We start from the raw sequence: 112,666 nt of genomic DNA on the forward strand, positions 1-112,666 counted from the left end.
GGGCCACGACAGCGCCAGGCTGCGGCTGGATGCAGCCGCGACGGAGGCGCTGAAGGCCTTCGCCCGGCGCGAGCGGGTGACGCTGAACACGGTGCTGCAGGGGGCCTGGGCCTTGCTGCTGTCGCGGATCACCGGGCAGCGGCGGGTGGTGTTCGGAGCGACGGTGGCGGGGCGTCCGGCGGAGCTGCGCGACGCCGAGGCGCTGCTCGGGCTGTTCATCAACACCCTGCCGGTGGCGCCGGACCTGGATCCAGCCCGGAGCACTGGCGACTGGCTGCGGGGTCTGCAGGCGGAGAACGCGGCGCTGCGCGAGCACGAGGCGACGCCCTTGTACGAGATCCAGGGCTGGGCCGGGCAGGGCGGGCGGTCGCTGTTCGACACGATCCTGGTGGTCGAGAACTATCCGGTGGACCAGGCGCTGCGCGAGCGCGACGGCAAAGGCCTGCGCTTCGGCGCGGTCGCGAATCTGGAGACCACCAACTACGCCCTGACCCTGACGGTGCAGGCGGGCGGGGATCTCGAGATCGGCTGGAGCTGGCGGCGCGACGCCTTCGATGCCGCCCGGATCGACCAACTGATGCGGCAGCTCGAGGTCCTGCTGCTGCGCATTGCGGAAGATGCGGCAACACCGCTCGGCCGGATCGCCTTGCCGACGCAGGAAGAGCAACAGCGCCTCTCCGTCTGGAACGCGACGGACACGGCGTATGAGGCGGTGCCGACCGTGCTGGCGCTGATCGAGCGTCAGGCGCGGGCGACACCGGAGGCGGAGGCGCTGGTGTTCGGCGACCAGCGGCTGAGCTATGCCGAGCTGGACCGGCGGACGAACCGGCTGGCGCAGGCCTTGGTCGCGCGCGGCGTCGGGCCGGACGTGCTGGTCGGGGTGGCGGCCGAGCGGTCGGTCGAGATGGTGCTGGCGCTGCTCGGCATCGCGAAGGCGGGCGGCGCCTATCTGCCGCTCGACCCCGAGCATCCGCGCGAGCGGCTGGCCGGCACCATCGCCGAGACCGGCCTCAGGCTGGTGCTGGCCCAGGCGCATCTCATCGACCGGCTGCCGGACGGGGTCGAGGTGGTGGCGCTGGAGGGCTGGGACCTGTCCGGCTTTGCGGATGAAGCGCCGGAAGTGTCCTGGCATCCGGAGAGCCTGGCCTACTGCATCACCACCTCGGGCTCGACCGGCAAGCCGAAGGCGGTGGGCAACAGCCGCCAGGGGCTCTTGAACCGGCTGCAATGGATGCAGGCGGAGTACCGGATCGGTCCGGGGGACCGGGTGCTGCAGAAGACGCCCTACGGCTTCGACGTGTCGGTGTGGGAGTTCTTCTGGCCGCTGATGACCGGGGCCTGCCTGGTGGTGGCCGAGCCGGGAGCGCACCGGGATCCGGAGGCGCTGGGCCGGGTGATCCGGGATGAGGGGATCACCACGCTGCACTTCGTGCCGTCGATGCTGGGGGCGTTCGTCGCCGCGGGCGAGCTGCCCGGCTGCACCAGCCTGAAGCGGATCCTGTGCAGCGGCGAGGCGCTGCCGCGCGCGCTGCAGGACGCGGTGCTGGGGCAGACCGGGGCCGGGCTGCACAACCTGTACGGCCCGACCGAGGCGGCGATCGACGTGACCTTCTGGGCCTGCCGGCCCGAACCCGGGCAGAAGAGCGTGCCGATCGGGCATGCCATCGCCAACACCCGGATCCACATCCTCGATGCCGACCTCAACCTGGTGCCGGAGGGGGTGGCGGGCGAGCTGTACATCGCCGGCGTCAACCTGGCGCGGGGCTATCTCGGCCGTCCCGACCTGACGGCGGAGCGGTTCGTGCCGGACCCGATGGGACCTGCCGGCAGCCGGATGTACCGCTCGGGCGACCGGGTGCGGCGGCGCCCGGACGGGGCGATCGAGTATCTCGGGCGGCTGGACCACCAGGTGAAGCTGCGGGGCCTCCGGATCGAGCTCGGCGAGATCGAGGCGGGCTTGCGCTCCTATCCCGGGATCCGCGACGCGGTGGTGGTGCTGCGCGAGGGACGGCTGGTCGGCTATGTCGCCGGCGAGGCCCAGCCCGATGAGGCCGAGCTGAAGCGCCATCTGTCCGAGCTCCTGCCGGAGTACATGGTGCCGTCCAAGCTGCTGTGGCTCCCCGCTCTGCCGGTCAGTGCCAATGGCAAGCTGGACCGCAAGGCGCTGCCCGAGCCCGAGTGGGAGAGCGGCGCCGACGGCCGGGCCGAGCCCGAGGGCGAGACCGAGCTGGCCATCGCCCGCATCTGGATGGACGTCCTCGGTCTCGCCCACGTCTCCCGTCACGACGATTTCTTCCAGCTCGGCGGGCACTCGCTCGCCGCCATGAAGGTGCGGGCGCTGCTGCTGGAGCGGCACGGCCGTGCCCTGCCGATCCGCCATTTCTTCGACCATCCCACCCTCGCCGGGCTGGCCGCCAGCCTGGACCTGTCCACCGGTGCCGCCGGGCAGCGGCTGGACGACATGGACAAGTGGATGAGCGAACTCGAGGACCTGACATGACCACCCAGCAGATCGCCCGCCGCTTCGCCGCGCTGGCGCCGGATCGCCGCCGCGCCTTCCTGGACAAGCTGGCCGAGCACGGAGTGGACTTCGCCACGCTGCCGATCGTGCCGACGCCGCGCGGCGGCGACCTGCCGCTGTCCCACGCCCAGCGCGGGCTGTGGCTGACCTGGCAGCGCGACCCCGCGAGCCCGGCCTACACCATGGCCGGCATCCTGTCCCTGTCCGGCGGTCTCGACGCCGCGGCGCTGCAGGCGGCAGCCGGCGACCTGGTCGCGCGGCACGAGGCGCTGCGCACCACCTTCGGCATCGACGCCGAAGGCCGCCCGGTGCAGCGCGTCCATGCCGAGCTGCCGCCGCCCTTCACAGTCCGGGACCTGCGCGCGGCAGGGGAGGCGGAGAGCGACGCCTTCGCCGAGGCCCTGGCGCGCCAGCCCTTCGATCTCGAGGCCGGGCCGCTGCTGCGCTTCGAGCTGCATGTGCTGGGCGACCGCGAGCACCGGCTGGTCCTGGCCCTGCACCACATCGTCGCCGACGGCTGGTCGATCGGGCTGATCATCCGCGACCTCGCCGCTCTCTACGCGGTTCGGCGCGACGGCAGGCCTTCCGGCCAGCCGCCCTTGGCGCTTCACTACGCCGACTACGCCGCCTGGCAGCGCAGCTGGCTGGAGGCCGGGGAGGAGGCGCGCCAGATCGACGCCTGGAAGGCGGCGCTGGGCGACAGCCACCCGCCACTCGATCTGCCCTTCGACCGCCCGCGGCCCGCGGAGCGCAGCGAAGCAGGGGCAATCCACTCCTTCCGCCTGTCCCAGCCGCTGAGCGAAAGGCTACGCGCCCTGGCTCGCAGCCGCGGCGCCTCGACCTTCATGGTCGTGTTGGCGCTGTTCAAGCTGCTGCTGGCCCGGAACGGCGGGGGCGACGACATCCGCATCGGCGCGCCGCTGGCCCATCGCGGCCGGGCCGAGACGCATCCGATGATCGGCTACTTCACCAATGTCGCGGTGCTGCGCACGGTGCTGGACCAGCGCCGCGGCTTCACCGCGCTGCTGGACCAGGTGCGCGAAGGCCTGCTGGCGGCCGAGACCCGGATCGACGTGCCCTTCGACATGGTGGTCGAGGCCCTGGCCCCGCCGCGGCAGGCCGGGGTGCATCCGCTGTTCCAGGTGAAATGCACCGAGCAGGCCGACCGGCCGGGCGGGGCCGATTTCGCCGGGCTCGCCATGACGCTGCGCGGCCTCGGCAGCGGCGCCGCGCATTTCGACCTCAGCCTCGACTTCACCGACCGGGCGGAGGGGATTGATGTCCTCCTCGCCTACACCACCGATGTCTTCGATCCGGCCACGATCGAGCGGCTGGCGGCGGATCTCTCCGCTCTGGCGGAGGCCGTCGTGGCAGCACCGGAGCGGCGCCTGGCCGATCTGGCTCCAGCCCCGGCGCCGGCCTCTGCTTTCGGCCCGGCCAGCGCCGAGCCGCCGGCGGATCTGGTTGCGGCCTGGCGGGCTCAGGCGGCGGCGCGGCCGGAGGCAATCGCCGTCCGGCACGAAGATCGTGCCTACACCCGGGCGCAGCTCGACCACGCCTCCGACCGGCTGGCGCGGCGGCTGGTCGCCCGCGGCGTCCGGCCCGAGGACCGGGTGGCGCTGCAGATGGGGCGCACGCCGGAATGGGTGCTGGGCCTCCTCGGCGTGCTCAAGGCCGGTGCGGCCTATCTGCCGCTCGACCCCGCGGCACCGGCCGAGCGGCGGGCGGAGCTGGTGGCCGACAGCGGCGCCCGCTGGCTTCTGGTCGATGCCGAGACGCCCGACGGCTTCGGCTGCGAGGTTCTGCGCCTGTCCCTGGACAAGGACGACGGGCCGGACGCCGCAATCTCGCTGCCCGAGCCGGTGGCGGACCAGGCCGGCTGCGTGATCTACACCTCCGGTTCGACCGGCAGGCCCAAGGGCGTGGTCGTCACCCGCGGCGGCATGGCGGACTACGCCCGTGGCGTGCTGCAGGTCCTGGACCTGCCGGAGGGGGCGCGGATGGCGATGGTCTCGACCGTCGCCGCCGATCTCGGCAACACCGTGCTGTACGGCGCGCTCCATGACGGCGGCGAGCTGCATCTGATCGATCCGGCCCGCGCCTTCGACCCCGACCGCTTCGCCGAATACATGGGGGCGCAGCGCATCGAGGTGCTGAAGATCGTGCCGAGCCATCTGCAGGCGCTGCTGCAGGCGCGCCGGCCGCAGGACGTTCTGCCGAGTCACACCCTGGTGCTGGGCGGCGAGGCGACCGGATGGCCGCTGCTGGACCGGATCCGCGAGCTGGCCCCGGGCTGCCGTGTGGTCAACCATTACGGCCCGACCGAAGGCACCGTCGGTGCCCTGTGCCAGCCAGCTGTCTCAGCCTGGCGCGCGGCCGGCACGCTGCCGATCGGCCGGCCCCTGCCGGACGCCGCGGCGCATGTGCTGGACGGCTATCTCAACCCGGTGCCGGCCGGGGCGGCGGGCGAGCTCTATCTCGGCGGCCCCGGCGTGGCGCGCGGCTATCTCGGTCGTCCGGACCTGACGGCGGAGCGCTTCGTGCCCGATCCCTTTGGCCAGCCCGGCGCCCGGCTGTACCGCACCGGCGACCGCGTGCGGCGGCTCAAGGACGGCAGCCTGGAGTTCCTCGGCCGGTCCGACGACCAGGTGAAGATCCGCGGCTACCGGGTCGAGCCGGGCGAGGTGGCGACGGCACTGCGCGGCCTCGACGGCATCGCCGATGCCGCGGTGGTGGCGGCGCCGGCGGAGGACGGCCGGATGCAGCTCGTCGCCTATGTCGCGGCGCCGGCCGGCGCGGATCTGGAGGCGATGAAGGCCAAGCTTGCCGACAAGCTGCCGGACTACATGGTGCCGGCCGCCTGGGTGCGGCTCGACACCCTGCCGGTCACCGCCAACGGGAAGCTCGACCGCCGGGCCTTGCCGGCACCTGCCGTGCCGAAGCCAGCCGGCGACCCGCCGCGCGGCGAGACCGAGCAGGCGCTGGCCGCGCTCTGGGCCGGCCTGCTGGGCACCGACGCAATCGGCCGCGACGACAACTTCTTCGCCCTGGGTGGGGATTCGATCCTCAGTCTCAAGCTGCTGGCGCGGATCCGCAAGCAGGGGCTGGCCGGCGGCCAGGCGCTGACCTTGGCCGATATCCTGAACGCCCGCAGCCTGGCCGATCTGGCGGCACGGCTGGCACCTGAGCCGCCGAAGGGGCCGGAGGTCGTGCGTCTGCAGCAGGGCGGCGACGGCGTGCCGCTCTACTGCATCCCGGGGCTGATCGTGAACTCGACCGAGTTCGCCTCGATGGTCGCGGCGCTCGGCGGCGACCGTCCGGTCACCGGCTTCGTCAGCCATGTCTACACGCAGCAGCGCTGGCGCGGCTACGACATTGCGGCGCTGGCCGAGGAATACGCCGCCCATATCGAGCGCACCGCCGGCGGGCGCTGCGCCCTGCTCGGCTGGTCCTCCGGCGGCGACCTGGCCTTCGAGACGGCGCATCGGCTGAAGGGGCGGGTGGCGGTCGAGTTCCTCGGGCTGGTCGACGTCTTCGAGAATGTCGATTTCCGGGCCGAGCAGTCGTCAACTGAGGAGCGGCAGCGGACCGCCTCTCTGCTTGAGCAGTGGCTCGGCCGCTCGGCCATGGCGGCGCAATGGCGGTCGCTGTTCGCGCTGATGGACGAGAGCGAACGGGCGGCGCTGGACGAGTATGTCCTGGCCCATGCCGACGGCCTGCCGGCGGACGGGCCGGACCTGACCTCGCGCGAATTCGAGCTGTGGGCGATGCTGGACAAGCGGCTGCGCGCCGCGCGCTACGCCTACCGGCCGCTCGACCTGCCGGTCCATGTCTGGCAGGCGGAGGATTCGCTGGGCCGGCCGGAGCGGCTGCGCGATTGGAGCCTGCTGGCGCGGGTGGCGGCGCTGGCCCGGGTGCCGGGCGCCACGCATCTCGACATCATCCATGCCCCCGAATTCCAGTCCGGGGTTCGGGATGCGCTGCGCCGGGTCGATGCCACCCTGGCGGTGGCGGCACAATAGGTCGGGGAGGGGGAGGTCCGCCGGTCAGTGGGGATAGCTGATCGGCGGGCCGCCGGCCGGGTTGGGCAGGATGCCCATCCGGATGCCGGTGATCGCCTGCAGCCGGTCCGGCCGCATGATTGAATCCGGCGCGCCGCGGGCGATCAGCCGGCCGGAATGCAGCGCCACGATCTCGTCACAGAACCGCGCCGCCATGTTGATGTCGTGCAGCACCACCACGAGGCCCAGACCCTTGCTGCGGCTCAGCCGCTGCACCAGCGCCAGCACCTCGACCTGATGCGCGATGTCGAGGGCGGAGATCGGCTCGTCCAGCAGCAGGCAGGCGGCGTCCTGCGCCACCAGCATGGCCAGCCAGGCGCGCTGCCGCTCGCCGCCCGACAGGGTCTCGACCAGCCGGTCGGCGAAGGGGGCGATGTCGGTCAGCGCCATCGCCTCCTCGACCTTCTCCCGGTCAGCCGCGCCGAAGCGGCCCAGCGCCCCATGCCAGGGATAGCGCCCGAGCGCCACGAGTTCCTTCACCAGAAGGCCCGAGGCGGGCGGCGTCTGCTGCGGCAGATAGGCGACGCGACGGGCGAAGGTGCGGTCGGCCCAGTCCCTCAGCGGCCGGCCCTCGAAGTGGACCGTGCCCGCCGTTGGCGGCTGCTGCCGCGCCAGGATCTTCAGCAGCGTCGATTTGCCGGAGCCGTTGTGGCCGATCAGCCCGGTGACCCGGCGTGGTGCCAGCGCGAGGTCGAGTGGCTGCAACAGGGTACGGCCGGCCACGGCGAAGGCGGCCTGCGACAGCTCGAACATCGCCGGCGCGGTATCGGTCTCGGCCGTCGAGACGGGGGCGGTGTGGTTCATGCCGTTCTCGCCTTCACCAGCGGGCAGGTCGAGCAGTAGTCGAGGCTGGGGATCAGATAGCGGATGCAGCAGACGCGCCGCAGCCTTTTTCGTTCGCCGTTACGCTCGACATAGCGCACCGGCTCGAACAGCGGGTTGGCGCGGCGGCCGGGCCAGTCGCGGCTGGCCAGCAGCGCGCGGGCCTGGGCCGGGCCGGGACCGCGCGCCATGCCGGACGCCTCGATCTGGCGCAGCAGGTTCTCGAACAGGTTGCCGACATTGCTCCACAGCACCTTCGCGGTGGCGCCGCTTTGCGCCGACAGCGCGCGGATCAGAGGGTCGATGTGGTGATCGACCAGCGGGCCGAAGCGCTCGAAGCCGTCGGCGGGGGTGGTCCGGCTGCCGCCATGCGGCAGCTTGAATGCCGTCGTCTGCCCGTCCGGCGTCATCACCACCCCGACCTCGTCGAGCCCGGTCGGCAGCCCGTGCTCGAGCAGCAGGCTCGCCGCCACCACCGGGGTCAGCAGCGACCAGAAGTGCCATTTCGCCCACAGCGAGGCCACGGCCCGCGGCTCCGGCTGGTCGTAGCGCCCGGCGAAGCGCTCCAGGACCGGGCCCAGCACGGCAGGGTCCAGGAGATCCGATCCGCGCACCGCCGGCCGCGGGTCATCGGCCAGCACCAGCCGGTCGGCGAAGTCGGCCAGCGGGCCGGTGAAGATCGGGGCGATCGCGTCGATCATCGCCGCTGCATCAGCCAGATGAAATAGGTCCCGCCCACGAAGGTCGCGACCAGCCCGGCCGGGACCTGCCAGGGGAAGGCGATGGTGCGGCCCAGCCAGTCGGCCAGCACCATCAGCCCGGCGCCGGCCAGCCCGGCCGCCAGGATCTGTGGCGTCGGCCGCCGGATACCGAGCATGCGGACCATGTGCGGCGCCATCAGCCCGACGAAGCTCAGGGGGCCGACGGTCAGCGTCGCGCCGGCGGTCAGCACGGCGGTCAGCAGCAGCAAGGCCGCCCGGCTGCGGGCCAACGACAGGCCGAGCGAGCGGCTGGTCGCGGCGCCGAGCGGCAGGATGGTCAGCCAGCGGCCCGCCAGGGGAAGAACCAGGGCCGCCGCCGTGGCGAGGCCGCAGGTGATCGCGGCGTCGCGGGCGGAGACCCCATAGGTCGATCCCGACAACCAGCCCAGCAGCAGCGCAGCGCGCGGATCGCCACTGAACAGCAGTCCAACCATGAAGGCGCTGGCGATAGTGGTCAGCGCCGTTCCGGCGAGCAGCATGTGCTCGGGGGAGAAGGCTGACCGCCGACCGAGGGAGAGGACGGCGAGCAGCGCCGCCAGCGCACCGATGCCGGCGACGCCGGTCAGGGTCAGGCGGTCCAGTCCGGGCACGACGACGGCGGCGAGGATCAGGGCCAGGGCGGCGCCAGAGGAGACGCCGAGCAGCTCCGGGCTCGCCATGGCGTTGCCGGTCAGGCGCTGCAGCACTACGCCAGCCGTCGCCAGCATGAAGCCCGCGCCGAGAGCAGCGGTGATGCGAGGCGCCCGCCAGGGTAGCAGCAGGTCGAGTTCGCCGCCCATGCTCCAGTGCCAGCCTTCCGGTGTCCGGCCCAGCGCCAGCGCGGCCCAGGCGATCAGGCCGAGCAGCAGCATGGCGCCGAGGACCCAGGGCCAGGGATGCCGGCGGCGATGCTCGGCGGACCACATCGGCCGGTCCGGCTGGGCTTCGCCCGTCGGCCGCAGCCGGCGCAGCAGCCACAGCAGCAGCGGCGCGCCGAGGATCGCGGTGACGGCGCCGGTTGGCGCAGCGCCGGCGCCCTCGACGAATTGCAGAAGCTGGTCGGTCAGCGCCAGCAGACCGGCGGACACCGCAGCCCCCCAGACCAGGCGGTCGCGGAAGCGGCGCGCGCCGGCGAGGCGGGCGATGGCGGGGCCGGCCAGCCCGATGAAGCCGATCGGGCCGACCTGGGCGGCTACTGAGGCGCTGAGCAGCACCGCGACGGCGATCGCCGCCAGCCGCGCCGCGGCCGGCGAGAGGCCGAGGCCGCGTGCGCCCTGCTCGTCGAGGTCGAGAAGCGTCAGCGGCCGCAGCATCAGCGCGCTGGCCAGAGCCGCCAGGGTCAGCCGCGGCGCCAGGGCGAGCGCCACGCCCCAGTCGTTCTGGTTCAGCGACCCGCCCTGGAAGACGAACAGGTCGGTCAGGGCCTGGTGGTTGAACAGCACCAGCATCTTGCTGGCGGCGTCGAGATAGAGGGTCACGACCAATCCGGCCAGGATCACGGCGATCGGCGCCAGCCTGTGGCGCCCGCTCATCGCCAGGACCAGGGCCATCGCCGCGATGCCGCCGAGCAGGGCAACGGCCCCCTGCCCGGCCTCGAGCATAGACGGCACCGACAGCGTGGCGGCGATCAGAGCCAGCTTCGCTCCAGCGAAGACGCCGAGCGTGCCGGGCTCGGCCAGCGGGTTGCGCAGCGCCTGCTGGAACAGCACGCCGGCGAGGCCGAGCGCGGCACCGCCGAGAAGACCGACAACGAGGCGCGGCAGCAGGCTGTACTGCGCCAGCATCTGACGCATGTCGGCCGGGTCCGGGGCTGTCAGGGCTTGTGCCCATTCCGCAGGTGGAAGCAGCTCTGTCAGATGGTGCAGGAACAGGGCCAGGGCGGCGCCGATCAGGAAAGCGGCCAGGAGGGCCGGGCGGCCTGCCGCGGCCGGCCGGGGCAGGGCGAGATCAGCCATCGACTGCTCCGTGCGCCGGCAAAAACTGCACCAGCTGCTCGGCGAAGCGCGTGGCCGAGAACAGACCGCCATTCGGATAGACGACCGGCATCTCGATCACCCGGCCCTGGCGCACCGCCGGCAGCGCGGCCCAGAGCGGGCTGGCGGCGAGCTGCCGCAAGGCGCGCTCGGTCTCGGCGCCGCGGTTGAAATGGATCAGCCGGGCCTCGGCGTTGCCGGCCAGCTGCTCGATCCCGATCGAGGTGGTGCCCCAGACATTGGTCCGCCCGGTCCAGGCGTTGCGCAGGCCGAGGCGGGACAGGACGTCGCCGATCATGCCGTTGCCGCCGAAGATCGCGGCATGGCGCCCATCCTCCATGAAGCGGACGACATAGACCGGCCGGTCGGTCCAGGGCTCGAGGATCTGGCGGGCCTCGGCCAGGGTGGCGTCGGCGCGGTCGGCCCAGTCCCGGGCCTCGGCGTCGCGGCCGGTCAGCGCCGCCACCCGCATCAGCAGGTCCCGCGCGTGATCCAGCGCCGGCTTCTCCGTGGAAAAGGTCGGCAGCCAGGCGACCGGGGCGATGCGCTCGAGGTTGTTCTGCCCGACCTCCGCCCAGGACGGGGCCAGGACGAGGTCGGGCCGCAGATATTGCAGCAGCTCGAGATTGGGCTCCTGCAGCGGGCCCAGGTCCGGCACGCCGTCCGGCAGCGCCGGCTCGGCCACCAGCCGCTGATAGAGCGGGATGTTGCCGACCGCGGCGGGAATGACGCCCAGGGTCAGCAGCGTCTCGGTCAGCAGCAGGTCGAGGGCCGCGACCCGGCGCGCCGGCCCGGCGGGATCCTGCGCATGCGCCCATGCCGGGCCGAGCAGGGCCAGGCCAATCCCGCCGAGGACCGTGCGCCGGGTCGGCATCAGCGCCTCACCAGCGGTAGCCCAGCGTGGCCGACACGGTGAAGGGCTCGCCGTAGCGGCAGCCGCTGATATCGGTGCAGGTCATGTATTCCTCATCGAACAGGTTCTTGGCGTTGAGCTGCAGCGTCGTCCCCGTCAGGCGGTCGTCGAGCGCACCGAAGTCGTAGGCCACCATGGCGTCCACCAGCGTCCGGCCGGGCACGTCCTTCTCAGTCTCGGCTGTCCCTGGGATGTTCATGGAGCTCAGATGCTGCAGCCCGGCGCCGAGCGTCAGACCTCTGATGCCGAGATCGTCCAGCCGATAGTCGGCCCACAGAGCGATGTTGTGATAGGGGACCAGGGCAATGCGCTCATCCTCCGTGTACAGCGCATTGCTCTTGACGTTGCGGGCGTCGGTGTAGCTGTAGGCGGCGACGAGGTTGAGCGCGCCGAAGCTGGCCCGGGCCTCGAGTTCAATGCCTTGCGACCTGACCTCGCCCGTCTGCACCGAGAAGGTGTTGTCTTCCGGATCCGTGGTCAGGACGTTGTCCTGGTCGATCCTGAAGATGGCGCCGCTCAGTATAAAGTTCTCGCCGGGCGGTTGGTAGCGCAGGCCGACCTCATACTGGTTGGCCGTGGTCGGCTCGAACTGCTGCCCGGTCCGGCTGATGCCGGCGTTCAGCGCGGTGGGCTGGAACGACTGGCTGAAGCTGGCATAAGGGGCCAGGCCGTTGTCGAACAGATAGAGCAGCCCGACGCGGCCGGTGAAGGCGCTGTCCGAACGGTGCTGCTTCCGATCGATGTTCAGGGCCTGGAGAACGCGGTCCGGGCGGTAGCTTGTGGTGTAGGCGTCCGCCCAGTCGTAGCGGCCGCCGAGCACCAGGATCAGCTTGTCGTAGATCTTCATCTGATCCTGGAGATAGATGCCGACCTGCGAGCCCGAATTGTTGAAGCCGCTGTTGTTGCTGGTGTTGATGGTCACGGTCGCGTCGTAGACCGGGTCGTGGATGTTGAGGGGGCCGACCGAGCCGGAAGTGAAGCGGTTCGTGTCGTAGTCGAGGCCCCAGGTATCGACCCCCGCCAGGAGCGTGTGCTGGACCGGCCCGGTCTCAACCTTCGCCTCCAGCGAGGTGTCGGTGGCGAAGCTGTCCGAGCTTTCGAAACGGTGGCTCACGCCCCGGGTCAGGGAATCGCCCGTAAGGGTACCGTAGGTCAGATAGTCCCACAGGACATCGGAGTGGAAATAGCGCAGCGAGTTGCGGAGCGTCAGGCTGTCGTTGAACTTGTGCTCGAACTGATAGCCGAGCGAGTAGGTCTCGCTGTAGTAGCGGTCGAAGCCCTTCTGGCCGATGAACAGGTCGCGCGGGATCCGGCCCTTGCGGAGGTCGTCATAGTCCATCGGCGGCGCGAAGCGGGTGTAGATCTCCTGATAATTGCTGAGGAAGGTGATCTTGGTCGAATCCGAGGGCTGCAGGGTGAAGGCCGGGGCGATGTACAGCTTGTCGTCCGGGACGTGATCGACCCAGTTGCCGGAATTGCGCCACAGCCCGGTCAGCCGATAGGACAACATGCCGGCGTCATCGACGGGGCCGCCGACATCGCCGGAGAACTGAGTCCGGCCGTAGCTGCCGTATTCGGCGTTCACTTCGCCGAACGGCACATCGGTCGGCCGCTTGCTGATGGCGTTGACCACGCCGCCGGGGCTGAGCTGGCCGTAGAGCACCGAAGACGGGCCGCGCAGCACCTCGATGCGCTCCAGCCCATAAGGCTCCTGGTTTCCGTCGTAGACATTGGCTTGCAGCCGCAGGCCGTCGCGCAGCATGCCGGACCCGCCGGCCGCGACGTTGAAGCCGCGGATCATGAAATCGTCGTTGATGCGGCTGTAAGCCCCGGATTGGAAGGTGAGACCCGGGGTGTAAGCCAGCGCCTGCGACAGGGTCTCGGCGTTCGTGTCCGTGATCTGGTCCTTGGTGACCACCGAGACCGACTGCGGCGTCTCGATCAGCGGCGTGTTGGTCTTAGTGGCGCTGAGGCTCGTATTGGCCACGAAGCCCTGCACCGGGCCAGTCGGGTCCTCCCCCTGGCCGGTGACGACGATGGGGGCCAGGACGAGGCCGTCCGTGGCCGGGGGTGCCTGCGTTTGGGGCTGCGCCTGGCTCTGCTCCTGGGCCTGCGCCGCGACCGGCCCTCCAACCGCGACGAGAATGGTTGTCGTTAGCAACATCCGCACGCGGTCGCGCGCGCCGTATCCAGCACCCATGCCACCCCACCCTTCTTCTTCGGAACCGCGGGTACCGGCGGCCGTCGCCGCACCCGGCTTAGAATGCCGGTGCTCATTATCAAGAATAATAATGACTCGCAATCTCATTTAGCGGAGATTTTTTATCAAATTCCACGGAGGTGAGCGGCGCAGGGTCTAGAGGACCGCCCTGCGGCTGTCGCGGATCTATGCCTTGCCGAGCCGGTCGAGGATCGTCTGGGCCTGGTCGAGATGGCGCTTGATGACCGGCAGCAGCTGCGTCGCGGTCGCCTTCAGCGCCGGATTGGCGCCGAAGCTGCTGTACTCCTGCTGCAGCTTCAGGGCCTCCTTATGCGCCTCCACCTGGGTCCGCATGTAGAGCCGATCGAAATCCTGCTCGGTGGCGTTGGCCAGGTCCTGCAGCACTTCGTCGTATCGGGCGTCCACCGTCTTCGGCAGGGCCGTCGCGAGATTCTGGCCCTTGGCCGCGTCCGTCAATTGCTCGCCGGCCTTGGTGTGGTCGTCGAGCATCATCCGGGCGAAGCTGCGGACATCGTCGGAGGACGCCTTCTCCAACGCCGCCTGGGCGGCGGAAATCTCGAACAGGCCGTTGATCGCGGTCTGCTGGACATAGCTGGCGGCGTCGGTCTGCACCGATTGCGCGGCGGTATTGCCGCTCTGTGCGATCACAGCGGCCGCGGGGCAGGCCAGTGCGGCGAACCCCAAGGCCGCCGCCAGGAGTCGTCTCATGATCGGCTCCGCAGGAGGCGGGCAGGGCGTGACGAACCTGCCTGGTCAACGTTGGGGCCGGATCACGGGTTCCGACGCCATCGGCACCGGGTCGATGCGGATCTCGGCGATCACCGGCAGATGGTCGGAGACGCGCCGGCCCTGCGGGTCGACCCAGCTGCGCAGCAAAGCGTGTCGCGGCCGGCAATAGACCCGGTCCAGCGTCAGCACCGGGCAGCAGGCGGGGAAGGTGCGCTGCGGCGTGCGCCCCGGCAGCACCTGGGCCAGCGACCGCCGGACGGCGCCGTTCCAGGTCCAGTCGTTGAAGTCGCCGAGCATCACCGAGGTCCGCGCCGCGCTGTCGGCGACCCGGGCCAGCAGCGCCGCCTGATAGCGCCGTTCGGCGAAATCCAGGCCGAGATGCACCGAGGCGAGGTGGAGGGGACCGCCCGGGGCAGAGACCATGGTCTCGATGGCGCATCGCGGCTCGCGGCGGGAATGGGTCAGGTCATGAAGCTTGGTGGCCGACAGAGGCCAACGGCTGATCAGGACGTGCCCGTAGTGCCCGTCCGGCGCGACGATGGTGCGGGCCGCGGCGGTGTGGTTGCCGAGCGCGTCCGCCAGCAGCGCGAAGGGCGAATCCGGACCGGTGCCGCGGCCGCGCGAATCCACCTCCTGCAGCGCGACGATGTCGGGCGCATGCCGCCGGACCAGGGCGATCACCCGGTCCAGGTCGTAGCGACCATCGGGGCCGATGCCGGCATGGATGTTCCAGGTCAGGAGGCGGAGCGGCGCCCCATCAGTCGTGAGGTCCTCCGTCACGAAAGCGTCCGCCGCCTCCGGCTCACCAGCGCCTGCAGCCCGATCGACAGCGCGATCCAGGCGGCCACGACCGCCAGCAGGATGCCGATCTCCGCCAGCGAGGGGTCGCGCAGGATCGACAGGATGCGGTCGCCCAGCGCCGATAGGACGATTAGCCCGGGCGCCAGGCCAAGGGCCGTGCCGATCACATAGTCGAGGATCGGGATCCGCGCCGCGCCGGCGACCAGGTTGACCAGGGTGAAGGGCGCGATCGGGACCAGCCGGATCGTGGCCACGGCGATGACGCCGCGGCGGGCGATCGCGCCCCGGATCCGATGCAGGCGCGGGCCCATGGCGGCGCGCAGCGCCCTCTCGCCGGCCACGAGGCCGATCAGATAGCCGGCGAGCGCGCTGGCCAGCGTGCCGGCCGCGGCATAGGCCAGTCCCGGCCAGGCGCCGAAGGCGGCGGCGGTCGCGGCGATCAGAACCGTGACCGGGAACATCACCAGTCCGCCCAGCACGAAGGCGACGATGACGAGCGGAGCTCCCCAGCCGGTTCCGGCCAGACCGTGCAGCGACTGCTGCAGCCGGACCGGATGCGCCCAGCCGGCGAGGTCGGTGGTGCCCCAGGCCAGCGCCAGCAGGACGGCGGCCAGGACGATCGGGAGGATACGCAGCAGGCCGCGCCAGCGCGCCTTGACCGAGACCAGGGCGTGATCGATCAGGCCGATCGCCGGCAGCGGACGGCGGGGATCGGCCATCGCCGCAATGGCCCAGCCCCGTTCTTCCGCGACCGGCCGAACTCCGTCGATCGGCACCAGACGGCGCTGTCCGCCTCCGGCCGCATCGATGGCGGCGAGCAGCGAGCCGGCCTCGCGGATCCGCCGCTCGATCTGCTCCGGTTCGATCCCGCAATGCTCGCCCAGCAGGCGGGCGCGGACCGCCCGGATGGCCCGACGCTCCGCCGCATCGACGGCCTCGACGGTCAGGTCGCATTCGCTGTCGACGCCCATCGACCGGTTGCAGAGGTTGGCGGAGCCGACCCGCAGCAGCCGGTCGTCCACGATCATCAGCTTCGAATGCACCATCACATCTGCGGTCGCGCCGTCGTGATCGCACTGTGGAAACAGCACTCGGACACGGTCGCCGACCCCGGCGGCGCGCAGGATCTCGATGAAGCGCGTGCGCCCGACGGCCATGGTGCGATGCTCGACCCAGCTGTGATGGACGCGCGGTACCACGATCACCGCCTCAAGCGCCGGCACCGCCCGCATCCGCCGGGCCAGGCGCTCGGCCAGGAGGGCGCTGGTCAGGAATTGGTTCTCGATATAGACCGTCTCCCGCGCGGCATCGATCATGTCCTCGAACAGGGCCTCGATCTCGCGCACCTCGCTCTCGCCGGGATAGAGCGGCAGCGTGCGCGAGATGCCGACCGCGACGTCGCGGAAATCGGCGTCGAGATTCTCGGGCCAGGGAGCGGCGTGCGCGGCAATGGCGGGCAGAGCCTCATGCGTCGCCCTTTCCCAGCGCCAGCCGGCCAGCACGCCGAGGGCGCGGGCGGCCGGGCCGTCGACGGCCATCTGCACGTCGTGGAAGGGCGGGTAGGGGATCCCGGCGGGATCGACCCGGCCGGGCTCCCCGGGCCGGTGGGCGGGGGTGTCCCAGCGCCGGAGGGCCAGGTCGAGCCCGCCGACAAAGGCGATCGCATCGTCGATCACCACGATCTTCTGGTGGTGCGAGGAGCCGACCGGGATCTCGTCATCGAGGCACAGCTCGATCTGCTGCGGCGTGCTCCATTGCAGCGCCAACAGCGGCAGCGGCTCCCGCTCCAGCGCGTAGTAGAGCGAGTAGTTCCACAGCAGCAGCTTGACCGACAGCTCTGGCCGCTCGCGGACGAGGGCGCAGAGGAATTCGCCCAACGCCGCCGGCAGCCCGTCCTGCGGCTTGCCCCCCGGCCCGACCAGGGGCGTGCGGCTGTCGATGTCCCAGCCGATGACCAGGATCCGGTGCCTGGCCTCCCGCATCGCCGAGCGCAGCGCCCCGAAATAGGCCGCAGCATCGACCATCACGGCGGCGCGATGGGCGCGCTCGATCCGCCAGACGTTCCGCCCCGGCCGCAGCACGGATGTCTCCGGCGGCGGATCCGCGTCCTCGTCGACCGCGGCACTTCGCATGACCCGCACGGCGTGGCGATCCTTCGCTTCTGTCCTATCCACTCAACGCCCGGGGACGGAAAATGTCGCCGTCAGCGGGCGAGCCGGGCCCTTGCCGACGGAACGGCCCCCGTCTAACGAGGAGCAGCGAGCGCGGCTGCGATCCCACGGTCCTCCGCGAGACGGCATCGTTGCCCGCGGAGGAGCCGAGACCGACATGAGCATGCTGACCGACGGCGCCGCCACCACCTGGGGCATCGCCGCGCTGGCCACCGGCGGCGTCATCCTGCGGCCCTGGCGCCTGCCCGAGGCGATCTGGGCGGTGGCCGGCGCCGCGGCGCTGGTGGGGTTCGGCCTCCTGTCCGGCACCGATGCGCTGGCGGCGATCGGCAAGGGCGCCGACGTCTACCTGTTCCTGATCGGCATGATGCTGCTGGCCGAGCTGGCGCGCACCGAGGGCCTGTTCGACTGGGCGGCGGCAATCGCCGCGCGGCAGGCGCGGGGATCGGCCAGCCGGCTCTTCGCGTTGATCTATGTTGTCGGCGTCGTCGTCACCGTCTTCCTGTCGAACGACGCCACCGCCGTGGTGCTGACCCCCGCCGTCTATGCCGTGGCACGGACGGCAGGGGCCGCGCCACTCCCTTATCTTCTCATCTGCGCCTTCATCGCCAATGCCGCCAGCTTCGTCCTGCCGATCTCCAATCCCGCCAATCTTGTGGTGTTCGGCAGTCACATGCCTCCGCTCCTGACATGGCTGGCCTGGTTCGCCCTGCCCTCGGCCCTGGCGATCGGCGCCACCTTCGTCGCGCTCCGCCTGATCCAGGCGCGGGCGCTGCGCGCGCCGATCGCGACCGATGTCCGCGTGCCGGCCCTGCCGCCGGGTGGGCAGATGGCGGCCTGGGGCCTTGGCGTCACCGCGGTCGTGCTGCTGCTGTCGTCAGCCTTCGGCCTGGATCTCGGACTGCCCACGGCGCTCGCCGGCCTGGCCACCACCGCCGCGGTCCTGCTGCGCCGCCGTGCCGCGCCCTGGGGGCTGATGCGCCGGATCTCCTGGGAGGTGCTGCCGCTGGTCGCCGGCCTGTTCGTGCTGGTCGAGGGGCTGGACCGCACCGGCGTCGTTCATTTCCTCGCTGCCGCGCTGCAGGACGCGGTGGCCGGTTCCGTTTCCGGTGCCTCCTGGGGCGTCGGAGCGATCGTGGCGGTAGCGACCAACCTGATGAACAACCTGCCGACGGGGCTGATCGTGCAATCCACCCTGGCCCAGGCGCCGATGCCGCCGCAGGTCGCCGGCGCCGCGCTGATCGCCATTGATCTCGGCCCGAACCTGTCGGTCACCGGTTCTCTCGCCACCATCCTCTGGCTCGTCGCGCTGCGCCGCGAAGGGCTGGAGGTCGGAGCCCTGCAGTTCCTCCGCCTTGGCCTCGTCGTGATGCCGCCGGCGCTGCTTCTAGCGTTGGCCGGCTTCCTGCTGCCGTGGTGAGCGCCGACCGGACATCCACGGCCGCAGCCCGCCGAACCGGATTCAATCCGCGCACGCTGGACGCCATAAACTTCCTCCTGGCCGATGCGCGCGGCGCCGTCGGTCCGTATCTGAACGTCTACCTGATCACCGAGCGGGGCTGGAGCCAGTCGACCCTCGGCATCGTCACGATGGTCAGCGGATTCGCGGCCCTGGCGCTGCAGACCCCGATCGGCGCGGCGATCGACCGTATCCGGGCCAAGCGCGGCGCCATCGTGCTGGCCCTGGCGGTCATGGCGCTGGGCGCGATCGCGATCTTCATCCGCACGGACTTCTGGTGGATCCTGGTCGCGTCGATGATGATCGCGGTGGTCGGCGACATCTTCTATCCCGCGGTCTCGGCCATCACCCTCGGGCTGATCGGCCGTCGCGGGCTGGCGCGGCGGATAGGACGCAACGCTGCCTTCGATCACGCCGGAAATGTCGTGATCGCCCTGGTGGCCGCTGCCGTCGGCTGGTGGTTCTCACAGCGCGCGGTATTCCTGCTGGTGCCGGTCTTCGCCGTTCTGGCAGCCGCGGCGACCCTGTCGATTCCGGCGCAGGCCATCGATCACGATCTCGCTCGCGCCGCGGATGCCGACGGCGGGAGGAGCGTCGCCAGGCCCGCCTGGAAAGTGCTGCTCCGGCGGCGGCCGCTGGTGGTCTTCGGGATCTGCGCCTTCCTGTTTCATTTCGCCAACGCGCCCCTGCTGCCGCTGATCGGGCAGGTGCTCGCCTTCGCCCATCCCGAATGGGCGACGGCGATGATGTCCATCTGCATCGTGGCGGCGCAGGCGGTGATGCTGCCGATCTCGATCCTGGTCGGCCACACGGCGGACCGTTGGGGCCGCAAGCCGATCTTCCTGATCGGCTTCGCCATCCTGCCGGTCCGCGCCGTGCTCTTCACTCTGTCGGACGACAGCGGCTGGCTGATCGCGGTGCAGTTGCTGGACGGCATCGGCTTCGGCATCTACGCCGCCCTGACGCCTCTGGTCATCGCCGACCTGATGCGCGGCACCGGCCATTACAACATGGCGCAGGGCGCGGTGGCGACGATGACGGGCATCGGCGCCTCGCTCAGCGGCTTCGTGGCTGGGGTGGTGGTCGACGCCCTCGGCTTCGATGCCGCCTTCCTCACCCTGGGCCTGGTCGCTGCAATCGCCGCTCTGGGCTTCGCGATGGCGATGCCCGAGACGAGGCTGGATCTGCCGCCGAACGGGCCGACCCGGGCCGCCTGACCGGACCTGCGGTCCGCGGCGGTCAAAGCAGGTTCCACAGGCCGAGGATGAGCGCGACCAGGAGCAGCAGCACGAACAGGGTGACGACGACCCAGATCGGCCCCAGCGATACCGGCACCCTCAGATCGGCCGTCTCGCGGCCGCGCGCGAGGCTCGTGTCGGGCGGCCGGCCGATCGCCTCGCGGCTGCGGGCGTTGTGGATCTCGTCGGGCGTGGGGGGCATGCCGGCGGCTTCGTCGTCGGTGCCGAGCGGGGCGGCCGCCGGGTCCTGCACCGGGATCTTGTCCCCGGTCAGGCCCCGATCGATGTCGTGCCGCAACTGCTCCGTCGTCGGCCTCTCACTTCGGCTGGGCGGGGGCATTCGTCCACGCTCCGACACTGGCCGTTGCCGTGGCAATGGCGGCGGGCGCCGGCCGGTTCCTTGATTTATTTCATCGTACCGCGAACGACCGTCCGCGAGGCGCTGTTGAGCCTTCAGTGCGCGCCGGAGCCGGAGGGAGCCGGCCCGGGCGCGGTTCAACAGGAGATCGCGATGACCGAACCAAGAGAGCATCTCATCCACTGGCTGCGCGATGCCTATGCCATGGAGAGCCAGGCCGTCTCCCTGCTGGAGACGCAGGCCAGCCGGCTCGAGAGCTATCCCGAGGCCCGGGCGAAGGTGCAGGAGCATCTGCAGCAGACCCACCGCCAGCGTCAGGATGTCGAGGACTGCCTGGCGACGCTCGGCGTCGACCCGTCCGACCTGAAGACCCTGGCGCAGAAGATGATCGCCAATGTCCAGGGCCTGTTCAACGCGATGACCGAGGACGAGGTGCTGAAGCACGCCCTCGGCGGCTATTCCTTCGAGCAGTTCGAAGCCGGCAGCTATCGCATGCTGGCAGCCGCGGCCCGCGAGGCGGGCCAGCCCGACATCGCCGCGACCTGCGAGCGCATCCAGGCCGAGGAGGAGGCGATGGGCGACTGGATCTGGCAGCAGATGCCGATCCTGACCAAGGAATACATCAGCCGCTCCGAGGTCGGCGCCGCGGCCAAGCGTTGAGGCGCGGCCGGGCCGACCCGATCCGCCCACGCCCGCGCAGCAATCGTTCTTTGCTGCCGGAACTCGGGTTTCGCCGATCCCATTGGCGAAGATGTCAAGGCAGGGCCGCGAGGGTTGAATTGGGTCGCCGGATCCTCAGCGTCGTCATCGTCTGCGTCATTGCGGCGGCCGGTCCGGCGACCCGGGCCGCCGATCTCCCGCAGCCGCCCGCCTCGGCGGCGCCGCCGGAGGACGGGCAGTGGACAATGGCGGCGAAGAACTACGCCAGCACCCGTTTCAGCGGGCTGGACGAGATCAACGCCGGCAACGTCGCCCAGCTGCAACTCGCCTTCACCTTCTCGATCGGCGTCAACCGCGGGCAGGAGGCGCCGCCGCTGGTGGCGGGCGACACGATGTACGTCCTGTCGCCTTACCCGAACATCCTCTATGCCCTTGATCTCACCAAACCCGGCGCGCCGCTGAAATGGAAGTTCGAGCCGAAGCCCGAGGCTGCGGCCCAGGGCGTCGCCTGCTGCGACGTCGTTGCCCGCGGCCCCGCCGTCGCCGACGGCCGCGTCTACCTGAACACGCTGGACGGCAACACCGTCGCGGTCGACGCCGCGACCGGGCAGGAGATCTGGCGCACCAAGCTGGGCGACATCAATATCGGCGAGACCATCACCATGGCGCCGCTGGTCGCCAAGGGGAAGGTGCTGGTCGGCAATTCCGGCGGCGAATACGGGGTGCGCGGCTGGATCGCGGCGCTCGACGCCGCCACCGGCAAGCTGGTGTGGAAGGCCTACAGCACGGGACCCGACGCCGAGGTCCTGATCGGCCCGGACTTCAAGCCGTTCTACGAGGCCGACCAGGGCAAGGATCTCGGCGTCTCGACCTGGCCGCCCGGCGCCTGGCAGCAGGGCGGCGGCAATGTCTGGGGCTGGATCTCCTACGACCCCGAGCTGAACCTGATCTACCACGGCACCGGCAACCCTGGGCCGTGGAACCCGGATCTGAGGCCCGGCGACAACAAATGGACCGCCGGCATCTTCGCCCGCGACCTCGACACTGGAGCCGCCCGCTGGGCCTACCAATGGAGCCCGCACGACCTCTACGACCATGACGGGATCAACGAGAACATCCTGCTCGACATGCCGTGGCAGGGGCAGCCGCGGAAGGTCCTCGTCCGTCCCGAGCGCAACGGCTACGTCTATGTGCTGGACCGCGTCACTGGCGAGGTGCTGTCGGCCAAGCCCTTCGTGCCGATCACCAGCAGCAGCGGCGTCGATCTCGCGACCGGCCGGCTGGCGATGGTGGCGGACAAGGCGCCGCAGACCGGGCGGGTGATCCGCGACATCTGCCCGGCGGCGCCGGGCGCCAAGGACTGGAACCCCTCGGCCTATTCGCCGCGGACCGGGCTGCTCTACATCCCGCACAACAACCTGTGCATGGATTTCCTGGGGATGCAGGCGAACTACATCGCCGGCACCCCCTATCTCGGCGCCGAGGTGCGGATGAAACCCGGCCCCGGCGGGCATCGCGGCGAGTTCACCGCCTGGAAGGTTGCCGAGGCCGAGCCCGCCTGGACGGTGAAGGAGAACTTCCCGGTCTGGAGCGGCGCTCTCGCCACCGCCGGCGACGTGGTCTTCTACGGAACTTTCGAAGGCTGGTTCAAGGCGCTGGACGCGCGTGACGGCAAGCTGCTGTGGCAGTTCAAGACCGGCTCCGGGATCATCGGCCAGCCCACCACCTTTCGCGGGCCGGACGGGCACCAGTACGTCGCCATCCTGTCCGGCGCCGGCGGCTGGGCGGGCGCGATCGTGGCCGGCGACCTGGACCCGCGCGACCAGACCGCGGCGCTGGGCTTCGTCGCCGCCATGGGCGATCTCAAGGATGCGACCACGCGGGGAGGCATGCTCTATGTCTTCCACCTGCCCTAGGCTGCTGCTGGTCGCGGCGCTGGCGCTGGCCGCCGGCGGCGCAGAGGCGCGCGAGCTGCGGGTCTGCGCCGACCCGAACAATCTGCCCTTCTCCAACGACAGGGGCGAGGGCTTCGAGAACCGCATCGCCGAGCTGGTGGCGCGGGATCTCGGCGCGACCGTGACCTACACCTGGTGGGCGCAGCGCCGCGGCTTCATCCGCAACACGCTGGGGGCCGGGCTGTGCGACCTGGTCCCCGGCACCATGCTGGGGCTGGAGATGCTGCGCTCAACCCGGCCCTATTACCGCTCCGGCTACGTCTTCGTGACCCGCGCCGACGGGCCGCACATCTCGTCCTTCGACGATCCGGCGCTCCGGGACCTCCGCATCGGCGTGCAGCTGGTCGGCGACGACGGCGCCAATCCGCCGCCGGCCGAGGCGCTGGCCCGGCGCGGCCTGGCCGGCCACGTCGTCGGCTACACGCTCTACGGCGACTACGCCACGCCGAACCCGGCCGGCCGGATCGTCGCAGCGGTGGCGAAAAGCGAAGTCGATGTCGCTGTGGTCTGGGGGCCTTTCGCCGGCTATTTCGCGCCGCGCCAGCCGGTGCCGCTGACGGTCACCCCGGTGCAGCCGCAGACCGAGGGGCTGATGCCGATGGTGTTCGACATCGCCATGGGCGTGCGCCGCGAGGACAAGCCGCTCGCCCAGGAGGTCAACGCCGCGCTGAGCCGCCACCGCGGCGAGATCGATGCAATCCTGGCGCAGTACGGCGTGCCGCGGCTCGACCGCATCGAACAGGCGGGGCCGTGACATGGGCCGGACGGCGACCTTCCTGCTGCTGTCCGCTGCCCTGCTCGCTGCCGGCTGTCGGCGCGAGGAACGCTCCTATGACACGCCACGCGCCGAATCCGCCGCCGAGGTGATCGTGGCGCTGGCGCCGTTCTCGCCCGGCGGCAACCCGCCGCAGACCACCGCCAGCGCCAAAGGGGCGGAGGTCGAACAGAACGCCTATGCCATGAGCCAGGGCAAGCGGCTATTCCAGTGGTACAACTGCAGCGGCTGCCACGCCAATGGCGGCGGCGGCTCCGGCCCCGCGCTGATCGACGACAAGTGGATCTACGGCAGCGCCATCGACAACATCGTCGCCACCATCCGCGAGGGTCGGCCGAACGGCATGCCGTCCTTCCGCGGCCGCATCCCGGACGACGAGATCTGGCAGATCGCCGCCTATGTCCGCTCCATGGGCCGCTTCGTGCCGAAGGATGCCGCGCCGTCGCGCACCGACGGCATGCAGTCGCGCCCGGCGGAAAGCCGGCTGCCGTCGGCGGAGCCGCGGCCGGTCGGGGTGCCGCAGTGATGCTCCGGCTGTTCCGGCTCATTGTCCTGCTCGGCGCCGGGCTGCTTGCCGGCTGCGGCGAGTGGCCGGCCGCGCTGGTGCCGATGGGCGAGGGCAGCGACCGGATCGCGCGGCTGTTCTGGCTGTTCACCATCGTCTGCGCCGTGGTCTGGCTGCTGGTCGTGCTGGCGCTGGCCGTCGCCATCGCCCGCCGCCGTGTCGACCGGGCCGATCCGCTGGCCGAGGAGCCGCGGCGCGATCGCGCGGCGCGCCGGGTGGTCGGCGCCTGCCTGGCCGCGACCGGCGTGATCCTGATCGTGCTGACCGGGTTCAGCTGGTGGACCGGCAAGGGGCTCGCCGCCCTCGGCGAGCGGCCGGCGCTGACCCTGCGCGTCACCGCCAGCCAATGGTGGTGGCAGGTGCAGTACGAGGACGACCAGCCGAGCCGGGTGCTGACCACGGCGAACGAGATTCACATCCCGGTGGGCGAGCCGGTGCGGATCAAGCTGGAGGCGAACGACGTCATCCACTCCTTCTGGGTGCCGGAGCTGTCGGGCAAGGCGGACCTGATCCCCGGCCGCCAGAACGTGATCACCATCAAGGCCGAGGCCCCGGGCCGCTACCGCGGGCAATGCGCCGAGTTCTGCGGCCTGCAGCACGCGCATATGGCCCTCTGGGTGATCGCCGAGACGCGTCCCGCCTTCGACGCCTGGCGCGAGGCGCAGCTGGCCCCGGCCGCCGAGCCGCGGGAGGCGGAGGCGCGGCGGGGCCGCGACGTCTTTCTGTCCAAGCCCTGCATCATGTGCCACCAGATCCGCGGTACCTCGGCCGGCGGCCGAACCGGGCCGGAGCTGACCCATATCGGCAGCCGCGAGACCATCGCGGCCGGGACCTTGCCGCTGACCCGCGGTAGCCTGGCCGCCTGGATCGCCGACCCGCAGGCGATCAAGCCGGGCACCAACATGCCGCGCGTCGCCCTCGACGCCGACGAGCTGAATGCTCTTGTCGCCTATCTCGAGGGGCTGAAATGAACGAGGCCGGGGCGCTCCCACCCGACACCGCGCCGCGCGGCCTGCGCGATACGGGGCTCGATGACGCTACGCTCGACCGGCTGCTGTCCGAGACCTGGGGGACGGGCAAGGGGCTGCTGGCGCGGCTCGCCACCGTCGACCACAAGATCGTCGCCCGGCGCTTCATGGTCACGGCCTTCGTCTTCCTGGTGCTCGGTGGGCTGGCGGCGGTGGTGATGCGGCTGCAGCTGGCGCGGCCGGAGGCCGGCGTGGTCGGGCCCGACCTCTACAACCAGCTGTTCAGCATGCACGGCACGACGATGATGTTCCTCTTCGCGGTGCCGGTCATGGAAGCCTTCGCCATATACCTGGTGCCGCTGATGGTCGGTACCCGCAACATCGCCTTCCCCCGGCTGAACGCCTTCAGCTACTGGGTCTATCTCTTCGGCGGGCTGATGATCTGGATCGCCTTCCTGTTCAACACGGGGGCGGAGGCCGGCTGGTTCAGCTACGTGCCGCTGGCGGGACCGGAATACGGCGTCGGCAAGCGCGCCGATTTCTGGGCCCAGATGGTCACTTTCACCGAGGTCTCGGCGCTCGCCGTGGCGGTCGAGATCGTCGTCACCGTGTTCAAGCAGCGCGCGCCGGGGATGACGCTGGACCGCATCCCGCTCTTCGTCTGGGCGATGCTGGTCACCGCCTTCATGATCCTGTTCGCGATGCCGGCGGTGATGGTGTCCAGCACCATGCTGATCCTCGACCGGCTGGTCGGCACCCATTTCTTCAACCCGGCCGAAGGCGGCGACGCCCTGCTGTGGCAGCACCTGTTCTGGTTCTTCGGCCATCCCGAGGTCTACATCATCTTCCTGCCGGCAACCGGCATGGTCTCCGCCATCGTCGCCACTTTCGCGCGGCGCCCGGTCTTCGGCCATCTCGGCATGGTGCTGGCGCTGATCGCCACCGGCTTCCTGTCCTTCGGCCTGTGGGTCCACCACATGTTCGCGACCGGGCTGCCGCAGCTCGGCGCCGCCTTCTTCACCGCCTCCAGCATGCTGATCGCGATCCCGACCGGGCTGCAGATCTTCTGCTGGATCGCGACGCTGTGGGGCGGCCGGCCGGTCCTGAACACGCCGATGCTGTTCGTGCTCGGCTTCATCGTCGTCTTCGTCATCGGCGGCCTGACCGGGGTTATGGTCGCCTCGGTGCCGATCGACCTGCAGGTGCACGACACCTATTTCGTGGTGGCGCATTTCCACTACGTGCTGATCGGCGGCTCGGTGTTCCCGCTGATCGCCGCCGTGTACTACTGGTTCCCGAAGATTACCGGCCGGATGCTGAGCGACCGGCTCGGGCGCTGGAACTTCTGGCTCGCCTTCATCGGCTTCAACGCCGCCTTCTTCCCGATGCACCTCCTCGGCCTCGCCGGCATGCCGCGCCGGGTCTACACCTATCCGGAGGCGTCGGGCTGGGGCGGGACCAACCTGTTCATCACCGCCGGCGCCCTGGTGCTGGCCGCCAGCTTCGCCCTCCTGCTGATCAATATCGTCCGCAGCCTGCGTCGCGGTGCGATCGCCGGGCCGAACCCGTGGGATGCCGGCACGCTGGAATGGGCGACGGCCTCGCCGCCGCCGTCCTACAACTTCGCCCGGATTCCGGTGGTGACGCATGTCGAGCCGCTGTGGGCGGAGCGCGGCGACCTGCCGGTCGCGACCGGCTTGCGCGTCGATGCGCGCGAGCTGGTCGCCGGCACCCTGGCCGAGGCCGAGCCGGAGCTGCGCGAGGCGTCGCCGGATTCGTCCATCTGGCCGCTCTTGGCGGCGCTCGCGGTCGGCGCCGCCTTCCTCGGCTCCATCTTCACCCCCTGGGCCGTGGTCTGGGGCAGCATCCCCGTGGCGGTGACGCTGATCGGCTGGTTCTGGCCCAAGGGCACGCCGGAGGACGAAGAATGAGGCACCGCCCCGTCGCCGATATCGCGCATCTGCCGACCTACGGCTTCGGGCCGCAGAGCCCGATCTGGTGGGGCACGATGGGCTTCATCGCGCTCGAAGGCACCGGATTCGCGCTGGCGGTCGGGACCTATCTCTACCTCGGTCATCTGGCCCCGACCTGGCCGATTGCGCCGAAGCAGGAGAACATCTGGGCGGCGACGATCCTGACGTTCCTGCTGCTGGCCAGCGTCGTGCCCAACCTGCTGCTCGACCGCTGGGCCAGGCAGCAGAATCTGCGGAAGGTGCGGATCGGCCTGGTGGTGATGAGCCTGTTCGGCGTCGCGCCGCTGATCGCCCGCATCTTCGAGTTCCAAGCCCTGACAGTGCTGTGGGACGCCAATGCCTACGGCTCGGTCGTCTGGTTCCTGCTCGGCCTGCACACGGCGCATCTCCTGACCGACGCCGGCGACACCATCGTCCTGGCGGTGCTGATGTTCACCCGGCATTCCAGGACCGGGAAGCGCTTCAGCGACGTCACCGACAACGCCTTCTACTGGCACTTCGTGGTCGCCTCCTGGCTGCCGATCTACCTCCTGCTCTATTGGGTGCAGTGATGGGCGCGGGCGTGTTCACCCGGATCCGGTTGCACGGGCTCTCCTGGGCGGGGCTGCTGTCCGGCCCGGGCGCCTGGGCGCTGTCGACCCAGGTGAACTACGCCCTGGTCCCCTGGGACTGCCCGCGCCAGCTCGGCATCGTGCCCTGGACGGCGCTGCTGCTGGTGCTGGTCGCGCTCGCCGGCGGGGCACTGTCCGGGCAGGCGTTCCGCCGGCCCGACATCACGGCGCGGCCGGTCAGGACCGAGCGCTTCATCGCCCTGCTGGGCATCGGCTCGGCGCTGCTGTTCGCGCTGATCGTGGCGCTGCACGGCTCGGCCGGGCTGGTCTTCGACGGGTGCGAGCGATGATGCGTCTCGGTCTCGCCATCCTGTTCACGTTTGTGCCCGCCGTGGCCTTTGCCCATGCCGGGCACGACCACGGCGTCGGGTATCCCTGGACCTGGGATTGGTGGATCACCGGCCCGCTGCTGCTGACGGTGCTGCTCTATGCCGGCGGCGTGCTGCGGCTGTGGTGCCGGGCCGGGTCGGGAAGGGGCGTCGGCTGCGGGCGGGCGGCAATGTTCCTCACCGGCTGGCTGGCCCTCGCCGCCGCGCTGGTCACGCCGCTGCATACGCTGGGCGAGCGGCTGTTCACGGCGCATATGATCGAGCATGAGGTGCTGATGGTGGTGGCGGCGCCGCTCCTGGCCCCGTCGCGGCCGGTCGGCGCCATGCTGTGGGGCCTGCCGCAGGGCTGGCGTCGGGCGCTGGGCGCGGCGGCGGGATCGCGACCCTGGCGCCCGTTCTGGCGGGCGATCACCGATCCGCTGGTGGCGACGGTGCTGCACGGCGTCGCGATCTGGGCCTGGCACGTGCCGGCGCTGTTCGCGGCGGCGCTGGCGGATGACAGCATGCACGCGCTGCAGCACGCCAGCTTCCTCTTTACCGCGCTGCTGTTCTGGTGGTCGCTGCTGTGCCGCCGCGGCAGCCGGGGCGTGGCGGTCGGCCATCTCTTCGTCACCGCGCTGCACACCGGTCTGCTCGGCGCCCTCCTGGTGTTCTCCACCCGGCTGTGGTTCCCGGGCCAGGCGGGGGAGGCGGCGCGCTGGGGTCTGACGGCGCTGGAGGACCAGCAGCTCGCCGGGCTGGTGATGTGGATCCCGGCCTGTCTTGCCTATCCGGCCGCGGGGCTGGCGCTGGCCGGGCTGTGGATCGCCGGCGCCGGCCGGCGGACACGGGAGGGGCGCCATGCCGTCGGGGCGAGGTAGGGGCGGCGCCGCGGTGCTGGCCGCGGCCGCCATGGCGGTGCTCGGGGCCTGCGGCTGGCGGCAGGCCACGCCGGAAGCCGGGGCCCGGCCGAAACCACGGCGGCGGCGCCAGGCGCTGGCCTGGATCGTCCCCGTGCTGGCGATGATCCTGCTGCTGGGCGGCGGCGCGACGGTCTACGGCATACAGCGTCAGCGCGCGGCCGAGCGCTGGGCGGCGGATCTCACCGGTGGCGATCCGCAGCGTGCGCCGGCGCTGATCCTGCGCAACGGCTGCGCCGGCTGCCACACCATCCCCGGCATCGGCGCGGCGCGCGGCTCGGTCGGCCCGGAGCTCTCTCGCCTGGCCGACCGCGCTTTCATCGGCGGAGTTCTGCCGAACACCGCCGAAAATCTGGTGCTGTGGATCCGGGATTCGCGCGCCGTGAACCCGCGCACTGCGATGCCCAGCACGCGGATCCCGGAGGGCGAGGCGCGCGACATCGCCGCCTATCTCTATTCCCTGCGGGACCGGCCGTGAGAGTGGCGGCTCACGCCGTTCGCACCCAGACCAGCATCTCTCCGGGATCGCGATTGTCCCAGGCGTAGTAGGGCACGGCCTTGATCCGCACCGGCCGCTCGACCGGCGGCGTCGTGCGGTACAGCTCCTCACCCCAATCCACGGCCGACTGCGCCCGGCCTTCGCCCTCCAGCGTCACTACCCCGCCCAGCAGGCCGGGCTCCTCGCGTGCGGTCAGCTTGGCATCCGGCGGCAGCACCACGCTGTTGAGCGGAACCGGGTTGTCGATGCCTTCCAGGCAGTAGACCAGCGGTCCGCGCCGGATCGCCGCCCGGCCGGCATCGTGCCGGATCTCCGGATGGGCGTGGATGCGCTCGATCGTGAGCTCCAGGTCCAGCCTGACCGTGTCGCCGACCGCCCAGCGCCGGGTGATGGCGGCATAGCCGTTGCGGGTGATGGCATCCAGGTCCTGCGCCACGCCGTTGACCGACAGGCTCGCCTTCCGGCACCAGCCGGGGATGCGGAGATGCAGGGTAAAGACCGCCTGCGCCTCCGGCTCGACCGTCAGGGCGATGGCGCCGTCCCAGGGATAGCGTGTCGCCTGCACCAGCCGGACCTTGCCGCTGGCGACGTCGAGCGTCGCAGTGCTGTCGCCGTAGAGATGGACGGCGATCCCGTCCTCCGACTGGCCATACATGTAGCTGCCGATCGAGGCGGTCAGCCGGGCGATGTTGGGCGGGCAGCAAGGGCAGCGGTGCCAGGTCCAGCGATGGTGCCCGCCGCGGCTTTCCAGCGGGTTCTCGTAGAAGAAGGTGGCGCCGTCCAGCGACAGGCCGGAGGAGGCGCCGTTGTACAGCGCCAGCTCCATCATGTCGGCATAGCGCGCATCGGGGCCGAGCCCGAGCATCCGGCCGGCCCAGAACACCAGCCCGACCGCGGCGCAGGTCTCGGCATAGGCGCTCTCGTTCGGCAGGTCGTAATCGGCGGTGAAGCCCTCATTGTCGGCGGAAGGGCCGAGGCCGCCGGTGACGTAGAGCCGCTTCGACGTCAGGTCGCGCCAGAGCCGCTCCAGCGCCAGGCGCAGGCTGTCGTCGCCATACTCCATCGCGATGTCGGCCATGCCGCTGTAGAGATACATCGCACGCACGGCGTGGCCGACGACCTTGTCCTGCTCCCGCACCGGCAGGTGCGACTGGTTGTACTCGTAGGTCTTGAACACATAGTCCTTCGGGTCGCGGCCGTGCTCGCGCGCCTCGGCGTCGTAGAAATGCGGCTGCCGGCCGCGTTCGTCGATGAAGTACTTGGCCAGCTCCATGTATTTCTGCTGGCCGGTGACGCGGGCCAGCTTGACCAGCGCCAGCTCGATCTCCTCATGGCCGCAATAGCCGCGCTTCTGCCCCGGGCCGGTGCCGAGCACCGCGGCGACGTGGTCCATATAGCGGCACATGATGTCCAGCAGCTTGCGCTTGCCGGTCGCCTGGAAATAGGCGACGGCGCCCTCGATCAGATGCCCGGCGCAGTACAGCTCGTGGCAGTCGCGCAGATTGGTCCAGCGCAGCCCCGGCTCGATCCGCTGGTACCAGCTGTTGAGATAGCCGTCGGGCTGCTGCAGCCGGCCGTACAGGTCGATGACGTGGTCGACCTTGCGCTCCAGCTCCTGGTTCGGGGCGCGCTGCAGGCAGTAGGCCGCAGTCTCGATCACCTTGCCGAAATCCGAATCCCAGAACATCTGGGCGGTCACCAGCCCGCCATGGAACGGAATGCGGACTCCGGGCGACGGCTGGTCGGGATCGATCTGCTGCAGCATCCCGGCCTCCTCGCAGCGCTGGTAGAGGGTGTCGGCGGTCCTGGCGCAGACGGCGTCGATGCGGGCGCCCCAGAAGCCGCGGACCTCGACCCGCGGCACCGCCGGCGGGCGGAAGCGGGCGCGCGGCGCGGCGTCGGGGGCGGCGGCAACGGCGGAAGCGTCGGTCATCAGTGAGACTCCATCGATGAACGGGATGCGCGTCTACTTCACCGCGCCGGCCGTCAGGCCGCGGATGTAGAAGCGCTGCAGGGCGAGGAACAGGATCAGGCAGGGGATCATCATCACGGTGACGCCGGCCTGCACCGCGCCCCAGTTCACGGCGCCGAAGCGGCCGGAGCGGACGGCGGTCATCAGGATCGGCAGGGTGAACTTGTCCTGGTCGGTCAGGAGGATCAGCGCCGCCAGGAACTCGTTCCAGGCGGCCAGGAAGGCGAACAGCGCCACGGTGACGATGCCGGGGAAGACCAGCGGCAGCATCACCCGGGCCAGCAGCTGGATGCTGCCGGCGCCGTCGATCCGCGCCGCCTCCTCGATCTCGCGCGGCACCGCGTCGAAGGCGTTGCGCATCATGAAGATCGAGAAGGGCAGCTGCAGCGTGACGTAGATCAGCACCAGCCCGGCCAGCGTGTTCTGCAGGCCGAGCCTGGTCAGCAGCAGGAACAGCGGCGTCAGGATCGATTGGAAAGGAATCATGATCGTCGCGATGATCAGGACGAACAGCACGTTCTTCAGCGGGAAGCGGAAGCGCGAGAAGCCGTAGCCGCCGAGCAGGCTGACGACGGAGGTGATCACGGCGGTGGCGACAGCGACCGCGATGCTGTTGCCGGTGTAATGGCCGATGCCGGCGCCGAAGGCGTCGAGCGCGGCGTAGCTGTCGGTGCTCCAGCCCGCGCTCGGCCAGGGCGGCAGCGGCGGCAGGTTGGCCTCCGATGCCGGCTTGACGCTGGCCAGCATGGTCCAGGCGATCGGGGCCAGGAACAGGATCGCGGCGATCAGCGCCGCCGCCTGCAGGAGGAAGCCGGGCGCGGCCCGGCGCATTGGAATGGTCGCGCTCATCACTCGCCCTCCGGATGGCGCAGCAGGCGCAGCTGGATGACGCTCAGCACCAGCAGGATCGCCAGCAGCACCATCGACAGCGCCGCGCCATAGCCCAGGCGGAACGAGACGAAGGACTGGTTGAAGATCCAGTAGACCGCGGTCACCGTCTGGTTCCGCGGCCCGCCGCCGAGGATGATGTAGAACTGGTCGAAGGCCAGCATCGAGCCGGTGACCGACAGGATCAGCGCCAGCGCGATGGTCCGGCGCATCAGCGGCAGGGTGATGCGGCGGAACCGGGCCCAGGCGCCGGCGCCGTCGATCTTCGCCGCCTCCAGATAGTCGGCCGGGATGCCCTGCAGCCCGGTCATCAGGATCACCATGGTGAAGCCGGCGACCTTCCACACCACCATGGCAATGATCGACCAGAAGGCCGGGTTGAAATCGGCCAGCAGGTTGACCCGGCCTTCGGTCAGCCCCAGCGCCTCCGCCGCCGGGCTGAATAGCCCGGCATCGACGTTGAGCAGCCAGGACCACAGCAGGCTGGCCGAGGCGAAGCCGACCACCACCGGCAGGAAATAGGCGGTGCGGAAGAAGCCGCCGAAGGGCCGCGGCTTCTCCACGAACAGCGCCAGCGGGAAGGCGACGGCGAAGATCGCGACCGTCACCACCACGGTGTAGAGCGCGGTGAAGCGCAGCGCGTTCCAGAACCGCATGTCGCGGGCGATGGCGAGGTAGTTGTCCAGGCCGATGAAGCGCGACACGCCCATCAGCGGCCAGTTGTGCAGCGACATCCAGGCCGTCATCGCCAGCGGCACGACGAAGAACACGACCACCAGCGCCACCGCCGGCAGGACGAAGAGCAGCCCGACCCATTCCCGCCGCCGGACGGGGCGGCGGGCCCGGGCCCTCGGGATCGCGCCGACGGCCTGCGTCGTGGACATCGTGCCGGTCTCCTTGCGGTGGGAGGCGCGGGGCTTCAATTCCCCGGGGCGCTGTCGATGATGCTCTGCATCGTCTCCTGGGCGTTGGCGAGGGAGCCGTCGACGTCGTCGCCGAAGAACACCTCGTTCACCATCTGCACCCAGGGGCTGTTCCGGCTGTTGATGATGTCGTTGAAGACCACGGAATAGGGTGTCCGGCCCTTCTCCATCGCCTCGGCCGCGAGTTTGTAGCGGGGGTCGAGGTCCTTCAGCGCCTCGCCCGAGATGTCGCCGCGCACCGGCAGGCTGCCGTAGCGGGCTAGCAGCGTCTGGCCCTCAAGCGAATAGGAGAAGTCGAGGAAGGCCTTGATCGCCTTCAGCTTGGTCGTGCCCTTGGTGACCACGAAATTGTCGCCGCCGGCGAAGGACGACCAGCCGCCGGTCTTGCCCGGCAGGAAGGTGACGCCGTACTCGATGTCCGGATATTGCGTGTTCAGCGCGCCGATGGCGAAGGCGCCGGAGGGCGACAGGCCGATATTGCCGCGGGCGAAGGCGGCGAAGAAGTTCTCCCCCGTGTCGGTCCGCGCGCCCTCCGGCACCAGCCCCTTCTCGACCATGCTGCGGTAGAAGGCGATGGCGTCGCGCATCTGCGGCGTGTCGAGGGTCGCCTGGCTGCCGTCCTCGCTCAGGATCTCGCCGCCGCTGGCCCAGATCAGCGGCGTGAAGGTGAAGATGTTGCAGCCGCCGCAGGCGCCGGAGAAGTAGAAGCCCTTGATGTCGCCGCCCAACGCCGCGACCTTCTCTGCCGCCGCCTCGATCTCGGCCCAGTTGGTCGGCCCCTTCTCCGGGTCCAGCCCGGCCTGCTTGAACAGCTTCTTGTTCCAGATCAGGACCGAGCTGTCGGCGGAGTAGGGCAGGCCGTAGATCCGCCCCTTATAGGTGCCGGTCTTCACATGCGCCGGCGACAGCTTGTCGAAATAGGGCAGGGACTTGGCCCAGTCGGTGATGTCCTCGAGCTGGCCGGCGGCGGCGAAGGACGGGGTATAGATCAGGTCCAGCGACAGCGCGTCCGGCGCGGCGCCGCCGGCCGCCGCGGTGGCGTATTTCTGCACCAGCTCCGCCACTGGCACGATCTGCAGCTCGGCCTTGTCCTCATGGCTCTTGTTGAACGCCTCGACGATGCGGGGCATGAAGTTCGACCCGTCGGACCGCACCCACAGGGTGAAGGTCTCGGCCGAAGCGGCGGAGACGGTCAGGGCCAGCAGGGCGATGCCCCCGGCCAGGCACTGCAACAGACGCTTCATCTCGTGTCCTCCCTCGGTTGCGGCCGGCCTGTCGGCGCGACCTTCTTGTCGTGATCGGGCCGCTCAGCCGCCGGGCGGGGCGCCGCAGGAGGCGCGCACCACCAGGCGACAGGGCAGCTTGCGGATGCCCGGCTCGATCGGCTCGCGGTCGACCAGCTTCAGCAGGGTCAGCCCGGCCTCGCGGCCCAGCTCCTTCAGGTTCATGTCGACGGTGGTCAAAGGCGGGCGCGTCGCGGCGGCGACGATCTCCCAATTGTCGAAGCCGATCACGGCGACGTCGTCGGGCACCTTCCGGCCGCGCTCGCGCAGCGCGTCGACCACGCCGCGGGCGATCTGGTCGTTGCCGCAGAACACCGCGTCGGGCGGGCGGCCGATGCCGTCGAACAGGTATCCGGTCGCCTCGTGGCCCCAGGCCTCGGTCCAGCTGCCGGTCAGCACGCCCTGGTCGGGCTCTTCCAGGCCGGCTTCGCGCAGCACGTCGCGATAGGCCTTGGCCCGCTGATGCACGACGCGGAAGCTGGACGGGCCGGTGACATGGGCAATGCGGCGCCGGCCCAGCCAGGCGAGGTGCTCGACCGCCAGCCGCGCCCCGGCCTCGTCGTCGGAGACGAAACCGATCGACTCCGGGTCGGGCTCGGTGAAGGCGTAGATCACAGGGATGCCCAGATTCGACAGATCGACCGGCAGATGGCGGTCGATCCGCTTGCCCGAGGCGATGATGCCGTCGACCCGCTTCTCCAGCATGGCGTCGACATGGGTCTGGGCCAGCCGCGGGTCGTCCTCGGTATTGCACAGGAAGACCGAGACGCCGTTGTCGACCAGCGCCTCGGAGATGCCGGCCATCACCGGCAGGGTGAAGCGGCCATAGGTGTCGTTGGTCAGAAGGCCGACGGTGAAGCTGCGCTGGCGCGACAGGCTCTGCGCCAGTCCGTTCGGGCGGAAGCCCAGCGTCTTGGCGGTCTGGCGGATCCGCTCCCGCGTCTCCTCCGCCATCCGGCCCTGGCCATTCAGCGCTTTCGACGCCGTGGCGACGCTGACCCCGGCAGCCCGGGCCACGTCGCGCAGCGTCACCGGCCGGCCGGGCCCGTTCGGAGCGGATCGTGGTGACCTCTGGTCCATGCTCAGCCCGGTGACGCCTCGTTGAGAAAATAGTTTCTCATGCCTGCTTCGTCAGGTTTGTTCTTCGATGTGAGAAACCGTTTTCTCAAACACGGTACGCGAGAGGCCGGGCGACGACAAGCCTGAATTGACGGTGGCGTCCCGTCCCTCGATGCATCGACCCTCCGGCGTGCTGGGAGCGGCCAGGCACTGGCGCTGTCAGGACGGGCTCTGCAGGTCTCTGAGTGGTCATATGCCTGATCAGGCTACGCCCTGCGAGGTATCAACTCCACCAATTCCCGAATAGGAGGTAGTTCGGGGTATTAATAGGCTCGTCTATATACAGTACTTCGCAACTCATGCAGCTGTCATCGAAGTAAATCGGAAGACGATTTTGGTGTTCGTCGCGATGTGGCCGGTGCGCGACGGAGGCATGGTGCCGGCGATCATTGGGGCGGCGTCAACGCCGATCAGCCGGTTCAAGAGGGGCTCTGTTGGCGGCTCGCGACGGGGCAATGAATCGCGGCGGGCTGGTCGTCATCCGGCCCGCACCGGGGGGGAAGCGATGGTGGCAACCGGATCCTTCACAGCCGTGGAACGCCGCTTCGGGCCATCAATCGCCCTGGCGCTCGGCGCCGTCGCGTTCGTGGAGATCATAGTCCCCGCCGCGGCGCAGGCGCAGTGCAACTCCAACAGCAATCCGTCTCCGCCGCCTGCGGTCACGGCGAATTTCGCCAACCGGAGCTTCAACCCTTCGGCACCCTATCCGACGGTGGGGTCGGTCGGCATCGGCGGCTGCGGCGGCTCGGTGGGCGGTTGGCAGGACGACGGCACCCCCGGCTTCCCCGGACAGCCGGCGGCCCAGATCACCAGTACCAATACCGGCCTGACCATCATCGGCGCGCCTCCTCCTGCTGCTCCCTTTGCCCCCACCTATGGCGCGTTCATCGGCAATCTCGGCGGCGCCGGCGGGACGGGCGGCCAGTCCGGCGCTCCGATCACGCACCCGACCGCAGGCGGTGCGGGTGGGGCGGCCGGCGCGGCCGACTCCGTGACGGTCACGTTCTCTGGCAACTTCGTGCCAGACCAGAACTCAGGTGCGGCCGATCGCGCGCTCACGGTGCAGTCGCTCGGCGGCAGCGGTGGCGGCGGGGGCGGTACCTGGACCTCTGACGCGGGGTCAAAGTTCGGCGGCGCGGGTGCCGCGGGCGCAGCAGCGGGCGACGTCTCATTGACCGCCAGTGGCAGCGTCATCGCGAGCGACATTGGCGTGGACGGAAATTCGCTCGGTGGCGATGGCGGAGCGGGCGGCGACGCGGACTCCAGTGGCGATCAGGCCTCGATGGGGGCCACCGGCGGCAGTGGCGGTAACGGCGGGCCTGCGGGCGCGACATCCGTGCGTTGGACGGCCGGCACGATCCAGACCTCGTTCATCGGGCTGAGGGCCGCGGCAATCGGCGGCGACGGCGGAGACGGGGGGCAGGGATCGAACGCGGCGGGCGTGTTCGGGGGCAGTGCCGGCGCGGGCGGCAGCGGCGGGTCGGCCAACGCCACTCTCGCCGGTGGTGCCATCACCGTCACCCAGACCACCGCCGGCCAAGGCTTTGGCATCGGCGCCATCTCCCTCGGCGGGTTCGGCGGCGCCGGCGGGACAACGAGCGGCGTCGTTCCGATCCATGCCCTGGGCGGCAACGGCGGCAACGGTGGCGCTGGTGGGCTGGCCAGCGCCACCGTCCTCGGCGCCGTGACTTACAACGGGGTCGGGGTCACCGGGCAGGCCGACGGACAGGCGGTGCTCGTCCAGTCCAACGGGGGCCCCGGCGGGGCCGGCGGGGAGGCGAGCGCATTCTATGGCGAGGCTGGGGGCGGCGGGTTCGCGGGGGCCGGCGGCACCGCGCGCCTGACCATCGGCGACACCACGACCCAAGGCACGATCAGGACCACTGGCAACTTCGCCCATGGGGGCCTGGTGCAGAGCGTCGGCGGCAGCGGAGGCAATGGCGGCAATATGAGCTTCCTCTTCGGCGGCGGATCCGCCGGAGCCGGAGCGCCCGGCGGCGACGGCGGTCTGGTTTCCGTCGCCGCGCCGAACGCGTCGATGATTCTCTCCGGCCCGAACGGGGTCGCTCTGCTGGGCCAAAGCATTGGTGGCGGTGGCGGCTCGGGCGGCGACGTCACCGGTATTCCCATTTCCGCCTCGGTCGCTATCGGCGGCAATGGCGGGCTGGGCGGGAACGGCGGCGGCGTCGGCATGACACTTGGGCCGGGCGTCTTCGCCTCGACCAGCACGCTCGGCGGCGCCGGCATCCTGGCACAGAGCATCGGCGGGTCCGGCGGCGCCGGCGGCAGCGCCACCTCCACCGGAATCGGCATTCTCTCCTACGTGGTCGGCGGCGACGCCGCCGGTGGCGGTAGCGGCGGGCTGGTGACCGTCACGAACGACGCGCTCGTCACAACCTATGGCGACCACGCCGCCGGGATCCAGGCGCAATCCATCGGCGGTGGGGGCGGCAAGGGCGGCGCTGGGGTGTCCGGCATCGCCAGCCTCGTGCCCACCGCCTCGATCGCGATCGGCGGCCGGGGCGGCGGCGGCGGGCCGGGCGGCGACCTAACCGTCACCAACACGGCGCAGGTGACGACCTATGGCGCGGATGCGCCGGGCGTGCTGATCCAGAGCGTCGGCGGCGGAGGCGGCAGCGGCGGGATGGCGGCGGCGCGCGCGGTGGACCTGTCCCCCAGCAAGTACATCCCCGCCATCTCGGTCTCGGTGGCGACGGGCGGCGCCGGCGGCTCCGGCAACACCGGCGGGACCGTGGGGCTCAACAACTCCGGGCTGATCACCACGGCCGGCGACGGGGCGATCGGCGTGATGGCGCAGTCGATCGGCGGCGGCGGTGGAACGGCGGGCGACGCCACGGCCGCGTCCTATTCGGGCGGCAACAACGAGAGCGGACTGTCGGTCTCGATCGACGTGGCGGTCGGCGGTGCGGGCGGCACCGGCGGCACCGGCGGCGAGGTGACCCTCGCCAACTCGGGCCTGATCGCCACTCTCGGCCAGGACGCCTACGGCGTGTTCGCGCAGAGTGTCGGCGGCGGCGGCGGAACCGGCGGCGGCGGCGACGCCACCGCTTCCGCGAACCAGGCCAAGCTCAGCTTCAGCACCTCCGTTGCCATCGGCGGCACCGGCGGCACCGGCGGCGATGGGAGCACCGTCGGCCTGACCAACAGCGGCGCCGTCACCACCCGCGGCGACGGGGCCGCGGGCATCTTCGGGCAGAGCGTCGGTGGCGGCGGCGGCGCCGGCGGGGGCGGCACCGCCACGGCGAACGGCGGCACCCTCGCCATCGCGACCGGTGTCGGCAGCAACGGTGGCGCCGGCGGCAATGGCGACACGGTGACGGTGCAGAACAGTGGCAGCGTCGTCACCCGCGGCACCGATGCCATCGCGATCTTCGCACAGAGCATCGGTGGTGGCGGCGGCACGGCCGGCAAGGGCGGCGCGACCGCCGGCGGCGCCAGTCCCGTGTCCAACGCGAAAGCACTGTTCAACATCCTGGCGGGCGGCCTGAACATCAGCCAGCAGGTCACCGACCTCGGCGACGGCATCCTGCAGATCGGCCAGATCGGTCAGGAGATCCAGGCGACGATCGACGAGCTGAAGGAGATCTTCTCGCAGCCGCAGGCAGGCGAGTCCGAGATCGGCACCAGCAAGCAGATCGGCGTCGCGGTCTCGGTCGGCGGCGGCGGCGGCGCCGCGGGCGACGGCGGCGCCGCGAACGCGACCAACACCGGCTCGATCGTCACCTTCGGCGCGCAGTCGGACGGCATCTACGCGCAGAGCGTCGGCGGCGGCGGCGGCAGCGCCGGGGCGGCAACCTCGACGAGCGCGGCAACCAACGACAAAGCGTACCAGACCGCGATCAGCGTCGGCGGCCAGGGCGGCGGCGGTGGCGCGGGCGGCACCGTCACCGTCGTCAACGGCACCGGCGGCATGATCCTGACCCAGGGCGTCGCGGCGTTCGGCATCTTCGCCCAGAGCGTCGGCGGCGGCGGTGGCGAGGGGGCGTCGGCCGGGGCGGTCAGCGGCTCGTTCAAGAGCCTCTCGGTCGGCGTCGGGGGCAATGGCGGCACCGGCGGCAATGGCGGCGCCGTCAGCGTGACCACCGGCGGCGGCACCACCGGCAGCAACATCACCACCACCGGCAAGCACGGCATCGCCATCCTGGCGCAGAGCGTGGGCGGCGGCGGCGGCTTGGCGCGCACGATGACCACCGACCAGACCTTCGATCCCTCCAAGATCGTCATCAATCCTCAGGGCCGCCTCGGCGACGTCCACGGGCTGGGGCTGACCTTCGGCGGTCAGGGTGGCATCGGCGGCGACGGCGGGCAGGTCCAGGTCACGGCGGCCGCCGGCACTGTCGAGACGTCGGGGCTCGACGCCCACGGCATCGTGGCACAGTCGATCGGCGGCGGCGGCGGCATCGCGATCGGCGGCCAGGTCCACCTGCGACCCCCGCCTACCTCGGGCGGCGCCGGCGGCCACGGTGGCGCCGTGACCGTGAAGTTGCAGTCGGGCGCGATTACGACGGCCGGCGACGGCGCCTATGGGGTGCTGGCCCAGAGCGTCGGCGGCGGCGGCGGCATCGGCGGCGATCTGTCCGCCCCGGGCAGCTACGCCCTCGGCATCCCCCGCAGCCTGGTGGCGTTGAACTCGGGCAATGGCGGCGCCGTCTCGGTCACCGCGAACGGCGCCCTCATCCAGACGACGGGCAAATACGCCCCGGCCATCTTTGCGCAGAGCGTCGGCGGCGGCGGCGGGCTGGTGAACTATGTGGGCAGCGATGGCAGCCACACCCAGGCGCGGGGCACCGCCGGCGGCGCCGGCACGGGCGGTGGCGTGACGATCTCGCTGGTCGACAGCCTGGTCTTCGCCGACGGGGCAGGCTCGGCGGGGATATTCGCCCAGAGCGCCGGAACCGCGTCCGGCCCGATCCGGATCTCGATCGACCAGATCTCGCAGGTCCGGGGCGGCACGCCCGACGGCAGTGGTCAGAATCCCTCCGAGCGCGACAGCGCGGCCATCCGGCTGCTGGGCGGCACCGGAAACCAGATCGACAACGCCGGCCAGATCCTGGGAGTGGACGGCGGAATCGCCATCCTGGCCGACACGCCATCGAGCAACACCACTATCACCAACACGGGGGCGATCACCGGCGATATCATGGTCCCTGGCGCTGCCGGCAGCCTCATCGACAATGGGTCGGGCGGGGTGATCGACGCCCCGACGACGATCGCGCTCGGGGGTGGCGGCGTCCTGCGGAACGCCGGCACGCTGTATGCCGGCGGCCAAGGACGGATCGGCCAGACCACGCTCGTGGGTGACCTCGTTCAGGGCGCCACGGGCCGTCTGGTGGTGGAGACGAACCACGGCACCGGCACGGCGGATCAACTCGACGTGCAGGGCCATGCGCGCCTCGGCGGCACGGTCGAGGTGCATCCGGTGACCCTCGCCAACCGCGCCGTGACGGTGCTGAGCGCAACGGAGGGCCTGACGGTCGATCCGGGCCTCGAGGCCAGCCGCACGCATCTCTACCGCTTCGATACGCGGCAGTCCGACAATAGCCTTCAGGTGCAGCCGGTGGCGGAGTTCAGTGCGGCCGCCAGCTCGCTGGGCCGCAACCAGTGGCGGGTGGCGGCGCATCTGCAGCGGCTCTGGGACAGCGGTGCGTCGCTCGATGAGGGCTTCACGGCGCTGGCCGGGGTCGGGGACGGGGGCAGCTACGCGCAGGCGCTGAACAGCCTGTCCGGGCAGACGGTCGGCGCCATCGCGGCCTTCCGCTACAGCTCGAGCCATGGCTTCGTCACCAACATGCTGGACGAATGCGCGACCTTCGAGGGCGCCGGCGTGACGCAGGACGAGGCCAACTGCGCCTGGGCGCGTGCGTTCGGTGGCATCGCCGACCAGGACAGCACGGGCGACACGCTCGGCTACCACGCCAGCGCCTGGACCATTCAGGCCGGCGGGCAGCGCGAGGTCGCACCCGGCTGGTTCCTCGGCGGATCCATCGGATTCGAGGGCAGCGGTTTCCGGGGCGATGACGGCAGCTCGCGGGTGAGCGGCGACAGCCTGCTGCTCGGCGCCATCCTGCGCTACCAGACCGGGCCGTGGCAGGCCTCGGGTGCGCTCGACTTCGGCTATGGCTGGTACGACAGCAAGCGCGCGGTCGAGGCCGGCAGCTTCCGGGCGACCGCCGATGCCTCGCCGAATGTCTGGCATGTCGGCGCGCATGCGCGTCTTGCCTACCAGGTGCCCGTCGAGGCCTGGTATGTGCAGCCCCGCCTTGACCTGCACCTGACCTATGTGCACAGCGACGGTTACACGGAGACGGGAGCCGGCCCGTTCAATCTCGACGTCGAGGCGGAGGGGGCGACGACCTTCGCCGCGATCCCCGCGGTCGAGGTCGGCGGGCGCATCCCCATTGGCCAGACCGCAGTGCTGCGTCCGTTCGCCAGTGCGGGCGTCGAGCTCAACGCCAACGGAGACTGGGCGGCGACCGCGCGGCTCGCCGGTCAGCCGGGGGGCCGGGGCTTCCGGGCCGAGACGCCGATCCCGGATGTGCTGGGCAGGTTCACCCTCGGCGCCGAGCTGCTGAGCAGCGCGAACTGGGACTTCCGGCTCCAGTACAGCGCCGGCGTCGGCGATGGTTATGCCTCCCACGCCGGTTTGGGGCGGCTCGCCTATCGGTTCTGACCGAGCCTGGTCAGGCCATGCCCAGCGCCCGGCGGATCGCGGTCTCCACCGGCGAATAGGCTCCGTCCGCCCGGCCCAGCCGGTAGGGTTCGGCCAGGGCCAGTGAGGGCTGCGCCAGGAAGCGCGGATGGGTGCCCCGGTGCTTTTGCGCCGCGTGGATGACGAAGGGGTGGCACAGATAGACAGTGCCGGCCTCCCCGGTCGCCAGCGCCTCGCGCCGGTCGGCGCCCACGCGGTCGACCTGCGGGCTCGAAACGCCGGCCTCGCCCACCGGGGCCAGGAACCGGGCCATGTCGAGATGCGAGCCGATCCGGAGCCGGGTGGGCGCGTCGCGCGGGCCGATATCGGAGAATAGGAACAGCATCACCAGCGCCCGGCCGCGGGAGGTGACGTTGACCCGCCAGGACGAGTAGTCGTGCGTCTCGTTCGGGTCGCTGTCCGGCCCCGGGAAGCTGACATCGACATGCCAGCCGTCGTCGCCGGGACTCTTCCGGTGCGGAAAGCGCACCGGGAAGGTGCCGAGGTCCTGGCGCGGGATCCAGCGGCCCCGGCCGACCAGCCGGTCGATGGCCGCGTGCAGGACGGGCGTGTTCGCCGCCGCCCGGAACGGCTCCTGCCCGTAGAAGCCCAGCCGCACCACCGGCCGGGTCCAGGTCGCCGGGTCATCCGGATCGCAGGGCAGGTCGCGCCACAGGATGGCCCGCGCCTCGGCGGCCACCTCCCGCGGAAAGGCCCGGTCGATCCGGACGAAGCCGTCGCGGATGAACTGTTCCACCTGCGCGTCGCTCAGCGCGCGCATCTCGTCGATCGTCATGAGGGTCACTCCATCGTCCCGCAGAAGCCCCGCCCGTCCGGAGCAGGGCAGCCATCCGATCCGCGTCAGCGGCGTCGGGTCACCGGGGCGATGGAAGGCATGCGGATCATGATCATGGCGGCAGCAGGGTACAGTCCGTTCCTGCCGTCATCAACCGCGCCAGAGCCAAATCCAATTGGCGAGGCGGCTGAAATCGTCACCTTCGGGCGGAAAGCAGACGCCTCTGACACGGCACTCGCATGTAAGCTGCGTCTCTTGCTCACCTACCAATGTGAGAAATGAATGTCCACCACGATTGTCTAGAAAGAGTGCTTCCGATTACGTGCGTCTTCTAGAATTATGTCTGATCAAATCTATTGCAAAAAGTAGTGCGGCCACTATGAGCGCTGTGCCTGCAGAAACTATAAACGGGTACTTACTCGCGCGCATCAGATAATCGTATCTTGTTCCTTCACAAAACAAGGCATAGATCAATAGGAAGATGCTGACCGTCGCTCCGACACCGATCATTGGGATGACGTAAAAGACTCGCCAGAACAAAAAATGCTTCCACACGGCCGATCTCTCCGTAACCCAATCGGTCTCGGATGCGAGGAAAGATTACCACATAGTGCGGAGCCACGTCCAACCGCTACAGGGCTCGGCGGAGGCAACTTCGACGTCCGAGCCGGAGCCCGCTGAACTCCAGAAGGTCTTCAACGGATCTAAAGACGACCTAGCCTGATTGAACCATGACCCTAGGCGGCGCGGACGAAGTGGTTCCCCGCCACTTGTCGCACGCTGCCGGTCATCCGGGCGGCCTCTCGGGCCTGGGCGACGAGGTCGGATTGCAGCTGTGCGGCCTCGCCATGGAACGGCCGCTCCGGGTCCGGCACGGCGGAGAGCAGCAGCTGGGTGTAAGGGTGCTGCGGCGCGTCGATCACGGCGCCGGTGTCGCCCCATTCGACGATCCGCCCGGCATACATCACCGCGATCTCCTCGGCGACATAGCGGGCTGTGGCGATGTCGTGGGTGATGTAGAGGAAGGTGATGCCGCGCTCGCGCTTCATCCGCTCCAAGAGGTTGAGCACGCCGAGCCGGATCGAGACGTCGAGCATCGAGGTCGGCTCGTCCGCCAGCACCACCTCGGCGCCGACCGCCAGGGTGCGGGCGATGTTGACCCGCTGCCGCTGCCCTCCGGAGAGCTGGTGCGGATACTTCGCCGCCGTCGTCTCCGGTTCCAGCTCCACCGCCGCCAGCAGCTCCAATACCCGGGCGCGCAGGGCGCGGCGGTCGGCCAGGCCGGCATGCAGGGCGAGGGGGCGGGCGATGTGGTGGAAGATGGTGTGCACCGGGTTCAGCGACCCGAACGGGTCCTGGAACACCATCTGCACCGCGCGGCGATAGGCCAGCAGCTCGGCCTTGCCGTCGAGGGCGGCGACGTCGCGGCCGCGGAACAGCACCCGGCCGGATGTCGGCTGGTGCTGCAGCATCAGGATGCGGGCGCAGGTGGTCTTGCCGCTGCCGGATTCGCCGACCAGCGCCAGGGCCCGGCCGGGATGCAGCTCGATCGACACCTCGTCCAGCGCCTGCAGCGGGCCGAAGCGCTTGCCGACGCGCTCGAGGGCGAGAATGGGCGTGTGGGTCATGACGCCTCCGCCACGTCCTGCAGCGTCGTGCGGTGGGCCCCGTGCACCGAGGGGAAGGAGGCCCAGAGCTTCCGCGTATAGTCATGGGCCGGGGCCCGGAAGATCTGCTGCGCCGGCCCGACCTCGACCAGCCGGCCCCTCAGCATCACGCCGATGCGGTCACAGAACTGCACCATCAGGCTGAGGTCGTGGGTGATGAAGAGGATCGAGAAGCCCAGTTTCCGCCGCAGCCCGTCGATCTGCTGCAGGATCTCGCGCTGGACCACGACGTCGAGCGCCGTGGTCGGCTCGTCCATCACGATCAGCTTCGGGTTCAGGGTCAGGCAGATGGCGATGACGATGCGCTGGCGCATGCCGCCGGAGAACTGATGCGGATAATCGCGCAGCCGCGCCGGATCGATGTCGACCGTGCGCATCAGCTCGGCCGCGCGGTCCCGCGCCTCGGCCCGGCTGCAGCCGGTGTGGGCGGCCAGCACGTCGCGGAACTGGGCCTCGATGGTCAGCACCGGGTTCAGCGCGTTCATCGCGCTCTGGAACACCATGCCGACCTCGCGCCAGCGGAAGCGGCGCAGCGCCTCGCCGTCCAGGCGCAGCACGTCCTGTCCGTCGAAGCGGATCTCGCCGCCGCTGACCAGCGCCGGCGGCTTGTGCAGCCGGGTGATGGCGAAGGCGATGGTGCTCTTGCCGCAGCCGGATTCGCCGGCCAGGCCAAACACCTCGCCGCGGCCGATCTCGAAGCTGACGTCGTCGACCGCCCGGAAGTCGCCGCGGTCGCCGACATAGTCGATGGTCAGGCCGCGCACCGACAGCAGCGGCTCGGCCATCTGGGAGGTGCTCATGTCCGGGCTCACGGCCGCGCCTCCCGCAGCCGGGCCAGCCGCTTCCAGCGCGCCATCGACCGGCCGATGCGCAGCTGCGGGTTGGCGACCTCGTCGATCGCGAAGTTCAGCAGCGACAGCCCGGCGCCCAAGAGGGCCAGGGTGGCGCAGGGGGCCAAGAGCTCCCACCACGCCCCGACCGCCATGGCCGAGGCGTTCTGCGCGTTGAACAGCATGATGCCCCAGGACACGGTCTGCGGATCGCCGAGGCCCAGGAACTCCAGCGTCGCCTCCGTGATCACGGCATAGATCACGCTGCCGATGAAGTTGATGCCGACGATCGACACCAGGTTCGGCAGCAGCTCGACCAGCATGATCCGCCAGCGCGGCTCGCCGATCATCTCGGCCGAGCGCACGAACTCCTTCTCCCTGAGCGCGAAGGTCTGGGCCCGGGTCACCCTCGCGCCCCAGGCCCAGGAGGTGGCGCTGATGATCAGCGCGATCACCCAGGGGCTGGCCTGGCCGATGAAGGCGGCCAGCACCAGCAGAAGGGGCAGGTTCGGGATCACCAGCACGACATTGGTGGCGAAGTTCAGCACCTCGTCGGTCTTGCCGCCCAGATAGCCGGCGGCGATGCCGACCGCGGTGCCGATCACGGTGATCAGGAGCCCGGCACCGAAGCCGACGGCCAGCGAGGTGCGGGCGCCGTAAGTGAGCTGGGAGAAGACGTCGTAGCCGTTGCGGGTGGTGCCGAGCACATGGGTGGCCGAGGGCGGCTCATGCGGCCGCCCGACCCGGCGCGACGGGTTGTAGTCCGTCAGCAGCGGCGCGATCAGCGCCGCCACCACCAGGAAGACGACGATGACGAGGCCGATCGCGGCCTTGCGGTTGGACAGGGCGGCCAGAATCATCCGCATCTCTCAGCTCCTGCGCAGCCTTGGGTCGAGCCAGGCATAGGCGATGTCGGCCAGGAAGTTCGCGGCCAGCATCGCCAGCGTCATGATCAGCAGCTGGCCTTGGATCACCGGATAGTCGCGGCTGAGGATCGCCTTGAACAGGGTGTTGCCGAGGCCGGGATAGTTGAACACCACCTCCGTCACCAGCGACCCGCCCAGGATCTTGCCGATGGCGATGGCCAGGCTGGTGACGCCGGGCAGGAGGGCGTTGCGGGCGCCGTACATCAGCATCACCCGCCGGTCGGCCAGACCCTTGGCCCGGCCCATGGTGATGTAGTCCTCGCCCAGCAGGTTGATCATGTTGTTGCGCATGGTGACCAGGAAGTCCCCGGTCAGCACCACCGACAGTGTCAGGACCGGCAGCACGGCGTGGTACAGCACGCTGAGGACGTAGTCGGCAGACAGGGCCGGATCGATCCCGGGGTCGGCGGCGTAGCCGGTCGGGAACCACTGCAGGGTGAAGCCGAACAGGAACAGCCCGAGCAGCGACACCACCACCGCCGGGGTGGCGATCGAGACGATGGCGGTGGTCGAGACGGTGACGTCGAAGCGGCTGCCGCGGCGCCAGGCGGCGATGATGCCGAGCAGCGTGCCGAGCGCGAAGCTCAGCACCGTCGCCCCGCCCATCAGCACCAGGGTCCAGACCAGGGCGCGGCCCAGCACGTCGGATACGGGTGTCGGGAAATACTTCACCGACATGCCGAGGTCGCCGGTGAAGATGCTGCCGAGATAGGCCAGGTACTGCTGCCACAGCGGCCCGTCGACGAAGCCGAAGGTGGCCTTCAGCGCCGCCAGATTCTCGACCGACAGCCGGGTGCCGGACTGCGAGAACATGATGTCGATCGGGTCGCCCGGCATCAGCCGCGGGATCAGGAAGTTGATGCTCGCGGCCACCAGGAAGGCGACCAGGTAGAAGATCAGTCGTCGGGCGACGAAGGCCATATCATGCCCCGGCTTCTCGGCTTATTTGGATGGGTCGGAGCCACCCCCTCACCCGAAATCGCTGGCGCGATTTCGACCTCTCCCCGAGGAGAGGTGAAGGATGACGTTCCCCTTTCCCTCTCCTCGGGGAGAGGGAGGGGCCCGACGCCGAAGGCGGCGGGAGGGTGAGGGGGACGGGCCGCGGCAGGAGAGAATGCTCCGCCTACTGCACCGGCCGCAGCGCCAGCAGGTGCAGCAGCCGGTCGTGGTTGGGGTCGTAGTTCTGCGGGCTGACGAAGGGGTTGTCGGCGGTGGCCCAGCCGGTGAACCGCTTGGTGTTGTACTCGTACCAGAGCGGGTTGTTGTAGATCACGACGACCGGCATCTTCTCCGCTAGCAGCATCTGCGCCTGGTCCAGCAGCGCCTTGCGCTTGGCGTCGTCGGTGGTCTGGGTATAGGCGTCGAGCAGCTCGTCCAGCTTCGGGTCGAAGAAGCGCTGCGCCGTGAACCGGGTCTTGCCTTTGTTGCGGGAGTGGAAGGCGTCATCCAGCTGGTAATAGGGCGTGGCGCCGACGTACCAGGAGTTCAGCGCCATGTCGAACTTGCCGTCCAAAAGGCTCTGACGCCAGGCCGCGCCGTCCGGCGTCGCCAGCTTGACGTCGATGCCGATCTGATTCAGCCCCTCGATCGCGATCTGCGAGGTGCTGATCCAGTCGGTCCAGCCGTTCGGGACGATCAGGTCGAAGGACAGCTTCTCGCCGTCCGGCGTGTCGCGGAAGCCGTCACCGTCCTTGTCCTTGAACCCGGCCTGGTCCAGCAGCGCCTTGGCCGCCTCCAGGTCGTACTGGGTATACTTGCCGTATGTCTCGCGCACCTTGGGGTCGGCCCAGCTCTCGAACCGCTTGCCGAAGGTGCCGGGGTCGTCGTTCAGCGTCGGGTAGCCGTAGCCGGCGACGTTGACCATGGCGTCGCGGTCCATCGCCATGCTGACGGCGCGGCGGAACTCGACGCTGTCGAAGGCCTTGCGGTTGGCCGGGTTGGGGCTTTCCAGATTCATCACCACGGCGACCAGGCTGCCCGGCGGGAACCAGTAGCCGTGATGCTCCTTGTCCGCGGCGACATAGGTCTTGTCGATGTCCGGCAGGAAGGAGGCGAACCAGTCCAGCTCGCCAGCCTTGGCCGCGGCCAGCGCCTGGTCGTTGGTGGCGATCTGCGGGAAGCGCAGGCAGTCCACCTTCAGCGAGTCCGCGTCCCAATAGTTCGGGTTGCGGCACTGCTCATAGACCTGCGGGGTGAAGCGGGTGATCTCGGTCATCGGCCCGGTGCCGACGGGGTTTTCGTTGAGATAGGTCACCGGGTCGGCCACGTCCTTCCAGGCGTGCTGCGCCACGATCGGCATCTCGACGATCTTCTCCGGCCCCAGCGCGGTCGGCGTCTTGAAGGTGAACCGCACCTTGGTCGGGCTCAGCTTCTCGACCCCGTCGATCACCTGCCAGATGCTGTTGAAGTCGAGCGCCGGGACCTTCTTCATCAGCTCGAAGCTGAACACCACGTCGTCGGCAGTGAAGAGCTGGCCGTCCGACCACTTCACGTTCTCGCGCAGGTCGAAGGTGACCGCCTTCAGGTCGTCCGCCAGGCTCATCGCCGTGGCCAGGCGGTAATAGGGCTTGTTGCCCTGCATCTTGTTGAACACGACCAGCGGCTCGTAGATGAAATCCATCGTGCTCTGCCGGTACGCGGTGCGGTTGAACGGGTTGAAGTTGCGGACCCAGTTCGTCTCCTCCTCGATCAGCATCGACAGGGTGGACTGGGCGAGGGCGGTGGCGCTCGTCGCCGCCAGCAGCGCGGCCGCGAGCAGGAATGCCGACTTCTTCTGCCTCATGACATTGGCCTCCATGCCTTCGTGTATGCGTTGTCGTTGATGGGGTGCCGGCCCGCGCCGGCGGTCCGTATCGTCAGGCCGCGGCCAGCAGCGCCTCGACCTCGGCGTGCAGCGCCGTGACGTCGGCGGCGGCCGAGCCCAGGCGCCGCTCCGCTGCCTCCAGCCGGGCGACCGCGGCGTCGCTCAGCGGCCGGGCCCGGGCGGCGGCGCGCTGCATCTCCGGCAGCTCGCCATGGCAGTGCAGGGCGATGTCGCAGCCGCCGTCCAGCACCTGGGCGACGCGGTCATGCACCTCGCCCTGAAGCGAATTCATGAACACGCAGTCGGAGATCAGCACGCCCTCGAAACCCAGGCGGCCGCGGATCACCTCCCGGGTGATCACCGGCGAGACCGAAGCTGGGCGGTCGGGGTCGAAGGCGCTGTAGACGACGTGGCTGACCATCGCCCAGGGCGTGTCGCGTAGCTTGGCGAAGGGCAGGAAGTCGGTGGCGTCCAGCGTCGCGGCGTCGGCCGTCACCACCGGCCGGGTCTTGTGGCTGTCCTCGGTGGCGCGGCCGTGGCCGGGGATGTGCTTCATCACCGGCATCAGCCCGACCTCGAGGAAGCCGTCCACCACCTCGCGGCCGAGGGCCGCCACCAGCTCCGGATCGCCGCCGAAGGCGCGCTCGCCGATCACCGCGTCGGCGCCGGGCAGCAGCAGGTCGAGGACGGGCGAGCAGGCGCTGTTCAGGCCGCATTCCCGCATCATCCGGCCCATGGCGACGGAGGACAGGCGGATGGCGCGCTTGGCGGCCGGCAGGTCCTTCTCGGCCAGCCGGCCGAAGCTGCGGAAGCTGCGGAACAAGGGCCAGGCGCCGGAATCGAGATGCGAGACGCGGCCGCCCTCCTGGTCGGTCAGCACCGGCGCGTCCGGCCGGCCCACCGCCTCGCGGAACGCGGCGCACAGGGCGCGCACCTGCTGCGGGTCCTTCATGTTGCGGCGGCCGAGGAACAGGCCGTAGGGGTTCGCCTCGCGGAAGAAGGCCAGCTCCTCCGCCGACAGTGTCGGCCGCTGGATGCCGAGGACGAGGGCGAGCGGACGGCTGGGTGCTGCGGTCACGTCTCTGAACCTCCCAAGTCTGCGATAGGGCCAGCCCGCTGCGATCGGGCCACGCCCCTTCGGATCACTCCGTCCTGGAGCCAATCATGCCGTGGTATAGACCACTTGTGGAACCCGGAATCGCGATCGCGCCGACGATTTTCTCGTAGAAGGCGGTCGGGCCGGCGCCGCCGATGACGGCGTAGGCGTAGCCCTGGTGGCGCATCGCCTGCATGGTCTCGCGCAGCAGGGCCTCGCCGATGCCCAGGCCGCGAGAGGCGGGATCGACGCCGGTCGGGCCGAAGAAGCCGCGGGCAGTGGCGTCGTGGCAGGCGAAGCCCAGCAGGACGCCGTCCTTGACCGCGACCAGGCAGCCGACCGGCTGATGGGCGAAGGCGACCTCGACCTCGCTGGCCCAGCGGTCGCCGAAGCGCTCCGCCACCCATTGCGCGACGGCGCGCTTCTCCGGTGCGATGGCGGGACGGATGGTGATCCCGGCCGCCGCCATCGCGTCGCGCGACGCCGTCGGCGGCTCCAGCGCATAGAGCTTGACCAGCATGTCGGTCATCCCCGCCTCCCCCTTATTCCACAATAACGAAGTATGTGACGTTATTGCGTTCCAACAGCTAAAGCCGGGAATGGTGCGGCGTCAATATCGGACGCGAAGCAGTCCGAGGAGAGGGGCGCCGATGCGGGTCGCTCAGGGCCGGCTGCTGCGCCGCTCGACCAGGGTGAAGGGCAGGGTGACGTCGCCGCCGGCGCCGGGTTCGCCGGCGACGCGGCGGCCCAGCAGCGCCATCGCCTCCGCCCCCATGCGGCGGCGCGGCTGGCGGATCGTGGTCAGCGGCGGCTCGTAGGTGCCGGCGAACTGGATGTCGTCGAACCCGGCCACCGCCACGTCCCGTGGCGCTTCGCGCCCGCTCCGGCGCAGCGCCCGGATGGCGCCGATCGCCATCTCGTCATTGCTGCAGAACACCGCGGTCGGCGGAGAGGGCAGGGCCAGCAGCGCCGCCATCGCCGCCTCGCCGCTCGGGATGGTGAAGTTGCCGTGGCGGATCAGCGCCGGCTCCGCCGCCAGGCCGGCGGCGTGCAGCCCGGCGCCGTAGCCGGCCAGGCGCTGCCGCGTCAGGATGTTGCTCTCCGGCCCGGCGATATGGCCGATGCGGCGGTGGCCGAGCCCGACGAGATGGGCCACGACCGCAGCTGCCGCGCCTTCGTTGTCGATGCCCACCACCGGCACCCGGCCGCCGGGGATCGCCTCCGACACCGCCACGATCCGGCCGTCATGATCGCGGTCGCGCTGCAGCCGGGGCGGCAGCCGGCCATTCAGCAGGATCAGGCCGTCGACCGCGCCGGTCAGCAGCTGGCCGGCATGCCGGTCCTCGCGCGCCGGGTCCTTGGCGGTGTTGCCGACCAGCATGCTGAAGCCGCGTGCCGCGGCCTCCTCCTCGATCCCCAGCAGCACCTCGGAGAAGAACGGGTTTCCGATATCCGGCACCAGCACCAGGATCTGCCGCGCCTCCTGCCGCCGCAGGCCGCGCGCCAGCGGGTTCACGGCATAGCCGGTCTGGCGCACCGCCGCCTCGATCCGCTCGCGCGTCTCGGGCGTGACCAGGGGCGAGCCGGTGAGCGCGCGGCTGACCGTCGCCACCGAAACCCCGGCCAGCCGGGCGATGTCGATCATCCTGGTGCGGTTCCGCCCATTTATGGGAGAGGACAATATTCGTTCCTCGATTCCGCGGTTGACGCCCCAATGTAATCGATTGTACGATCCGGTCAAAATACGGAATGTGCTGCAGTTCCAATGTTCGCTGCCCGTTCTGCGGGTGGTAACGGGTTCGATTGAGCCAGTGACCGAATAAATCGAGGGAGGAATCTTATGCGTTTTTCCCAGAAACTTCTGCTATCCGCCGCGTTTTGCAGTGCAATAGCGGTGGCGGGGGTGGGAACGGCGGCCGCGCAGACGGTCGACGTGGTCCATTGGTGGACCAGCGGCAGCGAATCCAAGGCGATCAACGTCTTCGCCGAGGAGTTCAAGAAGCGCGGTGGCACCTGGATCGATAGCGCCGTGGTCAGCGGCCAGGCGGCGCGCGCCTCGGCCATGAACCGGATCGCCGGCGGCGACCCGCCCTCGGCCGCGCAGTGGAACGCCGGCGTCGCCGTGCGCAAGCTGGCGGAGGAGGGGATCCTGACGGATCTCGACGACCTCGCCGCGGCGGGCAACTGGGAGAAGGTGCTGCCGCCGCTGATCGTCAAGAACAACACCTATGACGGCCACATCGTCGCGGTGCCGACCAACATCCACGGCAACAACTGGCTGTGGTACTCGACCAAGATCTTCTCCGAGGTCGGGGCCGAGCCGCCCAAGACCTGGGACGAGTTCTTCGCCGTGGCCGACAAGATCAAGGCCAAGGGCTATATCCCCTTCGGCCTGGGCGGCGAGCCGTGGCAGGAAGGGCTGCTGTTCGGCGTCATCCTGGCCGGCACCGCCGGCAAGGACGCCTACCGCAAGATCTATGTCGATCACGATGCCGAGCTCGCGGGCGGCCCCGGCACGGTGAAGGCGTTCGAGACGCTGCGCCGCCTCCAGGGCTATGTCGATGAGGGCCATGCCGGCCGGAAGTGGAACGACACCACCATGCTGGTCGCCAGCAACAAGGCGGCGATGCAGATCATGGGCGACTGGGCCAAGGGCGAGTTCGTGGCCGCCGGGCTGGCCCCGGGCAAGGAGTTCGGCTGCGTCCTGGCCCCGGGCGCTCAGGACGCCTACATCCTGACCGTCGACGTCTTCGTCTTCCCGAAGCTGCAGGACGAGGCCAAGGTCAAGGCGCAGAGGCTGCTGGCCGAGGTGATGATGGACCCGGCGGTGCAGGTCCGGTTCAATCAGTTCAAGGGCGCGCTGCCGGCGCGGCTCGACGCCGATGTCGGCACGCTCGACCCCTGCGCCCAGGCCGGCCAGAAGGTGCTGGCGGACGTCAACAACCAGATCCCGAACACCGCGCTGGGCTTCAACAACGACGTCGAAGGCCAGATCAACGATCTGGTCGCCCAGTTCTGGACCACGCCGGAAATGACGGCGGCGGACGCGGCCAAGCAGTTCGCCGACATCGTCGCCAACGCCGATCTCTGATCCCCACCGCTCCCGGCGGCCCGCCGCCGGGAGCCATCCGGGAGGGACCATGTCCGCGCTCCGCATCCGCTACCCGGCGGCCAAGGCCGTGATCGCGCCCACCGTCCTGATCATGGCGGTGTGCTTCTACGGCGCGATCCTGTGGACGATCTACATCTCCTTCACCCGATCCGGCCTGGTGCCGAACTACAGCTTCGCCGGCATCGGGCAGTATGTGCGCCTGTTCGGGACCGCCCGCTGGCACACCGCCTTCAGCAACATGTTCGTCTTCGGCGGGCTGTTCATCGTCGCGGCGCTGATCTTCGGCACGCTGCTGGCGATCCTGATCGACCAGAAGGTGCGGTTCGAAGGCGTGTTCCGCACCGTCTTCCTGTACCCGCTGTCGATGTCCTTCATCGTCACCGGCCTGGCCTGGCAGTGGTTCCTCAACCCGACCATGGGGTTGCAGGACTTCGTGCGCGGCCTGGGCTGGGAGAGCTTCACCTTCGACTGGATCGTCGATCGCGATAGGGCGATCTACACGCTCGTCATCGCCGCGGTCTGGCATTCTTCCGGCCTGATCATGGCGATCATGCTGGCCGGGCTGCGCGGCGTCGACCACGAGATCTGGCGTGCCGCCCGGGTCGAGGGCATCCCGCGCTGGCGCACCTATCTCTCGATCGTGCTGCCGATGCTGCGGCCGCTGATCGTCACCTGCGTCGTCCTGCTCGCGATCGCGGTGGTGAAGAGCTACGACCTGGTCGTCGCCATGACCAAGGGCGGCCCCGGCAACGCCACCGACCTGCCGGCCAAATTCGTGGTCGACCTGACCTTCGAGCGCGCCAATGTCGGCCTAGCCTCGGCCGGCGCGGTGGTGATGCTGGCGGCGGTGCTGGCGGCGCTCGCCCCCTATCTCTACATCGAACTCGGGCGGAGGAACCGATGACCGACGCCGTCGCCGTCGCCCTCCCGCGCGCCGCGCGCCGTCGCGCGCCGAGCCATGGCACCGCCGGGCGCCTCGGGCTCTACGCCTTCCTCCTGGTCTCGGCGCTGTTCTTCGCCATCCCGCTGCTGATCGCCTTCAACACCTCGCTGAAGCCGATGGACGAGATCCGCCAGGGCTCGCTCTTCGCCCTGCCGGCGGCGCCGACGCTGGAGGCCTGGGACAAGGCCTGGTTCTCGGCCTGCACCGGCCTGTTCTGCGACGGGCTGCATGTCGGCTTCTGGAACTCGATCAAGATCCTGGTGCCGAGCGTGATCCTGTCGATCCTGTTCAGCGCCTTGAACGGCTACGCCCTGGCGCAATGGCGCTTCCGCGGCGCCAACCTGATCCTGACCCTGCTGATGCTGGGCGCCTTCATTCCCTATCAGGTGATCCTCTATCCCCTGGTGAAGGTGTTCTCGACCCTGTCGCTCTACGGCACGCTGCCGGGGATCGTGCTGATCCACATCGTCTTCGGCCTGCCGGTGCTGACGCTAATCTTCCGCAACTTCTACGCCGGCCTGCCGGAGGAGCTGGTCAAGGCCGCGCGGGTCGACGGCGCCGGCTTCTTCCGGATCTTCCTGCAGATCATGCTGCCGATGTCGCTGAACATCCTCATGGTCGCCTTGATCCTGCAGGTCACCGGCATCTGGAACGACTATCTGCTCGGGCTGATCTTCGCCGGCCGCGAGAACCTGCCGATGACGGTCCAGCTCAACAACATCGTCAACACCACGACCGGAGAGGTCGAATACAACGTCGACATGGCGGCGACGCTGCTGACCGCGATCCCGCCGCTGCTCGTCTATTTCCTCTCCGGCCGGTATTTCGTCCGCGGCATCGCCTCGGGCGCCGTGAAGGGGTAAGCGCATGTCCTCCGGCATCTCGATCCGCCGCCTGAACAAGTCCTACGGCCCGCTGCACGTGCTGCGTGAGATCGACATCGAGGTCGATCCCGGCGCCTTCACCGTGCTGCTCGGCCCCTCCGGCTGCGGCAAGTCCACCCTGCTGAACGCCATCGCTGGCCTCGACGACGTCGATTCCGGCGAGATCGTGATCGGCGGCGTCGACGTCACCGAGGCGGAGCCGAGCGCCCGCGGCCTGGCCATGGTGTTCCAGTCCTATGCGCTCTATCCGACCATGACGGTGCGCAAGAACCTGTCCTTCGGGCTGCGCGTCAACCGCGTGCCGAAGGAGGAGGTGGAGAAGCGCGTCGCCTGGGCCGCCGACCTGCTGCAGATCCGCGAGCTCCTGGACCGCAAGCCGGCCCAGCTCTCGGGCGGGCAGCGCCAGCGTGTGGCGATCGGCCGGGCGCTGGTGCGCGACGCCAAGGTGTTCCTGTTCGACGAGCCGCTGTCCAATCTCGACGCCAAGCTGCGCACCGAGATGCGGGTCGAGATCAAGCGCCTGCACCAGGAGCTCGGCACCACCATCATCTACGTGACCCACGACCAGGTCGAGGCGATGACGCTGGCGACCCGGATCGCGGTGATGAAGGGTGGGCAGGTCGAGCAGTATGCCGACCCGCAGACGCTCTACGAGAAGCCGGCGTCCCTGTTCGTGGCCGGCTTCGTCGGCTCCCCGGCGATGAACTTCCTGCCGGGCACGGTGGTCCAGTCCGACGGCATGGCCGCCCGGATCGACGGCCACGACCTGCCGCTCGGGGCCTATCCCTTCCTGTCCGAGCCGGCGGCGGGGGACGAGATCGTGCTCGGCTTCCGGCCGGAGGATATCGGCCTGGCCGATGACGGCGCGCCGGGCGTCCCGGTCGAGGCGCCCCTGATCTTCACCGAGCCGATGGGTGCCGACACGCTGGCCTGGTTCAACCTGGCCGGCAAGCGCGTCTCCGTCCGCCTGCCGCCGCAGCGGGCGCGGGCCCTGTCGGGCGGGGCGCGCCTGGCGCTCGACCTGTCCAAGGCCTCCCTGTTCAGCACTGAGACCGAACGCCGGCTGTGACGCCGGGGTCAAACCAAGAGGAAGCGATGTCCACTCCGGATGTGATCTCCATCCAGCTCTACAGTCTCCGCAACTACGGCGATCTCGACAAGCAGCTCGACGCCGTGGCCGCCGCCGGCTACCGGCATGTCGAGACGATCCAGTCGCATTTCGACGATGCCGCCGGCACCCGCCGGAAGCTCGATGTCCGCGGCCTGACCGCCTCCTCCGGCCATATCGGCCTGCCGGCGCTGCGCGAGCGGCTGGACTGGGTGGTCGAAGGCGCGAAGACGGTCGGCATCACCCAGCTGTTCATGCCGGCGCTGCCGACGGAGGAGCGCAAGGGCGGCGGTGAGCACTGGCGCCGCGCGGGGCAGGAGCTCGGCGAGTTCGCCGCCCGTCTCGCCGACCGCGGCATCAAGCTCGGCTACCACAACCATCATTGGGAGCTGGAGGCGATGGAGGACGGTCGCCCGGCGCTGGCGCATTTCTTCGACGGCGCCGACGGCCATCCGCTGACCTGGCAGGTCGACGTCGCCTGGCTGGCGCGCGGCGGCGCCAACCCGTCCGACTGGCTGGCGAAAGAGAAGGCGCGGGTGACCTCGGCCCATGTCAAGGACATCGCCCCGGCCGGCCAGAAGACCGACGAGGACGGCTGGACCGATGTCGGCACCGGCACGCTCGACTGGCCGCGGCTGTGGCGCGAATGCCGGGCGGCGGGGGCCGAGTGGATGGTGGTCGAGCACGACAACCCCAAGCACCCCGACGCCTTCGCCAAGGCCAGCTTCGACTTCCTCAAGGGCCTGCCGGCCTGATCGTCCTGGAGACCATCGGCCGGAGCCACCCACCCCATCCATTCACTGTCATGCCCGGGCTTGACCCGGGCATCCAGAGGGCGTCGACACCTTCTGGATTGCCGGGTCAAGCCCGGCAATGACAGGTGAGGGAAGGGGTGAGGGGGCGGGCCGGCCGATCCGACCGCACCACCCCCGGAGACACGACCCATGACCCCCGTCACCCTCGGCATCATCGGCTGCGGCAACATCAGCGATGCCTATTTCCGCGGCGCCGCCGGCTCCAGCCTGGTGCGCGTCAAGGCCTGCGCCGACCTGCGCCGCGAGGCCGCCGAAGCCAAGGCCCAGCAATACGGCGTGAAGGCGCTCTCGGTCGACGAACTGCTGGCCGACCCGGAGATCGAGATCGTCATCAACCTGACCGTGCCGCTGGCCCATGCCGCGGTCGGGCTGCAGATCGTCGCCGCCGGCAAGCATGTCTATTCCGAGAAGCCGCTGGCGGCGACGCTGGTCGATGCCCGTGCCCTGGCCGAGGCGGCGGCGAAGGCCGGAATCCGCGTCGGCTGCGCCCCCGACACCTTCCTCGGCGGCGCCCACCAGGCCTGCCGGCGGCTGATCGACGAGGGCCGCATCGGCCAGGTGGTCGGCGGCGCCGCGGCGGTGATCTCGCGCGGCATGGAGAGCTGGCACCCGAACCCCGAGTTCTTCTTCAAGCCGGGCGGCGGCCCGATCCTCGACATCGGCCCGTACTACGTCACCCAGCTGATCAACCTGCTCGGGCCGGTCAGGCGGGTGGCGGCAGTCGCGACCAAGGGCTATCCGACCCGCAAGGTCACCAGCGAGCCGCTGAACGGCCAGATCATCCAGGTCGAGGTGCCGACCACGGTCAATGGCGTGCTGGAGTTCGAGAGCGGCGCCAACATCTCGCTGACCGCCTCCTGGGACGTGTGGAAGAACAAGCGCATCCCGTTCGAGATCTACGGCACCGAGGGCTCGCTGCTGGTGCCGGACCCGAACTTCTTCGGCGGCGCGCCGCAGGTCACCGCCCAGGGCGGCGACTGGCAGGATGTCGACATTTCGGCCCACCCCTTCGGCACGCCGAACCGGCCGCTGAAGGACGGCCGGTCGGTGGCCGACTACCGCATCATCGGCGCGCTCGACATGGCGGTGGCGATCCGTGAGGGCCGGCCGCACCGCGCCTCGGGCGAGCTGGCGCTGCACGCGCTGGAGGTGATGGAGGCGTTCGGCCGCTCCTCGGCCGAGGGCCGGCACGTGGTGATCGAAAGCGTCTGCCAGCGGCCGGAGCCGGTGCCGCTGGGTGCCGACGAGTCGGTCTTCGTCGCCGCCCGCAAGGCGGCTTGAGCCGGCTTCAGGCATCGACAACCCCCTCCCCCTAACCCCCTCCCGCGAGGGGAGGGGGAGGATAATAAGGGTCGTTCCCTTTTCACTCTCCCCCTCCCCCTGCGGGAGGGGGTAGGGGGAGGGGGCTTGTGCCGTTATCTCCGGCCCGGCCTTGATCCATGCGGCCGGCCCCGCCATTCTCGGCCGTCACCGACCGGGGATGCCATGACCACCGCCCTCGACACCGCCTTCCTCGCCCGCCTCGACGCGCTGCTCGGTCCGGGCGGGTTGATGCAGGGCGAGGCCTTGGCGGGCACCGATCCCGGCTACCATCCGGACAACCTGGCGGCCGGCGTGCAGGCCTCGCCTCGCAGCATCGAAGAGGCGGCGGCGGTGCTGGCGCTGTGCCATGAGGCCGGCGTCTCCGTCGTGCCCCATGGGGGCCGCACCGGCCTGGTCGGCGGCGGCGCCTCGCGGCCCGGGCAGATCGTGCTCAGCACCCGCCGGCTCGACCGGATCGTCGAGATCGACACCGCCGCCCGCCTCGCCGTGGTCGAGGCCGGGGTGAACCTGCAGCGCCTGCAGGAGGCGGCGGCGGAGCATGGCTTGACCCCCGGCATCGATCTCGCCGCCCGCGGCTCCGCCACCATCGGCGGGATGATCGCGACCAATGCCGGCGGGATCGAGGCGTTCCGCCGCGGCACCATGCGCCACCGCGTGCTCGGCCTCGAATTCCTGCGCGCCGACGGCGCCGTGGTCTCCGACCTGGTGCGGGTGCTGAAGAACAACACCGGCTACGACCTCAAGGATCTGATCGCCGGGTCGGAGGGCACGCTCGGCATCGTCACCCGCGCCGTGATCCGGCTGGAGCGGCTGGTGCCGCCGGCGGCGACGGCGCTGGTCGCCTGTGCCTCGGCCGAGGCGGCGCTGACCGTGGCCGGGCGGCTGCGCGACCGCTTCCCCGGCCGGCTGCGCGCGCTGGAGATCATGTGGCATGCCTATGCCGAGACGGTGGCGCAGGAGCATGGCCTGGCGCTGTCCGGCTTCGGCCTCGACCCGGCGCCGGTCTATCTCCTGACCGAGGCCGAGCAGGACCCCGACATCGACATCGCCGCGGCGATGGAGGCCGAGATCGGGGCGCTGTGGCAGGAGGGGGCGGTCACCGGCGCCGCCCTGGCGCAGAACGAGCGGCAGCGCGAGCTGTTCTGGCGCATCCGCGACGATTCCGACGCGATCGGCCGCGCCTGCCCGGACGCCAAGACCTTCGACATTTCGGTGCCCCTGTCGGCACTGCCCGGCTATGTGGCGCGGATCCGGTCGGACCTGGCAGCGGCCTTCTCTCCGGCGATGCGGGTCTATGTCTTCGGCCATCTCGCCGACGGCAACCTGCACGTCATGGTCGGGGACCGGCCGGACGGATCCGGGCCGCGGATCGAGGCGATCCTCTATGACGGGTTGGCCGAGGCCGGCGGCTCCTTCTCCGCCGAGCACGGCATCGGGCTGGAGAAGCAGGACGCTTTCCGCCGTTACGGCGACCCGGCGCGGCGGGCGGCGATGGCGGCGGTGAAGGCGGCGCTGGATCCGAAGGGCATCCTCAACCCGGGGAAGATCCTGTCCTAGGCGAGCGGCCGGGCCTTCAACCACAGGAACAGCGGCAGCCGCGTCCATTGCTGCAGCAGGGCGCTGCCGTCCGGATGGTCCGGCTGCGGCTCGCGGATCGAGGTGATGGCGAGGCCGGCGGCCTCCAGCGCCGCGGCATAGGCCTCGAGCGGCTGCGACCAGCCGGCGAAGTCCATGCGCAGCCCGTCGCGCTCCTCGCTGCCCTCGAAGCGCACCCGGCCGTAATAGCTGCCTTCGAAGACGAAGGGTGCGTCCGGCTCCGGCCCGGCGAAGCGGCCGCGGTCGCGGAACGGATGAACCAGCGACACCATCAGCGTGCCGCCCAGCCGCAGCACGCGGCGAATCTCACGCACCGCCGCCGGCACGTCGTCGACATCCATCAGCATGTTGTAGGCGACGACCAGGTCGAAGCGGCCGTCGGCGAAGGGCAGGGCGGCGGCGCTGGCCACGGCATAGTCATGCGCCGACTCCGCCTCGGCCGCGATCTCCACCAGCTCGGCCACCGCGTCGGCGGCGGTGACGCGGTAGCCCAGCGCCTTCAGCTCGCGCGACACGCGGCCCTCGCCGCAGCCCAGATCCAGCGCCTCGCCCGAACCGCGGCCGATATAGGCGACCAGCGCCTCGCGATAGGCCCAGAAGGCGTCGTGGCCCGGCCGCCGCGCCCAGGCCGTCCAGTCCCGGGCGACGCGGGCCCAATGCTCCCGATCGGGCGAGGTCATCGGCCGGCTACCTGACCTTGGAGAAGGCGGTCGGCTTCAGGATGGCGTTGGTGACGCGGGCCACGATCGGGCCGTCGCGCTCGGTCCCGGCGCGCTTCTCCTGCCATTCCGGATCGGCCTGGAAGGCGGCCCATTTCTGCTCCCGCTCGGCCAGCGACTCCCATTCCAGCAGATAATACAGGGCCTGGTTGCTCTCGCCGATCTCAACCGTCCAGAAGCCGGCCTGGCGGATGCCGAATCGGTCCCAGATCTTCAGGGTGATGGTCTCGAAGCGGTTCAGCAGCGCCGGCAGCTTGCCCGGGGCGCAGTGGTAGACGCGCAGCTCGTGAATCATCCGATCTCCTCCCAAAAGGGATCGGACTCTGGCCCCGCCGCGGCCCGATTGCAATCGTCGGGCAAAAACGCGGAGGCGGTCAGCTCTTGTCGGCGTAGGGGTTCTTGGGCTGGCGCAGCACCATCCGGATCGGCACGCCGGTGAGGCCGAAGCTCTCGCGCAGCCCGTTCACCAGATAGCGCAGATAGCTCTCCGGGAACTCCTCGGCCTGGGAGACGAACAGGGCGAAGGTCGGTGGCCGGGCCTTGACCTGGGTGATGTAGCGGATCTTCAGGCGGCGGCCGCGCACCAGTGGCGGCGGATGCGCCTCCAGCATCGCCGGTAGCCAGCGGTTCAGCGGCCCGGTGCGCACCCGGCGGTTCCACACCTTGTGGATGTCCAGCACCGCGTCCATCAGCTTGTCCAGCTTCTGGCCGCGCAGGGCGGAGATGGTGACGGTCGGCACGCCGCGGACCTGGGGCAGGGAGGTCTGCATCCGGTCGCGCAACTGCTGCAGCGCCGCGGCATGGTCCTCGACCGCGTCCCATTTGTTGACCGCGATCACCAGGGCGCGGCCTTCCTCGATCACATGCCGGGCGATGGTCAGATCCTGCTTGTCCAGGATCGCCGCGGCATCCAGCAGCAGCACGCAGACATGGGCCAGCCGGATCGTCTCCAGCGTCTCGCCCACCGACATGAACTCGACCCGGTCGTCATGCCTGTCGATCCGGGCCTTGCGCCGCAGCCCGGCGGTGTCGACCAGATGGATCGCCTGGCCGCGCCAGGTCCAGTCGACGCCGATGGCGTCGCGGGTGATGCCGGCCTCGGGGCCGGTCAGCACCCGCTCCTCGCGCAGCAGCGCGTTCATCAGGGTCGATTTGCCGACATTCGGCCGGCCGACGATGGCGAGGCGGATCGGCCGCGTCAGGTCGCGCTCCGGGTCGACCGTGTCGCCGTCGCCTTCCTCCTCCGGCATGGCGTCGTCCTCGCCGTCCGCTTCGGCCGCGCCGCCGTCCTCGGCTGGCATCAGCGGCCGCAGCGCCTCGGCCAGGTCGGCCAGCCCCTCGCCATGCGCGGCGGAGATGCCGATCGGCTCGCCCAGCCCCAGCGACCAGGCCTCGTGCATTCCGGCCTCAGCGGCACGGCCCTCGCATTTGTTGGCCAGCAGCAGCACCTGCCGGCCCTGCCGCCGCAGCCATTGCGCGAAATGCTTGTCCAGCGGCGTCACCCCGGCGCGGGCGTCGATCAGCATCAGCGCGACGTCGGACTCGCGCAGCGCGATCTCGGTCTGCTGCCGCATCCGCGCTTCGAGGCTGTCGTCGAACGCCTCCTCCAGGCCGGCCGTATCGATCACGCGGAAGCGCAGATCGGCCAGCTTGCCCTCGCCGATCCGGCGGTCGCGCGTCACCCCCGGCGTGTCGTCGACCAGCGCCGAGCGCTTGCCCACCAGCCGGTTGAACAGCGTCGACTTGCCGACATTCGGCCGGCCGATGATGGCGAGGGTGAAGGACATGCGCTCGATCTGCTCAGCGATAGGCGGTCAGCGTGCCGCCCGTGCTGAGAATATACAGGGTCCCGTCGGCGACAACCGGGGTGATCCGCGTCGGGTCGGTCTCGAAATGGCCGGTGACCTCGCCGGTCCTGGGCGAGATCAGCACGCCCTGGCCGGTCGAGCTGGCCAGCAGCAGCGTGTCGCCGGCCAGGACCGGGCCGGTCCAGGTGATCGGGCCTTCCTTGTCCTCGGGGTCGGTCCAGCGTTCCAGCTCGCGGGTCCAGCGCACCTTGCCGGTGTTGCGGGCCAGCGCCACGACCACGCCGTCGGTGGTGACGAGATAGATGGTGTCGCCGGCCACCCAGGGCATCTGCGTGCCGCTGATCGGCTGCTCCCAGACCGCGACGCCCGAGCGCATGTCGATGCCGACCGCCTGGTTGCCGTGGCTGACCGCGACCACCAGGTCGCCGTCGACCGCCGGCGGGGCGGTGATGTCGGCGAGGCCGGCCAGCGCGCCCGCGGCGCGGGCGGCGCCGCCGCCGACATTGGCCGACCACACCGGCCGGCCGTTCTCGATCCGCAGCCCGTACAGCTCGCCCGAGGAATAGGGCACCACCACCACGCCGGCGTCGACCGCGGCGCTGCCGCCGCCGAGCAGGGCGGAGGATTCGGTGATGCCGGCGTGGTTCCACACCTCGGTGCCGGTCTTGGCGTCCAGCACCTCGGTCTGGTTGTCGATGGTGATGGCGATCAGGCGGCCCTGGGTCACGGTCGGCGCGCTGCGCACCGGCCCGGCCAGCTTGCTGCGCCAGATCAGGCCGCCGTTGTTCGGGTCGACCGCCACCGCCTCGCCGAAGCCGGTGGTGGCGTAGACCACCCCGTCGGCATAGGCGGCGCCGCCGCCGATCGGCACGCTGTCCTGCTCCGGATCCGCCACCCGCACCCGCCAGTTCGACCGGCCGGTGCCGGCGTCGATCGAGTTTAGCCGCCCGGCGGCGTCGGTGACGTAGACCTTGCCCTCGGCGACCACCGGGCTGCTCAGCAGCGCGGTCGTGCTGCTGTCGCCGGTGCCGATGCTGGTGCTCCACACCCGTTGGAACGGGATCTTCAGCGCCAGATTGCCGTTGACGTGGTTGACCGCGCCGCCCGGGTTGCGCCAGTCGGGGTTGCTGCGTATCCCGGGCAGCACGCTGGGCTGCCCGGCATCGGCCGCGGGCTGCAGATCCTGGGTGCGGCTGATCACCGGGATGCGTTCGCCCGGCAGCGGGGTCTTCTCGTCCTTGAACCAGCCGCAGGCGCCGAGCAACCCGGCGAGCGCAACGATGGAGACCCGGGTCGGCAGGTGGCGTCGCCGCATGGCGTGATCCCTCAATTGCTCGAAATGGCGAGGAGCTGGTCGGCCCGGCTGCGCACGCCGGGGGGCGAGGCCGGGTCCTTCGCCAGCGCCTCGAAGAGCTCGCGGGCCTTGGCCTTGTCGCCCTGGCGCAGGGCCAGGAGGCCCTGCAGCTCGCGCGCCGAGGCGCGCCAGGGCGAGCCGTCGGCGGCCAGGGGCGCCAGCTCGTCATTCAGCGCCGCGGGGTCGCCGTCGTCGAGCCGGGCCGTCACCGCATAGAGGCGGGCCAGGTCGCGCACCACCGGGTTGACGCCGCTGTTGCCCACGATCTGCTCATAGATCTTGCCGGCCTCGTCGCGCTTGCCGGCGTCGAGATCGGCGCGGGCCTCCAAGAGGCGGGCCAGCGCCGCCCGGTCGGCGCTGCTGTCGGCGGCGACGGCGGCGTAGATCGAGGCGGCGTTCTGCGGGTCGGCGGCGGCCTGCTGCTGGGCGTCGACCAAGGCCCGGGTCTGCGACTGCGCCTGGCTCTGGCTGTAGCTGCGCCAGCCGACGAAGGCGGCGGTGCCGAGGACGATCGCGACCGCGCCGGCGATGATCAGCCTGCCGTAGCGGTTCCAGATCGCCTTGACGCGATCCTCGCGCAGGGCTTCGTCGACTTCGCGGAAGATATCGCTCATCACCAGGTTCCGAACAGGGCGCCGCCTCGGCCGGGCGTCGCGGCCGAGCCGCCTTACGTAGACGATTGGTTCCGGGAAGACAATGCAACGGTGTGGCGATATCAGGGCAGTCAACCCGAACCGGCATTCATCTTACGCATTGCCTCTCCCGCTTGCGGGAGAGGTCGGAGACGCGAAGCGGCTCCGGGTGAGGGAGTTTGTCGAGGTCAGTGCCAGCCCTCACCCGGTCTCGCTACGCGAGCCCGACCTCTCCCGCCACGCGGGAGAGGCAAAAGAGAAACGATCGGACCTATCAACAGCAACGCGCGGCGGCTGGACGCGCGACCGGATTCGGCCGACACTCGGCAGACCGACTCAACTGTGTCGAGGCTTCTCGTCCGGCGCATGTCGCAGGTTCTCGATCTCTCGCAGATACGGCGCCGCCGCGGGCGCGTCTATTTCAACCGCGGCGAGCTCGGCCAGCTCCTCAGCCTCTATTTCGACCGCGTCGCCGCCGGCGAATGGCGCGACTACGCGATCGACCACGGCGTCGGCATCGCCGTGTTCAGCGTGTTCCGCCACAGCCAGGACCGGCCGCTCTACGGCATCGCCAAGGTGATGGGCACGCAGGGCACGGAATACTGCGTCTACGAGGGCAAGCACCGGCTTCGCCGCGGCCGCACCCTGGCCGAGGTGCTGGAGCTGTTCGAACGCCGGCTGACGCTGGTCCGCGACTGACCTGATTCTCCCCTTCTCATTCGGGCGCATCATGACCGATATCACCCTCTATCCCAGCCTGCAGAACCGGGCCGTGCTGATCACCGGCGGCGGCTCCGGCATCGGCGCCGCCCTGGTCGAGCATTTCGTGCGCCAGAACAGCCGGGTCGTGTTCTGCGACATCGATGCGGAGTCGTCGCAGGCCCTGATCGAGCGCCTGGCGGGCGAGGGGCTGCCGGCCCCGGCCTTCCTGCCCTGCGACCTGCGCGACATCGACGCGCTGCGCGCCATGGTGCGGGCGGCGGAGGCGGCGGTCGGCCCGATCCGGGTGCTGGTGAACAACGCCGGCCACGACCAGCGCCACAGCATCGACGAGGTGACGCCGGAGTACTGGGACGACCGGCTGGCGGTGAACCTGAAGCACCAGTTCTTCATGGCCCAGGCGGTGCGGCCCGGGATGCGCGACGCCGGCGGCGGCTCGGTGATCAATTTCGGCTCGATCTCCTGGCGCGCCGGGATGGGCGGCATGCCGGCCTACACCACGGCCAAGGCGGCGATCGAGGGGCTGACCCGCAGCCTGGCGCGCGACCTCGGGGCCGAGGGCATCCGGGTCAACTGCGTGCTGCCCGGCGCGGTCCGGACCGAGCGGCAGGTGAAGCTGTGGTACACGCCGGAATATGTCGAGCGGATCATGGCGTCGCAATGCATCAAGGGCTTCGTCGAGCCGGACGACATCGCCCGCATGGTCGCCTTCCTCGCTTCGGACGACGCCCGCATGTGCACCAGCCAGATGTATGTGGTGGACGGCGGGTGGATCTAGAGCCTTTTGGAAATGCACCAGGCGCGGCCGTCTGACGGCGGACTCGAAGCTTCCGGTGCTCACGGACTATAACGTCCGCTGCGCTCCGGTTCTCGAAACCACCGCCAGCCGACTCACGCCAGCCTATTTCAAAAAGGGCTCTGATACCGGCGAACTCACTCTGCCATCCCGGGCGCGGCGCAGCGTGGGCGGCATGGAGTGATGCCATAAGCGATCAAATGGGTGGGTGCTGCGCCAACAGCACCCACTCCTACGTCACCGCCCGTCTCCCGCCGTACCGGCTGCTGCATTAGCGCCGGCCCGTTTCGATCTGGTTGAGATCACCGACTAGACGAACTAGGAAGTCGTCCGGCAGCCCGAGCGCAGATGCCGGACGGCCGAAGCCGGTCGCAAAATCGAGCTTGGCGCGGGCGGACGCTGTCCGTTCCCGCGCAATCGGCGCGGGATCGGCCTTCGCGGTATCGGCAAGCTGGCGTGCCGCCGCAAAGCAGGCCAGGGCCTGGGCCTCGGATGTCGGCTTGGTCGTGCAAGTTTCGTCGGTCGCGGTCTTCGTCATCGTCCAACGGACGGCCAAGCGGACCGGGTCGAAAGAATCAATCCGGATGCTCGGATACTTTGCCTTTGCGATCGCGACGCTAAGCCTGCCGATCTGTTCGGGCTTCCAGGTGGTCTCGCCGCGGTAGCGCAATCCCCACTGTAGCTGGAATTCGGCGAGCTTGATGCCTGTCTCGGTCCCGTGAGTGATGAACCTCGCCGCCGAGCTAAAGCAGTCGTCGGCCTGCGTCCGGTTCGTCGGATTGTATGTGCAATGCGTCGCTTCGTAGAGCGCCGCTTGCCGCGCCTTCTCCTGGGCCGCCTCACGGCTCGCGAGCCAGCTAGAGCCGCCGATATAGACGGCGGCGCCGACGACGCCCGCGACTACGCCAGCGACGACCGCCGCGGCGATGATCGCCAGCTTCGTGCTCATTCAATTCGCTCCATATTCGTTGCCTAGATACTAGGTCATTCCGGGTCTGGTTTCTGGCAGCGCAACCGGCAGGTGGAAGCCGATCCGGCCGAGATCCGGACGGGGGCCGAGCGACAAATCGGCGAGCTGATGGCAGCGCAGCGCGAGGCGGGGTTGATGGATCTCGGTGGCCGTCCGGTTGCGAAAACCGGGTCGGAAGCGGCCCCGGTTTCCAAGCCGATCCCTTTCGCCGAGGCCGGCATCGAGGACACAGTAGCGAAACATAGTATTTTCCCGAGGATTATTTACCGATGAGGCTGATCGAATCGATTTGCAAATGATCTTGGTTGCCGCGCGATCCGGTGCGGCTTTCATTTCGTTAATGTTGCAAACAGAAACACATATCGATCGATGCTTTCATCGCGTAGGTCAGAGACTTTGACTTCCGCAAGGCAGCCTTTCCGAATGATCTGCCCGGCGGCGCGAGCGGGAAGGGTCGCCAGAGCGAGGCAGGCCGCAGCGGCAACAACAGCACCGCCCATAGCGCGTGCAATCCAAAAATTCATGATTGAAATCCAGGTAACTGACTAACTTCCGCTCAATGTACCACAAGGCAGCTTGAGTGGCAGTGTTGACCGCGCAGGGACGCACCGCGCGGACAAGTCGCGAGCGCCAGCGCCGGCCTGTCGCCGGGCAGCGGCGGGGCATCGTCATCATTGGGACGCTGGTCAGGCGCTTCCCTGCCTGTCGATCACGCCGCATCCCTGGCCGGCTGCTGTTCGTCGGCCCGGCCATAATCTGCAAGAGCCGCTGGCTCCAGGCAGCCGAGGGCTGCGACGCGCGCTCAGGCTCGAAAGTGAACGTGTCGCAGTGCTTTTTCGTCCCGCGCCGGCTTTCCGCGTAAAATCCAATTGTGAAGCCGACCGGCGAGTGACGCGACGACGGTTCCGCCGCCTGATATATTACCAGGACCAACGTCACCGCTTGGATGGGAAAACCGCCTTCACCACTGTCACGATCGGCGTAGCTTCAATCGAGGAAACCAAGGCGCGTCTTGCCGACGCATTCCAGGGCCGGGTGCAAGGCGCACGGATCGACTTCGCTTCATTCGATCTGCTGCACCGCGTGCTTACGCCGCAACGCTGGGCCCTCATGCAAGCCATGCTCGGCCGGGGACCGCTCCCGGTGCGGGATGTTGCTCGCCGGGTCGGGCGCGACGTAAGGGCCGTCGAGCGCGATATCCGAGCCCTGATCGAGGCCGGCTTGATCGACCGGGCCGAGGCCGGCTGCGTTGTCTGTTTCTTTGATGCGTTGCAACTCGACGTTACGCTTTCCGCGGCCTGACCGTCCGTTAAGTCCGATAGGCCTCGCTCATGCCGGCCACCGCCCCGGCATGGCATCGCTAGTCCTGGCGTAAGCCGGTTCGAACTGTGGACCGAATATGTGGACCGGATTCTCCGATCAGGCCGGAAAGTCGCAGAAATAAAGGAATTTTGGCCGCCTGACGGCGGGAGAGGTCGAAATCGTGTCAGCGATTTCGGGAGGGGGGCTCCGGCCCATCCGCGGCCAGCGCCGATGGCCGGCTGACGCGGGGTGTCAGCCGTACCGGCCCAGGCTGCGGGCGATGATCTGCATCGCGGTCCATTCCCCGCCGGCCTGGCGGCGGCCGCGGTCTTCGGGGTTCGGCGGCCCCGGATCGGGCGGCGATGCGGCCGCGGGCGGGCCGGTGTCGCCGGGCTCGGCCGCCGCCGGTCGGCCGGGAGGCGGCTCGGGGGGCAGTCTCATGACGACGTTGTCGTCGTCGTCGAAGACCTCGCCGGTGTCGATGTTGACCAGGTAGGCTTCGTCCCCCGGGAGGCCGAGATCGGCGGCGGGGATGCAGCGATAGCGTCCGGCGGCGGACGGCTCCGGCGGCCCGGGCGGCGGCGGGAAGACCCAGGCTGTCGGCCCGGCGGCCGAGCCGCCTGCTGCTCCCTGCGGACCGGCCCGATCGGCTTTGGCCCGGTCGGGGTCAAGGCCGGCGGCGAGGGCGCGGCGGGACAGGCCGATGTCGCGGCCCAGGCGCAGGATCAGGGTCTCGAGCGGCAGGACGGTGTCGGCGAGGTCGGCGTCGATGCGCTCGTCCTCGACCAAGCGGGTCCAGAGCTCGGTGGTCAGCCGCTCCTGCGCCTCGGGCTTTTCGGTGGCGATGGCGCGGGAGACGCGCTGGGCGACGGCCTGGCGCCGGTCGTCCTTCTCCTCCTGCCGCCGGTTCCGGCGGTCCTCGGCCGCGCGCAGCGTCTCCTCGCGCTGCTCCCGCAGCTTGGCCTTCAGCGCGACGGCGCGGCGGATGCCGAGGAACAGGCGGCTGAAGCCAGCCTCGGCATTGGCGGCGCGGTCGAGATCGCCGGCCTGGAGGGCGGCGACGCCCTGGGCCTGGAAGGCGCGGGCCAGCCCCAGGGCGAGGTCCCGCATCTCATCCAGCGCCGCGACATCGCGGGCGTCCGGCCCCGTGGCCGGTTCGGCGGCGGATGTCTCGGCACTGGTGGCGGTATCGACCATCTCTGTATTAGAACAAAACAGGAACATAAAGTCAAGCGAAACCGCGCCTCGGTCGAACCTAGTCGCAGGTTCAAGGGCCGTACCTGCTGGATGGCCACGCCCCTGCGGGGCTCGCCATGACGGTTCTGGATACCGTGCCGGGGAGATGAGGAGGCTTGGCTCGACGGTATCGGACCGTCCGCCGCGAGCGCCGGTGATGGTCGGCAAGGGCGGCAAGCGGTCACTGGACGTCTGAATGCGCCGTCACCGCAATTCCCAAACCCACTTTGGCCAGTCATTCCTAGAGATATCAAATCCAGCGGACCGCAATCGGACCGTTCAGACTCGACAGCGGCAGAGCCACCGCTTCGGCTTCCACCGCCTCCCGTTCGGCAGAGGAGAGGCGGCGCCACGCCTCAATCGAGACCTCGCCCGCCGATCGGCGCCAAACACCGGCGATCTCCCCGTTCACGAGCAGCGCGCCAGGCCACACGCGGGTCGTCCACAGGGCGGCCCGCCGCTTGGCGTCGGGCACGAGGAGCATTCGATCGGCTCCCCACAGGAGGTAGTACGCATCTCCGCTGGGGACGAGCCGTGCGGGCGCAGCAGGCCCGGACTGGGTCCGAAACGCTGTCTCGTCCTCGGCGAGGATCCAGGCTTCGCCGACCGGCGTACGCACCGGCGTCAGCGCACCATCGAGCGCCTCCCACGCCGAGTGCGCGTCCGCGGGCCGTGTCCCGGCCCAGCGCGCGAACGACAGTGCCGTCGCCGGACCGAAGACGTGGAGATAGCGGCGCACGAGTTCGAGCCGCGCATGCCGCGGGTCCATGTCGGGCGTCGGCCCGGTCCAGACGACAGGCTGGCGCGCGCCGTCCCAGCGCAGGAGGACCGTGCCCGTCGGCGCAGCGTACCGGAGGCTGTTTGGATGCACGCCCATCTCGCGGCCGGCTTGGCCGAACGGCATCCGTCGGCCGTTGAGGAATGCCTGCAGCTGGGACGCGGTGTCATGCGCCCTCGCGCGGCCACGGGCGTCCTCCGGCAGCCGCCCGAGCGAGAATACGGGGAGGTCCCTGGCGGCCACGACATAGGCGCTGAACCGCGGGCCCCAAAGCTGGACCAAGGACGGGTGCTCCCAGGTTGTCGGGCCTGCGCCCTCAACTCGCGCATGGATCGACAGCAGAGCGGCGCGCGGCATGGAGTCCTGCAACCCGGCCCATGCTGCCCGGCGGAGTGATTCTGTCCCCTCGGGCAGGCGTTCGTCGAGCGAGCCGATCCGCCGCCTGAAACCCAGGATCTGCGACCGCGAGAGCTCAAGCCGAAGCATGCCGCGCGGATGCTCGCATATTTCGACGCAATGCCTTCAAAGCCGAGCTTACGGGAAACGGCCGTCAAGGTGAAAGGCTGTCTGGGGCAAATGGCAGCCTGTTGGCTTAGGCTCACGGCGAAATGCCGGTACGGATGGCCGCATCGGGGGCGCCCGGCGATGCCGTGCCGATCCGGACGTCGCAGGCCCGATCTGGCACCATCGATCACCCGCATCTGGATCTAACGGCCGCGGCCGAAACGCCGCATGCTGTAAGCGGCCCGGCATCGGCCGGACCGTCGTGATGCCCCGGCGTCGCTGGGGAGAGGGGAGGCGCGATGCGCGCGACCTGCCTCGGGCCGCCCGGCTCAGGGACTCAGCGGCGTGGTTTCGATCCGGGCGTCCGGGGCGATCGCGCGGATGCCGTCGGCCAGCTCGCGGCCGATCGCCTCCAGCGCCTCGATCGGCATCGGCTCCAGCCGCTCGATCACGAACCACATCTCGGTGGTTGGCAGGTCGAGGCGGGTGCGCGGGCCCTGGCGCCAGTTCCAGCGCCGGCAGGTGACGCCGCGGTCATCGCGCCAGATCACCTCGCCCGGCTCCGGATGCTCGACCGCGGGCTCGCCGTTCGACAGGGTCTCGAAGATCTCGTCGCCCGCGGCCCGCACCAGCCGCGGCGGCCCCTCATAAGCGGCCAGGTCCTCGCCGCCGATCGGCACGGCCCAGCGCACGCTCAGCGCGTTGTAGAGATCGACCAGCCGGTTGATCGGCGGCAGCCCGCCGTCGCGCTGGGCCCGCTTGCGCAGCGCCTCGGCCGAGCAGGGGGTGCGCTGCGGCTTGGCGCCGAAGCCGCGATAGGCCTCGCGCCAGGCCTCCAGATGCGCCGCCGCCCAGCCCGGCCCATCCGCCGCGGCCCGGCACGCCTCGGCCAGCCGGGCCGCGCTGTCGGCGTCGCTCGGGCTGTTGCGGGCGCCGCGCGCCACCAGGCTCAGCGCGACGAAGTCGGGGCGCAGCGCCCGGATGGCGGGATCGACGACGGGCGGGGAGGACAGCATCGGCTCGGTTCGCTAAAATGACCAGAAAGATCACTTTGATGAATAGGGCATGATGACCGAACAGGTCAATATACTGACCGATGATGCCGAGGCGGCGACCGCGGCGGCGGTGGCGCGTCATGTCGCCGAGCTGCGGCGGGCGCGGCGGCTGTCGCTGGACGGGCTCGCCCGGGTCTCCGGCGTCAGCAAGGGCATGCTGGTGCAGATCGAGAACGCCCGCTCCAACCCCTCGATCGCGACGCTGTGCCGGGTGGCCGCGGCCCTCGGCGTCTCGGTGGCGCAGCTGGTGGATCTGGGCGGAGAGCAGGTGGTGCGGCTGGTCGGGCCGGAGGAGGCGGCGCGGCTCTGGGCCGGGCCGGAGGGCGGCCGCGCGGTGCTGCTGGTGGGCAGCGACGGGCCGGACATGCTGGAGCTGTGGAGCTGGGAGCTGAAGCCGAAGGAGCGGCATGTCTCGGACCCGCACCCGGCCGGCACGCGCGAGCTGCTACACGTCACGGCCGGCACGCTGGTCCTCGAGGTCGAAGGCCGTCCGCACGAGGTGCCGGCCGGCACCTCGGCCCTGCTGCGCAGCGACCGGCCGCACACCTATGCCTGCAAGGGCGCGCGGCCGGTCCGCTTCACCATGGCGGTGATGGAGCCGCACACGATGGGGCGGTTCTGACGAAGAGGGGAGGGCCGGCGGCCCTCCCGCCTCGTTCTGCATTGGCGGCTAGCGAAAGGATCGTCATTGCGAGCGCAGCGAAGCAATCCAGAGCCGTTTGGCGTGGCCCCTGGATTGCTTCGTCGGCTTCGCCTCCTCGCAATGACGGTTCTCTCCTCGAACCGCCATCGCGAGCTTGTCGGCCCTACCCGCCCATCCCGGCGAGCAGGACGTATTTCAGCTCCACGAACTCCTCGATGCCGTGATGCGAGCCCTCGCGGCCGAGGCCGGATTCCTTGACCCCGCCGAAGGGCGCCACCTCGGTGGCGACGATGCCGGCATTGACGCCGACGATGCCGTAGTCCAGCGCCTCCGCCACCCGGAACACACGGCCCAGGTCGCGGGCGTAGAAATAGGCGGCGAGGCCGAAGGGCGTGGCGTTGGCCTGGGCCACCACATCCGCCTCGTCGCGGAAGCGGTAGACCGGGGCCAGCGGGCCGAAGGTCTCTTCCTGCGTCACCACCATCTCGGTGGTGGCGCCGGACAGCACCGTCGGCTCGAAGAAGGTACCGCCCAGGGCGTGGCGCTTGCCGCCGGTGACGACGGTCGCGCCCTTGGACAGCGCGTCGGCGATGTGGCGCTCGGTCTTCTCCACCGCCTCGGCCGTGATCAGCGGGCCCTGGACCACGCCGGGCTCGACGCCGTTGCCGACCTTCATCGCCTTCACCTTCTCGGCGAAGCGGGCGACGAAGTCGTCATAGACCCCGTCCTGGACGTAGATCCGGTTGGCGCAGACGCAGGTCTGGCCCATGTTGCGGAACTTCGAGGCCAGCGCGCCCTCGACCGCGGCGTCGATATCGGCGTCGTCGAAGACGATGAAGGGCGCGTTGCCGCCCAGCTCCAGCCCGACCTTCTTCACCGTGTCCGCGGCCTGCCGCATCAGCAGCTTGCCGACCTGGGTCGACCCGGTGAAGCCGACGAACTTCACCGCCGGGTGGCCGGTCAGGACCTTGCCGATCTTCGGCGCGTCGCCGGTGATCACGTTCAGCACGCCGGCCGGTACGCCGGCGCGCACGGCGAGCTCGGCGAGGGCGAGGGCGGTCAGCGGCGTCTCCGGCGCCGGCTTGATCACGGCGGTGCAGCCGGCGGCCAGGGCCGGCGAGACCTTGCGGGTGATCATCGCCGCCGGGAAGTTCCAGGGCGTGATCGCCGCGACCACGCCGACCGGCTGGCGCAGCACCAGGATGCGGGCGTCGGCGCGGTGGCTCGGGATGGTCTCGCCGTAGATGCGCTTGGCCTCCTCGGCATAGAACTCGACGAAGGAGGCGGCGTAGTCGACCTCGCCCCGCGCCTCGGCCAGCGGCTTGCCCTGCTCGCTGGTCATGATCAGGGCGATGTCCTCCTTGTTCGCCAGGATCAGGTCGAACCAGCGGCGCAGGATGGCGGAGCGCTCCTTGGCGGTCTTCTTGGCCCAGGGGCCGAAGGCGGCCTCGGCGGCCTCGACGGCGTCGGTGGCCTCGGCCTCGCCGAAGCGGGGCACGCGGCCCAAAGTCTCGCCGGTCGCCGGATTGGTCACCGGATCGACGGCCTCGCCGATCCAGGAGCCGCCGATCAGGTTCTGGCTCTTCAGCAGGGTCGGGTCGTTCAAGGGCAGAGCGGGCAGGGTCAGCATAAGGACCTCACGGGGGTCACGGAACGGGATGCTCTTGGATGGCGAGGCCGCACGCCCCCTCACCCGAAATCGCTGCGCGATTTCGACCTCTCCCCAAGGAGAGGTGAAGGGGCGGCGCTCGTTTCCCTCTCCTCGGGGAGAGGGAGGGGCCCGCCGCGTTGGCGGCGGGAGGGTGAGGGGGTGGGCGTTGCCGGCGACTACGCCGCCGCCAGGGCCTGCTCCAGCACGTCCAGGCCTTCGTCGACGATGGCGTCGCTGGCGGTCAGCGGCACCAGGATGCGGATGACATTGGCGTTGACGCCGCAGGACAGCAGCACCAGGCCGTTCTCATAGGCCTTCTGCGTCACTCGCCTGGTGGCGTCGGCATCCGGGTCGAAGGTGCCGCGCGACTTGACGATCTCGAAGGCGACCATGCCGCCCAGGCCGCGGATGCCCGCGATCGGCAGCAGATCGTTGCGCCGCGACAGCGTCTCCAGCCGCGCCTTGATCCGAGCGCCGATGGCGTTGGAGCGGTCCAGCAGCCTCTCCTCCTGGAACACCTCCAGCACCGCCAGCGCCGCGGCGCAGGACAGCGGGTTGCCGGCATAGGTGCCGCCGAGGCCGCCCGGATCGGCCGCGTCCATGATCGGCGCCCGGCCGATCACGCCCGACAGCGGGAAGCCGCCGGCCAGGCTCTTGGCGACGCAGATCAGGTCGGCCTCGACGTCGAAATGCTCCATCGCGAACATCTTGCCGGTGCGGCCGAAGCCGGTCTGCACCTCATCGGCGATCAGCACGATGCCGTGCTCGTCGCAGATCCTGCGCAGGGCGCGCATCAGCTCGGCCGGGGTCTCGTAGAAGCCGCCCTCGCCCTGCACCGGCTCGATGATGATCGCGGCGACGCGCGACGGGTCGACATCGGCCTTGAACAGGAAGCTCAGCGCCTTCAGCGAATCCTCGACGGTCACACCGTGATGGGCGACCGGGAAGGGCAGGTGCCAGACCTCGGGCAGCACAGGCCCCAGGCCCTTCTTGTACGGCACCACCTTGCCGGTCATGGCCGAGGCCATGACGGTGCGGCCGTGGAAGGCGCCGGTGAAGGAGATCACACCGCTGCGGCCGGTGGCGGCGCGGGCGATCTTCACCGCATTCTCGGTCGCCTCGGCGCCGGTGGTGAAGAACACCGACTTCAGCGGGCCGCTGATCGGCGCCAGCGCGTTCAGCTTTTCCGCCAGCTCGATATACGGCTCGTACAGCAGCACCTGGAAGCAGGTGTGGGTGAACTTCGCCATCTGCTCCTGCACCGCGGCGATCACCTTCGGATGGCAATGGCCGGTGTTGACCACCGCGATGCCGCCGGCAAAGTCGACATAGCGCTTGCCCTCGACGTCCCAGATCTCGGCGTTCAGCGCCCGGGCGGCGGAGAGCGGCGTGGCGTGCCCGACCCCGCGGACGACGGCGGCGTTGCGACGCTCAAAAAGCTCGGCATTGGTGGTCATGGACATCCCCTCAGGTCAGGCTGTGACTAGAAGGTCGGTGCGGCAGGGCCGCTGCACAATCGCTTAGTTTGAACGCGTCCGGTGCATCCTATGCACCATTGCCGTTCGGCGTCGCGAACAGCTCGCGCAGCCACTGCCGCAGCGTGGCCAGGCCGGGCTCGTCCCAGCGCGCCGCCTCGGACAGGAAGTAGTAGCCGCCGAGGCGGATGTCGGACGGCACCATCTCGACCAGCCCGCCGGCGGCCAGGTCCTCGCCGGCCAGCACGGCGTTGGCCAGGGCGACGCCCTGGCCCAGCCGCGCCGCCTCGATCGCCAGATGGGCGTGCCACAGCCGCGGTCCGCGCAGGGGCGGCAGATCCGGCACCCCGGCCCGGCGCAGCCAGCGCTCCCACTGCTCGGTCGACTCCTCGTGGATCAGCGGCAGGCGCAGTAGGTCGGCCGGGGCCGCGACATCGGCGTGGCGGGCGCGGAAGGCGGCGCTGGCCACCGGGAAGACGCGCGGGCTGGACAAGAGCTCGGCCCGCACCCCGTCGCGCGGCGTGGCCGCCTCCAGGTAGATGATCTCGGCATCGGCCTCATCGCGGGCGAAGTCGGGCCGGGCCAGGGTCGGCAGCAGGGTGATCTCATGCTCCGGCAGCAGCGCCTCCAGCTCCGGCAGCCGCGGCAGCACCCGGCGCGAGGCGACGCCGGGGGCGCACCAGATGGCGAGCGTGCGGCGGCGGGGCGCCGACAGCTCGGCGGTGGCGCGCTCGATCAGGTCCAGGGCCTGGGCGATCTGGGCCAGGTAGCGCTGCCCCTCCGGCGTCAGCGCCAGGCCGCGGCCGGCGGGGCGCAGCAGCCGGGCGCCCAGCCGCTGCTCCAGGTTGCGGACATGGCGCGACACCACGGTGTGGCTGACCGCCAGCTCCTCCCCCGCGGCGCGGACGCTGCCGAGGCGGCCGACGGCCTCGAAGGCGCGGAGCGCGAGGAGCGGGGGCAGGCGGCGGGCCATGGCGGTCTCGGGGCGATGGTCGGGCGAGGCGGACCCTAGCACGGCCGCGGTGCGGCGGGGGCGTCTCGGCGATATGTGAATTTTTTCACGAATGCGCAGAATCCGGATTGCGAAGCGGGGCGAAGCCGGGATTAAGCTGGTGTGGGCGCGGGAGGGCCGGGAGAACACCGGCCGAGGCGCGCCGATTTTGGTGGGGGAGAATTTCATGCCGGTATTTTCGGGCACGGCTGCAGCCGACAGGATCGTCGGCAGCGCCGAGGCGGACCAGATTTACGGTCTCGATGGGAACGACATTCTCTATGGCGTCGACGGCAACGACTGGCTGGTCGGGGGGCTGGGCGCGGACATCATGGTCGGCGGTCTCGGCGACGACTCCTACGATGTCGATTCGGCCGGCGACCAGGTGGTGGAGCGGGCCGGCGAGGGCATTGACCGGGTGCGCGCTTCGATCAGCCACCAGCTGGCGGCCAATATCGAGATCCTGACCCTGTCGGGCACGGCCGACATCAACGGCTTCGGCAACGCACTGGACAACACGATCCTCGGCAATGCCGGGAACAACGTGCTCAACGGCGGCGCCGGCAATGACGCGATGGCCGGGGGCGCGGGGAACGACACCTACGACGTGGACTCGACCGAGGACGTCGTGAGCGAGGGGGCCAATGCCGGCTACGACCGGGTGCGGGCCTCAGCAAACTACATTCTCGGCGCCAATGTCGAAGAGCTGGTTATGGTCGGGACCGGGGATATCGGCGGCCTGGGAAACTCCCTCGACAACACACTGATCGGCAATTCGGGTGCCAATGCGTTTTCCGGCCTGGGGGGGAATGACTGGATCAGCGGCGGCGCTGGTGACGACTCCATCAGCGGTGGCGCGGGCCTCGACCAGATTTTCGGCGGGTCCGGTGGTGACTACTTCATCGTGCGTTCGGGGGATCTGGTCGCCGGCGAGCGCTACGACGGGGGAGATGGCGATGACGGTCTTGAGTTGAGGCGGTCATCAGGCAGCACTAGCATCGATCTGTCCGGAGTCAATATTACCGGAATTGAGAGGCTGTTCGCCGCGGGCGGATATACACAGGTTTCGCTGACGGCGGGCCAAGCCGACTCCCTGAAGGTGGTGTCGTTTGAAGGGCTGAACAATCCATCCATCCTCCAGGTGACCAATGGAGGCCTCATCGATCTGTCCGATGCCACTCAACTCGCTGTGCAGACCCTGCGGCTCTCCGACAGCGGCAACACCCTGATATTGCCGGGGACCGGCTTCAATCTTCCTGAGGTTCAGGGGGGAGCCGGGGCCGACGTGGTCCAAGGCGGGCCATTGTCCAGCGAGATCCATGGCAATGGTGGAGACGATGATCTCAGAGGCGACGCCGGGTTCGATCTGCTGGAAGGCGGTGCTGGCGACGATCGTCTGACCGGAGGAGCCGGCGACGATTGGCTGGTCGGCGGTGCTGGCGCGGATCAGTTCATCTATCACGCCGGCGCCAATGGGCTGGATCATGTCAGTGACTTCATCGCCTCGGCAGGTGAGGACAAGCTGGTCTTCGAGGATTTGCTCCACGGCACCTTCAGCTATCGCGGGGCCGCAGCCTTCACCGCAGGCGGCAACAGCGAGGCGCGGTTCTCGGGCGAGGATGTACTGGTCGATACGGATGGCAACGGCACCGTAGACATCACCATCTACCTGACCGGCATGACCACCGCGTCGCAACTGCAAGCGTCCGACTTCGTGTTCTCCTGATCGCAGCCATCGGCCGAGATTTCTTCGAGCCGACGGTGGCGACGGGATCGGGAGCGTTCTGCAACACCGGGCGGACGGGCCGAAACAACAGCGGCCGCTGCGCCGGATTTGAAATGGCAGGGGGATTTCATGCCAGTATTTTCGGGCACGGCCGCGGCCGACAGGATCGTCGGCAGCGCCGAGGCGGACCAGATCTACGGTCTCGCCGGTGACGACAAGCTCTATGGCGCGGACGGCAATGACTGGCTGGTCGGGGGGCTGGGTGCGGACATCATGGTCGGCGGCCTCGGCGACGATTCCTACGATGTCGATTCGGCCGGCGACCAGGTGGTGGAGCGGGCGGGCGAGGGCACCGACCGGGTGCGCGCCTGGATCAGCCATCAGCTCGCGGCCAATGTCGAGATCCTGACGCTGGCCGGGACAGCCGACATCAACGGCTTCGGCAACGCGCTCAACAACACCATCATTGGTAACGCCGGGAACAATGTCCTCAACGGCGGCGCCGGCGACGACGCGATGGCCGGGGGCGCGGGCGACGACGTCTACGACGTCGATTCGGCCGGCGACACGGTAGTGGAGGCGGCGGGCGAGGGCCATGATCGGGTGCGGTCGCCGGTCAGCTGGCAACTCGGCGCCAATGTCGAGGATCTGACCCTCGGCGGCACCGGCGACCTGATCGGCACCGGCAACGCCCTGAGTAACATGATCATCGGCAATGCCGGGAACAACGTGCTCAACGGCAACGCCGGCGACGACGTTCTGATCGGCCGCGCTGGGAATGACGTCTATGACGTGGATTCAGCGGGAGACCAGGTCCAAGAGGCGGCAAACGAAGGCTACGACCGGATACGGTCGTCGGTCAGTTATCAGCTCAGCTCGAATATTGAGGAGTTAAACCTCACCGGCACGGCGGAGAATGGCATCGGCAACGCTTTGGCGAACACTATCGTCGGCAATGCGGGGGCCAACGTGCTGACCGGCGGGGCAGGGGACGACGTGCTGATCGGCCGTGGCGGCAATGATACCTATGATGTGGACTCGGCCGGCGACAAGATCCAGGAGGACTTCGACCAGGGGCGTGATCTAGTCCTTGCCTCTATCAGCTATCAGCTCGGCGCCAATGTTGAGGACCTGACCTTGACTGGGTTAGCCAATATCAACGGAATCGGAAATCTTTTTGGTAACACTATTACCGGAAACTCTGGAGACAATATCTTAAATGGTGGTCTTGAGGCGGATATTCTAGTTGGCGGTGGCGGAAATGATATTTACGAAATATTTTCGAATGATGCTTCTCCGGATCGAATTTTGGAAATGGAGGACGGTGGAATAGATCTTGTAGTGTGTACAATTGGTGTCTGGCAGCTTGCCGAGAATGTTGAAAATTTAATTCTGACCGGGAAAAATGCTTTAGGATACGGTAATGGGTTGGCAAACGTCATCAGCGGCAGTGCCTGGGATAACGATATTCGCGGTGAGGGTGGAAACGACACTATCATCGGCGATGGTGGCTTCGATACGCTGTCTGGAGGAACCGGCGACGATATAATTCAGGCTAAGGATGGGGCGCGCTGGATCGATGGTGATGAAGGAAATGACCGAATAACGACTGGAAGCGGTGTAACCATTGTCGAGGGTGGTGCCGGTGACGATATTATCGATTCGGATGCGTCATTTTGGTCAATTTCAGGAGATGACGGAAGTGATGTGATAAGAGGAGGAAGTGGAGATAATATTATTTTGGGTGGTCGCGACGATGACTATTTGTCTGGTGGATTGGGGGCGGATGAATTCAGGTATGTTCCCAATCCCAACGGTGTGGATACGATAGCAGATTTTAGTTCTTCCGAGGGTGATAAGTTGGCCTTCTGGGATATGCTTCACGGCACCTTCAGCTATCTCGGGTCGGCGGCTTTCACTGCCAGCGGCAACAGCGAGGCACGGTTCGCGGGCGGGCAGGCGCTTGTCGATACCGATGGCAACGGCACAGCGGACACCACCATCAACCTGACAGGGTTCACTTCCGCATCGCAGCTTCAAGCCTCCGACTTTGTGTTCTCTTAACGGGTTGGGGCGGAGACCCGATGGCCTCCGCCCCGCATTTCCCGAATGCTGCATTGCAGCAATCGTATGACGTTTGGCGAAGATAAGCGCGCATCCTAGGGGCGACATCCCGTCACCGGATTCGCCCCTCATGCCGCTGCCGCTCTTCGCTCTGGCCGTTGCCGCCTTCGGCATCGGCACCACCGAATTCGTGATCATGGGCCTCCTGCCCGACGTGGCGCGGGACCTCGGCGTCTCAATCCCGGCGGCGGGCATGCTGGTCTCGGGCTATGCCCTCAGCGTCACCGTCGGCGCGCCGATCGTGGCGCTGATGACGGCGAAGCTGCCGCGCAAGACCACGCTGCTCGGGCTGATGGGCGTGTTCATCCTCGGCAATCTGATGTGCGCCCTGGCGCCCGACTATTGGTCGCTGATGGCGGCGCGGGTGCTGACGGCGCTGTGCCACGGCGCCTTCTTCGGCATCGGCGCCGTCGTCGCCGCCGGCCTCGTGCCGCGGCACCAGCGGTCCCGCGCCATCGCGCTGATGTTCTCCGGCCTCACCCTCGCCAACGTCCTGGGCGTGCCGTTCGGCACCGCGCTCGGCCATGTCGCCGGCTGGCGCGCCACCTTCGGCGCCATCGTGCCGATCGGTGTCGCGGCGGCCCTCGCCATCGCCTTCGTGCTGCCGCGCGACCGCGAGGCGCCGGCGGGCAACCTGCTGTCCGAGTTCTCGGTGCTGCGCAAGCCGCAGGTGCTGCTGGCCATGGCGCTCAGCATCCTGTCCTCGGTCAGCCTGTTCAGCGTCTTCACCTACATCACCCCGATCCTCGAGACCGTCTCCGGCCTGACGCCGCAGGGCGTCACCACGGCGCTGCTGCTGTTCGGCGTCGGCATCACCGTCGGCAACCTGTTCGGCGGCCGCCTGGCCGACTGGCGGCTGATGCCGGCGGTGATGATGAGCTTCACCGCGCTGGCCGTGGCCTGCGCCGGCTTCGGCCTGGCCGCACCCTTCATGGTGCCGGCCGTCGCGGCGATGGTGCTGTGGGGCGTCGTCCAGTTCAGCCTCGGCGCGCCGCTGCAGACCCGGGTGGTCGACCAGGCGCATGAGGCGCCGAACCTGGCCTCGACCCTGAACCAGGGCGCCTTCAACCTCGGCAACGCCGTGGGCGCCTGGCTCGGCGGCGCGGCGATCACCGCCGGCATGCCCTATGGCCAGATCCCGTATCTCGGCGCCGCCGTGGCCGTGGTCGGGCTCGCCGTGGCTCTCCTGTCTTACGCTCTCGACAAGCGCGCCCCGGCTCTTGCCTGAGCGACCCGTCACCGGTTGATCATCGCCAGCAACAAGCTCAAGTTAGCTTGAAAGCTCGATCGGCACGGTGGCGGAGCCATGGACGGGGTCCTGACGATCAACCAGGTGTCGCGGCGCAGCGGCGTCGCGGCCTCGGCGCTGCGCTATTACGAGGAGCGGGGGCTGATCCGGTCGGAGCGCGCCGGCTCCGGCCATCGCCGCTTTCCGCGGGCGGTGCTGCGGCGGATCGCCTTCATCGTCTTCGCCCAGCGCATCGGCATGTCGCTGGACGAGATCAAGGCCGAGCTGGACAAGCTGCCGACCGACCATATTCCGACCGGCGAGGACTGGTCGCGCCTGTCGGGCGGCTGGACCCGGCGGATCGACGAGCGGATCGCGGAGCTCGAGCGGCTGAAATCCGGGCTGGCCGGCTGCATCGGCTGCGGCTGCCTGTCGCTGTCCTCCTGCGGCCTCGTCAACCCGGCGGACCGCGCCGCCCGGCTCGGGCCGGGACCGCGCTTCTGGGTCGGCGACAGCAAGCCGCGATCCGAGAAGCCTTAGGCGCGCTTCCAGCGCTGCAGCAGGTCGGTCAGGCGGCCGAGGGCGAAATCGGCCAGCACCGCCAGCATGCCCACCACCAGCGCGCCCTGGATGACATAGGCCAGGTTGTTGCCGTTCAGCCCGACGATGATCGGCGTGCCCAGCGTCTTGGCGCCGACGGTCGAGGCGATCGCCGCGGTGCCGATATTGATCGCGACCGAGGTGCGGATGCCGGCCAGGATCACCGGCGCCGCCAGGGGCAGCTCGACCGAGACCAGGCGCCGGGCCGGCCCCATGCCCATGCCCTCGGCCGCGTCGCGCGCCGCCGGCGGCACCTGCTCCAGCCCGGCGATGGTGTTCTCGACGATCGGCAGCAGGCCGTAGAGCGACAGGGCGATCAGCGCCGGCCAGGCGCCGAAGCCGATCAGCGGCACCGTGATCGCCAGCACCGCCACCGGCGGGAAGGTCTGGCCCATCGCCGTCACGGTCTCGACCAGGCCGCGGAACTCGGCCCCGGCCGGGCGGGTGACGAAGATGCCGGCGGCGACCCCGATCACGGTCGCGATCAGGCTCGACGCCCCGACCAGCAGCACATGGGCCAGCACCAGCGCGGCGAAGCTGTCGGCCTCGTAGAAGGGCCGCTCCAGCTGCGGGAACCAGGCGGCGAAGAGCGGCCTAGTCAGCGGCAGCCCGAACACCAGCGCGGCGAAGCCCGCGGCCAGCCACAGCAGCGGGTCGCGCCAGGGGCGCCAGGCAGGCCGGACGGGGCCGGCCGCGGCGGGCTGGGCGACGCTCATGCTCGCACCAGATCGTCGAGATGCAGGTTGCCCAGCGGCTTACCGTCCGCCGCCGCCACCGGCGCCCGGTCGGCATGGCGCGCCACCAGGATCGACAGCGCGGTGCGCAGCGAGGCCTCGGCCGGGATCGGCGCGCCGTCGGCGGCCTCGCCGGGCCGTACCCGGTCGGCCGCGGTCTCGGTCGCCAGCAGCTTTAGGCCGAGATCGTCGCGGCCGATGAAGTCGCGCACGAAGTCGTTGGCCGGGGAGGTCAGGATCTCGCGCGGGCTGCCCAGCTGCACCAGCCTTCCATGGTCGAGGATTGCGATCTGGCTGGCGAGGCGCAGCGCCTCGTCCATATCGTGGGTGACGAAGACAATGGTCTTGCCGGTCTCGCGGTGGATCCGCGCCAGCTCGCCCTGCAGCGCGTCGCGGGTGATGGGGTCGAGCGCGCCGAAGGGCTCGTCCATCAGCAGCACCTCGGGGTCCGCCGCCAGCGCCCGGGCGACGCCGACCCGCTGCTGCTGACCGCCGGACAGCTGATGCGGGTATTTCTCCGCGAAGCGCGGGTCGAGCTGCAGCAGGTCCAGGAGCTCGCGCACCCGGTTGTCGATCTTCGGCTGGGGCCAGCCCAGCAGGGCTGGTACCGCGGCGATGTTGCGGGCCACCGTCCAATGCGGAAACAGGCCGATCGACTGTATGGCGTAGCCCATGCGCCGGCGCAGCGCCTCGACCGGGATCTTCGTCACGTCCTCGCCGCCGACCTTGAGCGTGCCTTCGGTGTGCGGGATCAGCCGGTTGATCATCCTGAGGCTGGTCGATTTGCCGGAGCCGGAAGAGCCGATCAGGGCGCAGAAGGCGCCTTCGGGAATGGTCAGGGTCAGGTCGTCGACCGCGGTGATGCCGTCGAACACCTTGCTGACATGCTCGAACTCGATCATGCAGTCCTCCCCTGCAGGGCGGCGACCAGGATGCGGAACACGGCGTCGACCGTCACCGCCATCAGGATGATCGGCAGGGCGCCCAACAGCACCAGGTCGAGGGCGTTGGCGAACAGGCCTTGGAACATCACGGCGCCGAGGCCGCCGGCGCCGATCAGCGCCGCCACCGCGGCCAGGCCGATCGCCTGGATCAGGGTGATGCGCAGGCCGGACAGGAAGACCGGCAGGGCCAGCGGCACCTCGACCTCGCGGAAGATCTGCCGCCGGGTCATGCCGATGCCGCGGGCGGCGTCGATCACCCCGGCCTCGACCTGGCCCAGCCCGGCGGCGGTGTTGCGGGCGATCGGCAGCAGGGAATAGAGGCACAGCGCGATCACCGCCGGGGTGATGCCGATGCCGCTGACGCCGAGCCAGGGCAGGGCGGAGGAGAGGGCGGAGAGCGGCGCGATCAGGAGGCCGAACAGCGCGATCGAGGGGATCGTCTGGATGATGCCGAGGATCGAGAAGATCGGCCCGCGCGCGGCGGCGGAGCGATGCGCGGCGATGCCCAGCGGCACGCCGATCAGCAGGGTCGGGACCAGCGCCAGCCCGACCAGCAGCAGGTGGCGCAGCACCTGTGGGCCGAAGACGCCATGCTGCTGGACATATTCCTTCATCAGCGACAGCTGGTCGACCGCGCCGCCCGCGATCAGCGCCGCGATCGGGACCGCCAGCAGCAGCGCCACGCCGAGCCGGGCCAGCGGACCGAGATCCAGCCGACGGGCGGCGTCGGCGGCGGCCAGCAGCGCCGCCAGGACCAGCAGCCAGAAGCCAGAGCCGAAGGAGGTGCGGGCCGAGGGCCGGGCGCCGGCGGCCAGCAGCTCGGCCTGGACCCCCGCCAGCCAGACCAGGCCGATGGCGATACCGATGCCGAGCAGGAGCTGCATCGTCAGCGACGGCCGCCGCGGCGGCACCAGCGCCCCAGCCAGCAGCAGGGCGGCGGCCGCCAGCACCAGCGGTCCCCAGGGCCCGGCCAGGTCCAAGGCCGCAATCGGCCGGCCGGACAGCAGCCGGTTCGGCGCATGGGTCAAGAGCGGCAGCGTCAGCACCGCGGCCACCGCGAGCGCCCCCAGCACCAGCAGCACCCGGTTGCGGATGGCGATCATGGCAAGGAAGGGCCGTCGCCCTATTTGAGGAAGCCCTTCGCCTTCAGATACTCGGCCGCGACCTGCTGCGGGTCCTCGCCGTCGACCGCGATCTTGCCGTTCAGCTCCTGCAGGGTCTTGAGGTCGAGCGAGGCGAAGACCGGGTCCAGCGCCTCCTTGATCTTTGGGTGCTTGGCCAGGACATCGGCGCGGATCGTCGCCGCCGGCTCGTAGACGATCTGCGCGCCCTTGTTGTCCTCCAGCACCACCAGCCCGACCGAGGAGATGGCGCCGTCGGTGCCGTAGACCATGGCGGTGTTGACGCCGGAGGTCTGCTCCGCCGCGGCGCGGATGGTGGCGGCGGTGTCGCCGCCGGCCAGGGTGACGATCTGGTCCTGCTTCAGCTTGAAACCGTAGACCGACTGGAAGGAGGGCAGGGCCGCCGGGCTCTCGACGAACTCGGCCGAGGCCGCGAGCTTGACCTCGCCGCCGCCATTCACCCATTTGGCGAAGTCCTCCAGCGTCTTCAGCTGGTTGCTGTCCGCCACCTCCTGGCGCACGGCGAGCGCCCAGGTGTTGTTGGCCGGCGCCGGGGCCAGCCAGACGATCTTGTTCTGCGCCTCGTCCAGCTGCTTGACCTTGTCGTAGCCGGCCTGGGCGTTCTTCCACACCGGGTCGGTGTCGATGTTGAAGAAGAAGGCGCCGTTGCCGGTGTATTCCGGATAGACGTCGATCTCGCCAGCCAGGATCGCGCTGCGCACGATCTTGGTGGTGCCGAGCTGCAGCTTGTTCTCGGTCGGGATGCCGTTGGCCTCCAGCACCTGCAGGATGATGCTGCCCAGCAGGCGGCCCTCGGTGTCGACCTTGGAGCCGACGCGGACCGCATCGGCGGCCAGGGCGGCGGAGGCGGCCAGAATGCCGGCGCCGAGCACGGCGGCGGCCAGGATGCGCTTGAACGGGGAGGGGGTCATGAGCGCTGCCTTCTCTGTTCGGGCCGAACGGAACGGGAGGTTCTCTTCACCGAATGCGTTCGCCGGCTCGCTTGTTCCGGTTGCGAAGGAACAGCTTAATTGACGTTCGTCAAACGTCAATTCTGGGCAAAAAATCTTAATGGATCTGTAGAAAATGGAGCGGGAGAGCTCCACCCTAAACTGTCATGCCCGGGCTTGACCCGGGCATCCAGAGTCTGTCGAGACCCACTGGATTGCCGGGTCACGCCCGGCAATGACAGAGCGGGAGGGGCGGAATGCTGCTCAGCTCAGGCCCAGCGTGCCGCGCAGTTGGGACAGGTCCTCGGCCAGAGCGGTGATCGGGCCCTTCAGCGCGGTGCGGTCGGCCTCGGTCAGCTTGTCGTAGGTCTCGAAACCGCCGTCCGGGGTCTTGTACTTGGCCAGGATGCCGTCGACCGTCTTGAAGTTCGCGTCGACCTTGGTCAGCAGGGCCTTATCGCTCTTCTCCAGGATCGGGCGCAGCAGATCGACGATCTTCTTGGCGCCGTCGACATTAGCCTGGAAGTCCCACAGATCGGTGTGGCTGTAACGGTCCTCCTCGCCGGAGATCTTGGTCGCCGCGACCTCCTCGATCAGCGCCGCGGCGCCGCCCACCACCTTGTCCGGCGGGGTGGTCAGGTCCTTGATCCGGCCCTGCAGGTCCGTCACGTCGGCCATCAGCTTGTCGGCGAAGGGCGCCAGGCCCTCGATCGACTGCTTGGCGAACAGCCCATATTCGATGCGGTGGAAGCCGGTGAACTCCGGATCCGCCTCGTTCTGGGCGTGGTCGTCGGCGCGCGAATCGATGCTGGCGTCGAGGTCGGCGAACAGTTCGGCGAGCGGCTCGATCCGCTCGTAATAGACACGGCTCGGCGCGTACAGCGCCTGCGCCTTCTTCAGATCGCCGCCCTTCACCGCCTCGGTGAACTGGCGGGTGTGCTCGACGAACTGGTCGACCTCGCCGATGACCCAGGTCTTGTACTGCGCGATCGGCTCGACCAGCTCGAGCGGTGAGGGCGGCGCGGCCAGGGCCCCGGATGCGGCCAGCAGCGCGGCGGCGCCGACGCTGAGAGTCAGAATGCGTTTCATGTTCAACCCCCTCTTGTCACAGCCCTTTGGGCGATGGTTCGGTTGGTGTTGCGACCTCAGGTCGAGACCGATTGCAGCAGGCCCTGGCCCAGATACCCGTCCTTGTCCGGAACCCCCGGCAGGGCGAAGAAATAGCCGCCGCCGGTCGGCTTGATGTATTCCTCCAGCGGCTCGCCGTTCAGCCGCTGCTGCACCGCGATGAACCCCGCGTCCAGGCTTGCCTGGAAGCAGATGAACAGCAGGCCCATGTCGAGCTGTCCCGACTTGCTGACCCCGCGCGAGTAGTTGAACGGTCGGCGCAGAATCAAGCTGTTGGCGGTCTCGCGGGTGCGCGGATTGGCCAGGCGGATATGGGCGTCGAGCGGCATCACCTTGCCCTCGGGGTCGCGCGAATAGTCCGGCACGTCGAACTCGTCCTTCCCGCCCAGGGGCGCGCCGGACGCCTTCTCGCGGCCCATGATCGCCTCCTGCTCTCCCAGAGGGGTGCGATCCCAGCGCTCGACGAAGTTGCGGATGATGCGCACCACCTGATAGGTGCCGCCGACCGTCCAGGCCGGCTCCTCCGTCCCCGGCCGGATCCAGACGATCCGGTCCATCGTCGCGGCGTCGGTCGGGTCCGGGTTGGCGGTGCCGTCCTTGAAGCCCAGCAGGTTGCGCGCCGTCTCCTTGCGGCCGGTTTTGGTGGTCGCGGCCGGCAGGAACCCATCCAGCTTCCAGCGCAGCGCCAGCAGGTCCGGCGTCGCCTTCAGCACCGCGCGCAGGGCGTGGATATTGGCCTCCGGCGTGTTGGCGCTGAACTGCAGCAGCAGGTCGCCGTGGCAGTATTCCGGGTCCAACGCGTCATTGGGGAAGCTGGTCATGGCCACCAGCTCGCGCGGCTTCACCGCGGCCAGGCCGAAGCGCTGGTCGAACAGCGAGGCGCCGACGGCGACGGTCACGGTCAGGTTGTCCGGCACGATTACCGGCCCCAGCACGCCGGAATCGGCCGGCGGGAACTTGGGGTCCAGCTCCGGCGGGGTGCCGCCGCCCATCAGGAAGGCGATGCGCTCGGTCAGGGTGCGGAACAGCCGCTCCAGATCCGGCCGCGAGGTGGCCAGCACGTCGAAGGACGCGACGAGGCCGGCGGCGGGGGAGGGGGTGACGATCCCGGCCTGGTGCTCGCCGTGGAAGGGCTGCACCTGCTGCGCGGCCTCGGCGTCGCGGCCGGGCGGCTGCTTCATCGACTGGGCGACGGCCGGCGCCGCGGCCAGCGCGCCCAGCGCGGCGCCGCTTCCGGCCAGGCCGCGCAGCACGGCGCGCCGGCTCGGCGCCGGCAGGTCGGTGGCGGGAGCGGGGGTCTTTCCCTGGTCTTCGTCGATGGTGCTCATGGCGGTCGGTCCAGTCAGTCCAGCCCCAAGGCGGTGCGCAGCTTCGGCAGGTCGTCGGCCAGGGCCGTCACCGGGGCCTGCAGCCCGGTGCGGTCGTCGCGGGTCAGCGCCAGCCCGGCCGCGGTCAGGTTGCCGTCGATCCGGTCGCTCAGCGCCTTGTCGGCCTTCTGGCTCAGGGGGCGCAGCAGCCCGACGATCCGCGCCGCGCCCTCGAGATCGGCCTTGGCGACGTCCGGGTCGGGATTGCCGTCGGCGGCCAGGCGGGCCAGCACCGTGGCGGCGCCGCCGGCCATCTTCTCCGGCGGGATCGACAGGCCGGCGATCCGGGCCTGCAGCGCCTGCACATCGGCCGCCAGCTTGTCCGCGACCGGCCCGAGCCCGTCGGCCGAGCCCTTGGTGAACAGCGCGTAGTGCAGCCGGCGGAAGCCGGTGAAGCCCGGGTCGTCCTCCTTCTTCTCGAAATAGTCGGCGCGGGCGTCGAGCGCGGTGTCGAGATCAGCGAACAGGTCGGCGATCGGCTTGATCCGCTGGTAGTGCATCCAGGCCGGGGCCAGCAACTCGCGCGCCTGCGCCAGGTCGCCGGCCTTGACCGCGGTGACCAGGGGCGGGGTGGCGTCGGCCAAGGCCTTGGCCTCGGCGGTGACATAGACCTTGTACTCGGCGATCGGCCCGATCAGCTCGATCAGCGACGGCTGCAGCGCCTGGGCCGGGGCGTTCTTCGCCGCGGTCACGGTCAGGGTGCCGCGCGGGTTGCTCAACAGGCCGCAGGTGATCTGGTAGGTGCCGGGCTCCAGCCTCGCCGTCAGGCTCTGGGTGAAGCCGGGGGCGATGTTCTCGCGCTCCTCCACCACCATCACGCCCTGCAGGATCTCCCATTCCAGCGCGCGGTCGCTCGCGTTCTTGACCTGGAAGGTGACGCGGCCGGCCTCGACCGTCAGCTCGTTCGGCTCGCAGCTCTTGGCGGTGATGGTCACGGCCGTGCCGCCCGCGGCGGTCTTGGGCGCGCCGGCGCGGTGCAGATAGGCGTAGACGCCGAGGCCGGCGACGGCGACGGCCAGGACCGCGACGACGCCGATGCCGATCCGGGTGGTGCGCTGCAAGGACGACATTCTTGCTCCGGGCTCAGGCGTTCGACCGCGCTTCCTGCGCGACCCGGCCGCCGCTCAGGAACAGGGGCAGGGTGACGATGAGGAAGAGGAGGTAGACGGCGACCTCGCCGACCGTCGGCGTGTCCTGGTAGCCGAAGATGCCGGCCAGCACCGAGCCGAGCGGCCCGTCGATCGGCAGGACATGGCTGAGGTCGAAGGCGATCTCCTGCAGCCCGTTCCACAGCCCGGCCTCGTGCAGCGCCCGCAGCGACCCGGCCAGGAGGCCGGCGGCGACCACCAGGATGAAGAGGCCGGTCCAGCGGAAGAAGCGCTTCAGGTTCAGCCGCACCCCGCCCCAGTAGATGGCGAAGCCGACCGCCACCGCGACCAGCACCCCGGCCAAGGCGCCGATCGGCGCCTCGAGGCCGACGTCCTGCTGGAAGGTGGCGAGCAGGAAGAACACCGATTCCAGCCCCTCACGGGCGACCGCGAAGAAGGCCATGCCGATCAGCGCCAGCCCTTTCGCGTCGTGCCCTTCCAGCGCGGCGTCGACCGAATGCTGCAGCTGCGCCTTGATCGACCGTGCGGCCTTGCGCATCCAGAACACCATCGAGGTCAGGATGAAGACGGCGACGAGGCCGACCAGCGCCTCGAACAGCTCCTGCTCGCGCTGCGGGAACTCGGCGCTGACCAGGTTCAGCACGATGCCGACGGCGATCGAGAGCAGGACGGCGATGGCGATGCCGATCCAGACCAGCGGCATCCATTGCGACCGTCCGGTCTGGCGCAGATAGCCGGCGATGATGCCGACGATCAGGGCGGCCTCGATGCCCTCGCGCATCATGATCAGGAACGGTACAAGCATCCCGACATCATCCCGAACCCGCCGCCCCCCGGGCGGCGCCCATGCCCGCGACAGTTGCGAGCAAGAATGCGTATCTCTCGCAATTCTTCTGCTCCCATCGCCCGGCGTTGTCGAGGCCGCTTCGCTGCGAAGTACATTAAATTTGTGGTAAGGCGGTGCTGCGAGCGACCCTCCGCCCGGAACCGGCGATGCGCAGCCGCTGTTGGCGGGGCAGAAAGGAGCCTGCCCATGCCCGAGACCGGAGCCCCCAAAACCGCCGCCGGCGCCGCAGCGGATGTTTCAGGATCGAAGTCGACCCGCGCCGCCGCCGACATGGACGCAGCCGGCGCCGAGACGGGAACCGCCCGCCGCGATCTGGAGGCGGATCTGCGCGCCCTGCGAGAGGACGTCGCCCGCCTCGGCGAGACCGTGGCGTCGATGGCGCAGGCCAGGGCGACCGCGATCGACGAGGTGGTGCACCGCAACCCCTGGTCGGCCGTGATCACCGCCCTCTGCATCGGCTTCTGCCTCGGCGTCAGGGCGCGGCTGTAGACCCTAAGCTGCCCCGGCGGGGCTTGCCGTGTTCGAGGCGGCCCGCCGGGCTGCTTTCAGCGCATCGGCCGGATTCGCCTTGAACCGCACCAGCGGCGGCCGGACACCGTGCGTCAGCAGGGCGCGCAGGATCGGCCGGCGGGCGCCGGCGATGGTGACTGTCGCGCCCTGGCGCCGGGCCTTGCGTGCGAAGCCCTCGATCGTCGCGGCGGCGGTGGAATCGATCACCGGGACCGCCGAGAAGTCGACGACATAGGCCTTGGGATGCTCGCCGATCCGGTCCAGCGCCGCCGCCACCCCGGCCGCGGCGCCGAAGAAGAAGGCGCCGGAGATCCTGTAGGCCACGACGTCGCGATCGGTCGCCAGCGCGGCGTCGTAGGGCGCCCGGCCGTGGCCGTCGGCGGTGTCGGGCCGATCCACCTCCACCGCCTGGGCCATGCGGTGCAGGAACAGAAGGGCGCCGAGGCCGAAGCCGGCCAGGATGCCCTCGGTCAGGTCGCGGAACACCACCAGGCCGAAGGTCGCCAGCAGCACCACCGCATCGCCGACGGACGCCCGGATCAGCGTCGCGAACTGGTGCTTCTCGGCCATGGTCCAGGCCACCACCGCCAGCACGCCGGCGAGGGCAGAGAGCGGGATGAAGGCCGCCAGCGGTGCCGCCGCCATCATGAACAGCAGCAGGAAGACCGAATGCAGCGTGCCGGAGATCGGCCCGCGCGCGCCGGCCCGCACATTGGTGGCGGTGCGGGCGATCGTGCCGGTGACGCAGATGCCGCCGAACAGGGCGGAGGCGATGTTCGCCAGCCCCTGGGCCACCAGCTCGCAGTTCGAGCGGTGCCGTCGTCCGCTCATGCTATCGGCGACCACGGCGGATAGCAGGCTCTCGATGCCGCCCAAGAGTGTGAAGGACAGGGCCGCCGGCAGCACCTCCTGGATCCGCGCCCAGGACAGGTCGGGCAGGCGCGGGGCGGGGAGGGAGGAAGGGACGCCGCCGAAGCGGGTGCCGATGGTCTCGACCGGCAGCCCCAGCACGGCCGCCAGGACCGCGGCCAGGGCGACCGCGATCAGGTAGGACGGCCAGTGCGGCCGCAGCCGCCGTACCAGCAGGATGGTGCCGATCGACAGCGCCGCGACGGCGATGGCCGCGGCGTTGGCGGTCGGCAGCGCCCGGCCCAGCGCCTCCAGCTTCGGGATGAACGGCCCGGGCTCGGGCCCGACCAGGGTCAGGCCCAGCAGGTCCTTGATCTGGCTGGCGAAGATGATCATGGCGATGCCGGCGGTGAAGCCGACGGTCACCGGGTAGGGGATGTATTTGATGAAGGTGCCGAGCCGGAGGAGGCCGATCGCCGACAGCATCATCCCGGACAGGAAGGTCGCCAGCAGCAGACCGTCGACGCCGTGCTGCGCCACCGTGGCGGCGACCAGCACGATGAAGGCGCCGGCCGGGCCGCCGATCTGGAACCGGCTGCCGCCGAGCGCCGAGACGATGAAGCCGCCGATGATCGAGGCGGTGAGACCGCGGTCCGGGGTGACGCCGGAGGCGATGGCGATCGCCATTGACAGCGGCAGGGCCACGATCGCGACGGTCAGCCCGGCCACGGCGTCGGCCTTGAGGTCGGCGAGGCCGTAGCGCTCGCGCAGCACGGTCACGAGCTTCGGCGTGAACAGCTCAGCGAAGGACGGATCACGACTCTGGGCCACCATCGACCTCGACACTTCCGGCACCGCATGGGCGGCGGGATCGTCGGGTCGGCCGGCGGTCGCCGTCGCTGAACAGCCTCGTCAGCCGGCTTCCGCCCCTCCAGCTACCGCGGGGTCTTGAACCGCACCCCGCGGCCGCCCTCGCGGCTCACCGCATGATCGCCGATCAGCTCGACCCCGGCCCGGCCGAAGGCCTCGACCACCTTGGTCAGCGTGTCGACCACGCCGCGGACGTTGCCCTCGCTGGCCTCCATGCGCTGGATCGTCGGCAGCGACACGCCCGACAGCTCGGCGAGCTGCCGCTGATCGATGCCGAGCAGGGCGCGGGCAGCCCGCATCTGGGCGGCGGTGATCATGCAGTTTCCTCTGACAAAGCTAAGGTATTGGACGGTAGGAGTGATGTCTAGAGCATCAGTGCGGATGTTTGATGTCTGGATTCTGATGGCTGTGTCACATCGAGTCCTGCGACTGCCAGCGGCGGGGGCGCCATCCGAGCATGCTTCCCCGGTCGAGGAAAGGGCGAACCGGAGCGGCAGCGACGGGCAAATGACGCAGAGTCTTGTGAAAATTATATGCACGTTTCGCATTTGCGCTTTCGGGGACGGCTCGCCATCTCTCGCGCTCGTCGCGCCGATCCCGCTCCTGGGACGGGGCATCCGGCCCGAACAGCAGGTTGACGCTTCCCGTGCCCACCACATCCTTCCTGGCCATCCGCCTCTCTGATGGAGCGCGCGGCGAGGCCCTCTTCCGCGCGGAGGCCGCATGACCTCGATCCTCGACTTCGACTATTTCCTGTCGGCCTTCCCGCTGATCCTGCCCTATCTGCCGGTGACGCTGCTGATCGCCTTCAGCGCCATGGCGCTCGGCCTGGTCATCGGCACCGGCGCCGCCCTGGTCCGGATCTACCGCATCCCGCTGCTGCGGCAGCTGGCGACGCTCTACATCTCCTTCATCCGCGGCACGCCGCTGCTGGTGCAGATCTACCTCGCCTATTATGGCATCCCGAAGCTGCTGCAATACGTGAACGCCCAACTCGGCACCGAGATCGACGTCAACCGGGTGCCGGCGCTGGTCTTCGTCATCTTCAGCTTCTCGGTCAATGTCGGCGCCTATCTGTCGGAGGCGATCCGCTCCGCCCTCTTGTCGATCGACCGCGGCCAGGCCGAGGCCGCCTATTCGATCGGCATGACGCCGGTTCAGGCGATGCGCCGGATCATCCTGCCCCAGGCCCTGGCGGTGGCCCTGCCCAATCTCGGCAACAGCTTCATCAGCCTGATCAAGGACACTTCGCTGGCCTTCCTGATCGCCGTCGTCGACATCATGGCCGCGGCCAAGATCATCGGCGGCCGGTCGCTGCGCTTCTTCGAACTCTACCTGGCGGTCGCGGTGATCTACTGGGTGATCTGCATCTTGGTCGAGGTGGCGATGCGGCGCTGGGAGGCCTATCTGACCCGCGGCCGCCGGGACATCGCCGCATGATCTCGATCCGTGACGTCCGCAAATCCTTCAGGGGCCAGGTCGTGGTGGACGGCATCGGCCTCGATGTCGACCGCGGCGGCATCGTCTCGATCCTCGGCCCCTCGGGCTCGGGCAAATCAACCTTCCTGCGCTGCCTGAACCGGCTGGAGACGCCGGAATCCGGCACCATCGACATCGCCGGCGACCGCTACGACCTGGCGCATCTGGACCGGCGCCGGCTGCAGGCGCTGCGCATGCGCATCGGCATGGTGTTCCAGAACTACAACCTGTTCCGCCACAGGACGGCGATCGAGAACGTCCTCGAAGGCCTCTTGGTGGTGAAGCGCCTGCCGCGGCGCGAGGCGCAGGGGATCGCGGAGCACCACCTCGCTTTGATGGGGCTGGCCGACAAGGCGCTGCAGTACCCGTCCTCGCTGTCCGGCGGCCAGCAGCAGCGGGTGGCGATCGCGCGAACGTTGGCGATGGCGCCGGAGCTGATCCTGTTCGACGAGCCGACCAGCGCCCTCGACCCCGAGCACACGGGCGAGGTGCTGGAGGCGATCCGCAAGGCGGCGGGGCAAGGCATCCCGATGATCATCGTCACCCACGAGATGGGCTTCGCCCGCGAGATCTCTAGCCAGGTGCTGTTCATCGATGGCGGCCGCGTGATCGAGCAAGGCGACCCGAAATCGCTGTTCGGCAACCCGCAGCAGCAGCGGACGCGGGATTTCCTCAAGAACTACCTGCGGTCCTTCAGCTTCGACATCTGAGGGGCCTGCCAACCATGGAGAGAAGGATGCGTTACATTCTGGCGAAGGGCGCCGCGGCGGTCGCGGGCCTGGTCGCCCTGGCCCTTGCGGCGGCCCCGGCGGCGGCGCAGGAGACGGTGCGGGTGGGGACGGAGGGCACCTACGCGCCCTTCACCTACCAGGACGACAGCGGCAAGCTGACCGGCTACGACGTCGAGGTGCTGCGCCTGGTCGAGGCCAAGGTGCCGGACCTGACGTTCGACTTCGTGCCGCAGCCCTGGGACAGCATGTTCCTGGGCCTCGAATCCGGCAAATACGACGTCGTCGCCAACGAGATCTCGAAGACGCCGGAGCGCGCGACCAAGTACCTGTTCTCCGACGTCGCCTACTTCCACAGCGGCTCCTCCATCATCGTCAAGAAGGGCGTCACCGGCATCCACAGCCTCGACGACCTGAAGGGCAAGCTGGTCGGCGCCGGCGTGGGCAGCGAGCACGCCAAGCTGGTCGAGGACTATCTCGCCGCCCATCCGGGCGCGTTCGAGATCCGCTATTATGACGGCAATGTCACGCCGGTGCTGCTGGACGTGGCCGAAGGCCGGATCGACGCCCATGTCAACGACCCGATCGTGGCCAAGGACCATGCCGAGAAGTTGGGCCTGCCGGTCGAGGCGACCGGCGACCTGCTGACCAAGGTTCCCGCTTATCTGGTGTTCCGCCAGGACGCCAAGGGCGAGGCGCTGAAGGCCAAGATCGACGCCGCGCTGACCGCGCTAAAGGCCGACGGCTCGCTGGCGAAGCTGTCGCAGCAGTGGTTCGGCCAGGACTACACCCAGGACTGACGGGGAAGGGGCACCGCGACAGCGCGGCGCGACACTGCGCCGCTCCGTCGATTGCGGCTCAACATGGCCGCGCCCATATCAGCGGCGGAAGGGGGATGCCCGCGGCAGCGGGCCCGACCGGAGAGTTGTGATGACACCCCAGGAACGCGAGCTCCTGACCAATCTCGTCGCCCGGCTGAAGCAGGCCCCGCCCGCCGAAAGGGACGAGGAGGCGACGGCGATGATCCGGGACCTGGTCCGCGACCTGCCCGACGCCCCCTATCTGCTGGCGCAGACCGTGCTGATCCAGGACTACGCGCTGCACCAGGCGCAGGCCCGGATCGCGGAGCTGGAGCGCCAGGCCCAGCAGCCGCAGCGCAGCGGCGGCAGCGGCAGCTTTCTCGGCGCCATCTTCGGCAGCGGCGCCGGCCGTCCGCAGCCGGCCCCGCAGCCGCAGACGCCGGCCACCACCCAGGCTCCCTCGGCCTATGCCCAGGCCCAGCCCGGCCCGTGGGGCGGCGGCGGACCCTTCGGCCAATCCTCTGCTGGCCCGTCCTTCCTGCGCAGCGCCGCCGCCACCGCGGCCGGCGTCGCCGGCGGCGCGCTGGTGTTCCAGGGCATCGAGTCGCTGTTCGGCCTTGGCCATGGCGGCTGGGGCGGCCTCGGCACCGGCTTCTCCGGCCCGGCCCCCGGCCTGACCGAGACGGTGATCAACAACTACTATGGCGACGCCGGCCCCGGCGGGGACGGCACTGATCTGCGCGACGCCGACGCCGCGCCGCAGGACGACGGCCAGGACGTCCAGGATGCCGACTATCAGGACGACGGCAGCCAGGGCGATTTCGGCGGCGGCGACTTCGGTGGCGGCGACGACACGCTGAGCTCCTGACCGGGGTTTCAGCCCGCTGCGTTCAGGATCTCCGCCAGCCGGTCGAGCAGGGGGCGCTGGCCTTCCAGGATCTTCTCCCGGGCGGTCGGCAGGTCGAACCATTCGGCCCGGTCGACCTCCGGGAAGCTCTGGATCCGGCCGCTCTTCGGCGGCCACTCCAGCTCGAAGGTGCCGCTGCGCACCTGGCCGACATCCAGGTCGCCGGCGACGGCGAAGGCCGTGACCGCCTTGCCGCCGCGCTGGCGGATCCGGCCGAGCGGCAGCAGCGGCCCGGCGGGCTCAGCCCCCAGCTCCTCGGCGAATTCGCGTTTCGCCGCGACCTCCGCATCCTCGTCCGGGTCCAGCTCTCCTTTCGGGATCGACCAGGCGCCGAGATCCTTGCGCTGCCAGAACGGGCCGCCGGGATGCACCAGCAGGACATGGAGCCGCCCGTCCACGCGCTTGTGCATCAGCAGTCCGGCGCTCTCCGCAGGCATGGACCTCTCTCAGGCGACGGCTTCTTCCAGAAGATAGCGCTCCAGCCGGTCGAGGCAGCCGCCCCAGCCCTCGCGGTGGCGATCGCGGGCCGGCTCGTCGAAGAACTGCTCATGCGTCAGGATCAGCACGGTGCCGTCGCCGTCCGGCCGCAGCGTCAGCGTCACCTGCGACTCCCGCTCCGGCATCGTCCGCCAGGCCCAGGAGAACACCAGCTTCTCGTTCGGCACGACCTCCTTGTACACGCCGCCGACATCGTGCCGCTCGCCGTCGGGGGTGGAGAAGGCGACGTGATAGCGGCCGCCGACGCGCGGGTCGGCCTCGGCGCTGATGGTCTCGGCGCTGGCCGGCCCGAACCAGCGCATTATTTTTTCCGGGTCGGTCCAGGCGGCGTAGACTTTGGCGGGAGGGGCGGCGAGGCGGCGCCGGAGGCTGAGGCTGGGCTTGGCGAGCATGACTCCTCCTCGACGAAGGCGGCCAGGCGGTCGAGCTGTTCGGACCAGAAGCGCTGATAGCGGCTCAGCCAGTCCATCGCCTGCTCCATCGGTGCCGCGGACAGACGGCAGGTCACGGTGCGGCCGGTCTTGGTCCGCGTGATCAGCCCGGCCTCGGACAGCACGTCGAGATGCTTCATCACGGCCGGCAGCGACATGGTGAAGGGCCGGGCCAGTTCGCTGACCGAGAGGTCCTGCTGCTCGCCCAGCCGGGCGATCAGCGCCCGGCGCGTCGGGTCGGCCAGCGCGGCGAAAGTGCGGTCCAGGGTGAGCTCTTGATAGTTAACCATAAAGTTAAACTTAAGGTTGTCGGGACGGCGCTGTCAAGCGCGGATCACCGACAGCCCTTATCGCACCCAGCGCCGGAAGCCCAGCGGCCGGATAGCGCACCCGTCTCGCTCCGGCGCGCCACCATGGCCGCTCCGCCGCCCGGCAAGGACGGTTCACTTCGCCTTCGGCACCGGCGGCGCGGTCGCCTGGACGGCCATCTCGGTGTGCAGGCGCTGCGCCATCTGCAGGTGCTGGAACACCACCGGCAGGGTCTCGGCGGCAAAGGCCTTCAGATCCTCGTCCTGGCCGGAGCCGATCTCGTACTCCAGCAGCTGCGCCGTGACCTGGTGGTCGGTGATCTGGCTGGCGATGTAGGCGCGGTCGAAATCGGCGCCGTCCAACCCTTTCAGCCGGTCGTGGATCGCCTGGTGCTCGGCATCCATTTCATCGGGCAGGACGATCCCGGCCGCCTTGGCCAGCTCGGCCAGACGATCGTTGGCGCGGCCGTGGTCGCGCACCATGCGCCGGCCGAAGTCTCTCATCGCGTCGCTGCCGCCCTGCGCTTCCGCCAGCTTGCCGAAGGCCACCTCCGCCAGGCCGCCCCGGGCGGCGGCGACGGCGAAGACCTGGTCCGACGGGTTCGGCCGGTGCGGGGCCGGCATGCCGGGCGTCCCTTCCGGTGTGCCGGCGGGGGTGCCGGCCGGGTTGCCCGGCGCCGGGGTCGTGGGAATCGTGGTCTGGGCCCAGGCCGGCGCCGACCCGAGCAACAGGGCCGCCAGCGCCGCGGCCGCGAACCGATCGATCATGCCGGTTCCTCCTTCCATGGCCGGCGGCTCACAGCGCCAGCATGTAAGCGGTCAGCGCGTCCTTCTCCTCCTGGGTCAGCTTCAGCCCGAGCACCAGATTGAAGAACTCCACCGTGTCGGCCAGGGTCATCAGACGGCCGTCATGCAGGTAGGGCGGTGAATCCTTGATGCCGCGCAGGGTGAAGGTCTTGATCGGTCCGGCCGGCAGCATGACCTTGCCGTTCACGGTCTGGCTGAAGTCATAGAACCGCTCCGTCTTCAGGTCGTGCATCTGGTTGTCCATGAAGGCGGTCTGCGGGATGTGGCAGGTGGCGCACTGGCCCTTGCCCATGAAGATCCGCTCGCCCGCCAGCTCCTGCTCGGTCGCCCTGGCCGGGTCCAGACGCCCCAGCGGGTCCAGCTTCGGCGCCGGCGGGAAGTCGATCATGTTCTGCATCTGCGCCATCATCGCCGTCTGGTCGTGCCGGTCCGGCAGGTTGACGCCCTTGCGCTGGGCGCTCATCTGGTCGCCGTTGAAATAGGCAGTGCGCTGCTCGAATTCGGTGAAGTCCTCGACCGAGCGCAGCGAGCGCTTCGAGCCATGGATCTGCTGGTTGAACATGCCGCGCAGGCTGACCGTATCGATCCGGAACCGCGCCGCCTGCGGCCTTGTGTCGGGGTTCAGGTGGAAGGCCGCGTTGCTGTGGAAGTTGGCGTGGCAGTCCAGGCAGGTGACGCCCAGGCTCTGGTCGGCGCTCTTGCGGTCCTCGGTCTGGTTGAACTCCTCCTGCGGGAAAGGCGTCAGCAGCAGCCGAAGGCCTTCCATCTGCACCGGGGTGATCAGCCCGACCATAATGGCGTAGTAATTCTTGATGGTCAGCAGCTGCCCGCGCGAGACGTCGCCGAGTTCCGGATGCGTGGTCAGGAAGATCGGCGGCGGGAATTCCGGGGTGAAGGCGTCGGGCAGGTCGAAATCGACGTCGAAGCGGCGCAGGTTGCGCTGCTCCTGCCGGGCGACGTCGTCGATCTGGCTGTTCGGGAACACCTGGCCGCCGGTCGCCTGCTTGACATGGGGCAGGGGCAGGAAGCCGGCCGGGAACAGGCCGCGCTGGCGGATCTCGTCCGGGCTCATCGCCGACAGCTCGTCCCAGGTGACGCCTTGCGGCAGCTTCACCCGGACGCCGCCCTGCACCGGCTTGCGCCCACCCGACATCATCACGCCCGGGATCGGCCGGTCGGCCAGGTCGTAGCGATCCTCCAGCAGCGCCCGCTGGCGCTGCATTACCTCCGGCTTGGCCGCCTCGTCATCCGCTTTGACCTGGTCGAAGGGCTGGGTGGGCAGGGGCCGGTAGGTCGCGTCCGGCGGCAGCGACTGGGCCAGGGCGCCGACGCCGGCGACGATGCCGGCCGTCAGCAGGGACAGGGGCAGCAGGCGGCGGGCCATCGGGCACCTCGTGAAATCGTCCTCGGAATTCACGACGCCGAGCGACGCGGCGTTTTCCCGGCCAACAGGAACTTAGTCGCGCCGGTTCCTGCGCCCAGATAATTTTGGGCAACCGCGACGCCCGGAGGCCCCGGTCTGCTTCTTCGGCCCGAGCGTGCAGCCCAGCGGCTCCCCTCCGGTTCGACAGCCGGTCCTCAGGAAAGGTCCCGTTTCCGATTCTGTTGAAGCCAGGTGTTCAGCTTGAACGCGACTTCCGTGCGATTTCGAGCCTGAAGCTTTCGCATTATGTTTCGCACATGCACCTTTACCGTGTTCTCGTGAATATTCAACTCATAGGCAATGGTTTTGTTGGTTTTGCCTCTCAATAATCCTTGGGCGACATTGGTTTGCTGGACGGTCAAGAGACCATCGGTCGGGTCCTTTGATCGAGCCGGAGCTTCGCGTTGCTGATATAGCCGGACGAGACAGTTGGCGGGAATGAATGCTCCGCCGGATTGGATCAATCGGATCGCACCGAGTATCATGCTGACGCTCATATTGCTGGATAGATATCCCTGAATTCCGGAGGTCAATATCTTGACCGCAAGATCCGTATCCTCATCGTCTCCCAAGGCTAGAATGCCGATGTGGGGATATTGCGATTTCAGGTCTGCTAGATCGTCAATAATTTCGTGGGCATGTTCTTCGCTGGCAGGCCCTATATTGATGATGATGATCGAGGTGCGCTGAGGGGTGTCCCTGTCGACCAGCCAATCTTCGAGGCTGGCGAAGGCTGCCACGAGATATCCGGCGCCGGCATCCTCGATCGCTTTCACCAGGCCATCTCGGCTGAGCGTGCGATGGTCGATGATGGTGACCACCGACGCTGCTCGGACTTCATCGCCAAGCATGCCCCGTCCGGTCTCTGCGAATGGGTCGTGGAAACCCGTCTGCTCGACCGCTTGGCTCTCCGGAGGCGGCGGCATCGTGGCAGTCCCTCGATACGCGAGCATTCCTCTCCTCCCCGATGTTATTCAGACCACGACAGGGTTCTGGCACCTCCAACGAGAGCGTCGGAGGTTTGGTTCAAATTTGCGGAGAACTTGCCGATAGCTCCTCAAGGATGACGCCGTGGCGGCCACTTCTATTCCAGCGCGTCGATCCGCACCTCGCGGCTTTTGGCACCCTCGGCGACCAGGGCCAGCAGCCGCTCGCCTTCCTTCGTCACCGCCGCGGCCTCGGCCGGCGATAGCGGCTCGAAGGGCTGGGTCCGCAGCACAGCGGCGCCACGCGCCTGGGTGACCTTCCAGCTGCCACGGACCATGCCGTCCACGAGCAGCACCGGCGGCATGAAATTGCCGTAGACTAGCGGGCGGTGCTGTGGGGCGATGATGTGGTCGCGCTCGGCATGGGACAGCAGCAGGTTGTCGTATTCCGGCAAGAAGCGCGGCGGCGCAGGCGCGTCCGGGCCGGGCCGCGGCGCATCCGGCAGGTCGAACAGCTCGCGCCCCGTCTCGTCGCGGAACGTCAGCAGCCTGGGCCGCAGCCGGTCGACCACGGATTGCAGCCGGGTCAGGCCCGACCAGGTCTGCATGTCCTGCACGCTGGCCGGGCCGAAGGCGGCGAGGTAACGCAGCAGCATCGCGTCCGGCGTCGTGTCGGTGCCGAGCTGTTGCCGCAGCCAGCTCTCCGCCGTGGTGCAGAGCGGCAGGCCGCCGATGCCCCACAGGCCGCGCGGCGGCACCTGCACCAACGGCGCCAGGTTGCGGATGGCGTAGGACAGAGACTTGGCGTCGCGGTCCGGCCACTGCTTCTGCAGCAGCCGGCCCAGCTCCTCGACCGTGCGCGGCTGGTCGACCAGGAGGCGGCGCCCAGCCGCGACCAGCGCCTCCAGATCCATCCCGGCCAGCGTCTTGCCGTAGGGCGTGCCGGTCATCAGCAGCCGCTCCTGCACACCCTGCAGCACCGGGCGCAGCGCCAGGCAGTCGCGGGCGGTGACGAGGTGGATCGTCGACCGCATGAGGGCGATCCGCACCGCCTTGCGGTCGCGGATCAGCTCGGCCAGGTCCTCCAGCTCGAACCGCTCCAGCCGGCTCCACAGCCCGACATAGGGGGCGGTGGGGGATTGCGACTGCATCCCGACCAGCCGCTCGATCGCCTCGACGGCGGTCGCGGGCCAGCGCTGCAACAGGCCCTGCCGGGCCAGAAGCGCCTGGTTGCGGCTGCGCCGGTCCAGCACCTCTCCCGCCGTCTGCCCCTTCGCCATGCGTCCCCCGATCCTGCGGCTTCGGGCGCCAGCCTGTCCCGGATCGGCGGCGGCAGACAAGACCGAGCGAAGCGGCTGGCCGGTCCGCACCGTCTCGGGGCTTGCATCCGGCCCCGCATGGCGTCGAGAATTGGTGGAGTACCCCCGCCCGATACCATGGAGGCCGCGATGGCCCTCGGACCGGACGACTGGGAAGTGCCCGTGCGGGCGCAGCCCGACCCCGACGACTACGTCTTCGACCTCGACCGTGCGCTGGACGCCGTGCTCGGCCTGACCGCGCGCATCCCAACCGATGCCTTCACCGCCGGCACGCTCGGCACCGAACGCGCCGGCAACGGCGTGGTGATCCGCGACGACGGCATCGTGCTGACCATCGGCTACCTGATCACCGAGGCCGAGGAGGTCTGGCTCACCACCAATGCCGGCCGGGTCGTGCCCGGGCATGTGCTGGGCTACGACCAGTCGACCGGCTTCGGCCTGGTCCAGGCGCTGGGCCCGCTCGGCCTGCCGGCGCTGAAGCCAGGCTACGGTCGTGCCGCCTCGCCCGGCACCGAGGTGGTGATCGCCGGCGCCGGCGGCCGCCGGCGCTCGCTGGCCGGGCGGATCGTCGCCCGCCAGGAATTCGCGGGATACTGGGAGTATGTGCTGGACGAGGCGATGTTCACCGCTCCGGCGCATCCGCATTGGGGCGGCACCGCGGTGATCGGCCCGGCCGGCGACCTGCTCGGCATCGGCTCGCTGCAGATCCAGCACCAGGCGGCCGGGGGTCGGATGCTGCCGCTGAACATGGCGGTGCCGATCGACCTGCTGCAGCCGATCTTCGACGACCTGACGACGCTCGGCCGCGCCGACCGGCCGCCGCGCCCCTGGCTCGGCCTGTTCGCGACCGAGGATGAAGGCCGGGTGGTGGTGGTCGGCTTCGCCGGCAACGGCCCGGCCCGGCGGGCGGGGCTGCGCGAGGGCGACGCCGTGCTCGCGGTCGACGGCGAGGCGGTCAGTGACCTCGCTGGCTTCTTCCGCGCCGTCTGGGCGCTGGGCGAGGCCGGGGTCGAGGTGCCGCTGACGCTCGACCGCGAGGGCGACGTGTTCGACGTGCATGTCCGCTCAACCGACCGGGCCCGGGTGCTGAAATCAGCCAAGTTGCACTGACGGGCCGATGATGCGGCAGGGCGACGGCGGGCTGGTCCTGGCCAAGCGCGCCGGCCTCTATCGCGAGGCGCCGCCGTTGCCGGAACTGGCGCCGCACCTGCTGTGTCGCTGGATGCACGCCATCCCGCAGGGCCCGGCCCTGCCGGTGGTCGTCGTCCCCGATGGCTGCGTCGACCTGCTCTGGGTCGGCGGCCGGCTGGTTGTGGCCGGGCCGGACCTCACCGCGCAGCACCCGCTGCTGCCGCCCGGCGATCCGGTCGTCGCCGTCCGTTTCCGCCCCGGCGCCGCCCTCCGCTGGCTCGGCCTGCCGATGTCCGAGGTCACTGGTCGCCAGGTCGATCTGGTGGATCTCCATCGTCCCTGGGCGCACGACCTGGCCAGCCGGATCGGCGAGGCGCGGACGGTGGCGGAGCGGATGGCGCGGCTCGCGGCCGGGCTGGCGCGGATCGCGCCGGAGGTCGCCCCGCCGGCGCCGGAGATGGCGCTGACCTTCCGCCTGCTCGGCCGCGGCGCGGAGGAGACCGGCCTGGTTGCGCTGCGCGAAAAGCTCGGGATCAGCGAGCGCAGCCTGCGGCGGCGCTGCCACGAGACCTTCGGCTACGGCCCGAAGACGCTCGACCGCATCCTGCGCTTCCAGCGTTTTCTGACATTGGCGGAAGCGGGGGAGGAGGCAGGACTTTCAGCCCTGGCCTTTGCCGCAGGCTATGCCGACCAGGCCCATCTGACGCGCGAGGTGCGGCGTCTGTCCGGCCTGACCCCGGCCGCGATCCTCGGCCAGATCGCCGTCAGCGAAACAGGCCAGCGCGAAGCCGCCTGACTGGCCGTTCCGTTCAAGACGGAGCGCCGGGTGCGGTGGCAGACTGCTCGTCGGATCGGACAGGAGGAAGGATCATGGCCAGTCCCGGCAACGACCGTCGCATCGACTACATCGAGTTCTCCGTGGCCGACATCGCACGCTCGCGCGAGTTCTACGGCAGCGCCTTCGGCTGGAAATTCACGGATTACGGCCCGAGCTATTGCGAGTTCGACGACGGCCGGCTGAAGGGCGGCTTCGCCCAGGGCGGCCCGGGCAAGCCCGGCGGACCGCTGGTGATCCTCTATGCCGAGGACCTCGCCGCAACCCAGGAGCGGCTGGAGCAGGCGGGCGCCCGCATCGTCAAGCCGATCTTCAGCTTCCCCGGCGGCCGCCGCTTCCACTTCCAGGACCCGGACGGCTACGAGCTCGCCGTCTGGTCTGACCGGTAGCGAGATCTTTTCGATATCCCGTCCCTCACCGTCATTGCGAGGAGGCGAAGCCGACGAAGCAATCCATCGGCCCGCGCGAGCCGCACCATGGATTGCTTCGCTGCGCTCGCAATGACGAATTGGGAATTGCGAAAAGGCTTCGATAGCGGGAGGGAAGGGGGCCGCAGCCCCCTTCCAGCTATCCTCAGTTGACGACGATCTCGACCCGTCGGTTCTGCGGCTCGCGGACGCCGTCGGCGGTCGGCACCAGCGGATCGGCCTCGCCGACGCCGCGGGTGACGATCATGCTGTCGGCCACGCCGTCGGCCACCAGCTCGCGGCGCACCGCCTCGGCCCGGCGCTGCGACAGGGCCTGGTTGTAGCTGTCCGATCCGGCGCGGTCGGTGTGGCCGGTGACGTCGATCCGGGTGCTCCGGCCCTGCAGCGCGTCGGAGGCGGCGGAGCCCACGATCTGCCTGGCCTCCGGCGTCAGCTTCGAGCTGTCGAAGTCGAAGAACACCAGATAGCTGCGGGCCTGGGTCACCTGGGTGACCTCCTGCGGCGGCGGCGCCTCCTCGGCGCCGAAGGTGTAGCGCAGGCCGACCAGGACGCTGTGGTTGTTGTTCTCGTCCGACTTGATCCGCACCCCGTTGTCCTTGAAGGTCGGCGCGGTGGTGCCGAGATAGCGGTATTCCAGGGTGGCCGCCAGGTTCGGCGTGAAGTTGTAGGCCACGCCGGCGATGCCCTGGTAGGCGAAGGCCGGCTCGGTCGAGCTGAAGTAGTTGCCCGGACCGCTCGGGTTGAAGTCGGCGTTGACCAGCGCCAGGCCGACGCCGGCGCCGAGATAGGGCACGAAGGGCGAGCCGAAGTCGAAGTCGTAGTAGCCGTTGGCCATCAGGCCGTAGGTGGTCTGGTGGTTGTTGCCGTCGTGGCTGTTCTCCCGGATGCTCGCTTCGAGGTCGGCGCGGAAGCCGTTGCCGAAGCCGTAGCCGACATAGAGGTTGCCCGCCGGCCCGACATCGTAGTCGTCCTGGTTCAGGCCGTTGCTTTGAAGGAAGTTGACGCCGGCTCCGGCGCCGACATAGAGGCCGTTCACCTGCTGCGCCATGGCCGGTGTCGCGGCCAGCAGCGCGGCTGCCCCTGCGGCGAAGACGATGCGTCTGGTCATTCCTGGCTCCACGAGATGTCTCGTTAGGATTGCGGTCCCGTATCTCGTCCCGTGCCAGACGATACAGATGCATACGTCCTTGAATGTCTGTCAAAATGGCGCGCAGCGGCGATGTCGCACCTTGAAGTATCACCAGATGATACTAGCAGACGGGCCGAACGCTCCGCAGGATCGCTTTCTTAACTATTTGTATAGTTGGAAGTGAGTAGTTGGATCCGCGGTAAGCGAACCCAACACAATCGTCGGAGGACGTCGGCGAGATGTTGGGTTCGCTTCCGCGAACTCAACCTACGATGACCTACCGTCAGTGCCGCGGCGGCGCCGTGCTGGCGCGGACGATCAGGCGGTGGGGCACGCTCACGCCGCGCTTCGACGCGGCGATGCCGGCGAGGCGGTCCGCCAGCAGGCGCATCGCCTCGAAGCCCAGGCGGCGGGCCGGCTGGTCGATGGTGGTCAGCGGCGGGTCGTAGACGGCGGCGAAGTAGATGTTGTCGAAGCCGACGATCGAGATGTCCTCCGGCACTCTCAACCCCGCCTGCTTGATGGTGCGGATCGCGCCCATGGCGATCTCGTCGCTGCCGCAGAACACGGCGGTCGGCGGCTCGGGCAGCGCCAGCAGCTCGGCCATCTCCTCCGCCCCGGTGGCGATCGAGAAGGTGCCATAGCGCACCAGCTCGGGCCGCAGCTCGATCCCGGCCTCGGCCAGGGCTGCGGCGTAGCCTTCGAAGCGCTTCGGCGTGGCCGTGGCCGGGGCGCTGCCGCCGATATGGCCGATGCGGCGATGGCCCAGCTCGATCAGATGCCGCGTCGCCGCCTGCCCGCCGGCCCGGTTGTCGATCTGCACCGCCGGCACGCCGGGGGCGGCCACGGGCTCGATCACCGCCACCAGGCGCTGCCGCAGGGACGGGGTCTTCAGCGTCTCCGGCATGTGGCCGCCCAGCACCAGCATGCCGTCGACCGCGCCGGTCAGCAGCTGGCGGGCATGCTCCTCGGCGCGCGCCGGGTCGCCGGCGGTGTTGCCGATCAGCACGTGGAAGCCGGCCGCCACCGCCGCCTCCTCGGCGCCCAGCAGCACCGAGGCGTGGAACGGGTTGGCGATGTTCGGCACCATCACGAACACCTGCCGTGCCTGCTGCAGGCGCAGGCCGCGGGCCATGCGGTTGACGACATAGCCGGTGTCGCGCACCGCCGCCTCGATCCGCGCCTTCGTCTCCTCGTTCACCCGCGGCGACCCGGCCAGGGCCCGGCTGACCGTCGCCACCGACACGCCGGCGATGCGGGCGATGTCGGCCATGCGCGGCCGCCCGGCCTCGGGCGCTGGCGGCAGGCTGCGGCTGCGGCTGCGGCTCACGGCGTGGTCTCGGAGTCCTGGATCATGCCTTGACGATGCCCGGAACGGCGGTGCCGGCCAAGGGGGACGATCGGCCGGTCCGGCCGTCGGCGCGAGGCGGATTGACAGTGCGGACCTCGCCCCGTTCAATTGTAACCAAGTGGTTAATTTCCCGGGCGGCGCGGCCGTCCGGATCGAGTCCACGAATCAGGGAGGGCGCGATGTCGGCTGCGATCGGGCGCAGATCCGTGCTGGCCGGGGCGTTGGGCCTGGCCGGGGCGGCGGTGATCCCCGCCGTCGGGCGGGCCGAGGCGGCCCGGCTCCGCGTCGTCTGGTGGGGCAGCGACGACCGCACCCGGCGGACGCTCGAGGTGCTGAAGCTCTACCAGTCCCGGGTAGAGGGAACCGAGCTGCTCGGCGAAGTCAGCAACGCCGAGTACTTCCCCAAGCTGGCGACCCAGCTGGTCGGCCGCAGCGCCCCGGACATCTTCCAGCTCGAGCCCAACAGCTTCGCCGATTTCGTCCAGCGCGGCGCTGCGCTGCCGCTCGACGATTTTTTGCCGAAGCCGATCGACACGGGCGGCTTCGGCCGCGACCTGCTCGACCTCTGCGCCCTCGACGGCAAGGTCTGGGGCATCCCGCACGGCCTCAATTCCTTCGGCCTGATGTATGACGCCTCCGTCTTCAAGACGGCCGGCGTGCCCCCGCCCGACGACAAGACCAACTGGGACGACTATGCCGAACGCATGGTCGAGCTGACCAGGGCGCTGGGGCGCGACCAGTATTGGGGCTCCTGCGACTCCAGTGGCTACAGCTTCGCCTTCCAGGTCTGGCTGCGTCAGCGCGGCGCCGATCTGTTCACCGCCGACCGCGCGCTCGGCTTCGGCCAGGAGCATGCGGCGGACTGGTTCGCCTATTGGGACGGGATGCGCCGGCGCGGCGGCTGCGTGCCGGCCGACGTCGCGGCGCTCAGCCCGGATTCGACCATCAGCCTGATGCCGTTGATGCAGGGCAAGGCCGCGACCAGCCTCGCCTTCTCCAACCAGATCGTCGGCATGCAGGCGGCCACCACCGCACCGCTCGCCCTGACCATGTATCCGAATGGCGGCGCCGGGGCGAAGCCGGGGCAGTTCTACCGGCCGGCCTCGTGCTGGTCGATCTACGCCCGCTGCAAGGCGCCGGAGGCGGCGGCGGGCTTCATCGCCTTCTTCCTCAACGACCCCGAGGCCGTCAAGGTGCTGGGGGTGGAGCGCGGCGTGCCGATGAGCCCGGCGATGCGGGAGCTGATCCTGCCGACGCTGGACCCGGCGCAGCGCGCCACGGTCGACTACGTCAACTTCATCGCCGACAAGGTCGGCCCCTATCCGCCGCCACCTCCCAAAGGGTCGCAGCAGTTCGGCCGGCTGATGAAGCGCGCGGCGGATGCGGTCGCCTTCGGCAACGCTTCGATCGCCGACGGCGCCGCCCAGCTGATCGCCGACGCCCGCGCCATTCTCTGAGAGCCCGAACCTATGTCGGTTATGCCGGAACCCGAAGTCGCGACGCCCCGTCCGGTGGAGGAATTCGACTCCCATCCCTGGCGCTTCGAGAGCCAGGCCACGGACGAACAGCGCCGCGCCCAGGCGGCCTTCGTCGCCGGGCTGGCGCAGCGCCTGCCGCTCAAGCTCGGCAAGGGCTGCTACCTGTCGCCGAAGGCCTACATCTTCCCCGACAGCCTGACGCTGGGCGACGGCTGCGTCGCCGCCGCCGGTGTACGCCTCCACGGCGACCTGACCGCCGGAAACCACTGCTCCTTCAACCTGCATGCCTCGGTGATCGGCCAGGTCCGGATGGGCTCATGGGTCCGCATCGCCGCCGGGGCCATGATCGCCGGCTTCGACCATGTGTCGGACGACCCGGAGACGCCGATCGCGCTGCAGGGCGTGTCCTCCAAGGGCATCGAGATAGGCGATGACGTCTGGATCGGCGCCAACGCCGTGATCACCGACGGGGTGCGGATCGGCAGCCACTGCATCGTCGCCGCCGGGGCGGTGGTCACCCGCGACGTGCCCGACTACGCGCTGGTCGGCGGCAACCCCGCCCGGGTGATCCGCGACCGCCGCCGGCCGCGGGGCGCGGCCGACGCACTGCTGGCCGAGGTGAAGGCTTTCGACGCCTGGATCGGCGAGGAATGGCCTTCGATCCTCGCCGCCCAGGTGGCGCCGCCCGGCCAGCCCTCCTGGTATCGCGACCCGCGCAACGCCGGGAACGCGCCGTTCCGCGCCGATTGCGACGCGATCCAGATCGCGGCGATGTTCGGCGCCGTGCCGCCGCCCTTCGGTCGCGCGGAGTGGATCGCCCGCCTGACGGCGCTGCAGGACCCGGAAACCGGGCTGTGCTTCAACCCGGACACGCCGGAGGCGGTGCGCCGCGATCCGCCCGCCGATCCCGGCGGCGACAACCTCTACAACATCCTCTGCGTCGGCTATGCGCTGGAGTGCCTGGGCGCCGGCTTCCGGCACCCGATCGACTGGGCCTCGCGCCTGGACCCCGCGGCGCTGCAGCGGGCGCTGGACGGGCTGCCCTGGGCCGAGCGAGGCTGGTCCTCCGGCGCCTGGGTCGATGCGCTGGGCACCGCCTATTACCTGAACGCCAGGGACTTCGGCGATCCGGGCGAGCTCACGACGCTGATCGGCTGGCTGACCACGCGGGCGGATCCGGCGACCGGCCTGTGGAGCGGCCCGGTCGGCGACGACTGGCTGCAGGCGGTGAACGGCTTCTACCGCCTGACCCGCGGCACCTACGCCCAGTTCGGCATCCCGCTGCCCTGGCCGGAGCGGACGATCGATTCCGTCCTGGCCCATCTCGACCGCAACGCCGGGTTCGAGAGCGCCGGCTTCAACGCCTGCAACGTGCTGGACGTGGTGCATCCGATGATGCTCTGCGCCCGCCAGACCAGTCACCGCGCGGCGGAGATCGCCGACGTGATGCGCCATCTCCTCGGCGCCGTGCTCCGGCACTACGCACCCGGCCAGGGCTTCGCCTTCAGCCGCGGTGAGGAGCCGGGGCTGCAGGGGACGGAGATGTGGCTGTCGATCATCGCGCTGATCCTGACCCATCTCGGCCTGGCCGATGCGGTGCGCTTCCGCCTGGTCGGCGTGCATCGCTGGGGGCCGGCGCTGCCGGTCAACCGGATCCGCTGGCCGGCGCGCTGAGGCTCAGCTCCACACCCCGGAGACGGGTCGCGCCCGCTTGGACGTCAGTTCCGCCTCCAGCCAGGCGCGGAACAGCTGCACCTTGCGCTGCCGTGCCCGGGCCTCGGTGGTGACGAACCAGTAGGCGATCTCGGTCGGCGCCGCTATCGGGAAGGGGCGGACCAGCCTTCCGTCGGCCAGCGCGTCGGCGGCGATCAGCTGCCACGCCATGAACACGCCCTGGCCCGCCACGGCTGCCTCCAGCGCCGGGATCGGGTCGGTGTAGGTCGGGCCGGCCAGGCGCGGCGGTGACGTGACGCCGGCGGCAGCGAACCATTCGGCCCAGGAGATCAGCGAGCCCTCGTCGCGGATCACCGGCACCGAGGCCAGATCGGCCGGGGTCTTCAGCCGCGATGCCAACGACGGGGCGCAGACCGGGAACACGGTCTGCGGAATCAGCTTCTCCACCACCACGCCGGTCCAGCCGCCGGGGCCCATGCGGATGGCGCAGTCGATGTCGCCGAGCGCCAGGTCCAACACCTCTCCGGTGGCGACGAAGCGCAGCTCGACGTCGGGATGGGCGCTGGTGAATCGCGACAGCCGCGGCACCAGCCAGCGCGCGGCAAAGGCGGTGCCGGCGGTGACGGTCAGGATCCCGGCGCGCTCCACCGCCAGCGCGGCGATCGCGTCGGCCAGCATGCGGAACCCGGCGTCCAGCATCGGCCGGATCCGCCACAGTTCGGCGGTCGGCACCAAGCCGGTCGGGGTGCGCTCGAACAGCAGCACGCCCAGACGCGCCTCGGCCCGGCGGATATGCTGGCTGACCGCGCCCGGCGTCACCCCCAGCTCCTTCGCGGCGGTCGATAGCGAGCCGCCGCGTGCCACCACCGAGATGGCGCGCAGCGCGTTCAGCGGAATCGGGAAAGGCGAGGCCATGCTTCTTCTTGAGCGGAGGACGGTGGGCTGTCCAGCGCCGTTGACTCTCTAATATCCAGTTGGTTATATAACCATATGGTTTTGGAAGACTCGCTCAGCCTCAGATTCGCCGCGCTCGCCGACCCCACCCGGCGCGCGATCCTGCTGCGCCTCGCCCGGGGCGAAGCCACGGTGGCGGAGCTGCAGGCCCCGTTCCGGATCAGCCAGCCCGCCATCTCCAAGCATCTCAAGGTGCTGGAGGGCGCGGGGTTGATCGAACGCGGCCAGGCCGCCCAGTCGCGGCCGCGTCGCCTCAACCTCGCAGCGCTGCAGGAGACGGTCGAATGGTTCGAGCACTTCCGCAGCCTGTGGAACGACAGCTTCGACCGCCTGGAGGCGTTTCTCGAAGCCAACCCTGAGCCAACGAAGGACGGATAGATCATGGCCGCCACCGATCCCCAATTCGTCATCACCCGCGTCTTCAAGGCGCCGCGCCCGCGGGTCTGGGAAGCCTGGGCGAAGCCCGAGCTGATGTCGCAATGGTTCGGCCCGAAGGGCGTCGTCACCACGGTCAGGACGCTCGACCTGCGGCCAGGCGGGACAATGCATGCGCGCATGGACCAGCCCGATGGCGGCCACATGTGGGTGAAGTTCGCCTATCGCGAGGTGGTCGCGCCGTCGCGACTGGTGTGGGAGCACTCCTTCGCGGACGAGCAGGCCAACATCGTGGCCTCGCCCTTCGGCGGGCCGTGGCCGCTCAGGATCCTGTCGACCGTGACTCTTGAGGAGGAGGGGGCGGGCACCCGGGTCCGGCTGGTCTGGACGCCGCTGGACGCCACAGAGGACGAGCGGCAGGCCTTCGCGGGCATGACGGATTCGATGACCGAAGGCTGGTCCGGCACCTTCGACCGGCTCGACCAGACGCTGGCCTGACCCGGATCGAAGTCTCCAGCCTATGGAGATTTTCTATAGGCGTGGAGAGACACTGTCCATCCCGGCCGCGGCTCGGCAGGTCTATCTCTTGGAGAAGATCTGCCGAGGAGGCTGCGATGTTCTCCTTCTTCCGGAATCGGGAGCGCCGGCGCGAGCCCGACGGCGCCGAGGCGCTCCTGGCGATGACCCCGCGCGAGCTGGCGGACCTGCCCTTCTGGGTCGAGCCGCCATTGGCGGACTGCGCCGACGGCGCCCCGGCCGGCCGGCCCGTCACAAGCCGAACCGCGCCTCGGCGTCGGCCAGCGTGAGGCTCAACAGCGGCCGTCGTCCGGCCAGCACCGCCAGCGGTCCCGTTGCCGGGAACTCCCAGCCCAACCCGCCGGAACGCGGCCGGCCGGTGGCGGCGGCCCGC

General features: G+C 69.7%; 100 protein-coding genes (1 of these 100 cut by a window edge). 42 read left to right on the forward strand and 58 right to left on the reverse strand.

Annotation, left to right across the window (positions count from 1 at the left end; genetic code table 11):
* Together KXR53_RS14150 and KXR53_RS14155 are read left to right on the forward strand one after the other, a co-directional pair.
* On the forward strand, positions 1 to 2,500 hold a 2,500-nt coding region (locus KXR53_RS14150), incomplete at its 5' end, for an amino acid adenylation domain-containing protein (protein WP_437375819.1).
* On the forward strand, positions 2,497 to 6,543 hold the full coding sequence (locus tag KXR53_RS14155) for an amino acid adenylation domain-containing protein (protein ID WP_437375820.1): 4,047 nt from the start codon (positions 2,497 to 2,499) through the stop codon (positions 6,541 to 6,543). The genes KXR53_RS14150 and KXR53_RS14155, both read left to right, overlap by 4 nt.
* A gap of 24 nt (positions 6,544 to 6,567) precedes the next feature.
* On the opposite strand, the gene KXR53_RS14160 is transcribed toward KXR53_RS14155, so the two are convergent.
* The 8 genes from KXR53_RS14160 to KXR53_RS14195 form a co-directional block, all read right to left on the reverse strand.
* Positions 6,568 to 7,386 (reverse strand): ATP-binding cassette domain-containing protein, encoded by an 819-nt coding sequence (locus tag KXR53_RS14160; RefSeq protein WP_437375821.1) that lies wholly within the window; start codon positions 7,384 to 7,386, stop codon positions 6,568 to 6,570.
* The gene (gene fhuF, locus KXR53_RS14165) at positions 7,383 to 8,105 is read right to left on the reverse strand and encodes a siderophore-iron reductase FhuF (RefSeq protein ID WP_437375822.1); all 723 of its coding nucleotides are present in this window, start codon (positions 8,103 to 8,105) and stop codon (positions 7,383 to 7,385) included. The genes KXR53_RS14160 and fhuF overlap by 4 nt, the downstream gene beginning before the upstream one ends.
* The gene (fhuB, locus tag KXR53_RS14170; RefSeq protein WP_437375823.1) at positions 8,102 to 10,099 is read right to left on the reverse strand and encodes a Fe(3+)-hydroxamate ABC transporter permease FhuB; all 1,998 of its coding nucleotides are present in this window, start codon (positions 10,097 to 10,099) and stop codon (positions 8,102 to 8,104) included. Before fhuB ends, fhuF begins: the two co-directional genes overlap by 4 nt.
* Positions 10,092 to 10,991, reverse strand: a complete 900-nt coding sequence (locus tag KXR53_RS14175; protein ID WP_437375824.1) for an ABC transporter substrate-binding protein — start codon at positions 10,989 to 10,991, stop codon at positions 10,092 to 10,094. The genes fhuB and KXR53_RS14175 overlap by 8 nt, the downstream gene beginning before the upstream one ends.
* Before the next feature lie 7 nt (positions 10,992 to 10,998).
* Entirely contained in the window at positions 10,999 to 13,194 is a 2,196-nt protein-coding gene (locus KXR53_RS14180; protein WP_437375825.1) for a TonB-dependent siderophore receptor, read from the reverse strand.
* Positions 13,195 to 13,416: 222 nt separating this feature from the next.
* Positions 13,417 to 13,959, reverse strand: coding sequence for a DUF4142 domain-containing protein (locus KXR53_RS14185; RefSeq protein ID WP_437375826.1), 543 nt, complete (start codon positions 13,957 to 13,959; stop codon positions 13,417 to 13,419).
* 45 nt (positions 13,960 to 14,004) lie between these two features.
* Positions 14,005 to 14,760, reverse strand: coding sequence for an endonuclease/exonuclease/phosphatase family protein (locus KXR53_RS14190; RefSeq protein WP_437375827.1), 756 nt, complete (start codon positions 14,758 to 14,760; stop codon positions 14,005 to 14,007).
* Complete coding sequence (locus KXR53_RS14195; RefSeq protein WP_437376015.1) at positions 14,757 to 16,913, reverse strand: VTT domain-containing protein; 2,157 nt, start codon at positions 16,911 to 16,913, stop codon at positions 14,757 to 14,759. The genes KXR53_RS14190 and KXR53_RS14195 overlap by 4 nt, the downstream gene beginning before the upstream one ends.
* A gap of 196 nt (positions 16,914 to 17,109) precedes the next feature.
* On the opposite strand from KXR53_RS14195, the gene KXR53_RS14200 reads away from it, so the two are divergent.
* Positions 17,110 to 18,372 (forward strand): SLC13 family permease, encoded by a 1,263-nt coding sequence (locus KXR53_RS14200; RefSeq protein WP_437375828.1) that lies wholly within the window; start codon positions 17,110 to 17,112, stop codon positions 18,370 to 18,372.
* Positions 18,369 to 19,628 carry an MFS transporter gene (locus KXR53_RS14205; protein ID WP_437375829.1) on the forward strand — a complete coding sequence of 420 codons (1,260 nt, stop codon included), beginning with the start codon at positions 18,369 to 18,371 and terminating at the stop codon, positions 19,626 to 19,628. The genes KXR53_RS14200 and KXR53_RS14205 overlap by 4 nt, the downstream gene beginning before the upstream one ends.
* A 22-nt stretch (positions 19,629 to 19,650) precedes the next feature.
* Here the strand turns inward: KXR53_RS14205 and KXR53_RS14210 are convergent, their stop codons facing one another.
* Positions 19,651 to 19,989, reverse strand: a complete 339-nt coding sequence (locus KXR53_RS14210) for a hypothetical protein (protein WP_437375830.1) — start codon at positions 19,987 to 19,989, stop codon at positions 19,651 to 19,653.
* 171 nt (positions 19,990 to 20,160) lie between these two features.
* Here KXR53_RS14210 and KXR53_RS14215 point away from each other — a divergent pair, with 171 nt between their 5' ends.
* The 10 genes from KXR53_RS14215 (at position 20,161) to KXR53_RS14260 (ending at position 29,220) form a co-directional block, all read left to right on the forward strand.
* A complete protein-coding gene (locus tag KXR53_RS14215; RefSeq protein ID WP_437375831.1) occupies positions 20,161 to 20,667 on the forward strand; it encodes a ferritin-like domain-containing protein in 507 nt (168 codons plus the stop codon).
* 119 nt (positions 20,668 to 20,786) lie between these two features.
* Positions 20,787 to 22,583: a methanol/ethanol family PQQ-dependent dehydrogenase gene (locus tag KXR53_RS14220; protein WP_437375832.1), complete on the forward strand. Its 1,797-nt coding sequence runs from the start codon at positions 20,787 to 20,789 to the stop codon at positions 22,581 to 22,583.
* On the forward strand, positions 22,564 to 23,376 hold the full coding sequence (locus tag KXR53_RS14225) for a substrate-binding domain-containing protein (protein WP_437375833.1): 813 nt from the start codon (positions 22,564 to 22,566) through the stop codon (positions 23,374 to 23,376). Before KXR53_RS14220 ends, KXR53_RS14225 begins: the two co-directional genes overlap by 20 nt.
* A gap of 1 nt (position 23,377) precedes the next feature.
* Complete coding sequence (locus KXR53_RS14230) at positions 23,378 to 23,923, forward strand: c-type cytochrome (protein WP_437375834.1); 546 nt, start codon at positions 23,378 to 23,380, stop codon at positions 23,921 to 23,923.
* On the forward strand, positions 23,923 to 24,933 hold the full coding sequence (gene coxB, locus KXR53_RS14235) for a cytochrome c oxidase subunit II (RefSeq protein ID WP_437375835.1): 1,011 nt from the start codon (positions 23,923 to 23,925) through the stop codon (positions 24,931 to 24,933). Before KXR53_RS14230 ends, coxB begins: the two co-directional genes overlap by 1 nt.
* The gene (ctaD, locus tag KXR53_RS14240; protein WP_437375836.1) at positions 24,930 to 26,861 is read left to right on the forward strand and encodes a cytochrome c oxidase subunit I; all 1,932 of its coding nucleotides are present in this window, start codon (positions 24,930 to 24,932) and stop codon (positions 26,859 to 26,861) included. The genes coxB and ctaD overlap by 4 nt, the downstream gene beginning before the upstream one ends.
* Positions 26,858 to 27,454: a cytochrome c oxidase subunit 3 gene (locus KXR53_RS14245; RefSeq protein WP_437375837.1), complete on the forward strand. Its 597-nt coding sequence runs from the start codon at positions 26,858 to 26,860 to the stop codon at positions 27,452 to 27,454. Before ctaD ends, KXR53_RS14245 begins: the two co-directional genes overlap by 4 nt.
* On the forward strand, positions 27,454 to 27,804 hold the full coding sequence (locus tag KXR53_RS14250) for a hypothetical protein (protein WP_437375838.1): 351 nt from the start codon (positions 27,454 to 27,456) through the stop codon (positions 27,802 to 27,804). Before KXR53_RS14245 ends, KXR53_RS14250 begins: the two co-directional genes overlap by 1 nt.
* The gene (locus tag KXR53_RS14255; RefSeq protein WP_437375839.1) at positions 27,801 to 28,703 is read left to right on the forward strand and encodes a cytochrome c oxidase assembly protein; all 903 of its coding nucleotides are present in this window, start codon (positions 27,801 to 27,803) and stop codon (positions 28,701 to 28,703) included. The genes KXR53_RS14250 and KXR53_RS14255 overlap by 4 nt, the downstream gene beginning before the upstream one ends.
* Entirely contained in the window at positions 28,684 to 29,220 is a 537-nt protein-coding gene (locus KXR53_RS14260) for a c-type cytochrome (RefSeq protein WP_437375840.1), read from the forward strand. The genes KXR53_RS14255 and KXR53_RS14260 overlap by 20 nt, the downstream gene beginning before the upstream one ends.
* Positions 29,221 to 29,230: 10 nt before the next feature.
* Here KXR53_RS14260 and KXR53_RS14265 read toward each other — a convergent pair whose 3' ends face one another.
* The 5 genes from KXR53_RS14265 to KXR53_RS14285 all read right to left on the reverse strand — a co-directional run bounded on the left by KXR53_RS14265 (position 29,231) and on the right by KXR53_RS14285 (position 35,387).
* On the reverse strand, positions 29,231 to 31,174 hold the full coding sequence (locus KXR53_RS14265; protein ID WP_437375841.1) for a glycoside hydrolase family 127 protein: 1,944 nt from the start codon (positions 31,172 to 31,174) through the stop codon (positions 29,231 to 29,233).
* Positions 31,175 to 31,207: 33 nt separating this feature from the next.
* Positions 31,208 to 32,062, reverse strand: a complete 855-nt coding sequence (locus KXR53_RS14270; RefSeq protein ID WP_437375842.1) for a carbohydrate ABC transporter permease — start codon at positions 32,060 to 32,062, stop codon at positions 31,208 to 31,210.
* Complete coding sequence (locus tag KXR53_RS14275) at positions 32,062 to 32,985, reverse strand: carbohydrate ABC transporter permease (protein ID WP_437375843.1); 924 nt, start codon at positions 32,983 to 32,985, stop codon at positions 32,062 to 32,064. Before KXR53_RS14275 ends, KXR53_RS14270 begins: the two co-directional genes overlap by 1 nt.
* A gap of 35 nt (positions 32,986 to 33,020) precedes the next feature.
* Positions 33,021 to 34,268, reverse strand: a complete 1,248-nt coding sequence (locus KXR53_RS14280; protein WP_437375844.1) for an ABC transporter substrate-binding protein — start codon at positions 34,266 to 34,268, stop codon at positions 33,021 to 33,023.
* A 63-nt stretch (positions 34,269 to 34,331) separates the two neighbouring features.
* Complete coding sequence (locus KXR53_RS14285) at positions 34,332 to 35,387, reverse strand: LacI family DNA-binding transcriptional regulator (protein ID WP_437375845.1); 1,056 nt, start codon at positions 35,385 to 35,387, stop codon at positions 34,332 to 34,334.
* Positions 35,388 to 35,760: 373 nt separating this feature from the next.
* Here KXR53_RS14285 and KXR53_RS14290 point away from each other — a divergent pair, with 373 nt between their 5' ends.
* Positions 35,761 to 42,117 (forward strand): autotransporter outer membrane beta-barrel domain-containing protein, encoded by a 6,357-nt coding sequence (locus tag KXR53_RS14290; protein WP_437375846.1) that lies wholly within the window; start codon positions 35,761 to 35,763, stop codon positions 42,115 to 42,117.
* 10 nt (positions 42,118 to 42,127) lie between these two features.
* On the opposite strand, the gene KXR53_RS14295 is transcribed toward KXR53_RS14290, so the two are convergent.
* The 9 genes from KXR53_RS14295 to KXR53_RS14335 form a co-directional block, all read right to left on the reverse strand.
* Positions 42,128 to 42,940, reverse strand: a complete 813-nt coding sequence (locus KXR53_RS14295) for a hypothetical protein (RefSeq protein WP_437375847.1) — start codon at positions 42,938 to 42,940, stop codon at positions 42,128 to 42,130.
* Positions 42,941 to 43,668: 728 nt separating this feature from the next.
* Complete coding sequence (locus KXR53_RS14300) at positions 43,669 to 44,559, reverse strand: ATP-binding cassette domain-containing protein (RefSeq protein ID WP_437375848.1); 891 nt, start codon at positions 44,557 to 44,559, stop codon at positions 43,669 to 43,671.
* On the reverse strand, positions 44,556 to 45,398 hold the full coding sequence (locus KXR53_RS14305) for an ABC transporter ATP-binding protein (RefSeq protein WP_437375849.1): 843 nt from the start codon (positions 45,396 to 45,398) through the stop codon (positions 44,556 to 44,558). The genes KXR53_RS14300 and KXR53_RS14305 overlap by 4 nt, the downstream gene beginning before the upstream one ends.
* Positions 45,399 to 45,406: 8 nt before the next feature.
* Positions 45,407 to 46,294: an ABC transporter permease gene (locus tag KXR53_RS14310; RefSeq protein ID WP_437375850.1), complete on the reverse strand. Its 888-nt coding sequence runs from the start codon at positions 46,292 to 46,294 to the stop codon at positions 45,407 to 45,409.
* A 3-nt stretch (positions 46,295 to 46,297) separates the two neighbouring features.
* A complete protein-coding gene (locus tag KXR53_RS14315) occupies positions 46,298 to 47,275 on the reverse strand; it encodes an ABC transporter permease (protein ID WP_437375851.1) in 978 nt (325 codons plus the stop codon).
* 202 nt (positions 47,276 to 47,477) lie between these two features.
* Complete coding sequence (locus KXR53_RS14320; RefSeq protein WP_437375852.1) at positions 47,478 to 49,136, reverse strand: ABC transporter substrate-binding protein; 1,659 nt, start codon at positions 49,134 to 49,136, stop codon at positions 47,478 to 47,480.
* A gap of 73 nt (positions 49,137 to 49,209) precedes the next feature.
* Positions 49,210 to 50,235, reverse strand: coding sequence for a glycoside hydrolase family 3 N-terminal domain-containing protein (locus KXR53_RS14325; RefSeq protein ID WP_437375853.1), 1,026 nt, complete (start codon positions 50,233 to 50,235; stop codon positions 49,210 to 49,212).
* 64 nt (positions 50,236 to 50,299) lie between these two features.
* Entirely contained in the window at positions 50,300 to 50,782 is a 483-nt protein-coding gene (locus KXR53_RS14330; protein ID WP_437375854.1) for a GNAT family N-acetyltransferase, read from the reverse strand.
* 132 nt (positions 50,783 to 50,914) lie between these two features.
* Positions 50,915 to 51,898, reverse strand: coding sequence for a LacI family DNA-binding transcriptional regulator (locus KXR53_RS14335; protein ID WP_437375855.1), 984 nt, complete (start codon positions 51,896 to 51,898; stop codon positions 50,915 to 50,917).
* 258 nt (positions 51,899 to 52,156) lie between these two features.
* On the opposite strand from KXR53_RS14335, the gene KXR53_RS14340 reads away from it, so the two are divergent.
* The 7 genes from KXR53_RS14340 to KXR53_RS14370 all read left to right on the forward strand — a co-directional run bounded on the left by KXR53_RS14340 (position 52,157) and on the right by KXR53_RS14370 (position 59,995).
* Complete coding sequence (locus KXR53_RS14340) at positions 52,157 to 53,344, forward strand: ABC transporter substrate-binding protein (RefSeq protein WP_437375856.1); 1,188 nt, start codon at positions 52,157 to 52,159, stop codon at positions 53,342 to 53,344.
* A gap of 49 nt (positions 53,345 to 53,393) precedes the next feature.
* Entirely contained in the window at positions 53,394 to 54,269 is an 876-nt protein-coding gene (locus tag KXR53_RS14345; protein ID WP_437375857.1) for a carbohydrate ABC transporter permease, read from the forward strand.
* Positions 54,266 to 55,171 carry a carbohydrate ABC transporter permease gene (locus KXR53_RS14350; RefSeq protein WP_437375858.1) on the forward strand — a complete coding sequence of 302 codons (906 nt, stop codon included), beginning with the start codon at positions 54,266 to 54,268 and terminating at the stop codon, positions 55,169 to 55,171. The genes KXR53_RS14345 and KXR53_RS14350 overlap by 4 nt, the downstream gene beginning before the upstream one ends.
* Positions 55,172 to 55,175: 4 nt before the next feature.
* Entirely contained in the window at positions 55,176 to 56,261 is a 1,086-nt protein-coding gene (locus KXR53_RS14355) for an ABC transporter ATP-binding protein (RefSeq protein WP_437375859.1), read from the forward strand.
* 26 nt (positions 56,262 to 56,287) lie between these two features.
* Positions 56,288 to 57,055: a sugar phosphate isomerase/epimerase family protein gene (locus tag KXR53_RS14360; RefSeq protein WP_437375860.1), complete on the forward strand. Its 768-nt coding sequence runs from the start codon at positions 56,288 to 56,290 to the stop codon at positions 57,053 to 57,055.
* Positions 57,056 to 57,244: 189 nt separating this feature from the next.
* On the forward strand, positions 57,245 to 58,396 hold the full coding sequence (locus KXR53_RS14365; RefSeq protein WP_437375861.1) for a Gfo/Idh/MocA family protein: 1,152 nt from the start codon (positions 57,245 to 57,247) through the stop codon (positions 58,394 to 58,396).
* Positions 58,397 to 58,600: 204 nt separating this feature from the next.
* Positions 58,601 to 59,995 (forward strand): FAD-binding oxidoreductase, encoded by a 1,395-nt coding sequence (locus tag KXR53_RS14370; protein ID WP_437375862.1) that lies wholly within the window; start codon positions 58,601 to 58,603, stop codon positions 59,993 to 59,995.
* Here the strand turns inward: KXR53_RS14370 and KXR53_RS14375 are convergent.
* The 5 genes from KXR53_RS14375 to KXR53_RS14395 form a co-directional block, all read right to left on the reverse strand.
* The gene (locus KXR53_RS14375; protein ID WP_437375863.1) at positions 59,992 to 60,714 is read right to left on the reverse strand and encodes a class I SAM-dependent methyltransferase; all 723 of its coding nucleotides are present in this window, start codon (positions 60,712 to 60,714) and stop codon (positions 59,992 to 59,994) included. The two genes, KXR53_RS14370 and KXR53_RS14375, sit on opposite strands and share 4 nt — an antisense overlap.
* 7 nt (positions 60,715 to 60,721) lie before the next feature.
* Positions 60,722 to 61,048, reverse strand: coding sequence for an NIPSNAP family protein (locus tag KXR53_RS14380; RefSeq protein WP_437375864.1), 327 nt, complete (start codon positions 61,046 to 61,048; stop codon positions 60,722 to 60,724).
* Between the two features lie 79 nt (positions 61,049 to 61,127).
* Complete coding sequence (der, locus tag KXR53_RS14385) at positions 61,128 to 62,540, reverse strand: ribosome biogenesis GTPase Der (protein WP_437375865.1); 1,413 nt, start codon at positions 62,538 to 62,540, stop codon at positions 61,128 to 61,130.
* 13 nt (positions 62,541 to 62,553) lie between these two features.
* Positions 62,554 to 63,876 (reverse strand): outer membrane protein assembly factor BamB family protein, encoded by a 1,323-nt coding sequence (locus KXR53_RS14390; protein WP_437375866.1) that lies wholly within the window; start codon positions 63,874 to 63,876, stop codon positions 62,554 to 62,556.
* An 11-nt stretch (positions 63,877 to 63,887) separates the two neighbouring features.
* A complete protein-coding gene (locus KXR53_RS14395; RefSeq protein WP_437375867.1) occupies positions 63,888 to 64,529 on the reverse strand; it encodes a tetratricopeptide repeat protein in 642 nt (213 codons plus the stop codon).
* A gap of 384 nt (positions 64,530 to 64,913) precedes the next feature.
* Between KXR53_RS14395 and KXR53_RS14400 the strand changes: the two genes are divergently transcribed.
* Together KXR53_RS14400 and KXR53_RS14405 are read left to right on the forward strand one after the other, a co-directional pair.
* Entirely contained in the window at positions 64,914 to 65,246 is a 333-nt protein-coding gene (locus KXR53_RS14400) for a DUF2794 domain-containing protein (RefSeq protein ID WP_437375868.1), read from the forward strand.
* Between the two features lie 31 nt (positions 65,247 to 65,277).
* Positions 65,278 to 66,045, forward strand: a complete 768-nt coding sequence (locus KXR53_RS14405) for an SDR family NAD(P)-dependent oxidoreductase (RefSeq protein ID WP_437375869.1) — start codon at positions 65,278 to 65,280, stop codon at positions 66,043 to 66,045.
* 289 nt (positions 66,046 to 66,334) lie between these two features.
* Here KXR53_RS14405 and KXR53_RS14410 read toward each other — a convergent pair whose 3' ends face one another.
* From KXR53_RS14410 to KXR53_RS14420, 3 genes are all read right to left on the reverse strand, one after another.
* Complete coding sequence (locus KXR53_RS14410) at positions 66,335 to 67,012, reverse strand: hypothetical protein (RefSeq protein WP_437375870.1); 678 nt, start codon at positions 67,010 to 67,012, stop codon at positions 66,335 to 66,337.
* A gap of 30 nt (positions 67,013 to 67,042) precedes the next feature.
* Positions 67,043 to 67,276, reverse strand: coding sequence for a hypothetical protein (locus KXR53_RS14415; RefSeq protein ID WP_437375871.1), 234 nt, complete (start codon positions 67,274 to 67,276; stop codon positions 67,043 to 67,045).
* 86 nt (positions 67,277 to 67,362) lie between these two features.
* Complete coding sequence (locus tag KXR53_RS14420; protein WP_437375872.1) at positions 67,363 to 67,557, reverse strand: hypothetical protein; 195 nt, start codon at positions 67,555 to 67,557, stop codon at positions 67,363 to 67,365.
* 418 nt (positions 67,558 to 67,975) lie between these two features.
* Between KXR53_RS14420 and KXR53_RS14425 the strand changes: the two genes are divergently transcribed.
* The gene (locus KXR53_RS14425; RefSeq protein WP_437375873.1) at positions 67,976 to 68,335 is read left to right on the forward strand and encodes an HVO_A0114 family putative DNA-binding protein; all 360 of its coding nucleotides are present in this window, start codon (positions 67,976 to 67,978) and stop codon (positions 68,333 to 68,335) included.
* Between the two features lie 252 nt (positions 68,336 to 68,587).
* Here the strand turns inward: KXR53_RS14425 and KXR53_RS14430 are convergent, their stop codons facing one another.
* From KXR53_RS14430 to KXR53_RS14440, 3 genes are all read right to left on the reverse strand, one after another.
* Positions 68,588 to 69,532: a hypothetical protein gene (locus tag KXR53_RS14430; protein ID WP_437375874.1), complete on the reverse strand. Its 945-nt coding sequence runs from the start codon at positions 69,530 to 69,532 to the stop codon at positions 68,588 to 68,590.
* Between the two features lie 289 nt (positions 69,533 to 69,821).
* Entirely contained in the window at positions 69,822 to 70,835 is a 1,014-nt protein-coding gene (locus KXR53_RS14435) for a DNA glycosylase AlkZ-like family protein (RefSeq protein WP_437375875.1), read from the reverse strand.
* A gap of 347 nt (positions 70,836 to 71,182) precedes the next feature.
* Positions 71,183 to 71,869 (reverse strand): B3/B4 domain-containing protein, encoded by a 687-nt coding sequence (locus KXR53_RS14440; protein WP_437375876.1) that lies wholly within the window; start codon positions 71,867 to 71,869, stop codon positions 71,183 to 71,185.
* Positions 71,870 to 71,918: 49 nt separating this feature from the next.
* Between KXR53_RS14440 and KXR53_RS14445 the strand changes: the two genes are divergently transcribed.
* Entirely contained in the window at positions 71,919 to 72,530 is a 612-nt protein-coding gene (locus KXR53_RS14445; protein WP_437375877.1) for a helix-turn-helix domain-containing protein, read from the forward strand.
* Positions 72,531 to 72,714: 184 nt separating this feature from the next.
* Here the strand turns inward: KXR53_RS14445 and KXR53_RS14450 are convergent, their stop codons facing one another.
* The 3 genes from KXR53_RS14450 to KXR53_RS14460 form a co-directional block, all read right to left on the reverse strand.
* Positions 72,715 to 74,181: an NAD-dependent succinate-semialdehyde dehydrogenase gene (locus tag KXR53_RS14450; RefSeq protein WP_437375878.1), complete on the reverse strand. Its 1,467-nt coding sequence runs from the start codon at positions 74,179 to 74,181 to the stop codon at positions 72,715 to 72,717.
* 197 nt (positions 74,182 to 74,378) lie between these two features.
* On the reverse strand, positions 74,379 to 75,659 hold the full coding sequence (gabT, locus tag KXR53_RS14455; RefSeq protein ID WP_437375879.1) for a 4-aminobutyrate--2-oxoglutarate transaminase: 1,281 nt from the start codon (positions 75,657 to 75,659) through the stop codon (positions 74,379 to 74,381).
* Between the two features lie 88 nt (positions 75,660 to 75,747).
* Entirely contained in the window at positions 75,748 to 76,650 is a 903-nt protein-coding gene (locus tag KXR53_RS14460; RefSeq protein ID WP_437375880.1) for a LysR substrate-binding domain-containing protein, read from the reverse strand.
* A gap of 91 nt (positions 76,651 to 76,741) precedes the next feature.
* On the opposite strand from KXR53_RS14460, the gene KXR53_RS14465 reads away from it, so the two are divergent.
* The 4 genes from KXR53_RS14465 (at position 76,742) to soxR (ending at position 82,286) form a co-directional block, all read left to right on the forward strand.
* The gene (locus tag KXR53_RS14465) at positions 76,742 to 78,394 is read left to right on the forward strand and encodes a calcium-binding protein (RefSeq protein WP_437375881.1); all 1,653 of its coding nucleotides are present in this window, start codon (positions 76,742 to 76,744) and stop codon (positions 78,392 to 78,394) included.
* Between the two features lie 129 nt (positions 78,395 to 78,523).
* The gene (locus KXR53_RS14470; protein WP_437375882.1) at positions 78,524 to 80,458 is read left to right on the forward strand and encodes a calcium-binding protein; all 1,935 of its coding nucleotides are present in this window, start codon (positions 78,524 to 78,526) and stop codon (positions 80,456 to 80,458) included.
* 130 nt (positions 80,459 to 80,588) lie between these two features.
* Positions 80,589 to 81,746, forward strand: coding sequence for an MFS transporter (locus KXR53_RS14475; RefSeq protein ID WP_437375883.1), 1,158 nt, complete (start codon positions 80,589 to 80,591; stop codon positions 81,744 to 81,746).
* A 78-nt stretch (positions 81,747 to 81,824) separates the two neighbouring features.
* The gene (soxR, locus tag KXR53_RS14480) at positions 81,825 to 82,286 is read left to right on the forward strand and encodes a redox-sensitive transcriptional activator SoxR (protein WP_437359542.1); all 462 of its coding nucleotides are present in this window, start codon (positions 81,825 to 81,827) and stop codon (positions 82,284 to 82,286) included.
* On the opposite strand, the gene KXR53_RS14485 is transcribed toward soxR, so the two are convergent.
* From KXR53_RS14485 to efeU, 8 genes are all read right to left on the reverse strand, one after another.
* Positions 82,283 to 83,062 carry an ABC transporter permease gene (locus KXR53_RS14485; RefSeq protein WP_437375884.1) on the reverse strand — a complete coding sequence of 260 codons (780 nt, stop codon included), beginning with the start codon at positions 83,060 to 83,062 and terminating at the stop codon, positions 82,283 to 82,285. The two genes, soxR and KXR53_RS14485, sit on opposite strands and share 4 nt — an antisense overlap.
* On the reverse strand, positions 83,059 to 83,982 hold the full coding sequence (locus KXR53_RS14490; RefSeq protein WP_437375885.1) for an ABC transporter ATP-binding protein: 924 nt from the start codon (positions 83,980 to 83,982) through the stop codon (positions 83,059 to 83,061). The genes KXR53_RS14485 and KXR53_RS14490 overlap by 4 nt, the downstream gene beginning before the upstream one ends.
* The gene (locus tag KXR53_RS14495) at positions 83,979 to 85,127 is read right to left on the reverse strand and encodes an ABC transporter permease (RefSeq protein ID WP_437375886.1); all 1,149 of its coding nucleotides are present in this window, start codon (positions 85,125 to 85,127) and stop codon (positions 83,979 to 83,981) included. Before KXR53_RS14495 ends, KXR53_RS14490 begins: the two co-directional genes overlap by 4 nt.
* A gap of 20 nt (positions 85,128 to 85,147) precedes the next feature.
* A complete protein-coding gene (gene osmF, locus KXR53_RS14500) occupies positions 85,148 to 86,077 on the reverse strand; it encodes a glycine betaine ABC transporter substrate-binding protein OsmF (protein ID WP_437375887.1) in 930 nt (309 codons plus the stop codon).
* 282 nt (positions 86,078 to 86,359) lie between these two features.
* Positions 86,360 to 87,184: an iron uptake system protein EfeO gene (gene efeO / locus KXR53_RS14505; RefSeq protein ID WP_437375888.1), complete on the reverse strand. Its 825-nt coding sequence runs from the start codon at positions 87,182 to 87,184 to the stop codon at positions 86,360 to 86,362.
* 56 nt (positions 87,185 to 87,240) lie between these two features.
* Positions 87,241 to 88,551: an iron uptake transporter deferrochelatase/peroxidase subunit gene (efeB, locus tag KXR53_RS14510; protein ID WP_437375889.1), complete on the reverse strand. Its 1,311-nt coding sequence runs from the start codon at positions 88,549 to 88,551 to the stop codon at positions 87,241 to 87,243.
* Between the two features lie 14 nt (positions 88,552 to 88,565).
* Entirely contained in the window at positions 88,566 to 89,660 is a 1,095-nt protein-coding gene (gene efeO / locus KXR53_RS14515) for an iron uptake system protein EfeO (protein WP_437375890.1), read from the reverse strand.
* 13 nt (positions 89,661 to 89,673) lie between these two features.
* Positions 89,674 to 90,504 carry an iron uptake transporter permease EfeU gene (gene efeU, locus KXR53_RS14520; protein WP_437375891.1) on the reverse strand — a complete coding sequence of 277 codons (831 nt, stop codon included), beginning with the start codon at positions 90,502 to 90,504 and terminating at the stop codon, positions 89,674 to 89,676.
* Between the two features lie 228 nt (positions 90,505 to 90,732).
* On the opposite strand from efeU, the gene KXR53_RS14525 reads away from it, so the two are divergent.
* Positions 90,733 to 91,035 carry a hypothetical protein gene (locus KXR53_RS14525; RefSeq protein ID WP_437375892.1) on the forward strand — a complete coding sequence of 101 codons (303 nt, stop codon included), beginning with the start codon at positions 90,733 to 90,735 and terminating at the stop codon, positions 91,033 to 91,035.
* A 3-nt stretch (positions 91,036 to 91,038) separates the two neighbouring features.
* Here KXR53_RS14525 and KXR53_RS14530 read toward each other — a convergent pair whose 3' ends face one another.
* Positions 91,039 to 92,739 carry a SulP family inorganic anion transporter gene (locus KXR53_RS14530; RefSeq protein ID WP_437375893.1) on the reverse strand — a complete coding sequence of 567 codons (1,701 nt, stop codon included), beginning with the start codon at positions 92,737 to 92,739 and terminating at the stop codon, positions 91,039 to 91,041.
* Between the two features lie 101 nt (positions 92,740 to 92,840).
* Positions 92,841 to 93,092 carry a helix-turn-helix domain-containing protein gene (locus tag KXR53_RS14535; protein ID WP_437375894.1) on the reverse strand — a complete coding sequence of 84 codons (252 nt, stop codon included), beginning with the start codon at positions 93,090 to 93,092 and terminating at the stop codon, positions 92,841 to 92,843.
* A 406-nt stretch (positions 93,093 to 93,498) separates the two neighbouring features.
* Here KXR53_RS14535 and KXR53_RS14540 point away from each other — a divergent pair, with 406 nt between their 5' ends.
* The 4 genes from KXR53_RS14540 (at position 93,499) to KXR53_RS14555 (ending at position 96,650) form a co-directional block, all read left to right on the forward strand.
* Entirely contained in the window at positions 93,499 to 94,215 is a 717-nt protein-coding gene (locus KXR53_RS14540; RefSeq protein WP_437375895.1) for an amino acid ABC transporter permease, read from the forward strand.
* Positions 94,212 to 94,964 (forward strand): amino acid ABC transporter ATP-binding protein, encoded by a 753-nt coding sequence (locus tag KXR53_RS14545; protein WP_437375896.1) that lies wholly within the window; start codon positions 94,212 to 94,214, stop codon positions 94,962 to 94,964. Before KXR53_RS14540 ends, KXR53_RS14545 begins: the two co-directional genes overlap by 4 nt.
* A gap of 26 nt (positions 94,965 to 94,990) precedes the next feature.
* The gene (locus KXR53_RS14550; RefSeq protein ID WP_437375897.1) at positions 94,991 to 95,782 is read left to right on the forward strand and encodes a transporter substrate-binding domain-containing protein; all 792 of its coding nucleotides are present in this window, start codon (positions 94,991 to 94,993) and stop codon (positions 95,780 to 95,782) included.
* A gap of 130 nt (positions 95,783 to 95,912) precedes the next feature.
* Positions 95,913 to 96,650, forward strand: coding sequence for a DUF2076 domain-containing protein (locus KXR53_RS14555; protein WP_437375898.1), 738 nt, complete (start codon positions 95,913 to 95,915; stop codon positions 96,648 to 96,650).
* Positions 96,651 to 96,658: 8 nt separating this feature from the next.
* Here KXR53_RS14555 and KXR53_RS14560 read toward each other — a convergent pair whose 3' ends face one another.
* The 7 genes from KXR53_RS14560 to KXR53_RS14590 all read right to left on the reverse strand — a co-directional run bounded on the left by KXR53_RS14560 (position 96,659) and on the right by KXR53_RS14590 (position 102,362).
* On the reverse strand, positions 96,659 to 97,126 hold the full coding sequence (locus KXR53_RS14560; protein ID WP_437375899.1) for an NUDIX domain-containing protein: 468 nt from the start codon (positions 97,124 to 97,126) through the stop codon (positions 96,659 to 96,661).
* Between the two features lie 9 nt (positions 97,127 to 97,135).
* The gene (locus KXR53_RS14565; protein ID WP_437375900.1) at positions 97,136 to 97,579 is read right to left on the reverse strand and encodes an SRPBCC family protein; all 444 of its coding nucleotides are present in this window, start codon (positions 97,577 to 97,579) and stop codon (positions 97,136 to 97,138) included.
* Complete coding sequence (locus KXR53_RS14570) at positions 97,489 to 97,908, reverse strand: ArsR/SmtB family transcription factor (protein WP_437375901.1); 420 nt, start codon at positions 97,906 to 97,908, stop codon at positions 97,489 to 97,491. The genes KXR53_RS14565 and KXR53_RS14570 overlap by 91 nt, the downstream gene beginning before the upstream one ends.
* Positions 97,909 to 98,061: 153 nt before the next feature.
* Entirely contained in the window at positions 98,062 to 98,694 is a 633-nt protein-coding gene (locus KXR53_RS14575) for a DUF4142 domain-containing protein (RefSeq protein ID WP_437375902.1), read from the reverse strand.
* Positions 98,695 to 98,722: 28 nt separating this feature from the next.
* Complete coding sequence (locus KXR53_RS14580; protein WP_437375903.1) at positions 98,723 to 100,117, reverse strand: hypothetical protein; 1,395 nt, start codon at positions 100,115 to 100,117, stop codon at positions 98,723 to 98,725.
* A 194-nt stretch (positions 100,118 to 100,311) separates the two neighbouring features.
* Positions 100,312 to 101,109, reverse strand: coding sequence for a LuxR C-terminal-related transcriptional regulator (locus KXR53_RS14585; protein WP_437375904.1), 798 nt, complete (start codon positions 101,107 to 101,109; stop codon positions 100,312 to 100,314).
* 131 nt (positions 101,110 to 101,240) lie between these two features.
* Positions 101,241 to 102,362, reverse strand: coding sequence for a winged helix DNA-binding domain-containing protein (locus KXR53_RS14590; protein ID WP_437375905.1), 1,122 nt, complete (start codon positions 102,360 to 102,362; stop codon positions 101,241 to 101,243).
* Between the two features lie 168 nt (positions 102,363 to 102,530).
* Here KXR53_RS14590 and KXR53_RS14595 point away from each other — a divergent pair, with 168 nt between their 5' ends.
* From KXR53_RS14595 to KXR53_RS14605, 3 genes are all read left to right on the forward strand, one after another.
* Complete coding sequence (locus tag KXR53_RS14595; RefSeq protein ID WP_437375906.1) at positions 102,531 to 103,511, forward strand: S1C family serine protease; 981 nt, start codon at positions 102,531 to 102,533, stop codon at positions 103,509 to 103,511.
* Positions 103,512 to 103,518: 7 nt separating this feature from the next.
* Complete coding sequence (locus KXR53_RS14600) at positions 103,519 to 104,328, forward strand: helix-turn-helix domain-containing protein (RefSeq protein WP_437375907.1); 810 nt, start codon at positions 103,519 to 103,521, stop codon at positions 104,326 to 104,328.
* Positions 104,329 to 104,402: 74 nt separating this feature from the next.
* Positions 104,403 to 104,756 (forward strand): VOC family protein, encoded by a 354-nt coding sequence (locus KXR53_RS14605; protein WP_437375908.1) that lies wholly within the window; start codon positions 104,403 to 104,405, stop codon positions 104,754 to 104,756.
* Positions 104,757 to 104,940: 184 nt separating this feature from the next.
* On the opposite strand, the gene KXR53_RS14610 is transcribed toward KXR53_RS14605, so the two are convergent.
* Both KXR53_RS14610 and KXR53_RS14615 read right to left on the reverse strand, forming a co-directional pair.
* Positions 104,941 to 105,903, reverse strand: coding sequence for an OmpA family protein (locus KXR53_RS14610; RefSeq protein WP_437375909.1), 963 nt, complete (start codon positions 105,901 to 105,903; stop codon positions 104,941 to 104,943).
* Between the two features lie 304 nt (positions 105,904 to 106,207).
* Positions 106,208 to 107,254, reverse strand: coding sequence for a LacI family DNA-binding transcriptional regulator (locus KXR53_RS14615; RefSeq protein ID WP_437375910.1), 1,047 nt, complete (start codon positions 107,252 to 107,254; stop codon positions 106,208 to 106,210).
* Between the two features lie 200 nt (positions 107,255 to 107,454).
* On the opposite strand from KXR53_RS14615, the gene KXR53_RS14620 reads away from it, so the two are divergent.
* Both KXR53_RS14620 and KXR53_RS14625 read left to right on the forward strand, forming a co-directional pair.
* Complete coding sequence (locus KXR53_RS14620) at positions 107,455 to 108,732, forward strand: ABC transporter substrate-binding protein (protein WP_437375911.1); 1,278 nt, start codon at positions 107,455 to 107,457, stop codon at positions 108,730 to 108,732.
* 21 nt (positions 108,733 to 108,753) lie between these two features.
* Positions 108,754 to 110,427: an acyltransferase gene (locus tag KXR53_RS14625; RefSeq protein WP_437375912.1), complete on the forward strand. Its 1,674-nt coding sequence runs from the start codon at positions 108,754 to 108,756 to the stop codon at positions 110,425 to 110,427.
* Between the two features lie 3 nt (positions 110,428 to 110,430).
* On the opposite strand, the gene KXR53_RS14630 is transcribed toward KXR53_RS14625, so the two are convergent.
* A complete protein-coding gene (locus KXR53_RS14630) occupies positions 110,431 to 111,342 on the reverse strand; it encodes a LysR substrate-binding domain-containing protein (protein WP_437375913.1) in 912 nt (303 codons plus the stop codon).
* 75 nt (positions 111,343 to 111,417) lie between these two features.
* Here KXR53_RS14630 and KXR53_RS14635 point away from each other — a divergent pair, with 75 nt between their 5' ends.
* Both KXR53_RS14635 and KXR53_RS14640 read left to right on the forward strand, forming a co-directional pair.
* Positions 111,418 to 111,759 (forward strand): ArsR/SmtB family transcription factor, encoded by a 342-nt coding sequence (locus KXR53_RS14635; RefSeq protein ID WP_437375914.1) that lies wholly within the window; start codon positions 111,418 to 111,420, stop codon positions 111,757 to 111,759.
* A 3-nt stretch (positions 111,760 to 111,762) separates the two neighbouring features.
* The gene (locus tag KXR53_RS14640; protein ID WP_437375915.1) at positions 111,763 to 112,254 is read left to right on the forward strand and encodes an SRPBCC family protein; all 492 of its coding nucleotides are present in this window, start codon (positions 111,763 to 111,765) and stop codon (positions 112,252 to 112,254) included.
* Between the two features lie 270 nt (positions 112,255 to 112,524).
* Here the strand turns inward: KXR53_RS14640 and KXR53_RS14645 are convergent, their stop codons facing one another.
* A protein-coding gene (locus KXR53_RS14645) for an acetoacetate decarboxylase family protein (RefSeq protein ID WP_437375916.1) crosses the window boundary here: on the reverse strand, positions 112,525 to 112,666 show its final stretch. 470 nt of this gene lie beyond the right edge of the window; the window shows 142 of its 612 coding nt (coding positions 471–612); the start codon falls outside the window, past its right edge; its stop codon occupies positions 112,525 to 112,527.

Source organism: Inquilinus limosus (assembly GCF_051487185.1).
In the GTDB taxonomy this organism is placed as follows: domain Bacteria; phylum Pseudomonadota; class Alphaproteobacteria; order DSM-16000; family Inquilinaceae; genus Inquilinus; species Inquilinus limosus_F.

Excerpts from the sequence above, each read along its gene's own strand:
- KXR53_RS14495 (WP_437375886.1), bottom strand. The coding sequence starts at position 85,127 with ATGATCGCCATCCGCAACCGGGTGCTGCTGGTGCTGGGGGCGCTCGCG.
- KXR53_RS14475 (WP_437375883.1), top strand. The coding sequence starts at position 80,589 with ATGCCGCTGCCGCTCTTCGCTCTGGCCGTTGCCGCCTTCGGCATCGGC.
- KXR53_RS14245 (WP_437375837.1), top strand. The coding sequence starts at position 26,858 with ATGAGGCACCGCCCCGTCGCCGATATCGCGCATCTGCCGACCTACGGC.
- KXR53_RS14440 (WP_437375876.1), bottom strand. The coding sequence starts at position 71,869 with ATGCTGTCCTCCCCGCCCGTCGTCGATCCCGCCATCCGGGCGCTGCGC.
- KXR53_RS14225 (WP_437375833.1), top strand. The coding sequence starts at position 22,564 with ATGTCTTCCACCTGCCCTAGGCTGCTGCTGGTCGCGGCGCTGGCGCTG.
- KXR53_RS14585 (WP_437375904.1), bottom strand. The coding sequence starts at position 101,109 with ATGCTCGCGTATCGAGGGACTGCCACGATGCCGCCGCCTCCGGAGAGC.
- KXR53_RS14280 (WP_437375844.1), bottom strand. The coding sequence starts at position 34,268 with ATGAAGCGTCTGTTGCAGTGCCTGGCCGGGGGCATCGCCCTGCTGGCC.
- gabT (WP_437375879.1), bottom strand. The coding sequence starts at position 75,659 with ATGACCACCAATGCCGAGCTTTTTGAGCGTCGCAACGCCGCCGTCGTC.
- KXR53_RS14525 (WP_437375892.1), top strand. The coding sequence starts at position 90,733 with ATGCCCGAGACCGGAGCCCCCAAAACCGCCGCCGGCGCCGCAGCGGAT.
- KXR53_RS14250 (WP_437375838.1), top strand. The coding sequence starts at position 27,454 with ATGGGCGCGGGCGTGTTCACCCGGATCCGGTTGCACGGGCTCTCCTGG.
- KXR53_RS14450 (WP_437375878.1), bottom strand. The coding sequence starts at position 74,181 with ATGCTGACCCTGCCCGCTCTGCCCTTGAACGACCCGACCCTGCTGAAG.
- KXR53_RS14275 (WP_437375843.1), bottom strand. The coding sequence starts at position 32,985 with ATGTCCACGACGCAGGCCGTCGGCGCGATCCCGAGGGCCCGGGCCCGC.
- KXR53_RS14395 (WP_437375867.1), bottom strand. The coding sequence starts at position 64,529 with ATGAGCGATATCTTCCGCGAAGTCGACGAAGCCCTGCGCGAGGATCGC.
- KXR53_RS14345 (WP_437375857.1), top strand. The coding sequence starts at position 53,394 with ATGTCCGCGCTCCGCATCCGCTACCCGGCGGCCAAGGCCGTGATCGCG.
- KXR53_RS14420 (WP_437375872.1), bottom strand. The coding sequence starts at position 67,557 with ATGAATTTTTGGATTGCACGCGCTATGGGCGGTGCTGTTGTTGCCGCT.
- KXR53_RS14540 (WP_437375895.1), top strand. The coding sequence starts at position 93,499 with ATGACCTCGATCCTCGACTTCGACTATTTCCTGTCGGCCTTCCCGCTG.
- KXR53_RS14175 (WP_437375824.1), bottom strand. The coding sequence starts at position 10,991 with ATGCCGACCCGGCGCACGGTCCTCGGCGGGATTGGCCTGGCCCTGCTC.
- KXR53_RS14435 (WP_437375875.1), bottom strand. The coding sequence starts at position 70,835 with ATGCTTCGGCTTGAGCTCTCGCGGTCGCAGATCCTGGGTTTCAGGCGG.
- osmF (WP_437375887.1), bottom strand. The coding sequence starts at position 86,077 with ATGACCCCCTCCCCGTTCAAGCGCATCCTGGCCGCCGCCGTGCTCGGC.
- KXR53_RS14200 (WP_437375828.1), top strand. The coding sequence starts at position 17,110 with ATGAGCATGCTGACCGACGGCGCCGCCACCACCTGGGGCATCGCCGCG.
- KXR53_RS14230 (WP_437375834.1), top strand. The coding sequence starts at position 23,378 with ATGGGCCGGACGGCGACCTTCCTGCTGCTGTCCGCTGCCCTGCTCGCT.
- efeU (WP_437375891.1), bottom strand. The coding sequence starts at position 90,504 with ATGCTTGTACCGTTCCTGATCATGATGCGCGAGGGCATCGAGGCCGCC.
- KXR53_RS14405 (WP_437375869.1), top strand. The coding sequence starts at position 65,278 with ATGACCGATATCACCCTCTATCCCAGCCTGCAGAACCGGGCCGTGCTG.
- KXR53_RS14445 (WP_437375877.1), top strand. The coding sequence starts at position 71,919 with ATGATGACCGAACAGGTCAATATACTGACCGATGATGCCGAGGCGGCG.
- efeO (WP_437375890.1), bottom strand. The coding sequence starts at position 89,660 with ATGTCGTCCTTGCAGCGCACCACCCGGATCGGCATCGGCGTCGTCGCG.
- KXR53_RS14600 (WP_437375907.1), top strand. The coding sequence starts at position 103,519 with ATGATGCGGCAGGGCGACGGCGGGCTGGTCCTGGCCAAGCGCGCCGGC.
- KXR53_RS14180 (WP_437375825.1), bottom strand. The coding sequence starts at position 13,194 with ATGTTGCTAACGACAACCATTCTCGTCGCGGTTGGAGGGCCGGTCGCG.
- fhuF (WP_437375822.1), bottom strand. The coding sequence starts at position 8,105 with ATGATCGACGCGATCGCCCCGATCTTCACCGGCCCGCTGGCCGACTTC.
- KXR53_RS14550 (WP_437375897.1), top strand. The coding sequence starts at position 94,991 with ATGCGTTACATTCTGGCGAAGGGCGCCGCGGCGGTCGCGGGCCTGGTC.
- KXR53_RS14350 (WP_437375858.1), top strand. The coding sequence starts at position 54,266 with ATGACCGACGCCGTCGCCGTCGCCCTCCCGCGCGCCGCGCGCCGTCGC.
- KXR53_RS14595 (WP_437375906.1), top strand. The coding sequence starts at position 102,531 with ATGGCCCTCGGACCGGACGACTGGGAAGTGCCCGTGCGGGCGCAGCCC.
- KXR53_RS14305 (WP_437375849.1), bottom strand. The coding sequence starts at position 45,398 with ATGAGCACCTCCCAGATGGCCGAGCCGCTGCTGTCGGTGCGCGGCCTG.
- KXR53_RS14210 (WP_437375830.1), bottom strand. The coding sequence starts at position 19,989 with ATGCCCCCGCCCAGCCGAAGTGAGAGGCCGACGACGGAGCAGTTGCGG.
- KXR53_RS14255 (WP_437375839.1), top strand. The coding sequence starts at position 27,801 with ATGATGCGTCTCGGTCTCGCCATCCTGTTCACGTTTGTGCCCGCCGTG.
- soxR (WP_437359542.1), top strand. The coding sequence starts at position 81,825 with ATGGACGGGGTCCTGACGATCAACCAGGTGTCGCGGCGCAGCGGCGTC.
- KXR53_RS14215 (WP_437375831.1), top strand. The coding sequence starts at position 20,161 with ATGACCGAACCAAGAGAGCATCTCATCCACTGGCTGCGCGATGCCTAT.
- KXR53_RS14310 (WP_437375850.1), bottom strand. The coding sequence starts at position 46,294 with ATGCGGATGATTCTGGCCGCCCTGTCCAACCGCAAGGCCGCGATCGGC.
- KXR53_RS14195 (WP_437376015.1), bottom strand. The coding sequence starts at position 16,913 with ATGCGAAGTGCCGCGGTCGACGAGGACGCGGATCCGCCGCCGGAGACA.
- coxB (WP_437375835.1), top strand. The coding sequence starts at position 23,923 with ATGCTCCGGCTGTTCCGGCTCATTGTCCTGCTCGGCGCCGGGCTGCTT.
- KXR53_RS14625 (WP_437375912.1), top strand. The coding sequence starts at position 108,754 with ATGCCGGAACCCGAAGTCGCGACGCCCCGTCCGGTGGAGGAATTCGAC.
- KXR53_RS14485 (WP_437375884.1), bottom strand. The coding sequence starts at position 83,062 with ATGAGCGTCGCCCAGCCCGCCGCGGCCGGCCCCGTCCGGCCTGCCTGG.
- KXR53_RS14470 (WP_437375882.1), top strand. The coding sequence starts at position 78,524 with ATGCCAGTATTTTCGGGCACGGCCGCGGCCGACAGGATCGTCGGCAGC.
- KXR53_RS14620 (WP_437375911.1), top strand. The coding sequence starts at position 107,455 with ATGTCGGCTGCGATCGGGCGCAGATCCGTGCTGGCCGGGGCGTTGGGC.
- KXR53_RS14640 (WP_437375915.1), top strand. The coding sequence starts at position 111,763 with ATGGCCGCCACCGATCCCCAATTCGTCATCACCCGCGTCTTCAAGGCG.
- ctaD (WP_437375836.1), top strand. The coding sequence starts at position 24,930 with ATGAACGAGGCCGGGGCGCTCCCACCCGACACCGCGCCGCGCGGCCTG.
- KXR53_RS14430 (WP_437375874.1), bottom strand. The coding sequence starts at position 69,532 with ATGGTCGATACCGCCACCAGTGCCGAGACATCCGCCGCCGAACCGGCC.
- KXR53_RS14320 (WP_437375852.1), bottom strand. The coding sequence starts at position 49,136 with ATGAGGCAGAAGAAGTCGGCATTCCTGCTCGCGGCCGCGCTGCTGGCG.
- KXR53_RS14265 (WP_437375841.1), bottom strand. The coding sequence starts at position 31,174 with ATGACCGACGCTTCCGCCGTTGCCGCCGCCCCCGACGCCGCGCCGCGC.
- KXR53_RS14545 (WP_437375896.1), top strand. The coding sequence starts at position 94,212 with ATGATCTCGATCCGTGACGTCCGCAAATCCTTCAGGGGCCAGGTCGTG.
- KXR53_RS14355 (WP_437375859.1), top strand. The coding sequence starts at position 55,176 with ATGTCCTCCGGCATCTCGATCCGCCGCCTGAACAAGTCCTACGGCCCG.
- KXR53_RS14315 (WP_437375851.1), bottom strand. The coding sequence starts at position 47,275 with ATGGCCTTCGTCGCCCGACGACTGATCTTCTACCTGGTCGCCTTCCTG.
- KXR53_RS14530 (WP_437375893.1), bottom strand. The coding sequence starts at position 92,739 with ATGGTGGCCCAGAGTCGTGATCCGTCCTTCGCTGAGCTGTTCACGCCG.
- KXR53_RS14410 (WP_437375870.1), bottom strand. The coding sequence starts at position 67,012 with ATGAGCACGAAGCTGGCGATCATCGCCGCGGCGGTCGTCGCTGGCGTA.
- KXR53_RS14155 (WP_437375820.1), top strand. The coding sequence starts at position 2,497 with ATGACCACCCAGCAGATCGCCCGCCGCTTCGCCGCGCTGGCGCCGGAT.
- KXR53_RS14285 (WP_437375845.1), bottom strand. The coding sequence starts at position 35,387 with ATGGACCAGAGGTCACCACGATCCGCTCCGAACGGGCCCGGCCGGCCG.
- KXR53_RS14270 (WP_437375842.1), bottom strand. The coding sequence starts at position 32,062 with ATGAGCGCGACCATTCCAATGCGCCGGGCCGCGCCCGGCTTCCTCCTG.
- KXR53_RS14330 (WP_437375854.1), bottom strand. The coding sequence starts at position 50,782 with ATGACCGACATGCTGGTCAAGCTCTATGCGCTGGAGCCGCCGACGGCG.
- KXR53_RS14590 (WP_437375905.1), bottom strand. The coding sequence starts at position 102,362 with ATGGCGAAGGGGCAGACGGCGGGAGAGGTGCTGGACCGGCGCAGCCGC.
- KXR53_RS14300 (WP_437375848.1), bottom strand. The coding sequence starts at position 44,559 with ATGACCCACACGCCCATTCTCGCCCTCGAGCGCGTCGGCAAGCGCTTC.
- KXR53_RS14415 (WP_437375871.1), bottom strand. The coding sequence starts at position 67,276 with ATGTTTCGCTACTGTGTCCTCGATGCCGGCCTCGGCGAAAGGGATCGG.
- KXR53_RS14555 (WP_437375898.1), top strand. The coding sequence starts at position 95,913 with ATGACACCCCAGGAACGCGAGCTCCTGACCAATCTCGTCGCCCGGCTG.
- KXR53_RS14185 (WP_437375826.1), bottom strand. The coding sequence starts at position 13,959 with ATGAGACGACTCCTGGCGGCGGCCTTGGGGTTCGCCGCACTGGCCTGC.
- KXR53_RS14565 (WP_437375900.1), bottom strand. The coding sequence starts at position 97,579 with ATGCTCGCCAAGCCCAGCCTCAGCCTCCGGCGCCGCCTCGCCGCCCCT.
- KXR53_RS14490 (WP_437375885.1), bottom strand. The coding sequence starts at position 83,982 with ATGATCGAGTTCGAGCATGTCAGCAAGGTGTTCGACGGCATCACCGCG.
- KXR53_RS14390 (WP_437375866.1), bottom strand. The coding sequence starts at position 63,876 with ATGCGGCGACGCCACCTGCCGACCCGGGTCTCCATCGTTGCGCTCGCC.
- KXR53_RS14365 (WP_437375861.1), top strand. The coding sequence starts at position 57,245 with ATGACCCCCGTCACCCTCGGCATCATCGGCTGCGGCAACATCAGCGAT.
- KXR53_RS14380 (WP_437375864.1), bottom strand. The coding sequence starts at position 61,048 with ATGATTCACGAGCTGCGCGTCTACCACTGCGCCCCGGGCAAGCTGCCG.
- efeO (WP_437375888.1), bottom strand. The coding sequence starts at position 87,184 with ATGAAACGCATTCTGACTCTCAGCGTCGGCGCCGCCGCGCTGCTGGCC.
- KXR53_RS14575 (WP_437375902.1), bottom strand. The coding sequence starts at position 98,694 with ATGATCGATCGGTTCGCGGCCGCGGCGCTGGCGGCCCTGTTGCTCGGG.
- KXR53_RS14375 (WP_437375863.1), bottom strand. The coding sequence starts at position 60,714 with ATGACCTCGCCCGATCGGGAGCATTGGGCCCGCGTCGCCCGGGACTGG.
- KXR53_RS14335 (WP_437375855.1), bottom strand. The coding sequence starts at position 51,898 with ATGATCGACATCGCCCGGCTGGCCGGGGTTTCGGTGGCGACGGTCAGC.
- KXR53_RS14360 (WP_437375860.1), top strand. The coding sequence starts at position 56,288 with ATGTCCACTCCGGATGTGATCTCCATCCAGCTCTACAGTCTCCGCAAC.
- fhuB (WP_437375823.1), bottom strand. The coding sequence starts at position 10,099 with ATGGCTGATCTCGCCCTGCCCCGGCCGGCCGCGGCAGGCCGCCCGGCC.
- KXR53_RS14630 (WP_437375913.1), bottom strand. The coding sequence starts at position 111,342 with ATGGCCTCGCCTTTCCCGATTCCGCTGAACGCGCTGCGCGCCATCTCG.
- KXR53_RS14610 (WP_437375909.1), bottom strand. The coding sequence starts at position 105,903 with ATGACCAGACGCATCGTCTTCGCCGCAGGGGCAGCCGCGCTGCTGGCC.
- KXR53_RS14635 (WP_437375914.1), top strand. The coding sequence starts at position 111,418 with ATGGTTTTGGAAGACTCGCTCAGCCTCAGATTCGCCGCGCTCGCCGAC.
- KXR53_RS14160 (WP_437375821.1), bottom strand. The coding sequence starts at position 7,386 with ATGAACCACACCGCCCCCGTCTCGACGGCCGAGACCGATACCGCGCCG.
- KXR53_RS14370 (WP_437375862.1), top strand. The coding sequence starts at position 58,601 with ATGACCACCGCCCTCGACACCGCCTTCCTCGCCCGCCTCGACGCGCTG.
- KXR53_RS14605 (WP_437375908.1), top strand. The coding sequence starts at position 104,403 with ATGGCCAGTCCCGGCAACGACCGTCGCATCGACTACATCGAGTTCTCC.
- KXR53_RS14570 (WP_437375901.1), bottom strand. The coding sequence starts at position 97,908 with ATGGTTAACTATCAAGAGCTCACCCTGGACCGCACTTTCGCCGCGCTG.
- KXR53_RS14580 (WP_437375903.1), bottom strand. The coding sequence starts at position 100,117 with ATGGCCCGCCGCCTGCTGCCCCTGTCCCTGCTGACGGCCGGCATCGTC.
- KXR53_RS14260 (WP_437375840.1), top strand. The coding sequence starts at position 28,684 with ATGCCGTCGGGGCGAGGTAGGGGCGGCGCCGCGGTGCTGGCCGCGGCC.
- KXR53_RS14535 (WP_437375894.1), bottom strand. The coding sequence starts at position 93,092 with ATGATCACCGCCGCCCAGATGCGGGCTGCCCGCGCCCTGCTCGGCATC.
- efeB (WP_437375889.1), bottom strand. The coding sequence starts at position 88,551 with ATGAGCACCATCGACGAAGACCAGGGAAAGACCCCCGCTCCCGCCACC.
- KXR53_RS14400 (WP_437375868.1), top strand. The coding sequence starts at position 64,914 with ATGTCGCAGGTTCTCGATCTCTCGCAGATACGGCGCCGCCGCGGGCGC.
- der (WP_437375865.1), bottom strand. The coding sequence starts at position 62,540 with ATGTCCTTCACCCTCGCCATCATCGGCCGGCCGAATGTCGGCAAGTCG.
- KXR53_RS14465 (WP_437375881.1), top strand. The coding sequence starts at position 76,742 with ATGCGCAGAATCCGGATTGCGAAGCGGGGCGAAGCCGGGATTAAGCTG.
- KXR53_RS14460 (WP_437375880.1), bottom strand. The coding sequence starts at position 76,650 with ATGGCCCGCCGCCTGCCCCCGCTCCTCGCGCTCCGCGCCTTCGAGGCC.
- KXR53_RS14560 (WP_437375899.1), bottom strand. The coding sequence starts at position 97,126 with ATGCCTGCGGAGAGCGCCGGACTGCTGATGCACAAGCGCGTGGACGGG.